Genomic DNA, 115343 nt, shown 5'->3' with positions numbered 1-115343 from the left:
ACCGTGAAGTTCGAACTATCGGCGCCATTCGCACCGTTCCTGTCGGCGCTCGCCACTTCGGCCGGGTCGATCATCAATCCGAAGGCGCAAGAGCACGCGGTCAACGGCGACGACGCGAAAGCCTGGCTCGCCGAGCACACCGCCGGCAGCGGCGCTTTCAAGATCTCGGCCTGGGAGCGCAACCAGCAGATCACGCTCGATCCCAATCCCCACTATGCCGGCAAGAAGCCGGCTTTCAAGCAGGTCATCTTCAAGATCGTACGCGAGATGTCATCGCGTCGCTTGCAACTGGAGAACGGAGACGCCGACCTGATCGACCAGGTTCCGGTCGACCAGGCCGAGGCCATGAAATCGAGCGCGGGGGTGGTCATCGAGAGCAATCCCAGCCTCTATGTCGTCTATCTGTATCTGAACAACAAGAAAGCGCCGTTCGACAATCCGAAGGTCCGTCAGGCCATCTCCTATGCAGCCGACTACAAGGGGCTGGTCGATGGCGTCATGCAGGGCCAGGCCGAACAGATGCGCGGGGCTGTTCCGGACGGCATGTGGGGCCATGACCCGCAGGGCATGCAGTACACCTACGATCTGGAGAAGGCCAAGCAGCTGCTAGCCGACGCCGGTGTTTCCAATCTGCACATCAGCTTCACCTATTCGCAGGCTGACTCCGCCTGGGAGCCGGTGGGTCTTGCGCTGCAGGCTTCGCTCGCCGAAATCGGCGTCACGATGGATATGAAGAATGTCGCCGACACGACCAAGCGCGAGCTGGTCGCCAAGGGCGACTACGACATCGCGACTGGCGCCTGGACGCCCGATTTCGCCGATCCGTTCATGTTCATGAACATCTGGTTCGACCCGACCAAGATGGGGGCTCCCGGCAACCGGGCCTTCTATGAAAACCCGAAAGTGACCGATTTGATCACCCAGGCGCTGGCGACCGTCGACCAGAAGAAGCGTGAACAGCTCTATATCGACGCGCAGAAAATCACCAACGAGGATGCACCATACGTCCTTCTGTTCCAGAAGAACGACATCTTCGCCATGCGATCCTCGGTGAAGGGGTACGTCTACAATCCGATGCTGATCCAGGTCTACAACATCGCCGATATGTCCAAGTCCGAATAGAAATCGGCGCCGAAGGTATGTCGCTAATTTCAACGATCCTTCGGCGCCTCGTCTTGCTGGTGTTCGTGGTGGCTGGTGTCGCGATCATCACCTTCACGATTTCGCATTTGATCCCCGGCGATCCGGCGCAGCTGATCGCCGGGGACAAGGCTTCGGCCCAGACATTGGCGCATGTGCGCCAGGAGCTCGGGCTGGACAAACCCGTTACCCAGCAGTTTGTCATCTACGTCAAGCAGCTCCTGTCGGGCGATCTCGGCCAGTCCTTGCGGACGCGCCGCCCGGTGGCCGGCGATATTGCCCTGTTCCTGCCCGCCACGCTTGAGCTCGGCATCGCCGCGCTGGTGATGGCGATCATGATTGGCGTGCCGCTCGGCGTGCTTTCGGCAATCTACAAGGACGGACCAGTAGACCAGGCAGCGCGCGTCGTGTCGGTCGCCGGCATTTCAATGCCGGTATTCTGGTTCGGGCTGGCGCTCATCCTCCTGTTCTATGTCAAGATACCGATCCTGCCGGGCAGCGGCCGCATCACGCTTGGCATCGCCGCGCCGCCGCGCATCACCGGCTTCTTCCTGGTCGACTCGCTTGTCGCCGGCGACCTCAAGGCCTTCTGGTCGTCGCTCTATCACCTCATCCTGCCGGCCTTTGTCCTCGCCTTCGCCAATCTCGGCATCATCACGCGCCAGATCCGGGGCTCGATGCTGGACGTCCTGCAGGAGGATTATGTGCGCACCGCGCGTGCGAATGGTTTGTCGCGGTCGGCGGTCATCCTGCGGCACGCCTTGCCCAATGCCCTGATCCCGTCGGTGACGCTGCTTGGCCTCGCCTTCGGCGATCTGCTCTACGGCGCGGTGCTGACCGAAACGATTTTCGCGTGGCCTGGCATGGGGAGTTATGTGGTGTCATCGATCCAGACGCTGGATTTTCCCGCGATCATGGGCTTCACCATTGTCGCTTCGCTGGGATACGTGCTGATCAATCTCGCGGTCGATCTGACCTACATGGTGCTCGACCCACAGATCAGGGAACTCGGCTGATGGCGGCGGATGGCATCGCCACATCGCCCCGGCCGGCATCGCGGCTTCGCATGGGACGGTTGTGGTATCGCGTGAAGGGAAGCCCCCTCACTCTGGTCGGCGCGGCGATCGCGCTGCTGGTGCTGTTTGTGATCATGGCCGCGCCCCTGCTGGCGCCCTACCCGCCCGACAAGATCTCACTTTCGGCAAGACTTGCCGCGCCCAGCCTGCAGCACCTCTTCGGCACCGATGAGGTTGGGCGTGATCTGTTCTCGCGGGTCCTGTTCGGCGCGCGCGCGTCCTGCGGCATCGCCTTTGCCATCGTCATCATCTCGACAGTTATCGGCTCGATCATCGGCTGCCTGTCCGGCGTTGTCGGCGGCATCGTCGATACCGCGATCATGCGGCTGATGGATGTCTTCCTGGCGCTGCCGGCACTCATCCTCGCCATGGCGCTGGCCGCCGCGTTGGGACCGAGCCTGTTCAACGCCATGCTGGCCGTCGCCGTGGTGCGGGTGCCCGCCTATGTGCGGCTGGCGCGTGGGCAGACGCTGTCGCTGCGAAACCGCACCTATGTGAAGGCATCGCGCAGCTTCGGGGCTTCGCCTGCCTATATGCTGCGCTGGCACATACTGCCCAACGCCCTGTCACCCATCATCGTTCAGGCAACGCTGGATCTCGGCGGCACCATCCTGACGGCCGCGGCCTTGAGCTTCATCGGCCTCGGCGCCCAGCCGCCGACGTCTGAATGGGGCTCCATGGTGTCGAGCGGGCGCAACTATTTCCTCGACCAGTGGTGGTATGTCACCTTTCCCGGCCTGGCCATTCTGATCAGCGCGATGGGTTTCAACCTGCTGGGTGACGGATTGCGCGACATGCTCGATCCGAGGCTGGGTGGCCGATGACCGAACCCTCCGGCGATGTCCTGCTCGAAATCACCGACCTTTCGCTCGAGTTCCGCACCTATCGCGGGCCGATCAAGGCGCTGAACGGGGTCAGCCTCAATGTCCGTGCCGGCGAGATCGTCGGCATCGTGGGAGAATCCGGGTGCGGCAAATCGGTGACCATGATGGCGGCGACGCGGCTTCTGCCCAAAGGGAGCGCGCACGTTACCGGCGGCGGCATCCGCCTGTTCGGCAGCGATCCGATGAAGCTCAGCGAGCGCGAACTCCAGCATGTGCGCGGGCGGCTGGTGTCGACCATCTTCCAGGAACCGATGAACGCCCTCAACCCGACCCGACGGATCGGCGAGCAGATCGTCGAGGTCATCCGCCGTCACCAGCGTCTCGACAACGCGGCAGCGACGAGCAAGGCCTCTGGCCTGCTGCGCGACATGCTGATCAGCGAGCCGGAGCGGATCATGCAGGCCTACCCGTTCGAGCTTTCCGGAGGCATGCGGCAGCGCGTGCTGATTGCCATGGCCTTCTCCTGCGAACCCAAGCTCATCATCGCCGACGAGCCGACGACGGCACTCGATGTGACGGTGCAGGCGCTGATCCTGGGCCTCATCAAACACAAGGCGATGAGCACGGGAACGGCCGTCGTTTTCATATCGCATGACATGGCCGTGGTGTCGCAGCTTTGCGACCGGCTCTACGTGCTTTACGCGGGACGGGTCGCGGAAGCCGGAAGGACCGCGTCGGTGCTGGCGGCGCCAGCCCATCCCTACACGCGCGCCTTGATACGCTGTCTGCCGGGGCTGGCACCACCCAAGCAGCCGCTGGAACAGATTCCCGGTACCTTGCCCGACCTGCTTGATCCGCCTGCCGGCTGCCTCTTTCGAGCGCGCTGCCGCGAGGCGGATGATCGTTGCGTCTCGGTGCCGCCGCTGGCTGCCATGGAGCCGGACCGCCGCGCCGCCTGCTGGCGCCGTATCGAGGAGACGCAAGCCGCGTGACCGAGCCTCCGCTCCTCTCCGTCGAGAACCTGGAAGTCCGCTACCGCGTCACCTCGGGCTGGTTCGGTGGCGCCGACGTCCATGCCGTCAACGGCGTGTCGTTCAGCGTCGCCGAAGGCGAGACGATCGGCATTGTCGGGGAATCCGGTTGCGGAAAGACCACGCTCGGACAGGCTATCCTCGGCCTGACCGACATTTCCGCGGGCGCGATCAAACTCAGGGGAACCGAACGGGACCGCGCACGGCGCACCCAGCTGCAGATCATCTTCCAGGACCCCCAATCGTCGCTCGATCCGCGTCTTCCGGTCTGGCGCCTGATCACCGAGCCTCTGCACATTCGTGGCGGCTACACCCGCAAGCAACTGATCGAGCGGGCAACCGAACTGGCCGTCTCGGTCGGCTTGCGGCCGGAGCATGTCGATCGCTATCCACACGAGTTCTCGGGCGGCCAGCGCCAGCGCATCGCGATTGCCAGGGCACTCGCCGTCGAACCGGCGCTGCTGGTCCTCGATGAGCCGACCTCGGCGCTGGACGTGTCGGTGCAGGCGCAGATCGTCAATCTGCTGCTGTCGCTGCAGGCGGAGCGCAAACTATCCTATGTGCTCATCTCGCATGACGTGTCGCTGGTGCGCCACGTGGCCGATCGTGTCGCCGTCATGTATCTCGGCCAGATCGTCGAAGAAGGCCCGACGCTCGACGTGCTTGACGCTCCCAGGCATCCCTATACCAGGACGCTCCTCGATGCCGTTCCGAGTTTCGATCGTCCATTGAACTCGATCGCACCGCGCGCCGGCGAATTGCCGAGCAACCGGACGCTGCCGACCGGCTGCTTCTTCCGGGAGCGCTGCCCTTCCGCGACGACTGGCTGCGAACTGCCGCAGGTTCTGGTACCCGCCGACGGATTGCGAACAGTCCGCTGTCATCTGGTCACGCGCGCAAACGACGCGGCGCTACCGCGCACGGCGCAGCGACCGGCGTTTTCCTCCCCGAATGATGCGATTGCTTAAGCCGCGTCGGCCGCGAATGGGTCTTCCACTCTCGGCCAATAGGGCGTCTTGAGCTTTGTGTAGGGTATCGCGGCGAAGTTGGGCTGCGTCGCACCGGGCGGGGCGCAGAACAGGATGCGCTTGGCGATCGGCGCGAAACCAGCCTGGAAATGGTAGTTGGATTTGACGATGACGATGCGTCGCTCGCTTGGATTGAGACCGAGCGCGGTCATGCAGTCGGGATGGAAGACCTGCGTGCGTACCGTGTTGATGATCAGGTCAATGCCGCCGTCGGTGGTGACCCACGCCGCATCCCCGAGCGGCCACGGCATGGTGCCGAACAGCTGCGTCAGCTCGCGGCCGAGGCCTTTTACTGTAACGCGCAGGTCGACAGGCATACCCGAGAACACGCCGCACTTGCCGCCGACCCGCAGGTTTATGGTACCGCCGATCCCTGCCTCGACGCAGAAGCGATAGGCGATCGGGTCCCAGTACATGGCGCTGGCCACGTTCCCGATGCCGCGCTCGATCAGCCGGCGCAGGATGTAGGTGGAGTCCCCCGGTGCGCCGCCGCCGGCATTGTCCGAAACATCCGCGATGACGACCGGCCCATGCGGCTCGGCGAGCGCGATGTCGAGCGCCTCGTCGATGCCCAGGAATTTCGGGATCAGGTCGTTGCGCAATGCGAAAAGCTGCTTGCCGAACCTTTCGGCGGTCCGCTCGGCAAGCGACTTGTCATTGTCGGTGACGACCAGCATGCGGGCTCCGACATCCTCGACATCACCATGCGGAAAGCCATGTCCAAGCGACACTGACAATATGCCTGGCTCGGCTTCGGCGGCAGTCATGCCGTCAACGAAGCCGCGCATCGGCTGCTCCTGCACCCGGAAGGTGCTGATCATGCGGCAGTCGTAAAGCGCCATCACCGGCCTGACCTTGCCCTCCACCGTGTCGACGATAATGCGGTAGAGCTCGCCGGCACGGTCCATGATGTCGGTGTGCGGATATTCCTTGTAGGCGACGATAGCGGTGGCGCTATCGACCATCTTCTGGGTTGTGTGGCAGTGCAGATCGAGCTCTGCCCCGATCGGGATGTCGGGGCCGACGATAGCTCTGACATGCGCGAGAAGGTCACCCTCGGTATCGTCATAGCCTTCCGCGACGAAAGCGCCATGCAGCGCCAGAAGCACGCAGTCCACCGGCATGGCCGCCTTGAGCTCGTCGAGGATCTCGTCGCGGAACTGCTCGTAGACATTGCGGATGGTTATACCTCCGGGCTCGGCGCAAACGCACAGGCTTTCCACGATCTCGTGGCCGTCGGCTTCGCCGCGCTGACGCCACACGAACAGCTGGCAGGACGGCTCGTTCAATGCCTTCGAGGTGGCGTCGCCCCGCGCGATGCCCATTTCCTCGAAACTGTGGTAGCCGGTCGGGATGGGCGCGAAGGTGTTGGTCTCGGTGTCCATGCCCGCTATGAAAATGCGCATTCTTTCGCCCTCAACTCGTCTTTCGTTTAAGAAAAATCTTTTCTCATCATCAAACTATTATATAATTTCCGCAAGCACCTGGACCATGTAAGAGCTGCGCCAAGCCGCATTCACGCGGTCTCCGGCGGGTGGCACAGAATCGGAAATTCACATGCATCTTCACCCGCTCGACGATCTGGTGCTGGACGAAACCACCAAGGCCATTCCGCCTGGCGCCGCGGTCCGTCTTCATGATGTCGGTTCGATGGGCTGGAACCTCCTGCGCGGTGATGTTCCACTGCCGGCAGCGGTCATCAGGGAAGCCGCGCTCGACCACAATTCGCGTTGGATGCAGCGTTTTCTCGCGAAGCGCAACGCGGTCATCGCGCCGCATGTCAAGACGACGATGTGCCCTCAGATCATGCAGAGGCAATTGCGCGACGGCGCCTGGGGCGTGACCGTCGCCACGCTGCACCAGATGAAGGTTTGCCGTCGGTTCGGCATCGATCGCATCGTGCTCGCCAACCAGCTTGTCGGACGGCTGGAACTGGACGCTCTGGTCGCCGAGCTGAACGCTTCGCCCGCCCTCGACTTCTACATGCTGATCGACAGCCTCGATGCCGTGCGCCTGGCGAGCGAGGCGGTTGGACGCGCCGGACCGGCCTCTCGGCCGATCCAGGTGCTGGTCGAGCGCGGCTATCCGGGCGGCCGCACCGGTTGCCGCAACAACGACACGGCGCTCGAGGTCGCGCGCGCCGCGCATGCGGCGCCGCAACTGCGGCTCTGCGGCGTCGAGGCTTTCGAGGGACTGATCAAGCCGAAGGACGGTGGCCCGGCACAGGCAGTCGCGGATTTCGTCGACGAGATCGGCGCACTCTACGAAGCATGTGCCGGCGAAAACCTGTTTGAGCGCGCGCCACCGATCGTGACGGCCGGCGGTTCGTCGTTCTACGACATCGTGCTCGATCGCCTCTCCGGCAGCGGCGCGCAGGTGATGACGCGCAGCGGCTGCTATGTCAGCCATGACAGCGGCATCTACCAGGCCGAGCAGAAGCGCATCCTCGCCGCGACCGGCGAGAACGAAGGCCTGGTCAACGCGCTGGAAGTGTGGACCCATGTCCAGTCCTGCCCTGAACCGGGGCTGGCCATCCTGACCGCCGGCAAGCGGGATTTCGGAACCGACGCCGGACTGCCGGTGCCTCTGCTCATTTCGCGCGAGGGTGGTTCGCCCGAAATACTGGCGGGCTGCGAGATCTTCGCAAGCAACGACCAGCACGCCTATATGCGCGTTCCGGCGACGGTTTCGGTAAAAGTCGGCGATCGCATCGGACTGGGCGTGTCGCATCCCTGCACAACCTTCGACAAATGGCAGATTCTTTTGCTGGTCGATGATGCCTATGAGATCGTCGGCGCGCTCAAGACCTATTTCTGATCGGAAGCCAGCGACACCGCGATCATCGAGCCGTCGAAACAACTTCACTCTACTCCGACGACATGTCGCAACAGCCCGTCGACGATCGAACGGGCCGCGCCGGAAACAAGTCGATCACACTGGCGGGCTAGAGCGTTTCGCCGTTTCACGGAAACGGCGAAACGCTCTATCTCTTTGTTTTTGAGGCAATTCCGGACGGAAAACCGCTCACACTTTTCCTGGAATTGCTCCAACTCATACGACAAACCGTATCGCGCGCTGGATGTCGAAGAAATTGTCCGCCTCGAAGCGAAGCGTGCGCGCGGCGGGATGTTCGATGCCCGGGTACCAGCTTCCCCTGTAGGCCTCGATAGGCGTGGTGTATTCGACGATGAGCTCGAACCGGTCGGCCAGCTTCGGCAGGCATTTCGACAGATCGCGCGAAAGCGAGGCCTCCACGGTCTCGCGTATGGCCTTGACCGAGCCTTGAGGCGAGAGGGACGAGGTCGCCGGTCCGAAGCCTTCGCTGGTTGCGACGGTTGATATCCCGGGCACCAGTGCCTTCGCCTCGCCGCACATGCCGGCATCGCCAGACAGAAAGACCGAAGGCACGCCGTAACGGGCGGCGCAGTGCGCGTTCAACGTATATTCGGATGCCACCTCCCCGTTGATCAGCATCCTGGACACGGTGCCGGTCAACGTGTGTGCCAGCGGATTCGTGTCGGTGCCGGCCTTGTTGTGGTAGCCGGTATAGAGAGCGGCATCGAAGGTGTCATCGATGCCGAACATCATCGCATCAGGATGGCCGCTCCAGCCGCGCACGATGCGGACATAGGCTGGAAGCTTGGACAGGATAAGGTTGCGCGCCGTCGAATGGGCGTCCTTGACGACGACTTCGGTCGCGCCCGCCGCCTTGGCGCCTTCGCAGGCTGCGACCAGTTCGTCGGTCATGTATTCCCGGAACTCGGCATAGTCGGGATTGCCCTTGCGCGCCTCGTCCCAGTTGGTGATGCCCGCCGTGCCTTCGATGTCGGCGCTGATAAAGACTTTCATGTGCTTGCCTTTCGATTTCAGAGAAGGTCACCGCGCAGGCGGCTTCAATGGCGTCCTGGCTCGTGCGGTGGAGGCGGCCCGCGCAGCGATGGCTGCCCGGGCCGAGGCGTCTCAGGCTGCCATTTCAGCCCGTCGCCGCTCCAGGAACATGGGGCCGACGCGAATGCCGCGGCGTCCATTGTCGTCGACGGCGTCCAGCTCGAGAATCTCCTCCTCGTAGAGCAGCCCGTGCATGCGGAACCGGCCGGCATCCACGGGCTCGCAGGTATGGGTGCAGAAATACTCGATCAGGCATTTCAGCTGGCCGTGGCTGTAGGTCAGATAGGTGATGTTGAAATCCGGGCCGTACTCGCCGAGGTGCGGCGCGATCTCCGGCGGCACCTTCTCGACAGGCAGACTATCGACACGCGACCAGTTCGCTCCTTTCCAGGTTAGCTGGTTGGCCTTGGAGAAGGAGAGATTCATATGCGCGTAGTCGGCGCCGCGACCGTAGATGCGTCCGTCGATGACGAAGTCGTTGCCCGAGACCGGACGGATCTGCAGCGGCACGCCCTCCCCCATCAGATAGAGCTTGCCGTCCTTGTTCTTCACCTCGACGACCTCGCCGCCCACCTCATGACGATAGAGGCCGGGCAGGCTTGCGAACTGGTCTTCGGTGATGGGCGGCGGGGTCTGGCTGCGAAGCGGCATGCGCCCCATGCCATTATCGGCAAGGGCGATGCGCAAGCCATCGCCCGCGAGCCGGGAGGCTATCTGGTTGGCGAAATCAAGCGTGGCGAAGATCAGGACGCCGAAGCCGGCCCTCGGCAGGAGCATCATCTGTGACGCATAGCCGTAAACCGCGCCGCCATGGCCGACGGAGGTCCACCCGTCCATGTCGCCGACACCGAAGCACAGCCCATACCCGTTGAGGTCCTTGTTGTGACCTTCGGGGCGTTTGCCGATCGGGGTCCACATCTTGCGCAGCGATGCGGGGCTGACAATGGAATCGCCGTTGGGCGCGAAGCCGCCCCGCAGCAGGCACCGCGTATAGTTGGCCATATCGGAAGTGGTGGAGAAGATGTTGCCGGCGGGCGATCCGCCCAGATTGAACACCGGCGCTGGGCTGTCCCCGTCCAGCGTCCACATGTCGGCCGGCGCCAGCCTTTCACGGATACCGGGGGCCATGCCTGACGACGTGTCGTTCATGCCCAGCGGTTTCAGGATGTTCTCGGTGATGTAGTCGGAGTAGCTCTTTCGCGTCACCCGCTCGATCACCATACCGACCACGGCAATGCCGGCATTGGAATAATGCATGATGCCGGCGCTGGGATCCTGCTTCAACGTGGATGTGGCAAGCTCGGCGACGGTGTCGGCCAGCGGCGGCTTGTGTGAATCCAGATAATGTCCGCTCTTGGGTTCGCGCACGATCCCGGCGGTGTGACTCATGAGCTTGCCCAGGCTGACATGCGAGCCGTGGGGTCCGCTTTCACGCCCGGCGAACGGATTGACCGGGTGAAAACCGGGCAGATACTCCGAGACATCGACATCAAGGTCGACCAGTCCCTTCTCCACGAGTTGCATGATGGCAACCGATGTGAAGGTCTTCGTGATCGAACCAATGCGGAAACAGGTGTCGTCCTTCATGTCGAAGTGGCGATCGTGCCGCTGTATGTGGCCGTGCGTCATGAGGCCGTCCCTGTCGACCAGAGCATAGGAGATCGACGGGATCGCCTTGTCCTCCACCTCGTGGCGGATAAGGTCTTCAAGAAGCTCGATGGCGTGGGGGGAAAGCGAAGACACGGGGGATACTCCCTGATTTCAGTTTGTATGGCGGGGATCGAGAATGTCGCGCAAGGCGTCGCCGACGAGGTTCCACGCCAGCACGAACAGGAAGATCGCGGCTCCGGGGAAGGCGAGCGTGTACCAGTACTGGAACGGATTGCCGGGCTGGCCGACGATCCAGTTGCGCGCATAGGCGATGAACTGCCCCCAATCGGCGTAGCCTTCCTCCGTGCCCACTCCGAGGAAGCTCAGGGCGGACGCAGTGAGCACCATCGAACCCGTCGCCATGGTAGCCAGAACCAGCACAGGGAAGAACGCGTTGGGAAGGATGTGGAATACGATCAGCCTGAAATCGCCGGCGCCGTAGCTTCTCGCCGCATTCACGAAATCCATCTCGCGGATCCGCAGGATTTCACTGCGCACCACACGCGCATAACCCATCCATCCGAAAGTCGTCAGCGCGACGGTTATCGGCCCGAGTCCCTTGCCGAGCAGGGCGGTCAGGACCATGGCGGCGATGAGGAAGGGAACCGCCATGAAGACGTCGACGATACGCATCAGCACTTCGTCCACGATGCCGCCGTAAAAGGCCGCGAGCGATCCGATGATCGTGCCGATCAGCACGGAGATGGCGACGACGCCGAGGCCGATCTTGAATGCCGTGCGGGTGCCCCAGATCACGGCGTAGTAAATGTCGTACTGGCCCTCGGTTGTTCCGAAGATCGCCTCGGGCGACGGCGGTTGCGGCGTCGCCAGGAAACCCGCTCTCGGCGTGTCGTATACCGACATCTGGAATTCCTGCGGCGGTGCAAGCACCGGCGCGAAAATCGCGATCAGCACGAATGCCAGCAACAGCAGCACACCAACCAGCGAGATCGGATTACGCTTCAGATAGCCAAGCGCTCTCATCGCGTCTTTACCCTCGGATCGAGCAGCGGATAGATCATGTCGACGGCCAGGTTCAGCACCACGAGAACGACCGCGAAGTAGAGCCCGAAGCCCAGCACGGCCGGAAAATCCAGGTTGGCGGCCGTCTTGGCCGCGAACTGGCCGAGGCCCGCATAGTCGAAGATGGTTTCGGTGATGACGACGCCACCCATCATGGCGGCGAGTTCCATTCCGGCGATCGTCGTGACCGGAAGCAGCGCGTTGCGCCTGGCGTGATGCAGTTCCACCACACGCCGGGGCATGCCCTTTGCGCGTGCCGTGCGGACATAGTCCTGGCGCAGCGTCTCCAGCATCGACGTGCGCATGACACGCGTCATGTTGGCAAGATTGACGTAGGTCAGGGTGATGACGGGGGCAGCGAGATGCCTGAGCGAATCCCAGAAAATGGCCAGATTGCCGTTGAGCAGCGCGTCGATCGTGTTCGCGCCGGTGTAGCGGGTGAAGCCGGGCGAGGTGACGGCAGCCTGGGCCCACTGGCTGAGGCGCCCGGGCGGGAACCAGTCAAGCGCGGAGTAGAAGATCAGCAGCATCAGCAGTCCGAAGACATAGACCGGGAATGACCAGCCCAGGATGGTGAAGATGCGGATCACATGGTCCGGCCAACGGTTGAGATGGATGCCGGCCCGCGAGCCCAGGTAGATGGCGAGCAGAAAGCCGGGAATGAACGCCAGCAGGACCAGTTCCAGCGTCGCGGGCAGCAGGGAAGCCAGCGCGTGAGCGACAGGCTGGCGCGCGGTCTCGGACCAGCCCAGGTTGCCGCTCAGGATATTGCCGATCCAGCGTCCGTATTGAATGTAGAAGGGATCGTTCAGCCCATACTGCTCGATCATCCTGCGAATGCTGTCCTGGCCGCCCTTGAGGAAATCCGGGGACGGCGCGTACGCCGCCAGGCGCTGTGTCGGCGACAGCGACATCTGCAGCGCGAAAAGCATCAGCGACAGGGCGAAGAGAACGACGGGCAACATCAGGAGCCGCCGCAAAGCGTAGTTCAGCACATCAGCATCCGCACCATGAGGAATAGCCGTTTCGCCGGGCGACGATGGCACCCGGCGAAACCCGAAGCTCTCTAGTCGGCCTTCTTGGTGACGGGATAGAAATCCCAGGCGCCGTAGAGGATCATGTTGTGCACGTAGCCGTCGATGTTGCTGCGGGTGACGATGTACCCGAAGTCCTCCCAGAGGAACTGCGTGGTGGCATAGTCGTAGGACATCTCCTGCAGCTTGGCATAGATCGGCTCACGCACGGCAGGATCGCTCGAGGCCCAGGCCTGGTCGAGAAGCGGCTTGAACTTCTCCGTCATCAGGTCACGGTAGCCTTGGCCGAGCATGCCACCGACAAGACCGGTCGGGGACAGATAGTAGGTCGCCGCACCCAGCGGACCACCTGGGTCGGAATAGTCCGGTCCCCAGCCCATGTAGGTGAGCGGCGAAGCGGGCTTTTCACGATTGTTGAGCTTGTCCGAGATGGAGGCCCAGGGCAGCGACTGGATCTTCATCTTGAACTTCGGGTTGATCCGCTGCAGTCCCTGCTGGAGCGCGGAAAGTGCGGCCGTGCCTTGCGGCGTTCCTTCCTGCACATAGGCCGTGAAGGTGAAGCCGGTATCCCAAAGCTTGCCGCCGAAGGCCTTCTTGAAGTGCTCCGCGGCCTTTTTCGGATCGTAGCTGTAGATCGGCGAGTCCGCGCGGTAGCCCATGATGCCGCGCACTGTGGGACCGCGCGCCTGCACGGTCTTGCCGAGCAGCGCCTGCTTTATCAGCGCATCGTAGTTTTGGGCGTAGTTGAAGCCCTGACGAACGTCGATGTCGGAGAAGAAGTCCGGCGGAATGCCGTTGCCGTCCAGCTTGCCGCTGCCGATGGCGGGGTTGTCGGCATCATCCAGCGGCCACGCGAAATACAGGCCACGGCTGAACACCTTGGGCAGGCCGTCGACGACCTTGACACCGTCCGTCTTGCTGAGCTCGTCCAGGAACTCGACGGGCGTCGTCACGAAGTCGGCATCGCCGGAGAGCAACTGCAGGCGACGCGTGGTCCATTCCGGAACCGTGCGCATGACCACGCGCTCGAGCGAGGCCTTGCCCATGAAGTAATTGTCGAAACGTTTCAGCGTGATGCGGCGATCGGTTCGATCCCATTCGTCGAGCATGAACGGACCGGTCCCGTTTTCCTGGGCGAACAGCGGATCGTCGCCGAGTTCGGGACGGTAGTACTTCTTCCAGGTATTCCCGTCGCCATCCCACCCCCCGACGGAGGCGACCCATTCCTTGTCGACGATCGAGGCACCGAACGGCAGCGCCAGAACGCCAAGCGTGGCGGGGAAGGATTTCGGCAGCTTCAGCGTGACATTGTCGCCCTCGACGGTGATCTGCGACGCGAGTTCGTCATATACCTTCCGCAGCGCTTCGGGGCTGGCATCCTTGATGTCCGACACCTTGCCTTCGGCTTCGACCCATTTGGCGACGTCGGTGTACTTGCTCGCCGTCACCACCTCGGTGATGGCGTTGGACATCCACGACTGGCCCATCAGGATGGCGCGCAGCAGCGAGTAACGCACGTCTTCGGCGGTGATCTCGCCATAGCCCGGCTCGATCTTGGCCTTCTGCTCGTCGCTCAGCCCGTCATAGTACTGCCAGGTGATCTTGCCGTCATCGCCCTTGATGCCGACCTTGTGTGCGTGGACGCCCTTCCGGATCGGGAAGGTGTAGCTGACCGAACCGTCCGCATTCTGCTTGATCAGGCCGTTTTCGAGGCTCGGCACTTCCGACGACAAGGAAGGCACGAATTCGGAAATCTGGGAGCCGTTGTAATTCAACAGGCGGCTGTAGACGTTGAGCACGCCGTAGGAGCTCGGCGTGTTTGCAATGTAGGCCGGATCAAAGGACTGAACATCGTCAGTCCAAAGAAACACAAACGTTCCGGGATTCTTGGTTTCTGCCACGGCAGGCGACGCAAAAGCGCCTATGCCCATGCAGAACGCTAGTGCCAAGGCACGTTTCATTTTCATGAGTATGTTCCCACAATTGACTCGAGGTCTTTTTATCGTTGCGTGCGAAAGCTAGGAGGAGGCTTGCGCCACTGTCCAATGCGTAGATAGGATCAGTTATGCGAATAATGCATGAGGTCGACTGTGGAGCTGGCGTGGTTTGAAGACTTCCTCGAGATCGCCGCGACGCGGAATTTCTCGACCGCCGCCGCGTCCCGGAATATCTCGCAGCCGGCCTTCAGCCGTCGCATCAAGGCGCTGGAGGCTTGGGTCGGCGCCGAACTTATCGACCGCAGTACATATCCGGTGCACCTAACCAGCGCGGGCAACATTTTCGTTCCGCGCTGCCAGGAAATGCTTCGCGACATGTACCGCCTGCGGACGGACTGCCGCAACGCCGCCGGCGCCAGCTCACGGCTTCTCACTTTCGCCGCGCTTCATACGCTGGCCATCTATTTTTTTCCGAGGTGGATCAGCCAGCCCGAACTGCCAAATGCGCCGGTCCGCAGCAGCATGCACACTGGCGACTTCCTGGAATGCGTCGAGCACCTGTCGTCCGGCAAATGCGATTTCGCCATCACTTACGATCACCCCGACGGTCCACCGGTCCTTGAGGGCGGACCCTTCGAATCGCTTCAAATCGGCAGGGATCGCCTCGTTCTGGTGTCTGGTGTCGACCAGACGGGAGCGCCGCTCTTCGATGTCGATGTGCCGGAGGGCACCAGGATTCCCTACCTCGCCTATTCCTGGAGCGACGGCTATCTCGGCAAGCTGATCTCGCTCATCCAGTCGCGCTGGCGGCGTCCTCTCAATCTCAGCATCGTCTACCAGTCCTCGCTTGCCGAAGGCCTGAAGCAGATGGCGATCGCCGGGCAAGGCGTGGTCTGGCTGCCGCAGATCTGTGTTCAGAAATCGATCGCCCAGGGTGAGCTCATCCAGATTGGCGGACAACAGCTGTCCCTGGAGATCGAGATCAGGATTTTCCGCCGTGTGGGCGCGCGCAGCCGGGACGGCGAAGCGCTGTGGAAATATCTCTCGCGAACCGCGGAGCAGACGCGCGGACGCAACCTGGTTGATCCGACACTGACCATGCGCTGAGTGGACCGAAGGCCCATTCGCGCGTTTAATGCGAAATCCGACAGGGCGATGCAGAGATTGCATAACTCCGGTGGAGAGACCGGGAAGCCTGACAATCACGGGGCAGATGCCGTCTGGCGAGGCATTCCGGGGCATTCCAAAGCACGGCTTCCAGGCGACCTGGTGACGGGGCCCTATTGACAGCCCGCATGCTCACTGCGTTCGATACCGGGTGTCGCGACCATTGCGCCTGGAGTGCCTTTTGACCGTCAAGTCCGCCGCCACCGCGAGCCTTCCCGACGATGTGATCCTGTCAGTCGAGAACCTTGAAGTCTGCTTCGGGTCGACGGCGACAAAAGCGGTGCGGGCTGTTCAGGGCGTATCGTTCCAGATCAAGCGCGGCGAGACGGTGGCATTGGTGGGCGAGTCGGGTTCGGGCAAATCGGTCACGGCCATGACCGTAATGCGCCTGACAGAATATGACGGCGCCAGGATCACGGGCGGCCGCATCCTGATGAGGCTCAAGGACGGCGGTGTAGCCGACCTGGCAAAGCTTTCCGAAAAGCGTATGGAGGGGCTCCGTGGCTTTGAGTTCTCGATCGTGTTCCAGGACCCGATGTCGAGCCTCAATCCGGTGTTCACCGTCGGCGACCAGATTGCGGAGGTGGTCACGAGACACCAGGGCAAGTCGCCGCGCGAGGCGCGCGACATCGCGCTGAATGTTCTCAAGCTTGTGCGCGTGCCGGACGCTGCTCTCAGGCTCGACCAATACCCGCACCAATTGTCCGGCGGCATGCGCCAGCGCGTCATGATCGCCATTGCCTTGGCCTGCCGCCCTTCCTTGATGATCCTCGATGAGCCGACCACCGCGCTCGACGTCACCATCCAGGCGCAGATTCTGGACCTTGTCCGGGCACTGCAGCGCGATATCGGCATGTCCGTTCTTTTCATCACCCATGACATGGGTGTGGTCGCGGAAATCGCCGATCGCGTCTGTGTCATGCTGAAGGGCGAGATCGTGGAATCAGGCTCGGTGCACCAGATCCTCGTAGACCCCCGACACCGCTACACACGCGCGCTGATCTCGGCGGTGCCGAGGCTGGGCAGCATGACCGACAAGGATGGGCCTGAGAAATTCCCGCTGGTCATATACAATGCCGAAGTCTCGCAGCCGGAGGTCTCGGCATGAGCGCCGCACCGCTCGCAGCGGACAGAAAGCCCTTGGTCGAAGTCCGCGAGCTTGTTACGCGTTTCGACCTGAGAGGCGGTATCTTCGGCGGCGTCGCCGGCCGGGTTCATGCGGTTGAGGGCGTTTCCTTCGATATTTTCCCGGGTGAGACCCTGGCGTTGGTGGGGGAATCGGGCTGCGGCAAGTCGACCGTGGCGCGCAGCATCATGCAATTGGACAAGCCCTTGTCCGGCGCCATTCGCTATGACGGCAAGGAGATGATCGGCGCAGGACGGGCAACCCTTGCGGGCTTCCGGCGCGAGGTGCAGATGGTCTTCCAGGACCCGTTCTCCTCGCTCAATCCGCGGATGACGATCGGGCAGGCCCTGACCGACCCGATGCGCGTCCACCGCATCGCGCGCGGCAGTGAGTTGCAGAAACGGGCGGCGGGCCTGCTGGCAAAAGTGCATCTGCCGCCGGAATATCTCGAACGCTACCCTCATGCCTTCTCGGGCGGCCAACGGCAGCGCATCTGCATCGCCAGGGCTTTGGCCCTCGATCCCCGCCTCCTCATCGCGGATGAAGCGGTCGCCTCGCTCGACGTTACGATCCAGGCCCAGGTCATCAACCTGTTGATGGACCTGCAGCGCGACATGGGCATCGCCATTCTGTTCATCAGCCATGACATGGCCGTGGTCGAGCGCATCGCGCATCGCGTTGCCGTCATGTATCTGGGTGAGATCGTGGAGATCGGCGACCGCCGATCGGTCTTCGGCAATCCTCAACACCCTTATACGCGCAAGCTGCTTTCGGCGGTTCCCGTAGCGGATCCGGCGCGACGACCGGTTGGACGCGAACCGATGTCGGATGAGATTCCCAGCGCGGTACGCGGCGTTGACTTTGTCCCGGTCCGCCTACCGATGAATGCCGTTTCGCCTACCCATTTCGTGCGCGAGACATCACCGGCCTGATCTTACGCAGGCGGCAGAGATGGCCGAGACCATCTCTGCCTATCGAGTCTGTTGCCCTTTGTTGCCAAAGAGGCTTCCGCCGTGTGGCATTCGTTTGTGCGGAGAGGCGGAGTTCCCGGCTTTCTTCCAAGGAACCGAGGAAATCCATCGCGCGGTTATGAGAAGGCCCGCTGGCCAGCTTTCTATTCCCGTACCAGATCGACCAGAATATTGCCCTGCCCATCGACCCGCACTTTCTGGTTGTCCAGGAGCAGGATCGTCGTTGTCGGCAGCTCGAGCACGGCTGGGCCTTCCAGTTTTGCGCCCGCGCCGATCAGGCTGGCGTCGTAGACCGGGACCTCGCGAAAACCCTTGTCGAGGTAGATATTGCGGCTTGACTTGGGTCGGATTTTCCCTCGCTGGGGCGACAGCGGCGACCCGCGGCGCGCCTTGCCGCCAGTATCGCCGATGGCACGCACCTTCCAGGTGGTGAACTCCACGGTGTCGGCCTCGTCCTTGATCGTGTAGATACGCTCGTGCTGGGCATGGAAAGCAGCCACCAGTTCGGCGAGCGCGCCCTTGGCAAGCTTGCCTTCGGGCAGGTCGAACGGCACCTCGATGTCCCAGGACTGATAGAGATAGCGACCCTGAAAGGCGAATTCGAAGCGCTGCCATTTCGCATCGAGCCCGGACCGCTTGAGGAAAGCCCCGCCCCGCCGCTTGAGCGATGCCAGCAGCCGGTTGACGCCGGCGAGGTCGAAGTCCCGGTCGGTGGTGTTCAGCGTGCCGGTCTCTTCCCAGCGTATGTCGGAAATCAGGCCGCCATAGGCGCTCAGCCCTGCCGCAAAGCGCGGCACCATGAAACTCTTGATGCCGAGGATGCGGGCCATGTCGCCAATGTGGCAGGCGGTCGCCCCGCCGCCGCTGACGACATAGCTGTCGCGCGGGTCGATGCCCTCGTTGACGGTGATATCCTCGATCGCGCCGATCATGTTGTGGTTGGTCGTGGTGTAGATCGCGTAAGCCGCTTCCATCAGGCCGATCTTCAATTGCCTTGCGATCTTGCCGACCGCGGCCTCGGCCTTCGCGCGGTCCAGCTTGATGCGACCGCCGAGAAAATAGTCGGGGTCGATAATGCCGAGCACGACATTGGCATCGGTCACGGTCGGCTCCGTGCCGCCGCGGCCGTAGCAGGCCGGCCCTGGCACGGCGCTGGCACTGTGCGGGCCGACACGCAGCAGCCCGCCGGCATCGACCCAGGCAATGCTGCCGCCACCAGCACCGACCGAGCGGACGTCGATCTTCGGTATGCCCAGCATCTCCATGCCGAAGGTCGCCTCCGGAGTGACGACGAGGTGCCGGTCGCGCAATGCCGAAACGTCGAAGGTGGTGCCTCCCATGTCGACGACGATGACGTTGCTGGCGTCCGTAAGGCTGGTCGCCGCGATCGGCGCCAGCGTCGGGCCCGACATCACGCTGTAGATCGGCCGCGCAACGATCTCCTCCGGCGGCATCATGCCTCCGACGCAGTTGGCGATCAGGAGCTCGCCATCGTAGCCGGCCTTCTTCAGAGCGCGCGTGAGGTTGCCGACATATTCGCTGACGATCGGATAGAGCGAAGCATTGATGGCTGTCGATATGGTGCGCCGATATTCGCGCGGGATCGGGTTGAGCTCGTGGCTGAGCGTCACGGGAATGCCCGGAAGCTCCTCCTCGATGATCTCGCGGACGCGGCGCTCATGGGTCGAATTGACGATCGACCAGAGCAGGCACACGGCAATCGCCTCGACGCCGCACGCCTTGAGATGGCGCGCGGCAGCGCGCACGTCGTCGTCGTTGAGGCCTTCGACCTCGTTGCCCATCGAGTCGATGCGACCACGAACCTCGCAGGTGCGGCTACGATGGATATAGGGCGGGGGGAAATCGATCTTGATGTTGAAAGCGCGCTTGCGCGGGGATTCGCGCAGCGTAAGGATGTCGGGATGACCGGCGTTGCATATGAGGCCGGTTGGCGCGACCTTGCCCTCGACAAGCGCGTTCGTCGAGACGGTCGTGCCGTGCACGATCATGTTCATCTTGGACAGGAAATCGGCCAGTGCCATGTCGTGGCTCCTGGCCGCCACCTCAAGCACGTCGATGAAACCGCGCTCGAACATTCCCGGTGTTGTCGGCGATTTGTGGATCTCGAGATCCGCGCCCTCGCGATACAGCACAAGGTCGGTGAACGTTCCCCCAATGTCGATGCAGGCGACGAACATAATTCTATTCCTGTTGCTTTGTCGTGTTCGGGTGCCGTGACCGTTGCGGCCAACTTATTTCGCGATCGCCAAGCAAGCCGGCCGGCCGGGTGATCAGGATGGCGAGCAGGATCACCGCGAGCGCAATTTCCTGTAGTCCGGGGGGCGCCGACAGGACATGCCCGCCGATGGACACGCCGCGTTCGATGGATCGGAACAGTTCCGAGATGGTCGAGATGAAGGCCACGCCTACAAAAGCGCCGGTCAGGCTGCGCATGCCGCCGACCACCAGCATCGTCAGCGTGACGAAGGTGAGGTCGAGATAGAAGGTGTTGGCGGTGATGGTGCCGATGAAGTGGCTGAACAGCACGCCGCCCAGGGCCACCACCATGGCACTGAGGACAAAGGCGATAAGCCTCTCGCGCTCGAGGTCGATGCCGGTGGCGGCCGCGGCGACCTCGCTTTCACGCGAGCAGCGCAGCATCAGGCTGTGGCGTGTCGTACCATAGACCGCCGCAACGATGATCGCGACCGAGGCGCCGCCGAAAGCCACCCACAGGCCAGTGTAGCGGGGAAGCCCGACGAGTGCCTGGCGTCCGCCGGTCACCTGCTGCCAGTTCGATGCGACGACGAAGGTGATGACCAGCATGGCGAAGGTCGCCATGGGCAGCGCGATGCCGCGCAACCGGCAGAGTGGCCAGGCGACCAGCAGGGCGATCAGGCCGACGGCGAGCACGACGATCACCAGCGCGACCGGCCAGGGCAGTTGCAGCGCCTCGATGCTGCCCGGCAGGTCGAGCAGGACGGATTTGCGCGCCGGCGACAAGGTGAGAATGGCGGACATGTAGCCGCCAATCGCCATGAAGGCGACGTGGCCGAAGGAGAAGACGCCGGAATTGCCGACGAAGATGAACAGGCCGACCACGACGACAAGCTTGATCATCGCCTCGACGATGGTGCGCTGCATGGCCGACGGCGTGGCCGTCGCGATCAGTGCCACCGTCAGCAGGAGCAGGATCAGGATGGCCGCCGTCTGCAGCGGACGAAGCGCGGTATCATTGTTCATGCCTACACCCGCTCCCGGTCGGCGCGACTCATCAGCAGTCCATCCGGGCGCCAGAACAGGAACAGGATGAACATCAGGAAGACGAAGGCGTCGCGATACGGCCGCAGGTCGACGGGCAGATAGGCCTGAAGCGAGACCGAGACGACGCCGACGAGGAAGCCGCCAAGGGCCGCGCCGGCGACCGATCCCATACCGCCGATGACCGACGAGACGAAGGCGATCAGCACCATCGACACACCCATCTTGTAGGATACGCTGCCGGTCTGGGCGACGAGATAAAGCGACACCATGCTTGCCAGCACGCCGGAGATCGCGAATGCAAAGGCGATGACCCGGTTGGCACGAACCCCGACGAGACGGGCCATGGTGAAATCCTCGGCGGCGGCGCGCATCTGCAGTCCGATCCGCGAAAAGCGGAAGAAGACGACAAGCCCGGCCATCAGGCAGAGTGTGGTTGCGATCGTAACGATCTGCAGGCGCGGCACGCGCAAGCCGCCGAATTCAACGCTGGTGCCGAGTTCGGAGAGAAAGGCGACGCCGATGGCGCGCGATCCGAACATCAACAGCACGGTGTGCTGCACAAGATAGGAAACCGCGAAGGAAGCGATCAGCAGCGTTGCGGGATTGGCCTTGCGCAGCGGCCGGAAGGCAACGCGCTCCATGCCGAGCGCCAGGATCGTGGTGATCATGATGGCCGCCAGGATCATCACCAGAAGCGGCTGGCCGACCAAGGAAAAAAGCGTGAAGCCGCCGGCCATGATCAGCTCGCCATGAGCGAAATTGATCAGCCGCATGATGCTGAAGATCAGGCCGATCCCCAATGCCGCCAGCGCATAGACAGCGCCGAGGCTGATGGCATCGATGGCGTTTTGCAGGAAGATCATGGTTTTCCCCCTTCACCCGCGACACCGAAATAGGCCGCGTCGAACGCGGCCGTGCCCGAAAGGTCGGCCGACTTGCCCGACATCGCGATTGCTCCGGAACTCAGCACATAGGTGCGGTCGGCCGCTGCCAGCGCGCGTGTCACGTTCTGCTCGACGATCAGCACCGTGACACCCGAGCGCCTGAGTTCGAGTACCGCCTGGTAGACCTGGTTGACCACCAGTGGCGCCAGCCCAAGCGATGGTTCGTCGAGAAGCAGGAGCTTTGGTCGCGCCAGCATCGCACGGCCGATTGCCAGCATCTGCTGCTCGCCGCCCGAAAGCTTGTTGGCACGCTGCCGATACCGGTCCTTCAGCACCGGAAACATGGCCAGCACTTTGTCTATGTCGGCCGCGATCTGCTTTCTGTCCCGGCGAACCGTCGCACCGAGCGCCAGGTTTTCCGCCACGCTCAGCGAACCAAAGATGTGGCGGCCTTCCGGAACCAGCGACAGACCGGCGGAAACCAGCGCTTCGGCCTGCATCTGGGCGGTGTTGCGCCCGGCAAGCTCGATGCTGCCGGCGCGCGCTTTCACCACGCCGGCGACCGCCAGCAACAGCGTCGACTTGCCGGCGCCGTTCGGGCCGATCACGGCGACGATCTCGCCCTCACCGACATCGAGCGAAACGCCGCGCAAGGCAACGATGTTGCCATAGTTGACGTGCAGGTCGCGGATATTCAGCAAGGCGCGGGATCCTCTTCGCCGAGATAGGCTTTGCGGACCTTGGCATCAGCCCTGATTTCCGCGGTCGAACCAATGGCCAGCGTGCGGCCAAGCTGAAGCACCTGGATCCGATGGCAAAGCTGAAACACCAGCGACATGCGGTGTTCGATGAAAAGGATGCCGCAGTCGAGCCGCTCTCCGATGCTCCTGATGATCTGCTGGAGATCGTTGCATTCCGCATCGTTGAGCCCGGCCGCAGGCTCGTCCATCAACAGGAAGCGCGGTCTCATGGCGACGGCCCTGGCAATGCCGACACGCCGCTCCTCGCCGAACGGCAGTGTGCCGACGGGCCTGTCGGCCTTGGCCGAAAGCCCCATCTCGCCGAGGATGCGCCGCGCCTCGGCGCGTGCTTCGCGCCGGCTCATGCCGATCGCCACGCCGCCGGCCTCGACATTCTCGAGCGCCGTTAGTCCGACAAAGGGCAGCACGCTCTGGAAGGTGCGCACGAGCCCTCTGCGGCTGCGCTCATGCGGTTTCCAGGATCCGATATCCACTCCATTCATGTGGACGCTGCCCTGCGTCACCGTCTGGAACCCGGTCAGGACGTTGATCAGGGTCGTCTTGCCGGCGCCATTCGGACCGATGAGGCCGAGGATTTCCCCCGGTCTCAACGTCAGGCTCACATTCTCGATCGCACGCAGACCCTGGAAGTCGACGACGACATCCCTGACATCCAACGTGGACACGGTCGGCTCTGAACCGGCTGTCTGCTGTACGGACATGATACGGCTTGCGATGCGAGCGCTACTTCGGCATCTGCTCCGCCTTGATGACACTGACGACGTTGCCGGGCTTGCCGTCCTTTACCTCGAGCAGAATGAGATCGCGCCGCATGTTGATGTGCGTGTCCTTGGTGAAGGTGGTTGGTCCGGCAAGCAGCGGCTCGTCGACAAAGGTCTCCAGCGCGTCGCGGACCTTGTCGGTATCGAATGTACCGGCCTTCTCGACCGCCTTCGTCCAGCCCTGGATGACGCTGTAGCCAGTCATCGCATGGGAAGTAACCGGACGTGTGTCGAACTTCTTCTTGAACTTGTCCATGAACGCAACGACTTCCGGACGGCTGTCGTTGCCGAAAACGGAACCATACGTCACGAGGTAGAAATTGCTGAGATTGGGAACGGCCTCCAGCCAATAGTCACCATCCCAGGACTCGGAGCCGAGCAGCGGCACATTGACGTCGGCCGCACGCAACTGGCGCATCGCGCTCGATCCGCCTGGTGGAAACGAGCTGAGCACCATTACATCCGGCTGCTTGGGCAATGCCTTGATGCGGGTAATCTGGCTGGCGATCTGGGGATCCTCGCCGCCGAACGTGTCCTTGCCGATAAGTCCTTCGGGTCCGGCCAACTCGGTCCAGCGGCGCGTGAAGAAGTCGGCGAAGCTGGCGTCGAAGGCGATGGTCGTGTCGAGCAGCACATAGGCTGTGCGCCATCCCTTCACATTATACGCCCATTCGGCCAGCGCCACCGCCTGTCCGGGCGCGCCGGTGGCCATGGTGAACGCGTTCGGGCCAATGCCCGATGGGCCGAACTTCGGATCGCCGGCACAGGTGGAGAAGGCAATCAGCCCCGCACCATCGGCGACTGACGCCGCCGCGCTGCCATAGTCATAGTCGCAGGTGACCACGACCATCTTCGCGCCCTTGTCGATGACGTCCTGCGCCGCCGTCGCACCATAAGCGATGTCCGACTTGGTGTCGGAATAGATGATCTTGAGCTGCCGGCCGAGTATGCCGCCCTTGGCATTTATTTCGTCCACGGCGATCTCCATCGCCTTGGCCGGACCGTCGTCATAGGGAGCGATCGCGCCGCTCTGGGCAATCGCAGCTCCGATGATGATCGGATCCTCGGCCCGCGCGCCCGAAAGGGCGGCGGAAAGCGCCAGGGCCGCCAGGCCCGTTTTCGATACAAGACCAGTTTTCAACAATTGACGTTGTTTCATCGCTTTTCCCTCTGGTTCCAGATTGGCGGTCGGCTTGCCGCCGCCTTCTTGTTCTTCTCATGCGTTCAGTTTGTCGCGCGCAGCCTTTCGGTCCCGGCGGTGTCGACCTGGTAGTCGATACCGTTGCCGCAAAGCGTCAGGGCGACGCCGTAGACTTCGCGCGCGGTCGCCACGCTCAGCCATTTCCGGTTGACGTCCTCCGCGACACGCTCTGGGTCGCGCCGGTCGGGCCGGCCATAGCCGCCGCCCGCGCAGGAGCGGTAGAGGATGGCCTCGCCGTCCGTAAACGCGCCGTTGTAGAAATCCGGCAACCTCTCGACCTCGGCATTTCGGCCGCGACGCCAGGTTCCGCCATTGGCACCCGGCAATCCGCCGAGCACGCCCTTGGCCGGAAATGTGCCGCCATCGCCGCAGACATAAAGCGTCATGTCGCCGGTCAGCGAACGGTAGGCGCCCTCCACGGCCGGAGCGCCGTTCCATTGGCCGAAGCCCATGCTGTCCTGGCGGATGCGCCGTTCCTCGACAAGGATAGGATAGGTCGCTTCGTCGACCTCGATCGAGTCGGTGACCATGATGCCGTTGCCGACCGAGCACTCATAGGTCAGCCAGCCATCATGGCCGTGATTGGCAGGGCCGCCGGACAGGGCCAGCATGAGCTGGGTGATATATTCGACGCTCGCTTCCCGGCGCCTGTCGATGCCGGAGACGACGCCGAGGGCAGCCGAGAAATTGCCGCCGCCTTCCGCCATGCCATAGGGCTCGCCCATTTCGGAGAATGCGCATTGCACCGCGTTGGCTAGGCGTTCATTGACGTTGCTGGTGGCGCAGGACGTTCCGATCGGATGGCTCGGCCGCCCGACGACGCAACCGTCGCGCAGCAGCGGGACGATCCGGCTCGAACTGCCCTCATTGTGCGGAACGCTCGCTTCCAGATTGTAGTAGACGCCGATCCGGCAAGAGGCCACCGCGCACGCCTCCGTCAGGTTGAGGCCGCCTGGGACGCAGTCGGGGTTGTCGCGCACATCCACGGTGATCAGGCCCTTTTTCGGGTCGACCGTCACCTTCGCCTTGATCGGAATGCCCTCGTCGGCGACGCCGGCGACCGGATCGTGACGGACTTCATAAATGTAGGTACCTGCCGGCAGTTTCCTGATCGCGGCAATCGCGCGCCGCTCGCCATAGTCCATCCACGCCTCGATGAAGTCGCGGACGGTGTCGATCCCATACTGCGCCACCAGTTCCTTGAGACGGCGCTCCCCGGTTCGGCAAGCCCCGACCTGCGCCCGGTAGTCGCCGTACCAGATGTTGCTGACCCGGATCTTCTGCAGGCCGATGCGGATCAGATCCTGCTTGTCCTTGAAGTTCTCCTGGATACGAACGCACGGGAAATGCACGCCCTCCTGGTAGATCGTTGCCGCGAACGGCAGGTAGGTCGAGGGTTCCGGCGCACCGATGTCGGCATGGTGTGACCGCGACAAGGTCCAGAACAGTGGTGTGCCTTCGAAGAACACCGGCACGCAAAGCGTGAGGTCGGCATGATGGGTGACACCGTAGAAGGGGCTGTTGTTGAGGAATGCGTCGCCTTCTTTCACGTCGTCAAACAGTTCGGTGATGGGCCTTGTGGTCAGCTCGAGCGCATTGACGTGGATCGGCAGCGCTTCCTCCACCGAAACCAGCCGGTGATCATAGGTGAGGATGCCACAGGACATATCACGGGCGTTCTTGATGACGCTGGAACGACTCGCTTTCATAACCGTGTTCGTCATCTCGCGGATGATCGACTCGAACCGGCTCGACAGCACTGCGAGCAGCGTGGGATCGAACTTGGCCAGCTTCTTGGCTTTGCCCGATTGCGCCATCGGCAAACCCTCCGGATTGAGAACGCAGTCACGTAGCAGGACGGCTATCTCCTGGGCGAGACAGGCTTCTCGCCGGCAGTGGATACCGCTATATCAACAGACTGCGAAATGAATATGAAGTCAATATCATTTTTGACTCGATTGGATTGTCGTGACGTTCGACTCTCAAGCGTCTTTCGCCCTGGTCAGGACACGATCAAGATTCGGCTCATATCGCCTCTGGAACGCTGAAGACATCGATCAGTGTCCGGCCGGAGACGAGTTCCCTCACCCACTGTTCTTCCATGCGGACTCTTTGCTGCGCCAGTTCGAGAAGCGCCCCGGCGTCGCCCAGCGGGATGACGGCAATGCCGTCATTGTCGCCAAGTATGATGTCTCCGGGCCTTACCGCGACGCCGCCGAAGACGATGTCGCCGTTGACCGTGCCATGCTCTTTCGACAGCGGGCCCTTGGCCGTGTTGCCGAGCGCGTAGACAGGAAAATCGTTCCAGCCGGCGATCGTGTCGACATCCCGGACCGCCCCGTTGACGATCAGGCCCGCGACCCGCTTGCGCCGCGCCAGGCCGCAGAGGATTTCGCCGGTATAGGCTGTCTGCAGGCAGCCGCCGGCATCGACGGTGACGACCTCGCCCTGGCCGGCAATGTCGATGGCGTGCAGCATCGCCCCGAAATCGGAACGGTCGCACCTGGCGGTGACCGCTTGTCCGACCATTCTCGTGCCCATGGCGAGCGGCCGGAGCGGCCTGATGCGCGGGTCGACCACCACATGTCCGGCGCTGATATCGGAAACGATCGTGACAGGTATTGCTGCCCAGTCCGCCAGCGCGTCCGGCGCCAGCCGCTCAAACGCGGCCCTGAAACTCCTTGTCGGCATGCTTCCTCCCTGTCGGACTGTTTCGACCAACGTCCCTGCCCCACGCTACGCGGCCACCCGAGTGAAACGCCGTCGCGAAAATCCTTCAACAGGATAGACAAGCTCCTGCCCGCTTGCCAGTTGAGCGACGATCCTGCCGGAAAATACGCCCGCGAGGTTGCCGAAGAAATGACCGGTGTTGAGGATCAATCCCTCGGGACCACTCCCGGCATCGATGACGGGCAGGCCATCCGGCGTCTGCGCGACGATACCTGCCCATTGCCTCAGGATCGGCAGGCTGGCCATCGCCTGAAAATTGCGGCTCATGATCGAGCATGCCATCGCCTGCCCGGCCACTGTCGCCCGGTCATCGTCGCTGCCGATCTCGTAGGCGCAGCCGAACTGCAGCGACCCATCGGGGAAGCTTGCGATCTGTCCGGTAAAGCCGAGTTCGGGGCGCAAGAGTTCCACCGGCTCGCGCGGCAGGCTTGTCGCATCGATGCCCGGCGGCGTGAAGAAGCGGAACAGCGACTGCCCCGAGATCACGGGCTTTATCCTGAAAGGCGCCGGCGCGGTCTCCGCCGCCTCGAAACGCGTCGGCGTGAAGGAAATGTCGAGCCCCAACGGTCCGAGCAAAAGGTTGGACCATGGCCCGGCAGCCACCACCACGACGCCGCTTTCGATTTCCGTGCCATCCGCCAGCCTGACACCCCGGCAGGTCGAATCCGTCAGGGCGATACTTTCGACCCGCGCCGGCGCAAGGATGCTGCCGCCTCCGTTTTGGAAAGCATCGGCAAGGTGGCGCACCAGAAGCCGCGTGTCCTGGTGCGCGTCGAGAGGATTCCAAACCGCTCCGGAGACCTCCGGCGAAATGTCAGGACAGAGATCTCGAAGAGCCGGCCGGTCGAGCAGGGACACCGGCAACCCCGCGGCAACCCGGTCTGCGACGAAGGCGCGCGCCACCGGCTCGAAGACGTCGTCGCGCCAGGTGATCAGCCCGCCGCTGGCGCGGAAGCCGAAATCCGGCAATTCGCCGGCAAGCGTTTCGGCGAACCGGCGTCCGGCAAGCGAAAAGTCCATGGCCAGCCCTGCCGCCTTGGTCTGCAGCCAGAGAAAGCCAGGATTGCGGCCCGACGCCCCCCAGCCGGGATGATGCGTGTCGACAAGCGCCACCGAGAGCCCGGCCTGGCGCAGATAATAGGCGCTGGCCGTGCCGGCTATTCCGGCGCCGACGACGATCGCGTCGAAACCGCGCTTCACAGCCACGGCAGTCCGCCGTCCTCGAGTTGGCCCGCCAGGCGATCGAGAAAGGCACGGCAGCGTTCGATCTCGGCAAGATCGAGATATTCGTCCGGCTTGTGGGCCTGCTCGATGGATCCCGGCCCGCATACAACCGAGACCACCCCGGCCGAATTGCTGAACAGACCGGCCTCGGTGCCGTAGGCGACCTTGACGTGATCGTTGCGTCCGACAAGGCGCTTGATGAACGTCACCGCGGGATGATCCGCCTGCGTCGACAGGCCGACGAATTCGACAATCGGCTCGACGATGATTTCGGCCTCGGGCGCGATCGCCCGCATCCGGGGCAGGATCATGGTTTCGGCATGGCCGCGGATACGCTCGATCAGGGCGCGCGCATCGACCTCGGGCAACGAACGGATGTCAAAGCCGAATTCACAGCTGTTCGGAATGATGTTGAGTGCGGTGCCGCCGGAGATGGTCGTCACCGACAGGGTGGAATGGCTGATATCATAGACATGATCGTGCGGCCCGCCATGGGCGTGTTCGCAAGACAAGCTCTTGATGAAGGCGATCAGTTCCGCGGCATATTCAATGGCGTTGACGGCAGTCGGCGCGAGGCTGGAATGGGCGCTTTTGCCGGCGATCGTGGCCCGGTACATGCCGCCGCCCTTGTGGCCGATCACCACCTGCATGCTGGTCGGTTCGCCAACGATACAGAGCGCCGGCTTGATCGGCATGCCGGCGATGCGGTCGATCAGGCTGCGAACGCCAGTGCAGCCGAACTCTTCATCGTAGGAGATCGCGATGTGGATCGGAACCTTGAGATTGCGCCGCACCAGACCGGGAACGGCGGCGAGCACGATACCGATGAAGCCCTTCATGTCGCAGGCACCCCGGCCGTAGATGCGTCCATGCGCTCGTCGCAGCACGAACGGATCACTTGTCCAGGCCTGCCCGTCGACCGGCACCACGTCGCTGTGTCCTGAAAGGATGACGCCCGGCACATCGGCCGGACCGATCGTCGCCCACAGATTGCCCTTGGTGCGGTCGTCGTTCCAGATGATGTCGCAGGCAATCCCGTGGCGCGCGAGATATGCCTCCACATAGAACAGAAGATCGCGATTGGGATCGCGCGACACCGTCGGAAAGCCGATGAGGTCGCCGATCATGGCGATGCTGTCGTCCACGGCGCCGTCGACAATCGTCATCGCATCACCCGGCCGAAAGCCTGAAGACGGGAAGCGGCGGCAACCCGTCGCGCCGCCGCCAGGCGACGGTCACGCGGTCGCCGATCCCTGCGCTTTCGGCCTCGATATTGGTCAGCAGCCTTGGCCCCTCGTCGAGATCGACGAGTGCGAGAAGGTAGGGAGGCGCCAGATCCTCGCTGACCGGCATGCGGACCGTGGTAAGCGAATAGATCGTGCCGCTTCCCTTGGCGCCCACCCATTCGAGCTCGGTCGCCTCGCAGGAAAGGCAGAACGGCCGCGGATAGAACTGATGCGACCCGCAAGCCGTGCAGCGCTGCACGGTCAGCCGCCTTTCCACGCAGGCCTGCCAGAACGGCTCGGTGGTTGGGTCGGCCGCGCCGAGATCGGAGAAGGAAAGATTGTCAGTCACGGGCGAGCACCACGGTCGAGGCTGTCGAGAAGGCAAGGCCGCCGGTGCCGTGCGCGACCGCGATTTCGGCGCCGGGAACCTGGCGGTCGCCGGCTTCGCCGCGCAACTGGCGCACCGCTTCGATCAAAAGGAGAATCCCGAGCGCACCTGGATGGCAATAGGAAAGGCCGCCGCCGGAAGTCATGCTGGGCAGGCTGCCGCCGGGCCTGAGGCGGCCTTCCGAGACGAAGGCACCCGCCTCGCCTTTCCCGCAGAAGCCGAGATCCTCCAGATAGAGCAGCACGGCATGGGTGAAATTGTCGTAGGGCTCGAACACGTCGACATCGCCCGGTTTCACGCCGGCCATTGCAAAGGCTTCACGGCCGGAGGCCACACCCGGCGTCACCGTCAGGTCGGGGCACTGCGCGACATGCCACTGGACATGGCTCTCGCCGGCACCGAGGACGCGCACTGGCCGTTTGGCGGCATCACGCGCCCGGTCCTTGCGCGCCACCACGATGGCGCCGCCGCCGTCGGTGACTAGGCAGCAGTCGAGCTTGCGCAACGGATCGCACAGCATCGGCGACGCCATCACCTCCTCGATGGTGAGGGGATCGCGGACCCAGGCCTTCGGGTTGAGCCCGGCCCATTGCCGCGCCGCGACGGCGATTTCGGCCAGATGCTCTGGCGTGGCGCCGTACTGGTGCATGTAGCGCGCCGCGCTCAGCGCATAGTGACCGATCGGAAAATGGATGCCGTAGGGCGTCTCGAACTGCGCGGAGAGCGAACCATCCAGAGCAGCAGCCGCCTTCTTGCGGTTTCGGCGGCTGCGTTGACGCGAGGCATAGGCGATGAGCGCGACATCGCACCGGCCGGTCGCTATCGCCGTCATGGCATGGTGTACGAAAAACTCGAAAGAGGCACCGCCCATATCAGACGATTCGGCGTAGCGCGGCCGCACCCCGAGATATTCGCCAAGCTGGACGGACCCCTCCTCGCCCATATAGTTGGTGAAGAGCGCATCGACGTCGCGCAGGCCCAGCCCGGCTTCTCCCAGCGCCTCCTTGGCGGCCAGCGCCACCATCGACAGCTCGCTCTGGTCCAGCACCTTTCCAAGGGGCGTCTCGGCCGCACCGACGATATAGACGGGTGAGGCGGTCAAGATGTGAGGCATGGATCATTCCAACCCTGGAGACAGGGGCTCGCCATGCGAAAGACGTAAAGCGCCATTTCAGATCCGACGTCCAAAGAGATGTCCTCCAGCCTGTTCAGCCTTCAGCCGCTGATGCACATCGCGGACGGCGCCCAAAAAATGAGGCCGCGCTGGCTCACCGCTTGCGCACGGCAGCGGAATCAGAAATCATACAACATGAATATGAAGTCAATATCAATTTTTATCGTGGCCACTCGAACGCACTGGATGGACTCTCGTGTGGTTTTGGATTTTGAAGCTCCTGAACGCTGATGTCGTCAAACAACAGGAACTTCAAATCCACCACACCGGCGCGAATGATGATAAACGGACACGCTGGTGCAACACCACCGGGCGGAGGATGATCGCATGGCAGTGAAGGCGCAACAAAAGGCCGCGCCGGCCGGCAACGGCGGCAAGGCCGAGAAATATGCCGAGCATCTGGCCGTGGGGATGACCTCGCGGTCTTTCGCATCGAAAGGCGACAGGACCAAGTATCGATTGAAGATTGCCGCGGCGCAGGCGCTCGAGGAGATCGGCTATCAGGACGTGAAGGTCTCGGACATCTGTACCTATGCCGACGTGGCATTGGGAACCTTCTATGTCTATTACCGCGACAAGAACGAGATCGCCATCGAGGTGGTGCTGGACTTCGTCGAGCATTTGTATGATCGCGCACGCCAGGTCGGACGCGGCACCGGTGAGTTCGACGCGATCTTGAACACCAACAGGTTCTTTGTGGCCGCCTATCGCGCGAATGCGGGGCTTATGCAGTGCCATCTGCAATTGCAGAGCCAGTTGCCGGAATTCCGCCAATTGTGGCGGCCACGGCACCAGACGTGGATCGAGAACCTCGCCCGGTCGATCTCGCGACGCGGCAACTACAAGGAAGACATGCCGGGATCGGCGGTCGCGGTGGCGCACGCGCTGGAGGGAATGGTCTTCCACTACCTCTATGCTGTGATTGTCAGCCGGGACTCGCTCTTCGACCAGGAAGGCCTCTCCGGCGACGAAGACCTTGCGCTCATGCTGTCGACGCTCTGGTACCGGGCGGTCTATTGCAAGGATCCGCCCGGACGCTGATCGTTCGCCGGACGAACGCCTGTTTGTCCGGTCACGGTCAGTGGTTTGACGCCAGGTAGCGTTTGGCCGCTACCGCAAGCCGTGGAAACACCTGCCTCGAGCACCGCCGGCGCACTTCTGGTGAAGTTCACGCGCATCGCCGTTCGGAGTTTCGCCGCCGGATCGAAGACGCTGCCCGGCACGAACGCCTCCTTGGCGTCCAGTGCAAAGCCGTAGAGGGCGTCGCCATCCCTGCCGCGACTTTTACTCTTTCCGCGATCAGACTTGGAATGGAGAAATCAGACTTGGAATAGAGATTTGCCGATAAAAATGATATTGACCTCATATTCATTTTGATGTCTGCTGTCAAACATTGGACGAGACGAGGGCTGCGGGGGTAAGTGCCGGACCATTCCGTTGGTCAGGCGCCAGAGCGCCCCTTGCAGGCGACAAGCGAGGTGGACGTGCGCGATCAGATTGCACCTTTTTTCTGCGAACGCGCGGTGGTCGCGACATCATCGGACAGGCTGTCGTAATGACGAAGCGTCGGCTTGAAGGACGGATCGCGGTGGTGACTGGCGGGGGTCGGGGTCTTGGCCGCTCCTATGCACTTGCGCTGGCCAGGCACGGAGCATCCGTCATCGTCAACGATCTCGGTGCCGATCTCCACGGGCAAGGGCGCGACGTATCCCCCGCCAACGCGGTCGTCGCCGAAATCATCGCGGACGGCGGCAAGGCGATGGTGAGCGGCCACGACGTCGCGGACTGGAGCGAGGCCCAGGCGCTGATCGGGATGGCCGTCGAGACATTCGGCGGGCTCGACATCCTGGTGAACAATGCCGGCATCCTGCGTGACCGTCTGTTCGCGAACATGTCCGAAGACGAATGGGACGCCGTCATCCGTGTCCATCTCAAGGGCCATGCGGCGCCGGCGCGCCACGCCATGGAATATTGGCGCAACGAGACCAAGGCCGGCAGACAGGTCGCCGCGTCGATCGTGCACACGACCTCCCTCGCCGGGCTGGTCGGGAGTTTCGGCCAGGCAAACTATGCGTCGGCGAAGCTCGCGGTAATCGGCCTGTCGCGCACGCTTGCGCTTGAAGGCATCAAATACGGCGTGCGCTCCAACGCCGTTTCCCCTTCGGCCCGCACGCGCATCGAGACATCGCTGCAAGCGCCGCCAGACGGTGTGTTCGACGTCTTTTCGCCCGACAATGTTTCGCCACTGATCTGCTGGCTTGCGCTGGAAGACTGTCCAGCGACCGGACAGGTTTTTCAGGCCTATGGCAATCGTATCGAGGTGATCGCGCCAAGCGCCATCGAGATCGATCTGCGCACGGATGGGCGCTGGCAGATCGAGGATGTCGAGAAGGCGTTGAACCACAGACTACCCAAGCTTCCGCAACTGGGTGATTTCGTCGAAGGACTCCCGTTATGAATTCAGGCTCCCCGGGGCACCTCAACACCAAGGCTCCGCCCATAGGCATGTCACGTGACTCCGAGGAGTTCCGTACCAGCAGCCACAGGCTGGCGCAGTTCGCACGCTCGGTCGATGACGAAAACCGGCGGCATCTGGCAGGTGAATTCGCGCCGCCCGTTTTCTCCCATGTGCCCGTCATGCAAAGCATGGTCGAGGTGCTGGACAAGCTGACCAGCGACTTCGTCCTGCACGGCGAGCACGATTTCTTCTTTCATGCGCCGATCGTGCCCGGACAGCGGCTGTTCACCGCCTCGACGCTGACGAACGTGCGCGGCACCCGTGCCGGCACCACCTTCGTCATTCGTTCCGAAACCGTGACGCATGACGGCAAGGCGGTCTGTACCCAGTACAGCACCTGCCTTGTCCGTGGAGAACCTTCCGATGCGGTGCATGGCGAGACGCCGCCTGCGCGACCGGTGATCGCAAGGACGCAAGGGGCCTCGGCGCGATACGGCCTGACGCCCGACCAGACCCGCCGCTATGCCGATGCGGCGCGTGATTATTCCGCCTACACGATCGATCCGGCCGTCGCGGCCAAGGCCGGATTTCCGGCACCGATCGTGCACGGAATGTGCACCTTGTCCTTCGCCGCCCGCGCGGTCGTCGACGACCATTGTGGCGGGCAGACGCCGAGGCTGAAGCGGCTCGGCTGCCGCTTCGCCCATCCGCTTTTCCTGACGCCCGGCCAATCGATCGCCGTCGACCACTGGGCCGGACAGGACGGGCTTGTCGGCTTCGAAGCCTCGGACTCCGCCGGCAACATCGTGATCAAGAACGGCTACGCACAGGTGTCTTCATGAGCGGCCCGATCGTCACACAAGCAGCTCGCATGGAACTCGGCATCTCCAACATTCCGCCGCGACCATCGACCTGGATCAGGCATGAGAACGTCGCACCGGAGTGGAGCGGCGTTCCCCATCAGACGGTCATCGAGATCGTCTCCAAGGGCTGCCTTGAAGATCCCGAGCGCCCCGCGATCATCATCGATGGCGGACCGATCATGACACGGCGAGAATTCCTCGATCGCTGCCAACGATTTGCCGGATATCTGAAACCCCATGTCAAGGCTGGCGACCGCGTCGTCATCATGCTCGACAACCGGCTCGAATTCATGATCGCGCTGTTCGGCATCATCGCCAACCGCTGCACCATGGTGTCGATCGCACCAACCGCGATGCAATACGACGCGGGCCACATCGTGACGGACGCCGCGCCGACGGTGGCGATCGTCGGCAAGCCGCAACTGCCGATCATGGAGGCCGTGCGCGGCAATTCGCCGGCACTGCGCCACATCGTGCTGGTCGAAGGCGACGAACCGGACGGCCTTGCGGCGTATGAAAACGCGGCCGAGCCCCTGGATTTCGCCACGGTCGAATGCAAGCGCGAAGACATCATCACGGTCTACTATACATCCGGTACGACCGGCGCGCCGAAAGGCTGCATGCTGCATCACGGCTGGTGGCTACGCGTCATCGACGTCGACCTTCGACTTTTCCGGCGCGGCTGGCAGGACCGGCAACTCTGCTGCCTGCCGTTCTATTACGCGGATCCCGCGATCCAGCTTCTCACCTCGCTCGCCTCGCGCGGCACGATGGTCGCGATGCGCCGCTTTTCCGTATCGCGCTTCTGGGATGTGGTGACGACCTATGACGCCACCGAAATCCTGTCCATCGCATCCATTCCCGCGTTGCTGATGAAAGGTGAGCCCGGACCGGCCGAACTGGACCATCGCATTCGGCTAGCAATCCATGCCGGCCTGCCCAAGGAGCTGCATGCCGAAATGGTGAAGCGCTATGGCTTCCACTGGCACAACCAGTATGGCAGCACCGAGGGTGGCGTGATGAGCCGCGTGCCCAACCACATGGCCGACGAACTCATCGGCACCGGCACGATGGGCGTCGAGCCGCCGGGCGTGACTATCCGCCTCGTCGACGACGACGACAATGACGTTGCCGAAGGCGATGCCGGCGAATGCCTGATCGGTGGACCGGATCTCTATGCCGGCTATCTCAACCGGCCGGAGACCACGGCCGAGGCCAATCGCGGCGGCTGGTATCATTCGGGGGATGTGGCGCGCCGCGACGAGCGCGGTCTGCTCTACTTCGTCGGCCGCAAGAAGGAGATCATCCGCCGCTCTGGCGAGAACATCTCCGCGGCCGAACTGGAAGGCGTCCTGCGCTCCCACCCCAAGATCATAGACGCGGCGGTCGTACCCGTGCCCGACGAGCTTCGCGGCGAGGAGGTAAAGGCATACGTTCAGGTGAGACCGGGCGATGACCTGTCTCCCGAGACGATCGTCGAGTTCTGCCGGGCCAATCTGGCGGCCTTCAAGATCCCGCGCTTCATCGAGATTCGCGACACCGACTTCGAGCGAACCCCATCGATGCGCGTTCACAAACAGTCGCTGCTCAAGGAAAAGCCGGACCTGCGCGTCGGATCGTGGGACCGGGAGACCGGGAAGGTGCAGATATGACGGCACCTCCCGAACCCGGCGTCCCGCAGCCCTGCGACCTGCTGATCACCCACGGTTATATCCTGACCATGGACAAGCAGCGAACGGTCTATCCGGACGGTGCGGTCGCGATCGTGGGAAACAGGATTGTCGCGGTCGGCACGACCAACAAGATCGAAACCGAATGGACCTCCAGCAGCAAGATAGACGCGGCCGGCGGCGTGGTGCATCCGGGCTTCATCGACGGACATTATCACGCGGGCCTGCATCTCAGCCGCGGTTCGATCACCGACAATCCCAATCCACCCAGGGAGGAAGGCGGCGCCGGGACCGGCGTGTTCACACGCTGGATGAACGCCGTTGAGGACGAAGACGAATACGCCAGCGCCCTGATGGCCGCCGCCGAAATGGCGCGCAATGGCTTCACCGGCTTCGTCGATGCCGCAACCAGCTATTCGCCGGACGCCATCGTCGAGGGTGCGCGGGCCGTCGGCATCCGCTGCTCGGTTTCCGACTGCATGCTGTGGGATATCGTCGGCGGCGAGCCGATGGCGGCCGATATTCCCCGCGCACCATGCGATGCGAAAAGGGCGCGCGAGGGACTGGGTGGCCAATTGAAGCGCAACTCGGACGAGGACGGTTTGGCGCGCGGCCACGTCGCCTTGTATGGCTGCGGCAGCGCCTCCGAGGAATTGATGCAGGAGGCGAAAGCGCTCGCCGATCGCAGCGGCGCGGTCTTTCACCAGCATCAGAATCTGATGGTGGCGGATGCCGACTACGACAAGACACGCTTCGGCAAACCGGCTCTGGTCCATTTCGCCGAAAAGGGCCTGGTCGGCCCCAACAGCTTCTTCACCCATATGAACATTCTCGAGCCGAGCGAGGTCGACGCAATATCGGCGACCGGCATGGGGCTGGTCTGGCATCCCGGCAATTTCATGTATTACGGCATCTCGCAGACCGGCCGGAGCCGCTTCCCGGGCCTGCACAAGTCGGGCACCTCGATCGCCTTCGGAACCGACATCGCGAAGGCATGGGCGTTCGGCGATCTCGGCTTCATCGCCTATCTCGTCAGCCGCGAATGGGGCGAGTATCTGCCGTCGCAGTCGATCCTGGAAATGTTCACGCTTGGCGGCGCGCGCGCGCTCGGACTGCCTTCACAACTCGGCAGCATCGAGGTCGGAAAGAAGGCCGATGTCGTCGTGCGCGGCAACGATCTGCCGGACGCCCAGCCCAATGTCGACGTCGTGCGGCAGCTCGTGCTCGTTTCGCGAACCAAGGCGGTCGACACAGTCGTCTGCAACGGCGAGATGATCGTGCGTCATGGGCGGCTGGTGAAACTCGACGAAAGCGAGATCTACAGGCTGGCAAGACACTCCGCCGAGCGTGTGGCCAAGCGCGCCGGCATCGCGCAACGAACCGTCTGGCCGCTTGTCGCATGAGGCACTGAACAGTGATCCGCCGCAACCGAACCTGAAACCCAAGGCAAGATGACCCTCGTCCGATTCTCCAACGTCACGAAATCATATGGCCTGGTCAGGGCCATCGACGATGTTTCGGTCACGGTGAATTCCGGCGAGTTCACGACGATCCTCGGGCCCAGCGGTTCCGGCAAGACGACGATGCTGTCACTGATTGCGGGGATTTCGGTCCCGACGTCAGGCCGCATCGAGATCGGCGACCGCGAAATCACCTTCGTGGCTCCGGCGCAGCGCAACATCGGCCTTGTGTTCCAAAGCTACGCGCTCTTCCCGCACATGACGATCTTCGACAATGTCGCCTTTCCCTTGCGCGTGCGCGGCGTGGGGGCCTCCGAACTCCGCGACCGTGTCTCTGACGCGCTGCGGCTTGTCCGGCTGACGGATTTCGGATGGCGAAAGCCGCACCAATTGTCGGGCGGCCAGCAGCAACGGGCGGCGCTCGCCCGCGCGGTCGTGTTCCGGCCGGACATCCTGTTGCTGGACGAGCCTCTGGCCGCCCTCGACCGCAAGCTGCGCGAAGAGGTCCGATCCGAAATCCGCGACCTGCAGCGCAGCCTCGGCATCACGACCATCATGGTGACGCATGACCAGGAAGAGGCGCTGTCGATGTCGGATCGCGTCGTCCTGCTTGCCAACGGCCGGGTCGAGCAGACCGGAACGCCCAGCGAAATCTATCATCGGCCGACAACGCGTTTCACCGCCGGCTTTTTAGGCATGGCGAACTTCCTCGAAGGCAGGTTGCGGGCGCACAACGAGATTGTCGGCGACGACGGCAGCCTCTTCCCGTGCGATGCGCCGGCCGGACGGGTGCGGGATCGCGTCTGCGGCATGATCCGTCCGGAAGACATCCGCGCCGACAATGACAGCGGTTTCATCAACGGTACGGTCAGGGACGTCGTCTTCCTCGGCGAGACCGTCCGTTACGACGTCGAACTCGATAATGGGCGCCGCATGAAGGCAAGCCTGGCGGGTTCGCGCGGACCGAAGCCCGAAGGGTCCAAGGTGTGGCTCTCATGGGATCCGGCGAGCGTCTGGATATTGCCTGAGGGCACGGGAGGTGTCGCAGCGCAATAGAAGTCGCCGTGACAGAGCGGCTCGATCTCATTCCATCTCTGTCGATCCAACCGGAACAAAGGTGATGAAAATGAAAAAACTACTGGGGAACATCTCACTTGTTTGTGCCATCGCGTTGATCGCCTCGACGCAGTCCATGGCGCAGACCAGGGAACTTCACATCATGAATTCTGGCGGCGAGTATGGCGATGCGCTCGACAAATGCGTCAACGGCCCGCTTCTCAAGGACGCCAACATCAAGGTGATCACCGAGACTCCCGGCGGTTATGCAAAGATCGCCGCGCAGGCGAAATCCGGCGTCATCACCAACACGGTGACCGACGGCTCGACCGGCGACATGTACCGGCTGGCCGCCGAGGGCCTGCTCGAGCCTATCGACTGGGCGAAGCTCAATCCCGAGCCCATGTTCGACGAAGCGAAGAATGCCAACGGCTTCGGGGCCAGCTACTATTCCACGATCATGGCCTGGCGCAAGGACGCCAAGGCACCGCAGAACTTCGTCGACTTCTTCGACACGGAAAAATTCCCCGGCAAGCGGGCGCTGCCGGACTATCCCGAATTCGTTCTTGCCTTTGCGGCCATGGGCGATGGCATGACGCCCGAGGAGGTGCAAAAGGGTGTCGACCTCGATCGCGCCTTCAAGACCCTGGAGCGGATCAAGAAGGATACGATCTGGTGGCAGTCGGGCGCACAGCCAGCCCAGTTGCTGAAGGACAACGAGGTCCAGTACGCAATCGCATGGTCGGGCCGCGTGCTCGGTCAGGAAGGCGTGGAGTCGACCTACAATCAGGGCATGCTCGACATCTCGTGGTGGATGGTGGCCAAGGGCATCTCGGACGAACAGCGCGACATGCTCTACGCCTGGATGAAGGTGCAGAGCAACGCCGAGGTACAGAAGTGCATACTCGACTTCTTGCCCTATCCCGGTCCAAGCCCGCAGCTCGAGAAGATCGTGACACCTGAAGTGCTCAAGACCTTCCCGACATCCGCCGAGAACAAGAAGGTCCAGTGGCTGATCAATGGCCAATGGTGGTTCGACCACGCCGCCGAGGTCGAGAAACGCTGGAACGAGTTCAAGTTGGCGCAGTGACGAAGACCGCCGCGAAGTCATCCATGTCCGATGCTTCCATCGCCCTCGAGGACGCGACGACCCGAAAGGTCGCCGCGCCCTTGCGCTCGTCTTTCCGCTCGAAACTCGATCTCGTCGTGCTCCTGGCACCGATGGCGCTGCTCATCCTGGCGGTCTTCGATCTTCCGTTGCTGAACACCGCCTACTGGAGCATCGACGATTCGAAGACCGGCACGCTGACCACCCAGTTCTATCGTGATTTCGCGCAGTCGAACGTCTATTCCCATGTCATCTGGCGCACGCTCGTCGTGGCGCTGGAGGTGACGATCGTCACGGTACTGCTCGGCTATCCCCTCGCCTATTGGACAACCAGGCTGCGGCCTCGCCTGCGCATGCTTGTGCTCGGCACCGTCGTCATGACCTTCTGGGTCTCGATCCTGGTGCGCACCTATGCCTGGATCGTGATCCTCGGCAATGGAGGGCTCGTCAACAAGACGTTGCTCAGCCTCGGGCTGACCACCGGCCCCGTCGAATTCCTCTACAATGAGATCGGCATCCTGATCGGCATGGCGAACGTGCTGCTGCCTTTCCTCGTCCTGCCGCTCTATGCGGCGATGATCAAGGTCGACGGGCGGCTCATGCAGGTGGCCGAAACGCTCGGTGCCAGCCGCACGCGGATCTTCTGGCAGATTTTCTTCCCGCAGACGCTTCAGGCGCTTGCCGCTTCCGCCATTCTCATCTTCATTCTCAGCCTCGGCTTCTACATCACGCCGGCGGTTCTCGGCGGCGGTCGTTTTCCATTGATCTCCAACATGATGGACCTGCTCATCAATCGCTTCGCGCAATGGGAAATCGCGGCGGTGATCTCGGTGGTGCTGATGACGATCACGCTTTCGCTCTATGCCGTCTACCAATGGCTTCGCGAGCGAGGTCAGGCATGAAGCGTACTTCCTTCTCCGATCTCTGGCTTGGCGTTGTCGGATCGGCCGTCCTGATGTTCCTTTGCCTGCCTGTGCTGATCGTTGCGCCGATGTCTTTTTCGGACGCGAAATCGCTGGAGTTTCCGCCGGCGGCGCTGTCGCTGCGCTGGTATGAGAGCCTGTTCGGCAATCCGGTCTGGATCGAGGCGGGTACGAATTCGCTCGTTCTCGCCACGCTTTCCAGCAGCATAGCGCTCGTCTGCGGAACGCTCGCTGCCTATGTCCTGGTACGCGGCGATTTCCGGGGCAAGCGCCTTCTCGAGGCGAACTTCATGGCGCCGATGATCCTGCCCTCCATCATCACGGCGGTCTCGCTCTACATCTTCTTCGCGCGGATCGGCCTGCTCGGCACGTTCTTCGGCCTCGTGCTCGGCCATACGATCCTGGCGGTGCCTTACGTCATTCTGATCATGCAGGCGGCGTTCAGGAGCTTCGATGTCCGCATCGAGCAGGTGGCGGCAACGCTCGGCGCCTCGCAGCTTCAGATCCTGACGCGGGTCGTGCTGCCGAACATGGCGCCTTCGGCGGCGGCGGCGTGGATATTCTCCTTCGTCATGAGCTTCGACGAGGTGGTGGTGACGCTGTTCATCGCGGGAACCCACATGACCATCCCGAAACGAATGTTCAACGAGTTGGTCATACAGATCAATCCAACGATTACGGCCGTTGCGACGCTGCTGATTGCCTTCAATATTCTGGCGCTGGCGGCGCTCTTGCTGCTCACCCGCCGCAACAGGGCCTTGCGGGAAGGCATGACATGATCGTGGCCGGCGATATTCTGGAAGAATGGGATTTCGTTGTCGAGGCCGGCAAGGTCCGCGAGTTCGCGCGCGCGGTACAGGATGTCCATTCGGAGAATGCCGACATTGCCCCGCCGACCTTTCCCGTGGTCGCCTCGGCGGATTTCGTGGAGAGACTGATCACCAGCATGCTCGGCCTCGATCGCTCGCGAACGGTCCACGGCGAACAGGATTACGAGTATTTCGAGCCGATGAGATCCGGCGACCGGCTTCGCTGTCGTGCTCGCATGATGAGCGACGAGACCAAGACGGGACGCCGCGGCGGGTCGATGCGGGTGATAACGACCGAGGTCGAATTCATGTCCGCGGCAACCGGCAATCTGGTTTGTCGTGAGACCATGACAACGATCGAAAAAGCGGCGATCGAAAAGGCAGGAGAGCAGGCGTGACGCTCCGGCCGCGCGAACCCGTCGTCTACGGCCCGCTGACACGCAGCGACCTTGTTCGCTATGCGGGCGCGTCGGGTGATTTCAATCCACTGCACCACGACCATGAGTTCGCGGCAAAAGCCGGACTGCCAGACGTCATGGCGCACGGCATGCTGTCCGCCGGATTGTTGGCCTCCGCGCTGACGAAGTGGTTCGGGCCTGGCAGTGTCCGCCGCTATACGGTTCGCTTCCGCAGCCCCGTGTGGCCGGGCGACGTGTTGACTGCTCATTGCAGATCCATCGATGTCCTGGCGGGAGGGAGCGGTGGGCAGACAGCGGACCTGGTTGTCGAGTTGCAACGAGGCAATGGCGACGTGGTTCTTTCGGGAACCGCACGCGTGCTGACCGGGAACATTGTTGGCGATGCGCCTCGGGCATGTTCAGAGCAAGCGCGCACGGCGCGCGAGAAAAATCAGGAAGGTACATGATGACCGTCAGCGCCATATCCGTGCGGCCCGCACAGGCCGAAGATCGCGCGGCCTTCCTGAACATGTGGCGTGACTTCGTCTCGCTCGCGCCGGGCGAGCCCGGCAATCATGCCATGGGCGAGCGCAACTGGGGCCGGATCATGGACCCCGCCTCAGGCCTTCGCTGCATTGTCGCGGTGGACGCGCAAGACGTACCCACAGGCTTCACGCTCTTCCTCGCCTTCCCCTTCACCTGGAGCAATGGCGACGCCTGCTACCTGCAGGACATCTATGTGGTCGCCGAGAGCCGCGGCCAGGGCATAGCCCAGGCGATGATCGCCCACCTTCGGCAGCTCGGGTTGGATGCCGGCTGGTTCAAGATCTTCTGGATGACCCAGTCGGACAACCATGCGGCCCAGCGCCTCTACGACAAGGTGGCCAAGCGCATGGATTACCTGCGCTATGATCTGAATGTGTGCGATCCGTGAGCGCTGCGAGGCACAGCTGACGAGGGGTCGGATCCGCTATTGAAAGCAGGCGCCGGAATGGCGAGAATGAGCATCAAGAGATCGAACAGGGCGACCCAGACCTAACAGAACCAAACCGAAGAAATCGATGAACATCTGGCAGAATCAGGATCTCTTCTCCGCGAGGCTTCGCGAAGCCTGTGCACGCCATAAATCGATCTCGAAGGTCTGCCGCGATCTTGGAATAAACCGCCAGCAATTCAACAAATACCTGTCGGGGTCCTCGTTTCCCTCGGCAAACAATCTCGTCCGCATCTGCGGCTATCTGGATATCGACGGCTACGGCAGCGGCTTGGCGACATCGTCGAGGCGTCAAGCGCCGGGCGGTCACGGCATCTCGGGTCAATTGCTGCTGGGATCTTTCCTGGAGCGGATAAACGAAGCCAATCCCGATGCGCGCCGCAGGATCGAGCGTTATGTGGGCTACTACCATTCCTATTATCTGTCGCCTGCCCATCCGGGGCAGATTCTCAAATCCATTTCGCGCATCCATGAGAAGCACGGGCTCTTCTTCGACAAGACACTGGAGCGGATAGTCGACAGAAACGACCCTTACAAAAAACTGCGTTCCCTGCACAAATACAATGGCGATGTATTGCATACGAATGATCGCCTCTATGTGCTGCACCAGACTATCGGCATCCATCAAACCCTGTCGATGGTGGCATTCTATCCATCCTATTCTCCAACCCCGCGGATTCTGTCCGGTGTCTTCGTCTCGGTATCAAGCGGGCCTGGACGCCAGCCTTTCGCGTCGCGTGTCGTCTATGAATATTGCGGCATCGCTCCTGATTTGCGCAGGATGATCTCGGCTTGCGGGCTTTACCCGGTTGGCAGCGGCGAGATCAGCGACGAGATCGCCAAACGGCTGGACAACCATGTCGATGCGCACGACACCGTGCTGCGCGCCATGGAATACTAATCGCCTATTCCAGTCTTCCCGCGACCCTTCGCTTGTTTGAGCGAGTGTGAGCGAGCGAATTGCGCCGACTAGCGAAATTGTGCGGCGCACACGCATTCGATACCGTCCGATCAGCAACTGACCTCGACTGGAAGGGTATCACTCACCATGACCGCGCGACCGCGCATCGCCATCGCCGGATTGCAGCACGAAACCAACACGTTCGCACCATTCGGCGCGTCTTACGGCGACTTCGTTCGTGCCGATGGCTGGCCCGAAATGACGACCGGTGATGCTATTCTCGATGTCTTCTCGCCGCTGGCCATCCCGATTGGCGGCTTCATCCGCGCCGCGCGCGATACGTGTGACTTCCTGCCGCTCGTCTGGGCCTCCGCCGAGCCCTGCGGCTTCGTCACCGACGACGCGTTCGACCGCGTATCGACGATGATCTGCGAGGGCATTGCGCGAGCCGGCAGCCTGGACGCCGTTTATCTCGACCTCCATGGCGCGATGGTCGTCGAATCCCATGAGGATGGTGAAGGCGAGCTCTTGCGCCGCATCCGGGCCATTACCGGGCCCGATCTTCCGATCGTCGCAAGCCTCGACCTGCACGCCAATGTCACCGCCGCGATGGTCGAACTGTCGGACGCGATCGCGCTGTACCGGACCTATCCGCATATCGACATGGTGGAAACCGGCCAGCGCACCTATGCGCTCCTGCGGCAGCGGATCCAGCACGGCAAACCGTTTCTCAAGGCATTTCGCAAAGCGCCTTTTCTTGTGCCGCTCGCGGCACAATGCACTGATCTTGAACCTTGCCGGGGCCTTTACGCCGGCCTGCCGGACGCGCCGGCCGGTGGCGTCCTGAATGTCGACCTCGCCATGGGCTTTCCGCCGGCCGACATTGCCGAATGTGGGCCGGCGATCGTTGCCTACGGAACCGGTGAGGCCGCGGTGACGGCCGCCGCCGACGAGCATTTCGGCCGGCTGCTTGCGGCCGAGCCCGTGTTCGAAGCTCCCATGCTCAGCCCCGCGGCGGCAGCCGGCTACGCGGCCGTGCATGGCCGCAAGGGCACGCCGATCGTGCTCGCCGACGTTCAGGACAATCCAGGGGCCGGCGGCACATCCGATACTGTGGGATTGTTGCGCGCCATGGTCGACGCCGGCCTACGTGACAGCGCGCTCGGGCTGTTGTGGGACCCCGAAGCGGCACAAGCGGCGCACGATGCCGGCGTCGGAGCCGAGATCGATCTCGTGATTGGCGGCCGCTTCGGCTACGATCCGGAACCCTTCGCAGCAACGGTGCGTGTCGAAGCGCTTTCCAACGGAACCTTCACTTGTCACGGCGCCATCCTTGGCGGCGTCACCGTGTCGCTCGGGCTCATGGCGCGCCTGCGCATCCTTGACGAAAAGTCGAATGTCCAGGTCGCGGTCTGCAGCATCCGCTACCAATGCCTTGATCAGGGCCTGTTGCGCGCCGTCGGCATCGAGCCAACCGAACAGGCTGTCATCGCGGTCAAGAGCACCATCCATTTCCGCGCCGATTTCGAACCGATCGCCCAGGAAATCATCATGGTCGAGGCTCCTGGAGCGAATTTCTGCCGGAACGATCAGGTCGTCTACAAGAACCTGCGTCCCGGGGTGCGGCTCAGCCAAGGGGGTTGAGCCAAGCCATCCGCCATCAACGAAGAATGGGAGACAACAATGAGACGCATGTTCCTGGGACTCTGCCTCGCGGCTGCGATGCTGTCGGTGCCCGCGCTTGCCGATACGCCCGCCAACACGCTGGTGGTGGCCAAGGCCATCGACGATATCGTGACGATGGATCCAGCCGAGATCTACGAGCTATCGAATTCCGAAATCGCGGTGAATGTCTATGACCGCCTGATGGGCCTCGAGATTGGCGACATGAAAAAGCTGGTGCCAAAAGTGGCCGAAAGCTATTTGGTCAGCGATGACGGCAAGACCTTCACCTTCAAACTGAAATCGAATTTGAAGTTTCATTCCGGCAACCCGGTGACCGCCGAGGACGTCGCATTCTCGCTGCAACGTGTCATTCTGCTCAACCTGACACCCGCCTATCTGTTTCAGGGCCTCGGCTGGACCACCGACAACGTCAAGGACATGGTCAAGGCAGTCGACGCGTCGACCGTGAGCATCACTGTCTCGGAAAAATACGCGCCGACCTATGTCCTCAACCTCATGAGCACGGTGACCTCATCGATCGTCGACAAGAAGGAGGCGATGGCGCATGAAAAGGACGGAGATCTCGGCCATGCCTGGCTGAAGACCAACTCCGCCGGCTCGGGCGCCTACAAGATGCGTTCCTGGAAGGCAAACGAGTCCGTGGTACTCGAGGCCAATCCCGGCTTTCGCCTTGGCGCGCCCAAGATGGAACGTGTCATCATCAGGCATGTGCCCGAAGGCGCCACCCAGCGTCTGCTCATAGAAAAGGGCGACATCGACATCGCGCGCAACCTGACACCCGACCAGATCAAGGGCATTGAAGGCAACACCGACCTGGTGGTCGGCACCTTCCCCAAGGCAACGATCTACTATCTCGGCCTTAGTCAGAAGGTGGAGGCCCTGAGGAACCCGAAGGTCCAGGAAGCGCTGCGCTGGCTTATCGACTACCAAGGCATGGCGGACTCGTTCCTGAAAGGCCAGCAGCTCGTGCATCAATCCTTCTGGCCCGCCGGCTTCTACGCCTCGCTGGAAGACAATCCCTACAAGCTCGATCCTGCCAAGGCGAAAGCACTGCTTGCCGAAGCGGGCTACCCGAACGGCTTCGAGATCGGGCTCGACGCCGGTAACACCCAGCCTTTCACCGGCATCGCCCAATCGATCCAGTCGACGTTCGCGCAAGCCGGCGTGAAGGTCACGATCAACGCCGCCGAGATCAAGCAGGTGCTGACCAAGTATCGGGCTCGCCAGCATGACATGATCTACATGTACTGGGGACCGGATTATCTCGATCCGAACGCGAACGCCGACAGCTTCGCCAACAACCCCGATAACAGCGATGCCTCGACCTCGAAGCCGCTTGCCTGGCGCAACAGCTGGGATATCCCGGATATCTCCAAGGAGACGCGTGCGGCACTTCAGGAAGGCGACATCGAAAAACGCAAGGCGATGTATCTTGACCTGCAGACCAAGCTGCAGAAATCCGGCCCGTTCATCAATATGTTCCAGGAAAGCGAACAGACGGTCATGCGCAAGAATGTGAAGGGCTTTTTCTCGGGACCGAACGCCGACCTGGTATTCTACTATGACGTGACCAAATAAGCGTTCGGGATCGCATAGCCGATGGCCAGCGACATGACTTCGACGGGACGCGCGGTTGCCAGCTGGCAACCGCGCGTCACCGAATTCGCTTACGAACTTGTCCGCTTTGCCGGCATCCTGGCCCTTACCCTGCTCGGGCTGATCTTCATAACCTTCATCATCGGGCGCGTGGTCCCGATAGACCCGGTCCTTGCCATCGTCGGCGACCGCGCGCTGCCCGAGACCTATGCGCGAGCCAGACAAGAACTCGGCATCGACCTGCCAATCTATCAGCAATTCTGGATATACCTCCTCAAGGTCGTGCAGGGCGATTTCGGCACCTCGGCGATGACGTCGCGTCCGGTGCTCTATGACCTGGCGCAATTCTTTCCCGCGACGCTCGAGCTCGCCACCGCGGCAACGCTGATCGGCGTCGTCGTCGGTATTCCACTCGGTGTCGTTGCCGCCACCCATCACGGTCGATGGATCGATCACGTCACGCGCGTCGTCGGCCTCGTCGGCTACTCGATCCCGATCTTCTGGATGGGCCTTGTCGGCCTCCTTGTCCTCTACGCCTGGCTCGGCCTCGTCGCTGGACCGGGCAGGCTGGACATCGGCTACGATGGCCTGGTCGAGCCGGTCACCGGGCTCATTACCATCGACAGCGCGATGTCCGGTGACTGGGATGTGTTCGCCAATGCGCTCTCGCATCTGGTGCTGCCGGCGAGCCTGCTCGGTTACCTGACCCTCGCCTACGTTTCGCGCATGACGCGAAGCTTCATGCTGGCCCAGCTCAGCCAGGAATACATCCTGACGGCGCGCGCGAAAGGCATGCCGGAACGTCGTGTGATCTGGCGCCACGCGCTTGGCAACATCGTCGTGCCGCTGATTACGGTCGTCGCGCTGAGCTACGCGTCCTTGCTCGAAGGAGCGGTGCTGACCGAGACGGTGTTCGCATGGCCGGGGCTCGGTCTCTACATCACCCGCTCGCTGTTCAACGCCGACATGAACGCCGTGCTCGGCGGCACCATGCTGATCGGCGCGATCTTCGTTTGCCTCAATGTATTCTGCGACCTGCTCTACCGGCTTCTCGACCCGAGGGCGCGAACATGAGGGCGCGCGCATGACGGCACGCGAATGGCTGCTCACCGACACGCCGCACTCGCGGCGTCAGGCCTCCATCGGTCACTGGTATCGCAACTGGCTGGCCTTTCGCCTCAACCCGCTGGCGATGATCGGCCTTGCGATTGTCACGCTGCTGATTCTGGTCGCGGTCCTCGCCCCGGCGCTGCCCTTGCAGTCGCCGACCTTGCAATCGCTTGCCACAAGGCTCCAGCCGCCCGGGTCCGAGCACTGGTTCGGGACCGACGAACTCGGCCGTGACATCTTCTCGCGCGTCGCCCATGGCGCGCGCATCACCCTCACCATCGTCCTCATGGTGGTCATCATCGTCGTGCCGATTGGGCTTCTGATCGGCACGGTGTCGGGCTATCTCGGCGGCGCTGTCGACGTCGTGCTGATGCGCATCACCGATATCTTCCTCGCCTTCCCGCGGCTCATCCTGGCGCTGGCCTTCGTCGCAGCGATCAGGCCCGGCCTGGAAAGCGCCATCATCGCCATCGCGCTGACCTCATGGCCGCCTTACGCGCGCATTGCCCGCGCCGAGACGATCACCGCGCGCAACACCGATTTCGTCAAGGCGGCGAGATTGCAGGGCGCCTCGGCCTTCCGCATCATCTGGCATCACATGGTGCCACTTTGCGCCGCATCGGTCATCGTGCGCATGACGCTCGACATGGCGGGCATCATCCTGACCGCCGCTGGCCTGGGCTTCCTCGGATTGGGAGCGCAGCCGCCGACGGCGGAATGGGGCGCGATGATCTCAACGGGACGTGACTATCTGCTCGACCAATGGTGGGTGGCGACCATTCCAGGCATTGCGATCTTCATCGTCAGCCTGGGGTTCAACCTGCTCGGTGACGGCTTGCGCGACGTGCTGGACCCGAAGCGGACATGAGCGCGCCGGTCCTGGACGTCGAGAACCTGCGCGTCACCTTCCCGTCCCATCACGGGGACGTCGACGTGGTGCGCGGCGTCAGCTTCACGGTTGGACGTGAAAGATTGGGCATCGTCGGTGAATCCGGCTCCGGCAAATCCCTGACCGGGCGCTCGATCTTGCGGCTGGTGCCACCCCCTGGACGAGTGAGTGCCGACAGGCTGTCGTTCATGGGACAGGATCTCCTGAAGCTGCCCGAAGCCGAAATGCCCCATATCCGCGGCAAGCGCATCTCGATGGTGCTGCAGGATCCGAAATTCTCGCTCAATCCTGTCATGAAGGTCGGGCACCAGATCGAGGAATCCTACCGCCTGCATGTCGCCAACAACCGCCGTCAAGCCCGCGAAAGCGCGATCGAGGCGCTGAAAGCGGTGAAGATCCGCGATCCGGAAACGGTCTATCACCTCTATCCACATCAGCTTTCCGGCGGCATGGGACAACGCGTCATGATCGCCATGATGCTCGTCCCGGAACCGCAATTGCTCATTGCCGATGAACCGACATCCGCTCTCGATATGACGGTACAGCTTCAGGTCCTCGCCATACTGGACGACCTTGTCCGTGAACGCGGCATGAGCCTGATCCTGATCAGCCATGACCTTGGTATGGTCTCTGCCTTCTGCGACCGGGTGATGATCATGTATGCCGGCAAGGTGATCGAGACCGTGAAGGCGAGCGATCTCGACAAGGTCCAGCACCCCTACGCGCGTGGCCTGATGGCTTCAGTGCCGCGCCTCGGCGACGACCGGGCGGAACTGCCCGTCCTGCAGCGCGATGCCGGTTGGGCGAAATGAGCGAGCCGATGATCCGGATTTCCGACCTTTGCGTCAGCTTCGGCAAGGGCGCAAGGCGGCTGGCCGCCGTGCGCAACGTGTCGTTCGATGTCGCTCATGGCGAAGCATTCGGCTTGGTGGGCGAATCCGGATCGGGCAAGTCGACCGTGCTGAATGCCGTCGCCGGCTTGATCGACGCCTATGCCGGTGCGGTCAGTATTGACGGCACGGAGGCGCGGCCTTCCCGCAGCCATGCGCAGCGTCGCCTCGTGCAGATGGTGTTCCAGGATCCTTATGGATCGCTGCACCCTCGACATACGATCGACAAGGTGCTGTCGGAGCCAGCCCGCATCCACTCCCTACCGGACATCGAGCAACGGGTTGAACGTGCACTGGCCGATGTCGGGCTGAAGCCAGAGCATCGTTTCCGCTTCCCGCATCAGCTTTCCGGAGGACAGCGCCAGAGGGTAGCGATCGCCCGCGCGATCATTCTGGAACCCCGGGTGCTTCTCCTTGACGAGCCGACGTCCGCACTTGACGTCTCAGTGCAGGCGGAGGTGCTCAACCTGTTGCGGCGGCTGCGGCGGGAACGCGGCTTCACGACCATCATGGTAAGCCACAATCTGGCGGTCATCGCCTACATGTGCGACCGGATCGCGGTGATGAACGGTGGACGTATCCTGGAAACCGGGACTAGTTCCGATTTGGCACAAGGGAAGTTCCAGCACGCCTATTCGCGCCAGCTTCTGCGGGCAAGCGGCGGCTATGACCGCGCACTCCTGGAGGATCTCTGGCAGGAAGTCTGAGACAAACTCCATGACGCCGCATGCCCAATCGAAATCACGGAAAAAGAGGGGCATCAGGTCGTCAGCGCTCTGGGCATGATGCACATAAGTCCAGGGGGGCGTCTTCGACCGGGCGGGGAAATCCTCGTTGCAGGTCTCAGTGCAGTGCACTCGTCCTTGGCTGTGGCAATTCCTCTCATTTCGTCCCGATACGGCTGTGAAGCGCCATGGTCGATGGTCACGGCGAGCCCGCAGGACGTGTGGCAAACACTGATCTTTGTTGTTTTTAAAGGACGACGGTCCGAGGTCTTCGTCCTTTTCCGTGCGCGATCACCTGTTCTGATGCAGGATCGTCTCGGCCGCGATGAAGCCCCAGGTCAGGTTGGGGCCGAGCGTGGTGCCGGCCCCTACGGCGCGCGTGCCGATGGGGTTGGCCATCGCAAGCCCTGCCGCGTAGAGGCCGGGAATGATCGAGCCGTCCGGTCTCACCACCTGCGCCCGCTCGTTGGTGCGGGCGCCGCCCTTGGTGCCAAGAATAGAGCGATTGATCGTCATGCCGACATAGGGAGGCTTGTCTATCGGCTTCAGACGGTTCTCCGGGCCATGCGCCTTGTATGCCTCCCAACCGTTCTCGCCGCGTTGGAAATCCGCATCGTGCCCCTTGGCGCAGAAGCCATTCCAGCGGGCAATCGTCTCCTCGAGCGCTGCCGGCGGCAGTCCGAGTTTTGCGGCAAGGCCGGCAATCGTATCCGCCTTCTTCACCCAGCCCCGCTCATAGGAGGCGTACCAGCGGAACGGCAACGAGGTCCGCGGGAAACGATGATCGCCCACGAGGTAGCAAGGCAGATGGATGGGCGCGCCGTCGGGTCCGCGTGCATCGATCGCCTCGCCGATATTGAAGGCGTTTTCACTGATAAAGCGCTTTGCGTGACGGTCGACCACGATCGAATGGGGCTCGGCCTGGAATGTCATCGGCAGACCGTGGGGTTGTCCCTGGTAGCGCGTCGGCAGGCAGGGATAGACGTTCGCCTGGTCCATATGGTCCAGTTGCGCGCCGACGGACGCCGCAAGTTTCTGGCCGTCGCCCTCGTTGCCGCGCGGACTACCGATCCGGTCGAATGCACCGGGGAAATGGCGCTTGCGCATTTCGTTGTCCCATTCGAAGCCACCCGTGGCGATCACGACGCCTCTGCGCGCGACAATCTTCTTTCGTTGACCCTCGTTTTCCACCTCCGCGCCGGTAATACGTGAGTCCAGATCCTGCAGCAGGGTGATGGCGCGCGTTCCCAGCTTGAAGGTGACGCCGGCATCAAGGCAGCCCCTGATCAGCCCAGTCATCAGTGCCGTGCCTTGCCCCCCGGAATTGGTCAGCCATCGCCAAAGAAGCTTCGGCCAGAGTTTGAACCCTGCGCGGATCGGGTGATGATAGAGATCCAGGTCGACGATCTCCTGGTAGGTGAAACTGTGCGGCAAGGTGGAGCGGCGCAGGCTGGATGCGAACCTGCCCAGGATGCGGCGGCTGACCGGTCTGGGCGAGAGCATGCGGCCGTAAAGCTTGCCACCCGGCGCCTCGGCAAAAGGGTCGGGCTCGTTGATCAGGCGGAAGTCGAGCGGCGTGTTGCCGGAGAGGAAGCGCAGCATATCCGGCGCCGCCTGGGCGAAGGCAGTCCAGAGCGCGTCTTCCTTCCGCTCCCACCCTTCGGGCGCGACGGCGCGCAGATAGGCGAGCGCATCCTCGCGGCTGTCGGCGATGCCGGCTTCGGCCGCGACATGATTGGCCGGTATCCATACACCGGCTCCGGACATGGCCGATGTACCGCCCAACCATTCGGTCTTCTCGATGACCAGCACTTTGAGACCGCCTTTGGCGGCCCTCAGGGCCGCTGAGCAAGCCGCCGAGCCCGAACCGATGACCAGAACGTCGAATTCGTCCACTGGCGTTCCCCTGCTTTTCATAGCCGTGTCACTATAGGAACAGGAAATTAGATCTGTCTACTCTTGTGTCGACACTTTTTGCATTGTAGCTTCCCAGGGGTTGCCAGCGTCCCCGGCATGATCCCGCAGCTCTTTCGACAGGCAGAAACCATGGACGATACCCGCCTCCCAGCCGCTCCGTCCGGCATCCATGTTTCCGGATCCGAAACCCGCGAAAGCTACTGGCAGCCGGTACCGGCAAACGGCCATATCGACGTGGCGTTGGCGCCGCATATCGTCGGCATGGAGCACCCCTTCGCACTGGGCACTCAATCGGTCGCGCCCGGCGGCTATGTGCGCGAGCACACGCATGACCGAAACGAGGAGACGGTCTATGTCATCGAAGGTCATGGCCGTGCCGTCATCGACGGCAAGGAATATCCGCTGACTCCGGACAGCGTGGTGTTCCTGCCGAAAAATGTCAGGCACATGTTCATCAACGATGGCGAGACGCGGCTGCGCTGGATCTGGCTGATCGTGCCCAATGGTCTGGAGGACTTCTTCCGCCTGATCGGCAAACCGCGCAAGCCAGGCGACCGCGTGCCGTCCAACTTTCCGCGTCCGGAAAACGTGCTGGAGATCGAGCGCAAGACGGTGTTCGGGGCTGATCTCGCCGACAAGTTCGATCCCACGAAACAGACCTCCTGAAGCAGGCCCGGATGCTGACGATTGGCCTCATCGGCTACGGTGCGATCGCGCACGAGATCGTCCGCGCCTTCCCGCCGGATGCGGTTCGCTGGGTGGTACTGTTGCGCGAAGGCGCCAGCCGCGCATTGCCGGCACATGTCAGCGCGGTGACGCGGCTTGACGCATTGATCGACGCACGCCCCACGGCGGTGGTGGAGGCGGCAAGCCAGCAAGCGGTGGCCGCCTGCGTGCCCGCGCTTCTTGAAGCCGGCATCCCGGCCATCATCGCTTCGGTCGGCGCGCTGTCCGATCCGGCGCTTGCCGCCCGGCTGACTGATGCCGCGCGCATCGGAGGCGCGCGCCTGGCCCTGCCGTCGGGCGCCCTGGGAGGCCTCGACTATTTGCGGGCGATAGCGGTACTTCCCGATGCCCGCGTCCGCTATACCTCGCGCAAGCCGCCGGCCGCCTGGACGGCGGAGCTGGCTTCCGCCGGCCATTCTGCCGACAATGGCGCCGTAACCCTCTTCGAGGGCACGCCCGCTGAGGCGGCAAGGCGCTATCCAAAAAACCTCAATGCCGCTTTCGCCGTGGCGCTGGCGGCGGGCGCCGACAAGGTGACGGTGCGCGTGATTGCCGATCCGGCGGCTTCCGGCAACACCCACGAAATCGAAGTCGAGAGTGCCGCCGGCGCCGCCTCCTTCCATCTCGTCAACGCGCCCTCGCCCGACAATCCCAAGACTTCGGCGCTCACCGCGCTCAGCCTCGTCGCGGCCCTTCGCGAATTGCTCGACCAGGAAGGCCATCACTGATGCCCTTTTTCGCCGCCGCCGATGGTTGCCGCATCCACTACGAGATATCAGGCAGCCATGGCCCGCGCCTGATCCTCATCCCCGGGCTCGGCGGGGATGGGAGGTTCTGGGCCGGCGTCGTTCGGCTGCTCGAGGCCCACCATTGCATCATCGTCACCGACCATCGCGGCGCGGGTCGCAGCGATCGCCCGAACAGCCGCTATTCCATTCCGCTGATCGCCAGCGACATTGCCGGCCTGCTGGCTCGGACGGGCGGTCCCGCTCATATTGTTGGGCATTCGACCGGTGGCGCCATCGCGCAGGTGCTGGCGCTCGATCATGCCGAGATCGGCTTGAGCTATACGATCAGCAGCTCCTGGGCGCGGGCCGACGCCCGTTTCCGCACGCTCTTTGGCGCCCGTGCCGAACTGCTTGATGCCGGCATGGCCGAAACCTTTCAGCGCCTTGGCCATGTGCTGTGCCACGAACCGTCCTACCTCGAGACACATGCCGGGCAACTCGACGCGGCGGTCGCAAGCGCCCCGCATACGCTGGCGCCACTCGCCGTCGCCGCGGCGCGCGTGCGCATGCTGCTGGACCACGATCGCCTTGCCGACCTGCCGCGCATCGCCGCCCCGGTGCAGGTGATCGCGGCCGCTGGCGATATCCTGACGCCGCCCACCCTTTCGCAGGCTATCGCCAGGGCAATACCGGGTGCCGACCATGTAACTGTTCCCGGCGCGCATTTTCATCCTCTCGCCGATCCCGAGGGTTTTGCCGCCATCCTTCGCCGTTTCATCGCCGGGGCCGAGAGCAAATATCATGACCGCTGAAATCGCCGCCGCTCTCATCGATCCGCGCCTGAAGCCGGGCGCCGGCCTCCTCGCCGAAGGGCGCGCCATGGCGCGCGACTGGCGGCTCGGCAGTTGCCTCTTCCTCACCGAAACCGGCATGCCTTCGGAGGCCGCCTGGAAGCGCAAGGCAGCGGCCGAGAAGCGCGTCATGCAGCACGCCCATATCGGCTTCAGAAGCGTCGACCGCACCATCGCGGCGATCGGGGAAGTGCACGGGCAATGCCGCGAGGCTGGGGTGACGGTCGACCGTTTCGGCATCACCCTCGACTGGTCGATGGGCTATCCGCAAGCCATGCGCGCCAAGGCGGCGCGCGGCACCGGCATCGTGCTCACCGGTCCCGAGGATTTTGCGCGCATCACCAATGCCGCACCGGCCGCCGCCCATTTCGGCGACTTCATGCTCGGCCTGCCTGGCGCGCTGGAAAACACCCGCTCGGCCATCGCCGCCGGGGCGACGGCGGTCGGCAATCTGGGGCAGTATTTCACTTTCCGGCTGCCCTATTGGGACGACGATGTGGCGACCACCGAGGCGACCGTCACCGCGCTCGGCCTGATCGCCGCGCAGGATGCCGAGATCCTCGTCCATTCCAATCTCGACGACGGATTTGCCGGGCTGTTTATCGACATGGCCTGCGCGCTGGGCATGGTGCTGATCGAAAAGCACATCGTCGAGGAGCTGATCGGCGCGCGCCTCGCCCATTGCTACGGCCACCATTTCAGCGATCCGCTATCGCGCACCGCCTTCCATGCCGCGCTGGTGCGGGTCAACGACACGCCGGGCACCATGATCTTCGGCAACACCGTCTCCTACCAGTCGACCCCGGCGGGCAACTACGCCAGCCTGGCAAGCTATCTCCTGGCCGACATACTGGCGGTCGGGCGGTGGCCGTCCGGTCATGCGATCAATCCCGTGCCGGTGACCGAGAACCAGCGGATTCCCGATGTCGACGAGATCATCGACGCGCAGACCTTCGCGCACCGGCTGACGCTACACGCCCCTTTCTACGACCCGGTCTTCGATTGGACCAAGGCGGAGGCAATGGCCGAAATGCTGGTCGAAGGCGGACGCCGTTTTGCCGACGCCGTCATGAAGGGGCTGGCCGAGCAGGGGGTGGATACCGAAGACCCGGCCGCGCTGATGCTCGCCATCCGCCGCATGGGACCGAAGCGCCTGGAGGACCTTTTCGGCCCCGGCGCGGCAAGCGGGCGCGGACGCACGCCACTGATCCATGCCGAATGGGCCCGCGAGCTCAACCACAAGGCGGCAAGCTGGGTTTCGACGCAGACACCGTTGGCAAGCCGAGAACCCCTGATCGTCTGCATAGGTACGACCGACGTGCACGAGCACGGCAAGTATCTCGTCGAACAGGCGCTGGCCGGCCTGGGCGTTGCCATTGCCGATGCCGGCGTGGCCGTCGATCCCGAAGCGCTTGTCGCCCACGCGGCTGGGACCGGGGCCAGCGCCATCGCCGTCAGCACCTACAATGGCGTGGCGCTTCGCTACGCGCAGGCGGTGAAGGCAGCGATGGTGGCGCGCGGACTTGTCCTGCCGGTGCTCATTGGCGGACGGCTGAACGAAGTGCCGAAGGACTCCAATTCCGGCCTGCCGGTGGATGTGACCGAGGACATCGCAAAGCTCGGCTGCGTGCCATGCGCCGATCTCGATGCGATGCTCGTCGCCCTGCGCTCCATTCCGAACGGCCGGTGACGCCCGCCATGGGCCGGACGGGCGCGCATCTCACCAAGCCGTCATGCCGCCGTCGACAGTCAGGATCGAGCCGGTCGCAAAGGAGGATTCGTCGCTCGCAAGCCACAGGATCGCCTGCGCGATCTCGACGGGCTGGGCAACGCGGTTCATCGGCGCGCGTGCATTCAACGCCGTGACGAAGCCCTCGGGGTCGGAATGGGTTTCCAGAATCTTGTCGAAATAACTCGACCAGGTGGTGCCGGGCGCCACGGCATTGACGCGAATCTTCTCCGCCGCGTGGTCGAGCGCCATGGCGCGTGTCAGCGCCGCGACGCCCCCCTTCGACGCGACATAGGCCGCTCGGTCGGCAATCCCGACATGGGCGACGTTGGAGGCGGTGTTGACGATCGCTCCGCCGCCGCCCGCGGCCATGACCGGAACGGCATATTTGGAGCAGAGAAAGACGCCCTTGAGGTTGACGGCCATCAGCGCGTCCCAGTCTTGCGCCGCGGTGGTGACGACGGAGCCGCGTATGCCGTAGCCGGCATTGTTGACGAGCACATCTATGCGCCCGAACGCCTCCTGGGCGCGCGCCACCATGGCCATGACGGAACTCTCGTCCGAGACATCGGCCTCCATCGCCAGCTGACCCGTTCCGTGCGCAACCTCCCGTGCTTTGCCACCGTCCCGGTCGACGACCAGAACGCGCGCGCCCTCCTTTGCGAACAGTTCCGCCACGGCGGCGCCGATGCCGGCTCCCGCGCCTGTCACGATCGCCGCCTTGTCCTTCAAACGCATTGTTGATCCTGTTTTCCAGATTTGTTCGTCCCCATCTTGCAGAAGCCCTTGCAAAGTGTCGACACTTTTGTATTTAATTTCGACACGAGATCGGAGATATCAGTGAAAAACACTCCTTCCGTCGAACAACACCTGGAAATCTATCGCCGGATGCTGCTGGTGCGGCATCTGGAAGAGAGCCTTGGCGCGCTCCACAAGGAAGGCCGCACGCGCGGTCCGATCCATCGCTGCGACGGCCAGGAAGCCGTCGGTGTCGCGGCAACGGCGGTGCTCGAGGCGAGTGACAAGGTCGCCACCACCCATCGCGGCCACGCGGTCTATATCGGCAAGGGCATGGCCATGCGCCCCGTGGTCGCCGAAATCCTCGGCCGCGCCACCGGCGCCTGCGGCGGACGCGCCGGCCACATGCTGATAGCCGATGCCGAAAAGGGCGTGATCGGCGGCAATGCCATTGTCGGCGCGGGCATCCCGGCGGCAACCGGCATGGCGCTTTCTATGCAGATTCTCGGCACCGGCAACGTCGCCATGTGTATCTTCGGCGACGGCGCCGCCCAGACCGGCATCTGCCACGAGGCTATGAACATGGCCGGGCTGTGGAAGCTGCCTGTCGTCTTCGTGCTCGAGCACAACCAGTTCGGCCTGACCGTCCCCTCGGATGTGCAGTCGCCGGTCGCGGATCTGTCGATCCGCGCCGCCGGCTATGCGATGCCGGCCGAGATCGTCGACGGCAATGATGCCGTCGCCGTCTACCGCGCCGTGTCAACCATGACCGAGCGTGCCCGGCGCGGCGAAGGCCCCGGCATGGTCGAATGCAAGACCTATCGCATCGAAGGCTTTTCCACCTCCGACATGGGCGGCTACCAGAAGCCGGAAGACATCGCCGCCTGGAAGGCACGCGACCCGCTGCTGGTTTCACGCAAGGCACTTCTTGGCGATGTCGGCGAGACTAAGCTCGCCGACATCGAGGCGGCGGCCAAGGCCGAGGTGGCCGAAGCCTTCGAGACCGCCCTGTCCGATCCCCTGCCGGAATTTTCCGTCGACGAAGCCTGCAATCCCTACAGCGAGGCGCACTGACATGGCCATGATGCGGTACGCCGAGGCGCTCAACGCGGCGCTGCGCGAAGAGATGCAGGCCGATCCTTCCGTCTTCCTCTTCGGCGAGGACATCGGCCGCTATGGCGGCGTCTTCAAAGTGACGAAAGGGCTGATGGAGGAATTCGGCGAGACGCGCGTGCGCGACACGCCGATATCCGAACAGGCGATGACCGCCATGGCGGTGACCGCGGCCATGACCGGCACCCGTCCGGTGCTGGAAATCATGTATGCGGACTTCATACCGCTGACGCTCGATGCCCTGGTCAACCAGGCCTCGATCTACAACTACATCTGGAACGGCCAGGTGAAGATGCCTTTCGTGCTGCGCACGCAAGGCGGCGGCGGCGCCGGTGCCGGCGCGCAGCACTCCAAGGCGCTCGATTCCATGCTTGCCCACATACCCGGTATCAAGGTCGTCGCGCCTTCGACGCCCGCCGACGCCAAGGGCATGCTGAAGGCCGCGATCCGCGACGACCAGCCTGTGGTCTTCCTCGAGCACAAGCTGCTCTACAACATTCGCGGCGAGGTGCCGGATGGCGATGTGACGGTGCCGCTCGGCAAGGCCGCGACCATGCGCGAGGGCAGCGACATTTCGATATTCGCCACCTCCAAGATGGTGGTGGAGGCATTGAAGGCCGCCGACCTCCTCGCCGCTGACGGCGTTTCGGCCGAAATCGTCGACCTGCGATCGCTGCGCCCGCTCGATGTCGACGCCATCGTCGCCTCCATCTCGAAAACGCACCATGCCGTGGTGGTCAACGAAGGCTGGCGCTTCTGCGGCTATGCCGCCGAGCTCTCGGCAACGATCATGGACCACGCCTTTGACGAGCTCGACGCGCCGGTCGCACGCGTGACCCTGCCGGACATGCCGATCCCCTACTCCGAACCGCTGGAAACGGCGATGCTGCCGAATGCCGAAAAGATCCGCACTGCCGCGCTGCAGACGCTGAAGTGACGGAGGCGGCGATGACAACCCATCCGATCACGATCGACAGCGCCGGTGGCGAATACATGGAAGCCGTGCTCGTGATCGCCTGGGCGGTGAAGCCAGGCGATCCGGTCAAGGCCGGCGATCTGGTCGTCACCGTCGAGACGGCCAAGGCCGCGACCGAAATCGAAGCCGACCGCGACGGCTGGCTGGCTGACATCTTCTTCGCCGAAGGACAGGAAGCGCCGGTGGGCGCCGTGCTCGGCACGATCGCGGACGAGAAGCCGACGGCTGGCCAGCCAGCCTTGCCCGGGCCGGCTATAGCAGCCGCCACGGCAGCCAAACCGCGCGAGCTTGTGGCTGACGAAGCCTCTTCCTCCATCCGGCAGCCCGGCAACCGCCCGATCGCCAGCCCGCTTGCCCGGCGGCTTGCCGCCGCGGCCGGGCTCGACCTTGCCGCCATTTCGGGAAGCGGGCCGCGCGGACGCATCAAGAAGCGCGACATCGATGCCACCCTTGCCGCTCGCACGAACGAACAGGATGCCGCGGTCCTACGGACGCCGGCCCCGGGCCGGACATCGTCTGTTGCCGCGCCGGCGTTGGCCAGACAAGCCGTGCCGATGGTTTTCATCCATGGCTTCGGAGCGGATCGCTCCGTGTGGCGGCAGGTCGTTCCGCTGCTCGGGTCGGGAATCGAGACTATCAGCCTCGACCTGCCCGGCCACGGCAGTGAAGCCGCCACGACGGCGAGCAGCATCGAAGAGATCGCTTTCCTCCTCTCCGACCGGCTGGAGGAAATGGGCGTGGGCAATGCCCATCTCGTCGGCCATTCGCTCGGCGGCGCGGCGGCTCTGGCGCTCACCCGGCTTGGCCGCTTGGCGGTCCGCTCCGTCACGCTTCTGGCGCCCGGCGGGCTCGGCCCCGAGATCAATGCGGGTTTCCTTGCCGGGCTCGCCCGCGCCACAACCGTCCAGGCCCTGGAGCGGTGGCTGGCGGTCATGGTCGGCGACCCCTCGGCCTTGCCTGGCGGCTACGCGCAGGCCGCGCTGCGGCAGATCGAAAAGACCGGCAATCGCGACACGCTCGCTGCGATGGCCGAAAGCCTGTTCCCCGACGGCACGCAAGGCTTCGACCTTGGCAGCGCGCTCGCGGAACTCGCCGTCCCGACGCGGCTCATCTGGGGCAGGCTCGACCGCATCATCCCGGTCGCCCATGCGGCCCGCGCGCCAGGCTTTGCCGGCGTCCATCTTCTCGATGGCATCGGCCATGTCGCGCAGATTGAGGCGCCGACGCTCACGGCCCGGCTGATAACCGAGACGGTGCGAAGCGCCGGCTGAGCCGGCGACCGCGAGAGGCAGACAGATCACGTTGACCGGCGCTGGGGCGCCGGAGCAGATGCCAGAAGGAGTGCCAAAGATGATCTTCGACCATCGCATTTATACCGCTCGCCCGAACAAGCTGTCGCATTTCCTCACTCTCTACGAGGAGGTCGGCCTGCCGATGCAGCGGCATTATCTGGGCGAGCCCTTCGGCTTCTTCCAGACGCATATCGGCGACCTCTCGCGCACCGTGCATCTGTGGAAATATGACAGCCTTGCCGACCGGGAAGAGCGGCGCGACCGCATGGAGGCCGACCCGGAATGGCAGGCCTACCGGCGCAAGGTGATCGAGACCGACTATCTGCTCGACATGCGCAACCAGATCCTCAAGCCAGTTTCGTTCTTCAATCCGGGAAAATAAGATGGACCTGATTTTCTCGGCCGAGGGGCAAAGCTGGCCGCTGCGGCTCAGCGGCAATGCCGACCGCACCCGCCGTGCCTTGCTTTCGGCCCTGCCGATGCGCCTGCAACTCCATACGCCCAAGATCGCCGGCAGCCATATCTACTGGCATGCGCCCTTCGTGGAGGATGTCGAGGGCGCGACGCATGTGCTTGCCGCGACTGCCGGCGCCTTCATCTACTGGCCGGTGCGGCAGTTCCTCGAAATCACCTTCGCGCCGCTTCAGGCGGAGAATGCCGAGATCACCGTTCTCGGCCATCTTGACGCGCCGGTGGAAGGCATTGCCGAGCTCGCCGCGACACTGAAGCGGGACCAGGGCCGACGCATTCTGGAAGGCACGCTGGTCCGATCGGATGGCGGCGCATCCGAGCCGCCGGCGCCGTCGCCGCTCCCGCAGGATATCATCGCCGCGCGCAAGGCGTTGTGGGCGGCTTGTCCCGCCGATATCGGCAATGTCACCGCGTCCCGCGCGATCATGCACCCGGCCGGTCCCGTCTTCACGGCGGAGTCGGAAGCGCGCGTGCTGCACGAGCTGCTATGGTGGATCCGCGCGGCGCGCGGCAGGGAGGAGGCCGTGCGGCGGCAGACGGCGGCGCTCGTGCTCAACAAGACCGGCACCCGCCTGCGCGACTTCTGCCACATGGAAGAAACGCCGGCTCTGCTTTTCCGGCTCGAGGCGGCGATGGGCGACGGCCATCCCTTCGATGCCCTGATCGACGAGGCAATCCTGGTCGCTGGCCGGATCGGCGCCTGGCTCGATCTCCTGATCCCATGGAACGACCTCAACGAGGCTTTTCGCGTCGCGCTTGATGGCAGGAAGGCCAGCTGATGGAAAGGCCGACTATCGGCATTGTCGGCTTCGGCGTGATCGGTCAGCGCTGGGCGGCATGCTTTGCCCATGCCGGCCATGCGGTTCGCGTGTTCGATCCCACGGATCGGCGCGAGACGGCATTCAGCGAGGTGTTGCCCGCCCTCATGGCCGACCTCGACGCGCTGAAGGGCCCCTCGCCGGCGCCCGGTGCGCTCCGTCTTTTCCCGACGCTCGCCGAGACGCTCGAAGGCGTCGGCTTCGTGCAGGAGAACGGCCCGGAAAACCTGGCCCTCAAGCGCCGGCTGCTCGCCGAAATCGAAGACCATGTCGGTGACGAGGTCATCATCGCGTCCTCCTCCTCGGCGCTGCTGGTGTCCGACATGCAGGCCGAATGCCGCCTGCCCGGCCGCATCGTGCTCGGTCATCCCTTCAACCCGGCGCATCTGATGCCGCTGATCGAGATCGTCGGCGGCAAGGCGACCGATCCACAGGCGATCGCCCGGGCACGCGCCCTCTATGAGGCGATCGGCAAGAAGCCGGTGACGCTCAACCGGGAAGTGACCGGTCATATCGCCCTGCGCCTGATGGGCGCCATGTGGCGCGAGGCGATCGCGCTGGTGCGCGATGGCGTCGCCTCCGTCGAGGACGTGGATCGAGCCTTCATGTACGGGCCGGGGCCGAAATGGACGCTGCAGGGCTCGTTCATTTCCAACAGCCTCAACGCCGATGGCATCGAGGATTTCCTGCACAAGTATGGCCCGACCTATCAGGCGATCTGGGACACGCTGCTCGATGCCAAGCTCGACGGCGAGACGATCCGCGCGATCACGGCTTCGACGGATGCAGCCGTGGGAGAGCGCAGCCAGCGCGAACTGAAGGCGGCACGCGAGGCCGGCCTCGTCGACATTCTGAAGACGGTGGCCGAACGCGGCGCGCTTTGATCATAGCGGCTTTGGAGAGCAACCATGGATTACCGTACTGCCCTTGTCACCGGCGCCTCGAAAGGCATCGGCGCGGCGATCGTCGAGAGCCTGGTGGCGGAAGGATTGACCGTCCATGCGCTGGCGCGCGGCGATGACGCGCTGCAGGTCTTGCAGCAACGGCTCGGACCCCGCGTCAAGCCGCTTGTCGCCGATGTGCGCGACCATCAGGCGATCGCCTCGGCGCTCGGTTCGACGGAAATCGATGTGCTGGTGAACAATGCCGGCGGTCTGGCCACGGTGCGTCCCCTTCAAGAGCAGGATGCCGAGGAAACAGCCGAGGTGGTGGCCCTGAACCTCACCGCGCCGTTGCAGCTCATCCGCCTGTTGCTGCCTGGCATGATCGCGCGCAAGCGTGGCCACATCTTCAACCTGACCAGCACGGCGGCCGGCGCGGTGTTTCCAGGCACGACGACCTATGGCGCGGCCAAGGCCGGCCTCTCCCAGGCCGGCCGCATCCTGCGCTTCGATCTCGCTGGCACCGGCGTGCGGCTGACCGAGATCGCGCCCGGCCGTGTGGAAACGGATTTCTACCTGAAGGCCTTCGACGGCGACCGCGAGGGCCTGCGCAAGCGCATGTACAGCGAGCAGCGGCCGCTCGGCCCGGCCGATATCGCGGCCGTGCTTGTTGCCGCGCTGCGGATGCCGGACCATGTCGACATCGCCGAACTGACCGTCACGCCCAGCGAACAAGCCACCGGCGGCCACACCTATCCACCAGCCCCGCAGCGGTGACCGCGCCTCAAAGAGGCCGCGGATCAGCCAGATCGGGTCAATTTGTCGAGCACGGCCGCGCAGGCCTCCTCCCAGGCCGCCGGCACGCCGCGCGCCGAAAGAACCTGCAGCCCCCGCTCGGTGATGCCGCCCGGTGTCACCAGCTCTTCGAGCATCCGATCCATCGGCTCGCTCTTCTCCGCAATCAGCCGTCCGGCCGCCACGAAGGTCATTGCCGCCAGCCGGCGTGCGATTTCCGGGTCGAGACCCCTGGCGCTTGACCAATCGGCTGTGTTGCGGATCAGATCCTGCGCCCAGCCGTACACGGCGGCGCTGACTGTCGCCACCTCGAAGTCCGTTTCGCTGGCAAGAGCGATCGAGGGGCCGAGCCGGTCAAGAACCGTCCGCGCCTGCTCGATATCGGGAAAATAGACCGTCGGACTGGAGGCAATCTCCGAAGCGGTGAACGGCATGGCGCGCACAGCGCGCGCGGGCGCGACATCGAGCCGTGACAGCAGAACCCCAGCGCAGACCGAAACCACCACCTGACCTTCGCGCCACGGCAAGCCTTGAACCGCATCCGGCGCATGGGTGGGCCGCACGGACAGAATGACGACATCGGACCGTTCGACGAGATCACGATTGTCCACCGCCAATTGAAAGCCATGGTGGGCGGCCAGCGCGGCAGCCTTGCCGCGCGGCGACAGGATGAATGCCGCGGGGTCAAGCCCGGAACGCCGGAACCCGGCCAGCATGGATGCCGCCAGATGCCCGACGCCAAGAACACCGATCATCATAGTTGTCTCCCGCGCTGCAACCTGTGGCTTGCCATTCCTGTGAAGTTGGGAAAGAAAGATGCACCATAAAGTGTCGACACAGCCTGCAGACAAACCGGATTGGAACCTTCATGACCGAACGAGCCGAGACTGGCGCCGACAGCGACCCGTCCTTCGCCAACGAGGCCGAGACGCGCCGCACCGCCGACAGCAGCGAGCGCGCTTACCTCACCATCCGCAAGCTTCTGGTCGAGTTCAAGCTGAAGCCTGGCGAACGCATCAACGAGGTCCAGCTTTCGCGCAGCCTCGGCGTGTCGCGCACGCCGATCCGCGAGGCGCTGAACCGGCTTGCCTCCGAGGGCTTCGTTTCGCTCACACCCAATCGCGGTTTCTTCGTCAGGAGCCTCAGCACCGAGGGCCTGCTCGATCTCTATGAGCTGCGCTCCATCATCGAATGCGCCGCCTTCAAGCTGATGTGCGAGCGTGCGGACGACAGCGAGATCGATCGTTTGCGGCAGTATTGGGAAGCGATTGTCGATGTCTACCCGAACCAGCCTCCGGACATCATCCTGGCCGAGGACGAAGGCTTTCATCTGCTCATCGCCGAACTGTCCGGAAATCCCGAGCTCGTCGGGCAGCTCAGCTCCATCAATGCCCGCATCCGCTTCATCCGGCGCATCCAGATCGAACACCCCTCGCATGACAAGGCACAGATCACCTCCCATTCGGCCATCGTCGAAGCCGCCGTCAAGCGCGACGCCGAGAACGGCGCGAAATTGTTGCGCGAACATATCGAAATGACCGTCTCCGCCACGCAGCAAGCGCTCAAGGACGCCCTGCTCAAGGTTTTCGCGCCCGACAACGGCGCCGAGCTGAAGCGTCGCCGAAGGGCTCGCGACGCATAATCGATATCTGAGCACAAAATTGAACGCAATAGTGTCGACACTTTCTTGACGGCGCTCTCTTTGTCTGCTTCGATGGGCTTACACGGGGAAGAAGACCGGAACGGCCTCCCCTGTCGTAGTCAGCAGCTAAGGGGAACCATGATGAAAAAATCTATCGCCACACTTCTTCTCGGCGCTTCGCTTTTTGCAGCGCCGGCCATGGCCGAGCAGATCACCGTCGGAATGTCCGCGCCGCTCTCGGGCGCGCAGGCCTATTTCGGCAGCACCTGGCACAATGGCTTCAAGCTCTACGTCGACAAGCTGAACGCCGATGGCGGCGTCAATGGCGTCACCATTGCCTATGACCAGCAGGACGACAAGGCCGACCCGCGCGAGGGAACGCTCGTGGCCCAGAAATTCTGCGACAATGACAAGGTCGTGCTTGGCCTAGTGAACTTCAATTCCGGCGTCGCCCAGTCGACGCTGCCGATCTATGAAGACTGCACGCTGCCGACCATGACCTTCGGCTCCAACCCGTCTCTCACCAAGCAGGGTTACAAGTTCATGGTGCGCCCGGTGGCCAACGATCTGGCCGGGGCATTGCTGCCGGCCGAATATGCGCTGGGCAAGCTCGGCGCCAAGACAGCCGTGATCGTCAACGACAAGCAGGTCTTCGGCCAGGGCATTTCCGAAATCTTCGCCAAGAACTTCGAAGCCGGCGGCGGCAAGGTCCTCGATACCATTGCCGTGGCGCCGTCCGACGTGGACTTCACCGCCGTGCTGGCCCAGATCAAGTCCAAGAAGCCCGATGCGATCTATCTCGGCGCCGTCATGCCGCAGCTTGCGCTGTTCGCCAAGCAGATGCACGAGCAAGGCATCGCCGCCGCGCTGATGGTACCGGACGGCGGCTACACGCCGGACCTCATCAAGCAGGCCGGCGAAGCCAATGTCCAGGGCACGCTTGTCGCGATCCAGGTGCCGCCGATGGATGCTTCGCCCGAGATCGCCGATTTCGCCAAGCTCTACAAGGCGAAGTATGGCGAGGAAGCCGGCCCGTATTCCATCTACGGCTATGTGCAGGGCCAGATCCTGGAACAGGTGCTGAAGACCACCAAGGGCCTGACGCGTGAGGACCTCAACGCGGCATTGCATGCGGTCAAGGCGAAGACGGTCGTCGGCGAGCTGGAATTCGACGAAACCGGCGAACTCAAAGTCGCCCCATCCTACCTCTACAAGGTGGAGGGAACGGGCTTCCAGCTCGTCGGTTCGAAGTAGCAGCCAGACCGCCGGAGCCGCATCGCTACGCGCGAAGCGGCTCCTTCACCTGTTGACGGGCGTGCCTGCCGCAAGTACGGGCGGCCTCGTCGACCATTCCCCTTCCCGGTTCGACCGGTCCATGGGGTTGCAGGCACAGGACGCCGGCCCATGCTGGGAAACCTTATCCAACAAACGGTAAATGCCCTGACCATCGGCTCGATCTACGCCCTGATCGCGCTCGGCTACACCATGGTCTATGGCGTGTTGCGCATGATCAACTTCGCCCATGGCGAGATGTTCATGCTCGGCGCCTATGTCGCGTTTCTGGCGCTCAGCCTGCTGGTCGGCGATGTCGGGGTGTCGGGCGCGCTGGCGCTTACCGCGGCCTTTCTCGTGGCGATCTTCCTCGTCGGCCTCATCGGCGTCGGCATCGAAAGGGTCGCCTACAAACCGCTGAGAAGCTCCACCCGGCTCGCACCGATGCTCTCCTCGCTCGGCGTCTCATTGTCGCTCGTCACCGGGGTGCAGATCCTGGCTGGCCCACAGCCGGTCGCCTTTCCCAGCTTCTTCCCCGTCGTCCGCTATCAGGTGATGGGCGGCACCATCACCTTGATGCAGATCGGCATCCTGATCGCCGCCTTCGTGCTGATGTTCGGCCTGCATGTCCTGGTCAACCGGAGCCGTATCGGCATCATCGTGCGCGCCGTGTCGGAAAGCCGCCCGACCGCGCAGTTGCTGGGCATCAACGTCAACGGCGCCATCTCGATGGTGTTCTTCGTCGGGCCGCTTCTGGGTGCTGCCGGCGGCATCCTCTATTCCAGCTACTATGGCATCATGTCGCCCAGCATGGGCGCCGTCATCGGGCTGAAGGCCTTCACCGCGGCCATCCTCGGCGGCATCGGCTCGATCCCTGGCGCCATGCTTGGCGCCTTCATCCTGGCTTTCATCGAAGTGTGGGGAACCGCGCTGCTGCCAATCGTCACAAACGGCGTGCTCGGCACCGAGTATCGCGACGTTCTCGCCTTTGCGATCCTCATACTCGTGCTCCTGGTCCGTCCCGCCGGCATACTCGGCGAGGCCGTCTCCGAGGAGAGCATCGTGTACAAGAGGGAATTCTGATGGCCGCCGCCGACACCCTCGCAACCGCCCGGCCGCGTGCGAACCGGACCATCTCATGGCTCGTCTTAGCCATCGCGATCGCGCTGATCGTGGCCACGCCCTTCCTGCCCAACTACCATGTCCGTGTCCTCAACAGCCTGCTGATCTACATCCTGCTCGGCATCGGCCTGAACATCGTGATCGGCTATACCGGGCTGCTGGACCTCGGCTTCGTCGCCTTCTACGCGGTCGGCGCCTACAGCTATGGGCTGCTGGCAAGCCCCCAGCTCGGCCTGCATATGCCGTTCCTGCTCATCCTGCTCGTCGCCGCCTGCCTTGGCGCGTTCACCGGCATATTGCTCGGCATTCCGGTGTTGCGATTGCGGGGCGACTATCTGGCCATCGTCACACTTGGCTTCGGCGAGATCATCCGCATCATCATCAACAATCTCGACTGGCTGACCGGAGGGCCGCAAGGCATTGCCCGCCTGGACAAGGCCTCGATCCTCGGCATCCAGATCGCCCGGCCGATCGACTTCTTCTGGCTGCTGCTGATCACCGTGCTGATCGTCGGCACCGTGGTCTGGCGGCTGGAGCGTTCCATCCTCGGCAAGGCGTGGGCGGCGATCCGCGAGGACCAGGACGCCGCGCGCGGCATCGGCATCAACACCACCAATGCCAAGCTTGCCGCTTTCGCCACCTCGGCCACGATCGGCTCCATAGCCGGCGCGATCTTCGCCGCATCGCAACGTTTCGTCAGCCCGGAGAGCTTCACGCTGCAGGAATCGGTGCTGATCGTGCTGATGATCGTGGTCGGCGGCATCGGCAACATCTTCGGCATCGTCGCCGGCGCGGCAATCCTGATCCTGCTGCCGGAGCTGCTGCGCGAATTCGCCGAATGGCGCATCCTCTTCCTCGGTCTTTTGATGATCTCGCTGATCATCGCGCGCCCGGCCGGCATCGTGCCGCGCAGCTTTGGGCCGGAGAAACTGATCCGGGGGCTTTTCGGAAAATGACGCTGGTCTTTCAGAGCCTTCGCAAGGTGTATGGCGAGGTCGTCGCCATCGACGACGTGTCGACCGCCTTCGCCCCCGGCATGATCCACGGCGTGATCGGACCGAACGGCGCCGGCAAGTCGACGCTGATCAACATGACGGCGGGTTCCTACACGGTGTCCTCCGGCTCGATCACGCTCGACGGCAAGCGTCTCGACAAGCTCAAGAAATACCAGATCGCCAATTCGGGAATTGCCCGCACCTATCAGAACATCCGGCTCTTCGACCAGATGTCGGCGATCGAAAACCTCGAAGTCTGTTTCTATCCCGCCGAGGTTGCGGCCGCCTGGAGGGAAGTGATCTGGCCACCCTATGCCAACGCCCAGCGCCGGCGCCGGCGTGAAAAATGCATGGAAATCCTGCGGTTTTTTGACCTTCAAGCCTATGCCGACGTCGATGCCGGGGGCCTGCCCTATGGCCGGCAACGCATGCTGGAAATTGCCCGCGCCTTGGTCGCCAATCCGCGCGTCCTGCTGCTCGACGAGCCCGCCGCCGGATTGAACCACCACGAGACGGCGGAGCTGACGGCAAAACTCACCGCGTTGCGTTCGCCCGACCGCATCATGATCGTCGTCGAGCACGACATGGATCTCGTCATGACGCTCTGCGACAGCATCATCGTCATGCATCACGGAAAACTGCTCTTCCGGGGCACGCCCGCCGAGGTGCAGGCAAGCACCGACGTCCAACTCGCCTATCTGGGAACCGCCAATGACATCGACGACATCCGAGCCGCTGCTCAGGATCGCCGGGCTCAGCTCGGGATACGGGCGCGTCGGCGTTCTTGAGGACATCAGCATTGACGTCGATCCGCACGAGATCGTCGTCATCCTGGGTCCCAACGGCGCCGGCAAGACGACGCTGCTCAACTCGATCTCCGGCGTTGCGCGGCCCACCGCCGGCAGCATCGCGTTCGAGGGCCGTGACATCACCGGGATGCGCCCCGAACAGGTCGTGCGTCTCGGCATCACCCACTGCCCGGAAGGCCGGCAGATCTTCCAGCGCCTGACGGTGGAGGAAAACATGGTCGCGGCCCATATCGGTCGCGGCGGGAAGAGTTTCGAGGCGTTGCGCGCCGAGGTGTTCGAGCTGTTTCCGGTGCTCAAGGAACGGCGCAACGGCATGGCAAGCCGCATGTCCGGCGGCCAGCAGCAGATGCTGGCGATCGGCCGCGCGCTGATGGCCGAGCCGAAGCTTCTGATGCTGGACGAACCATCTCTCGGTCTCGCCCCGAAGATCGTCCACCAGATCTTCCGCATCATCCTCGACCTGTCGCGCAACGGCATTTCGATCCTGCTCGTCGAGCAGAACGTTCAGCTTGCGCTCGAATGCGGCGACTACGCCTACCTGCTCAACACCGGCAAGGTGAAGCTGCATGGCCCGGCGCAGGAAATGGCCGCGCATTCGGCCCTGAGGGAACACTATCTCGGCGGCGCCAGCGAGGACGTCCTTCATGTTTGAGGTCGACTGGAAGACGCCGCATCTGTGGCGCAAGACCGCGAACAGGCGCCCAGCCGCACCGGCACTGCAAGGCGAGCTGAAGACGGACGTGCTGGTGGTCGGCGGCGGCTTCACCGGCATGGCCGCGGCACTCGGCGCGCGCGACAGCGGCGTCAACGTCATCCTGCTCGAGAGCAACGAGATCGGATCGGCGGCGTCGGGCCGCAACAACGGCCTTGTCATCTCCCACCATTCCAAGGCCTCGCCGGCGGAGTTCGAGGCGGTCTACGGCAAGACGATCGGTGAGCGCTACAATCGGATGGTTGCGGATGCGGCCGGCGTCGCCTTCGGCCTGATGCAGCGCTTCAACATCGACGCCCACCAGGTTCAGGAAGGCTGGATCCAGCCCGCGCACACCGACGCCACGCTTGCCCGCGCGCGCCAGTTCTACGAGGAGTGGAAAGCCTTCGGCGCCAATGTCTCCTGGCTTGACCGGGCCGAGGCCACCGCGCGCATCGGCAGCCCCTATCTCGGCGGCTGGATGGTGCACAATTCCGGCCACATCAATCCGTTCGCCATGACCATTGGCCTTGCCGGCGCCCTTGAGCGCGAAGGCGTGACCATCTTCGAGAACTCCCCGGCGACTCGCATCGAGAAGGTGGAAGGCGGCTGGCGCGTCCTCACCGCAACGGGAAGCGTCACGGCGCCAGAAGTGGTACTTGCCACGAATGCGCTTACCGGCGACCTCTGGCCTGGGCTGAAGAAGACACTGATGCCGTTCAAGGTCTTCCAGGCCGCGACAAACCCGCTGCCGGAAGGCTTGCGCACCAGGATCCTTGTCGGCAACCCCGCAGTGTCCGACATGCGCAACGACATCCGCTATTTCCACTACGACGTCGACGGCCGGCTGGTGAGCGGCGGCACGCATACATTCTGGTTCGACGAGGCCGACCGCGGTCGCGCCAAGGTCTCGAGCATGCTGGGCAAGGCTTTTCACGCATTCGGCGGCGAACCGGCGCTCGTGGAATACTGGCATGGCACCTTTGCCGTGGTGCCTGATCGCAGGCCTCGCCTCTATCGCCTGGCGCCCGGCCTCGTGTTTGGCGGCGTCTATTCCGGCCGCGGCGTGGCACTGGCAATGTCGCTTGGCCAGGAAATCGGCCGCTGGGCAGCAGGCCGGCGCCGGGACGAGCAGATGCCTTTGCCGGTCACCAACATGAAACCGGTTCCGTTCCATCCGGTCGCCGTGCAGGTCGCCAACCGCATGCACATCTGGAACCGTTTCAAGGATCGAAGCTCTTGATGCCATTATAGGCCGAGGACGCTGAGTTCGTGTGCCGGCGGCTTGATGGTCCAGCCATGGTGTTGCCTTGGCACTTCATGCCATTGACGCGGCAGTCCCGCGAAGCCCACCAGGATTTGAACGAAGCACGACCTTTGGTGGATGCAGCAGGCGACTTGTTGGCGGCATCGCGAGATCGGCGTTGGAGCTGCCGAGACCTTCTTCCTGTGATGTCTGCCCACCTGATTCCGGCCGGCCGAAATAGGTGCGGAGATTGGGCCGCAGCCTTTGAGTGACAGTTTTGCGGCTCGAAGCAAAGCCGCCTTCTTGCACACTATTTTACGCCGCAGCTCTCCAACACGCCGGGAGACGAGGGCAGCACAATCAGACGCAAGCCGGATAGCGGCTCACACGGCGTCCTGTTGGTAGTCCGTACTTTCGCGCAACAGGTCGAGCACCTGCTCGTGGGTCAGCAATCCCTGCTCGATGGCGAGATCGATGAAAGGCCGCTGGTCCGTAGCCGACGAGTGCACCAGCTTTGATACCTTTGTGTAACCAAGCTTCGGAACAAAGACGGTCGCGAGGGCTGCGGAGGACATCAGGTTCTTCAGGCATTGGTCACGGTCGACCTCGATGCCGGCGACACAGCGATCCGCGAAGATACGCGTCGATTTCGCAAGGAGGTCAATGGAATCAAAGAGGCGCGATGCAATGACAGGCTCAAAGTGATTGATCTCGAGCTGTCCCTGGAGCGATGCCAGCGACACCACGGCGTCGTTACCCACCACGGCGAACGCGACCTGCTGCATCATCATAGGCAGCACCGGGTTGATCTTGCCAGGCATGATCGAGGAACCGGGCTGCGCCGAGGGAAGCCGCAGTTCTCCCGGGCCCCCGTCCAAAGCCGAGGAGAGTATGATGAGGTCCGAAGCGATTTTTCCGATCACCTCGGCGCAGATGCGAATTTCGGAGGAGATCCTTGCAAAGCCATCGGCGTTCTGCATGGCGTCGAACATGTTCTCGCCCGGGCGAACGTCGGCGCCAACGATCTCACGCAGATGGCTGTAGATCGCGCTGCGGTAGCCGGGCGCCGAGCCAAGCCCGGTGCCGATGGCTGTTCCGCCGAGGGGTAAGGTCAGCATCTCGTCACGGGCGCCGAGCAGCTTCACGATGAGTCGGCGGATAGCCGCTGCATAACCGCCGAAAGCCTGGCCAAGGCGCATAGGTTGCGCCGCCTGCATGCAGGTCCGGCCGAGTCTCAGCACATCCTTGAACGCTTCGGCGCGGTCGTCCAGCGCGTCCGCGAGATGCGCCAGGACGTCTATGAGCCTGCCGGACTTTTCATGGACCGCGAGCTTTATGGCCGACGGTACGACGTCATTGGTCGACTGGCCGGCATTGACATGATCGTTCGGATGCACGCGGTCGTAATGACCGGGCGCATCGCCCAACAGTTGCAGCGCCCTGTTTGCGACGACCTCGTTGATGTTCATGTTGATTGATGTGCCGCCGGACCCCTCCAGCAAGTCGACGATGAATTGATCGGCGTGCAGCCCGTTCGCGACTTCGATCGATGCCGCGATGATCGCATCGGCGATGTCGGGTCGCAGTACGCCGACATCGCGGTTGGCAGCCGCAGCGGCGTGCTTGATCTGCGCGAGCGCGGTCAGCAATTCCGGCGCATCGCCCAGCTTGCGGGAGGAGATGTCGAAATTGTCATGCGCGCGCATGGTGGCCGCGCCGTAAAGCGCGTCCTCAGGCAATTGTCGCGGCCCAAGGCTATCGGTGTCTATGCGGGAGGCCGGCATTCTGCGTCCAGTTGAAGAATGCAAAAACTCTCCGCCGGTTTGGCGGAAGCCACGGGATTCAAGGGGTTTCACTGATTTTCTTATTCCGGCCTGCCGTCGTGCTGGCTCGTTGCAAGCCGTTGGTCGAGCATGTCCCTGGAGGATTCCCGTTGGATCTCTTCGAAGATCCGTATCCAACTGCGAATCCCTTTGCGAAGACGCCGAGTATCGTAACGTTCGTCTGGAGCATGGATGGCGTCGCCCGGCAATATGAAGCCGATGACGACGCATTCCGCATCGAGAACCTCGCTGAGTTGTTGCACCAGCGGTATCGCTCCGCCCGTTCCTCTCAGAATGGCAGGACTTTCCCACTCCTGTTCCAGTCCGCGCGCGGCGGCAGCGAGAAACGGACTGTCCTGCGACAGGACCACCGCCGAACTGCCTCCCGCCCCTTCGAATTCCACAGTGCAACCCCTGGGAAGCTCTGATTTGACATAAGCTCTGAATCCGGCGCGGACCTTTTCCGGTTGTTGTCCGCATACGAGCCGGAACGAAAGACGGGCTGTTGCGCTTCCTGGCAGGACCGACCGTTCGGCCGGCCCCTGGTTTCCACCGGTGATGCCGTTGATGTCGACAGTAGGACGTCCCCACATCGCTTCCAGCGTGGAGTATCCTTTTTCCGTTACGCCGCCGCTCAGGTCGACCTCTTCGAACCGGCCGGCGTCCTGCGCCAGCTGCCGCCATCGTTGGCGCAGCCTATCCGGGATTTCGGACACGTCGTCATAGAAGCCCCCGATGGTCACTCGCCCGGCTTCGTCATGAATGCCGGCCAGAATGTCGCTCAATATGCGGATGGGATTGGCGGCCACGGCGCCATAGTGACCTGAGTGAAGGTCGGGATTGGGAGCAAAGATCGTCACCCGCTCGTGGACCAGCCCTTTGAGCTGGGTCGTGATCGCGGGCTGTGTCGGTGACCACATCTCGGCATCGCAGATAAATGCGACGTCGCATCGAAGATCATGTCGATGCGCGTCGATGAATTCCGGCAGGCTCGGCGAGCCTGCCTCCTCTTCTCCCTCCAGCATCACGACGATATCTGCCGGAAAGCTGCCCCGGGCGGCCCTCCATGCGCGCAGCGCCTCAATGACGGTCCAGAACTGGCTTTTGCTGTCGGACGCGCCGCGGCCGTAGAAATTGTGGATGCCATCTTCCTCCATCACGCGTGGCTCGAAGGGAGGATGTTGCCACTGGTTCAGATCGCCGACAGGCTGCACATCGTAGTGTCCGTAAAACAGCAGCCTCGGATGTCTGGTCCGCTGGCCCGCCAAAGAATGGGCAAGGATAACGGGATGCCCCTTCGTCTCGATGATCTCCACGGAAAGCCCCATGGCCGACAACTCCCGCTTGAGCCACTCGGCCGCGCGGACGATACCTGCCAGCCCCGAAGCCTCGCTCGAAATCGACGGGATAGAAATCAACTCCAAGAGTTTGCGCACCGAGACGTCGAAATTGTCATCGACGGTACGAAGCGTACTTTGCAAATTCGGCATGCGTGATCACCTGATGATTATTTGGCTGCGGCCTTCGGGGAACTGTCAGCCATGACGAGTGGCCTTTAGAGGCGCTTCATGCTTCTTGCTTTGCCGTGCCTCGATGCTTGTCAAAAGTCGTTCGATATCGGCCCAGAGTTCATGCTCGTCCTCAAGTCCGATGCTCAGGCGCAGTATGATATCCGGTCCGGCCCATGGTGCCGCGCTGCGGAAACCGTCGATCGACATCGGCGCGGCAAGGCTGCGGGTTCCACCCCAGGACGCGCCAATGGCGAAGACCTCCAAAGCATCGAGCGCGGCCTCGACATGCCGGGACGCGCTGCCCTTGAAAAGGATGCTGAAGACTCCGCTCGAACCGAGGAAGTCGCGTTTCCAGATTTCATGCCCGGGGGAGGTTTCAAGCGCCGGATGCAGCAGGCGCTCGACGAGAGGATGGCCTGCAAGCCTGCGGGCGAAATCGAGAGCCACCCTCTCGGAGTGACGAAGACGCACCCCCAGGGTTTCAAAGCCGCGCAGGACAAGCGAGGCATCGTCCGCCGAGACACCGATGCCCATTCTTCCCATCAGGGAACGGATAGGTTTTATGAGCGCGGCGTCGCTCACGGTGATCGAGCCCATCAGAACATCGGAATGGCCCGAGACGAACTTGGTAAGCGCTTCTGTGACGATGTCGGCGCCGTGTTCGAGCGGCTTGAAGTTAAGCGGCGTCGCCCATGTGTTGTCGAAGCCGACCAGCGCTCCCCCTTGGTGAGCGATCGCCGCGATTTTCGGCAGGTCAAGGATTTCCATCGTCGTCGATCCAGGGCTTTCACACCAGACGATCCGCGTTCTGGTCCGCATTTTCGACGCGACATCCTCCGGAGAAAGCGGGTCGAAGAATTCCACATCCACGCCCAGGCGGCGCAGGTCGGATTCCGCGAAGTCCCGCATTGGCGGGTAGGCGGTGTCCGCGATCAGGACATGATCGCCCGTGGTCAGAAACGGCATGACGGCAAGGGCATTTGCCGCCTGCCCCGATGGCGTGAGGAAACTCCAGACCCCACCTTCCAGGCTCGTGATCTTCGCTTCAAGCGTTCGGGTGGTCGGTGTGCCGTAAAGGCCGTAGGAATAGCCCTGATGCCCACGGTCGCCGCGTGACGCATAGGCGGCGGCATTCGCGAATACGATGGTTGAAGCGCGGTGCACTCCAACGCCAAGAGAAACAAATCCGTCGGTCGGCACATCGGGCGTTAGAACGCATTGGGTGAGATCGTTCATGAGAGCGCCTTTCAAAATGGCTGCGAACACTTTAGGAAATCGATCGAAAGGCATATGCTTTTGCGGCATTGCTATTCGCGAAAGTTATTGGTTGGGGGGTCCATGAATCTTCGGCAGGTTGAGGTCTTCCGGGTAGTCATGACCAACGGAACCACGGCGCGCGCGGCTGATGTTTTGCATGTGTCCCAGCCGGCGATCAGCAAAAGTATCCAGGAGCTGGAGCGTTCGCTTGGTTTCGATCTCTTCCAAAGGATCAAGGGCAGACTGCACCCTACGCCCGAGGGACAGCTTTTCTTCCGTGAGGTCGAACAGGCTTTTCTCGGCCTGAGCCATCTGAGGGGGGCGGCCGCCCGCATTCGGGATTATGGTTCCGGCGAACTGAGAATCGCTTCTCTTTCGGCGTTGTCGACAAACGTTCTCCCGCGTGCTCTTCACGCTTTTATGGACCGCAACCCAAACGTCGCTGTGACCTTCCAGGCACGTATGTCCTCCAACGTGCGCGATCTGGTCGCTTCGGGTCAGTTCGATCTCGGGATCGTCGCCGACGAGATCGATCGCACCGGGGTCGAGGCAACGGAGTTTGCGCGCTTTCCCGTGGCGGTGGCGGTGCCCAAGGGACATCCGCTCGAGGCGTTGGACGTCATTCGCCCAATGGATCTTGCGGGTTATCCGTTTATCGCTCTCGCTCGCGAAGACACGACGCGACGCGATGCCGAGCACGTTTTCAATGAAGCCGGCGTCGCAATCCGAACCGTAATGGAAACGCCTTATTCGACGACGATCTGCGCGATGGTGGCCGCCGGCATTGGCGTCGGCCTGGTCGATCCTCTGACCGCTGAGCCCTATGAGGGCCGCGGACTGACATTGCGGCCGTTCGAGCCCGCACTCTACTTTCGGACACTGCTGATCAGGCCACCCAATCGCCTTCCCTCCCGAATTCTTGCGGAATTCCTCGACGATCTTCGGGCGGCGCTCTGAGGTGCACGGACATTCCCGCGTGTCAGCTTGCTTCCGGGCGAATTCAGAAGGATGGCGAGACCCGATCCCGTTACCTGCTTCAGTCATGGCCTCCCCTCACAGCACCTTAGAGAGGAAAGCGACCGTTCGCGGGTTCTTCGGACTGGCGAGTACCGCCCTTGGATGCCCTTCCTCAACGATCTGTCCCTGATCCATGAAAACCAGGTGATTGCCGACTTCGCGTGCAAATCCGATCTCGTGCGTCACCACGACCATCGTGATACCGCTTTGTGCCAGATCCTTTATGACGTCCAGGACCTCGCCGACGAGTTCGGGATCGAGCGCGGAGGTTGGCTCGTCAAAGAGCATCACTTCCGGCTCCATGGCGAGCGCGCGCGCGATGGCGACACGCTGCTGCTGTCCACCGGACAGGTGTGCGGGATATCGACCTCCGAGTCCATTAAGCCCCACCCGCGTGAGCAGTTCAGTGGCCTTGGCTTTCGTCCGCTCCCGCGACCAACCCTTCACATGGAGGGGCCCCTCCATCACGTTTTCGAGGGCGGTCATGTGAGGAAACAGGTTGAAGCGCTGGAACACCATGCCGGTCGAGCGCCGCTGGGCTGCCACCCGACTTGGCGGTAGGGGGTGGAAACGACCGCCCCGCTCCACGAATCCCTGCAACTCGCCCTTCACGAAAACGCGACCCGCCGAGATGCTCTCCAACTGGTTGATACAGCGCAGAAGCGTCGATTTGCCGGAGCCGGAGGGGCCGATCGCAACGCAGACTTCGCCACGTTTCACCCGCAGCTCCACGCCTTTGAGCGCATGGACCGCGCCATAGAATTTGTGAATGTTATGCATTTCCACGCAGAAGCCGGAGATACTCGCCTCCATCGGATCACTCCGCCCGCGTCGGATGGACCGACGCGCCCTTGCCGAAATGGCGCTCGAGGAAGTATTGACCGACCATCAGCAGGCTCGTGACAGCAAGGTACCAGGTTCCAGCGACCATCAGCAGCGGAATCGGCAGGTAGAGCCTGTTGGCGATGGCATTGGTGGCGAACGTCAGGTCCAGCGTGAATGGCACCGCGAGAACCAAGGATGTCATCTTCAGCATTCCGATGGTTTCGTTGCCGGTAGGGGGAATGATCACGCGCATTGCCTGCGGCATGAGTATCCGCCGCCAGATCTTTGCCGGTCGCATGCCGAGCGCCTGAGCCGCTTCGGCTTGTCCGCGGTCGATCGAATTGAAACCTGCCCGGAATATCTCTGTCAGGTAGGCGGATTCATTGAAGCCGAGCCCGCAAATCGCTGCCAGAGCCGGCGTCACGACATACTTCGTATCCACGCTCATAATCTCGGGACCGAAAGGGATCGTGATGCTCAGGCTGGGGAACAAGACGGCAAAGAGCCCCCAGAACAGCAGCTGTGTATAGACAGGTGTTCCGCGAAAGAACCATATCCACGCATACGCCAGCCCGCGAAGGATTGGATTGTCGCTCTCGCGCATGATCACCAGAAAAGCCGCGATGACGATGGCGGTCGCCATCGCAACCACAGTGAGGAGCAGGGTCCACCCGACCCCCCTCACCACCTGCGGGTGAAGCAGGTAAGTAAGGTAGACATCCCAGTGAAAATTGGAGTTCCTTGCGACGGCAACCGCAACCTGAAGCGAGATGATCGCGATGATCGCAACCGCGATCCAGCGCCCCGGGCGAGGACGGGGAACCACGACATTGCATTGGAACTCCAATGGATTTGGTATGGGAGCCGGCCGGGGGCCGGCTCTGACATTTGGCTCAAAACCCATGATTTCAGTCTTCGACTTGAGGATTTACCATGGCTTTGTCGACGATTGCCGAGCCGAGACCCCAAGCATCCAGAATAGCCTTGTAGGTACCATCTTCGATAAGGGAATTGATGGTATCGGCGACCAGACCCGTCAATTTTTCATCTGACTTGGCCACTGCGATGCCATTATATCCGATTTCGGACATCGCGGGCGTTGCTTCCATTGTCTCCAACTGGCCATTCGAACTCTTGGCCGCATAGCCAATCGTGGCCGGCCCGGAAAACGTCGCATCGGCGCCACCGGCCGCAACACGGGTCAGCGCCTCGGTCTGGACCTTGAAGGGTATGAGTTCTATTTCCTTCTTTCCAGACGAAACGCACCGCTGACTTTCCTGCTCCACCTCTTTTTCTTGGGACGTGCCGGACATGATCGCGATCTTGGTCCCACACAGATTGGCCGGATCGAAGTTAGTGGGATTACCTGCCCTTATGCCCCATAGATTTCCCGTTTGGGTGTAGCTGACGAAGTTGACTGCGTTCATGCGCTCCTTGGTGATCGAGAGTGCGGAAACGCCGAGATCGAACTTCGTTCCGAGCGCGGGAAGGATGGCGTCGAAGGCCGAGGTCTGGAAATCGATCTTCACGCCGAGCCTGTTGCCAATCGCATCGGCGATGTCGACATCGATGCCCTCAGGCGTCTGCCCGTCCTTCTCACTCAGATACTCCCAGGGCGCATAGGACGTGTCGGAGCCGATCACGATCACGCCAGCGTCCTTGATCTTGTCCGGAAGACGCGCGGCAAGTGACGAATCAACCTTGATCCCGGATGTGTCAAAGCCTTGCGCCAAAGCATCCGTGGCGCAGCCAAAGGCGGTCATCACCGCCAAAACCGACACGGCCTGCAAGCAGGTCTTTCTGTCAAACATCAACGTTCCCCATTTTTCTCGTTGTGAGGAAGAGCGAACCGAAAACTTGGACGACTGCCCTTCAGCGGCCGCAGAATGTGCGTTGGAATGAATGCCGTCCAATAGAATGATTTCGAAGGTCTATTCTCACAGGTTATAGGAATCGGTACATCGACCAGGCTTTCATAGTGAATTGCGCTGGCCGTCCTGCGCGCTTGGACCGAAATGTCGAGCGCGGGATCCGCTTTTGCTGCGATGTCGGAAATATGGAGGCGCGAGGCACCGACACCTGACGAAGTCGGAGCAAACGACTGGAATGTGGAGCGTCGGCGGCGCTCTGTTGGTCGGCCGAAGGGGAGCGCGCGAGGCGACGGCTCTAAAAACCGGAGCTGATCTCTGACTTGACCGAAGAGCGCCCTTGTCAGTTCACCGCGGTAAACTGTATCTCAACGCGGATATCGGGCAGCGCGAAGCTTGCTCCGACAGTGGCCCGCGCCGGCGGTTCGGCGCCGTCGAGCCAGTCGACCCAGGCCTTGTTCATCGCGTCGAAATCGCCGGCGTCCTTCAGCCATATCTGCGCGAACAGCAGTTGCGATCGAGCGGAACCGACCCTACCCAGAAGGTCGTCGGCCTTCTTCAGTATCTGTCGCGTTTGGCCGGCTGTATCGGCTTGCCGGTCGTCGGCGGTTAGGCCCGAGAGATAGATCGTCCCATTGTGAACGACGATCCGACTGAGCCGCTCATTCTTCTCGTGTCTTTCAATTTTCGTCATCGTGCGCCTGCGTTCGACGAGAAATCATGCGTGCGCGGCGGCGGCGCGCTTCGCGCTCGCCTGGAAAAAGCGCTGCGGGCGGAACGTCTCCATCTCGTCATGGAGCTTGCCGCGCACGACCTCGTCGGCGACCACCTTGCCCAGTTGCGGGCCGATGGTGACGCCGCTATGCGTCACCGCCATATAATGGCCGGCGACGTCCGGCATCGCGCCGGCACAGGTATAGCCGTCTTCCGGGAAGGGTCGCACCGTGGTGCGGATGGCTTCCACGCCCGCGGCGCGAAGCGAAGGCAGGACCTTGCTTGCTGCCTCCAGCAGCGTCCTCGCCTCATCGCCGCTCGGGCTGATAGCCTCCGGCTTCTTGAAGGTCAGGTCCACCGAGACCTTGTGGATCATGATGCGGCCGGCGCCGTCGGGACGTATATCCAGATCGTCGGCATGCAACTGGCTGCGCAGCGTCAACGCTACCGGCGGGGTGAAGGCGAGCACGCCGATCGTCGAGGAGAGCGGGATGCCCTGGGCATCGCCGAGCCTTTGGCTTGACCAGCCGCCGGTGCAGTTCACCACGGCATCGGCACCGTGGCGCACGCCGTCCGCCGTGCGTACCGCGCTGACGCGGCCGCCTTCGGTTTCAATCTCGGTCACGCGTGCATCGACCCTCACCTTAGCGCCCCAGCGCTCCTTCGCCGCCCGCAAAAGCCAGGCCGCATAAAGGACCGGATCGACCCAGCCCTCCTCCGGATAATACGAGATCGGACAATCACCGATGGCCGCGACGTCGATATCGGGCTCCATCTCGGCTACCAGGTTCTTGTCGATCCACTCGACGCCGTAGCCCCATTCTTTCATCTGCCGGAAGTTCTCGAAATAATCGTCCATCGATTCCGACACTGTGCGCCAATCGAAACTGCCGCTTTGGGTAAACCAGGGGGCGACACCGAAGTCGCGCCTCAGCTCGAGATGGGCGCGCATACCCGCGACATTGAGATCGAAATAGGGCCGCGGCCGCTTGGTCGTAGCATTCGTCCAGGCGAAGCTTACCGCCGATGTGCCCCCCGCTATCCTGCCGGCCTCCAGCACCAAGACGTCCGCCCCCGCCTTGGCGCATTCATAGGCGGCGGAACTGCCGACGATGCCGGAACCGATGACCACGACACGCATATGGATAACCTCCGATAGAAATATTACTCTTCACGCCAACCAATTTCTCAATAGTGGCGAGATTGTTGTTTGCTTATTTGCTGTCGTGCCGGTCGCCTGATTTCGTAAACGTTTTTCATATTGCAGATTTTGACAATTTTATTCGCTTCAACTGCAGATGAACTTCGATACAAGTCGGATTCGGCACTTCAAATTGCCCGGAAACATTGCAACGGGCGGGCGATTGCGGTCAATTGAACTGGCCACTGCCGTTGATAGCCAAAAGTTATGAACCGGCGCCTGCCGCTCTCCACGCTGCATTTGTCGACGCATGATCCGGCATGGGCAACTTCTCGCGCCAAGTTATGAAAGTCGTGCGCAGCCGCTTGCGAGGGCAGTGCTACGCTCGGCGAAACCCGACGCATACGGAGGTCGTCGAATGGACGAGACCGCACGGTGAATGCCGAGACCGAATTCCTCCTGATCGACAAGAAGGCGATCAGGCAGGTCTTGACCCTGGCCGACGCGCTTGAAGTGACCGAGGCGGCACTGCTCAAGACTTCGAACGGCGCGGCCCGCCAGCAGATCAGACGCACGCTCGACCTTCCAGGCGCGGCGGGCACTTGCCTGTCGTTGATGTATGCCGCACTTGACGACCAGCCGCTGTTCGGGGCGAAGGTGCTGTCGGTGTTTCCGGACAATTTCGCGCACGGGCTCGCGTCTCACCGCGGCGGTGTTTTCCTGTTCGACAAGGATCACGGGCGACCTGCGGCTCTGATCGACGGAGGAGAGTTGACGGCCTGGCGGACCGCGGCCGCTAGCGCGGTCGCCACGAGGGCGCTGTCGCGCCCGGGCAGCTCGACGCTGACGATCCTCGGCTATGGCGAGCAGGCTCGCCGGCACGTCGAGGCCATTGCCGATGTGCGGCCAATCCGCGTGGTCCATGTCTGGGGTCGAGATCTTGCGAAGGCGCGGCGCTTCGCCGAGAGCCTGTCGACCGCCGGCTTCGAGGCGCATGCGCATCGCGACGCCAGTCGAGCCGTTCGCGAGGCCGACATCGTCTGCACGACGACATCTTCCGAGGTGCCGGTGCTGTTCGGCGAATGGCTGCCGCGTGGTGTCCATGTCAACGCGGTCGGCGCGAGCGTGGCGTCATGCCGCGAGATCGACCTCGAATGCGTGCGCAGATCGAAGATCTGGGTGGATTACCTGCCCATGGCGCTCGTCGCCGCCGGAGAGTTGGTCGAGGCGACTGAGGGCGGCCAAATCAGGGGCGACCATATTCGCGGCGAGATCGGCGAAGTGCTGGCGGGCGCGAAGCCCGGCCGCACCAGCGACGCCGACCTGACGCTCTACCGGTCTCTCGGTGTCCCCGCCCAGGACATCGAACTCGCCAATCTCGTCTATGCCCGCGCCCGCGACACCGGCCGGGGTACCTCGATCGATTTCAGGTTGTGACGCCATGTTGAACTGCCAGCGCGATCTCTTTTCCATCCCCCGCGAGACGGCTTACCTGGACGCCGCCTACATGTCCCCGATCCCGATCGCTGCGGTCGCTGCCGGAGAGGCTGGCGTCAGGGTGAAAGCCGAGCCCTGGAAGATGACTATCGCATCCTATTACGATGAGGTGGAACACGCCCGACGGCTTGCCGCCTCGATGGTGGGCGCCGCTGCCGACGACGTCGCCATCGTGGCCGCCACCAGCTACGGCATGGCGATCGCGGCCGCCAACGTGGCGGTTCCACCGGGTTCGGCTATCCTTCTCATGGAGAACGAACACACCTCGCACCGATATGTCTGGTATGATCTGGCGCAGCGCTCGGGCGCGCTTGTCGACGTCGTTCCGCAACCGGCCGACGGAGATTGGACCGGCGCGATCGTATCCGCGATCCGCGCCTCCAGCCGCCCCATCGCGGTCGTTGCCGGCACTCTCGTCCACTGGTTCGAGGGCATGGCGATCGACCTCGAAGTCGTGGCGGAAGCCGCACGGGCGGCGAGCGCGGCCCTCGTTGTCGATGGCACTCAATGGGTTGGCGCGGTGCCCTTCGACGTCCGTCGCGTCCGGCCGGATTTCCTGGTCTTTGCCACCTACAAATTCCTGCTTGGCCCGTATCGCCTGGCGTTCCTTTACGCCGCCCCGCGCTGGCACGAAGGGGGACGCACGCTCGAACACCATTCATGGAACCGCCTGGGTGGCGACCGGTCCGACTTCTACAAGGTAACGGTGGCCGAGTTTTTGCCCGGCGCGCGGCGGTTCGACATGGGCGAACGCTCCGACTTCGCCGTCCTGCCTATCGCAATCGCCGCCTTGGAGCTCATCCGCGACTGGACCGTCGAGAGCGTTTTCGAGCGCCTTCGTCACCTCAACGAGCTAGTCTGGATAGAGGCAGAAAATCGCGGCCTGCCGGTTGTGCGTCCGCTGCATCCGACGCCTCATATCTCGATCCTCGATATCGGCGATCGGCTCTTGCCGAATGCGGCGCAGGAACTGAAGCGCGCTAATGTGCATGTCACGCTGCGCGGCACCAAGATGCGTGTATCTCCTCATGTTTACAACGACGAAGCCGATATCGATCGCCTCTTCCAGAGCCTGCCGCTCCGCTAGCACCCTTGCTAATCCTGCCTTGTCCCAAGAGCCACTATCCCGGCGTCCACGCTGTTCATAAAGCTCCGCGTGGTCTGGATGAGATGCTCGGTGAAAGCGTCAGCCGCAGTCGACGCGATGACGCCCCACGGCCGATACACGCTGAGATTCAGATCAAGATGCGGCCGGAAATCCCTGATCTCGATCGGCAGGTCGCGCGCCATCCACGCGGAGAGCCGATCAACGACCGTCACGCCCGCTCCGGACGCGACCAAGGCGATGCAGGCGCTGGACAGGCTGGCCTCCACCTTCAGCAGGCGCCTGACACCGCGCTCGTCGCACAGGGCGTCGAGTTGCCGTCGCATCGGATCGGCCGAGCCCATCGAGATGAAGTCGAGACCGTCGAGGTCATCCGCCTGGATGACTTCGAGCTGCGATAAACGATGGCCCGCGGGCATGACGCAGACGGGCGGTGTCGCGGTCAGCGCTCGCCTCACGATGGAAGGGTTCTCGTCCGACGCCGTGACACCAATACCGATGTCGAGCTGATTGCGGCTTGCCCTCTGCACCACCGTCGCGGAGCTGCGGATATCCAGTGAGATGGACACGGACGGATGGTGGCTTGAGAAGCTGGTTATGATGGATGGCAGCAGTGTGGATCCGAAAGCCGGCAGCGCGCAGATGTTCAGCCTGCCGCTGCGCAGTTCGCGGATTTCCTTGGCGGCACGCGAGATACCGCGCGCGGATTCGAAAACCCGCTGCACTTCCGCATAAAGCATGTGCGCTTCAGGAGTCGGGATCAGCCGCTGCCGGCTTTTCCTGAACAGCTGAAAATCCGCCTTCTCGGTGAGCTGCTGGAGCATTTTGCTGACAGCGGGCTGCGTGATGTCCAGCGCGTCGGCCGCCTTCGTCGTCGTCCCGTGCAGCATGACCGAAGCGAAAATCTCGATCTCGCGGGGCGTGAACTCCACGTCCTTTGCAACCGTGTCTTTCTCACTGAACTTCATGGCCGCTGACCCTGCCCCGTCGATAAATCGATGCGCCGTCCGAGCAAGTCACGGCAAAGCCGATGTTAACTGGCGATAGCGGGCGTTCCAATAGCCAAACGAATGAGGTTCATTCCGGCAGGTTATGAACTTTGACGACCTGCGAACGCCAGTCAGGTGCCGGTCAAGGTCTCGGCAAGGTCGAGCAAGGCGGCATCCCGGCCAGGAAGAGCGGCAAGCTGTACCGACACGGGAAGGCCATCGGGAACATCCAACGGGACTGCCAAAGCCGGCATGCCGAGCATATTTGCCCAGCGGCGAAACCGGCCGCCTGCCATCCCCCACGACACCATTTCACCATTCACCTGGGTAAGCTCGTCCGACAGCCGGGGCGCCGAGCCGGGAGCCGTCGGGACGGCCAGGGCATCCAGGCCCGCCATTTTCACCATGAAGCGCCGACGCGCATCCTCGCGGATCCCGACGGCTCTGTCGTAAGCGTCCGCGCTGATGCCGACACCGTCCTCGAGGAAAACGCGAACCGCGTCGCCGACCAGATCCGGGGTCCGCTCGATCGAATCCTGGTAGGTCCTGGCAAATTCGTATTGTAGGATCGTCAGGCCCGCGGCCACGAATTGCTCTGTGTCGTCGAAGGCGATTTCCACCGTGCGAACGAAGGGTTGATCGAGCAGCGCGGCCAATGCCCTTTCGATAGTGCTGTCGACAGGTGCCCCGGTCAGCGCGGGGCACACTGCGATCGTCATGCCGGTCCTCTTGACGCTTCCGCTGTCCCGCGGCCGGCTGAACCGCTTTCCGGTCAGGGCCTCGGTGACTAGGCGAACATCCCTCGTCGAGCGCGCCAGCACGCCGACGCAGTCCAGCGAGGGCGCGATGCTCATCACACCCTTCGTGTCGATCAGACCGTTGGTCGGCTTATAGCCGAACAACCCCGTCGCGGCCGCCGGAGACCGGTTTGAACCGCCGCTGTCGGTGCCGATCGCCGCCGCACAGAAACCCGCGGCAACCGCCGCTGCCGATCCACTACTGGTGCCGCCCGTTCCGCGGCTTGCATCGAGCGGATTGACGACCTTGCCGAACCAGGGATTGTCATGCCCACCAGTGCAGAACTCATGAAGGTTGGTCTTGCCGATCATGATTGCCCCTGCCGCCTGGAGGTTGGCGACGCAGGCTGCCGTATTCTGGGCGACGTGGTCACGCAACAGCAGGGATCCCGCAGTCGTCGGCCAGTGCATCACATCAACAACGTCCTTGACCGCGATGGGCACCCCATGCAGCGGACCGCGCCGGCGACCTGCCTGAATTTCGCGCTCTGCCTGGAGCGCGGCATCGAGGGCATCGGCTTCGTTCACGAAGATCATCGCCCTGATTTGCCCGTTCAGCGTATGGATCCTCTCCAGACAGCCTTCCACGATCGTCACCGGCGAAAGGCCGGAAGCGATTTTTTCGCTCAGTTCCTCGACAGATCCGGAAAGGCCACTTCTCATTTGGCAAACTCAAGTCGCACGAGACCTCGCTGTCGGCGTCGCAGTCACCCAAGGACGGGATCGGATCGACGATGACACAACCCAGATTTGGCGGACAAGTGCCGCACCTATTTCCTTCAGAACGAGGCTAGTGAGGAAAACTCATGGTTGGATCAACTGAAGCGGCTGAAGAGGGTTTTCGGCACAGTCGGGGCTCAGGCCGGAATGCGCCAATCGCGCCCCTGCCGTTGTCATAACTATTGGTGATGAACCGCGCGGCAGAGAGCATTAGATCGCCTTGACTTGAGCTGTTAGCGTTTTTGAAGACCACCCTGCGAAATGACAATTCAGCAGGAAACAAAAAAGGGGAACCGTCATGAAAAAACTGGCAGTTATCGTATCACTAATTGCTGCGGCCTTTGGCGCCGCCGCCACGTCCTCAGCGGCCGCCGAAGACGTCATTCGCTTCGGGGTAGCCGCCGAGCCATACGCGCCCTTCTCAGTCAAGGATGCCAGCGGCAAATGGCAAGGCTGGGAAATCGACCTGATGAATGCCGTCTGCACACAGATGAAGGCGAAGTGTGAAATCGTCGATATCGCCTGGGACGGCATCATTCCCGCGCTGCTGGCCAAGAAGTTCGATGTCATCTGGAGCTCTATGTCGATCACGGACAAGCGCAAGGAGGTGATCGACTTCACCGACAAGTATTACTATTCGCCCAACGTACTTGTCGGCGCCAAGGCCGACACGCGGCAATTCGATGTAGCAAAGCCGGACACTTTCAAGGGCGTCACCGTGGCGGCGCAGAGTGCGAGCCTGCAGGCGACTTACATGCAGGATAAGTTGGACGGCATTGGCGAAGTGAAGATCTATCCGACGCTCGACGATGAAATCGCCGACATGCAAGCCGGCCGTGTGGACCTGATGGCGGCGGCGGGAATCCAGATCCAGGACTTCCTGAAAAAGCCGGAAGGCCAAGCCTATGAAATCAAGGTTACCCTGCCGCATGAAAAGATGTTCGGCGACGGGGATGGCGGCGGCCTGCGCAAGGAAGACACGGCGCTTAGGGACCGCCTCAACGCCGCGCTGAAGGCCGTGAAGGCCAGCGGCGAGTATGACACGATAACCAAGCGATATTTCGATTTCGACATCTACGGCGATTGATCATCAGATGCAGGGCCTGGAGCCGGCTGATTTCAGGTCGTATCGACCTGAAATCTGAATCCGCCTCTAAATCAATAAGTAGAGCATGATGTCGTCCGAAAACCGCTTCACACTTTTCGGCGTCATGTTCTAGAGCACTTCACCGTTTCACGGAAACGGCGAACCACTCCAACTCCTTGTTTTGACGCAATTCCGGACGGAAAATCGCTCACACTTTTCCTGGAATTGCTCTCGTGCCGGCCATCCCGTTCCGGCCGGCACCATCCTCATTGGAACTCGCCGCATGGATTCGATCGTGTCTTGGCTGACCTTGCTCGGCTTCGGAGACAAGGGCTGGGGCGACGAATTGCTTCGCGGCGCCTTGCTGAGCGTCGAAATTTCGATAAGCGCCTATATCGTTGGCCTAACGCTTGGCCTTGCGGGTGCGTTGGCCAAGCTTTCAAAGCGCCGGACAGCTGTCTTTGTCGCCACCGCCTACACCACCATTATCCGCTCCGTCCCTGACATCCTGATTATCTTTCTCGTCTACTATACCGCTACCGACGCATTGCGTTCGGTCGTGACTCTTGTCGGGTTCACTTCCGAATTTCAGATGAACGGATTTGTGGCGGCGACTTTGTCGCTCGGGATCGTTCAGGGAGGCTACAGCACGGAAGTTCTTCGCGGTGCAATCACCGCCATCCCGCGAGGCCAGGCCGAGGCCGCCCACGCGCTTGGTTTGACCCGCAGCCAGACCTTCTTCCTGGTAATCCTTCCGCAGATGATCCCACTGGCGCTGCCAGGGCTCGGCAATTTGTGGCTGGTCGTCCTGAAGGAAAGCTCGCTCGTCAGCCTCATCGGTTTCACGGAGCTCGTCCTCGCAGGCAAGATGGCCGCCGGGGCGACGCGCGATTACTTCCTGTTCTATTGCGCGATCGCACTCGTGTTCCTGGTCATGTCAGGTCTGTCGGCGATGCTCTTCCACGCCCTGGAAACGTCTACCGCCAATACTGGGAGGCGCAGATAGCGTGACAGAATTCGGGCAATATCTCGCCGCCCAGCTCCTGGCCGGCATCCAGACCACCGTCGTCCTGTTTGTCGGCTGCGCGCTCGTCGGCAATCTGCTGGCCATCCCGGTTGCCCTTGCCCGGTTATCGGCAAGGCCATGGCTTCGCTACCCGGCGGTCGCCTTCATCCTGGCTTTCCGGGGCACGCCGCTTCTCGTCCAGCTCTACCTTTGCTACTTCGGCGTCGGCCAGCTCCTCGGCGGTGTCCCTTCGATAAGGTACAGCCCATTGTGGCCCCTTCTTCGAGGCGCTTATTGCTACGCGTTTCTTACCCTGTCCCTGAACACCGCGGCCTATTGCGGTGAAATATGGAGAGGCGCGATACAGGCTATTCCTGACGGTCAGCGTGAGGCCGGCCAGTCGCTTGGGTTGTCCAAAACACGGATCATGATTTCCGTGCTTCTGCCACAAGCCTTCCGGTTAGCCCTGCCGGCGATCGGAGGGCAGAATATCCTGCTTCTAAAGGGGACCGCTCTGGCCTCGACGATCACCGTCTTCGAACTTATGGGTGCAGCGAACCTGGTTCGTGCGCAGACTTTTAGGATCTACGAGCCTCTGTTCGCCGCCGCGTTGGGATATTTCCTGCTGGCGGCAATTGTGACGACCGGCTTCGGCTTCTTCGAGAGACGGTTCGCTCGGCGGTATTGATCTCGGCTTTGGGCAAACCTGCAAAGCGGTTCACGCTGGCGTCCGTCATCAGAAGAAGCCAGGCCGAGACTGAAGCCTCAACCAGACAGCTCATGGACGCGATGGGGCACCACGACATCGATCATGCGGAGCTTTATTCGCGCGAGACGTCGCAGGTTCGGCTGAAGGTACGGGGGATGGATCGCGTCATGCGGCTCGTGACGCGCAAGCAGATGCCTGGCGGACGTTGCCTCTGGCCTGCGGATATTGTCACCTGCACGCCGCGTATAGCGTCTCGAGGAGGCGCGCGCCGCGCATGTTGCTGGAAAGATAACGATTCAACGACCATCGTCAGTTGAGGCAAAGCGATACAGGGCGTCGGCATCCTTCACAGTGATGGAGCGATACTGGTGCTCGATCCAACCTGCCGATGCAAACCGCCGTAGCGCGGCATTGACCTGCTGGCGCGAAGCATTTGCCATGACACCGAGATCAGCCTGTGACAGAGGGATTGGCATTCGACCGATCCATGTGGCCCGCTGAAGCACCGCAGCTATCCGTCGGTCGGCTTGCTGTCGCTGAAGATCATGGATGACGCGGATAAGCACGTCCGAGCCGAGCACCGAGATCATAGCGAAAGCCCGTACCGCGCCCGGGTCAGCCGCTGCCATCCTGTCCATTGTATCCAGCGGGATATGCATCATCCACAGGCTGCCAGAAGCACGTAACTCGCTTCGACGCGACTGCCTAGTGATGAAACACTCCTCCCCAGCCCAGTCGCCAGGGGCACCCAGATGGACCAGTTGGGGGGATTCATTCGGCGGTGCCGTATTGACCGTGACCGTACCCGCAACAAGGCCGTAGATCCCGCCTGGTGGATCGCCATATCGGAAAACATGTTCGTTGTGGGAAAAGTTCATCAGGATGGAGTGTCGCAACACTGTTGCGCGAAGCATGGGTGACATCCGCGAAAGCCAGCCTGTCCCGCTAACAATCTCTTCTGCCTGTGCTCTAGTAACGTCCATGGTGGGCGACTATCACGACGCCACCTTTAGCTTTGTCCGGATCGCTACAATGTTCTTGACGCTGCCGAATATCTTGCCATCGCGCACGCGGTCGTCGAAACTTGGTGAAGCGCCAGCTGTCATCTGCGCCTATTCGGGAACTGGCTTGGCCGCGTCCTTTCGCTCCGCGAGCCTTTCGACATACATCGAATAGGCGATGTAGTATTTATAGATGTTCGAGACGTACTGGACGGTTTCGCGGCCGACAATCTTGGCGGCACCGTTTTCGACATTGCCGAACCAGACGTTGGGATCGAGCCCCATCTGGGTCGCGGCTCCACGGAACTTCCTCAGATTGTTCGGCCCGGCGTTGTAGGCGGCGAGCGTCAGCAGCATCCGGTCGAGAGGCTTGGGACCGTCATCGGTGATGTAGACCCCGGACAGGTGGCGCAGATACTTCGCCCCGGCCTCGATGTTTCGCTCAGGACTATCGGCGATGCCCTTGATGCCGATGGCCTTGTCAGCGGCGGTCGAGGGCAGGAGTTGCATGATGCCGACCGCGCCACGTGGGCTCTTCTGGCTCTGGTTCAGCTGCGATTCCTGGAAGCCTTGCGCGGCCAGCAGCAGCGGATCGAAATCATATTGCTTGCCATAGGTCTGGAACAGCAGCCACAGCGCCTGGAACCTGGCGATCTCCGCCGGCGCGTAGGCCGTGCGCACCATCTTGTCGCTCTGGTAGTAGCGCTTCTTCAGGATGTTGCCGAATGTCGTCCCAACCTTGTGATCTTTCACGAAGGCATCAAGCACCTCCTTCAGCTTCGGGCTGTCCTTGCGGATGCCGAAGGCGATGTCGCCCCCGGTCGAGACGGCAATGTCGTCATGCACGGCAAGTTTGTCGAAGACCTGAGCCCAGATGCGGGCATTGAAGCGGTCGACCACGCACCATGGCAGCAGTCCGGCATTGACCATCTCCAGGATGTCTTCGTCCTCGAGGTTTTCGGCGATGTCCTTGATGATGATTTCCGGTTTGCCCGCCGTCTTCCGCTCGGCATTCAACGCGACGAGGTGCTCGTGATAGCTGCTGCTCGCGCGGACATAGACCTCCTTGCCGCCGAGATCGTCCAGGGAGGCAACAGGCGGCGAGGCGGGACCGGTCACAAGCGCCTCCATGACGCCGCTGGCCATCGGATCGGAGAAATCGACTATTTTCTGCCGCGCCGGCGTGATGGTGAGGTCGGCCGAGACGATGTCGCCAAGCCCCGCCGCGAGATCCGGCAGAAGGTCCTTTCTGGCCACCGGCACATAGGCGATCCTGATCCTTTCTACCTCCCTGGTTTTCTTCAGCCGCTTGTTCAGCCAATCCTCAAGCGCCTGTCCGAGTTCGACCGCGGTACCAAGCTGCCTGCCCTTGTCGATGAAATAGATCGTCTTCGAATAGGGTACGAGGATGCGGACAACCCTTCGCTTCTCCATGCCGTCGAAATCGCCGCTCCAGCTCTTGACGCGCGCCGCGCTCGAGAGGTCTTCGGCCAGGGCCCCGCACGTCGTGAGGGCGCCCAGAACCAGCAGCGAAAGAAATGCAAGGACCGTTGGGGCCCAAGCCCGGCCGACCATGCCCGTCCAATCCGTCCCGATCATCGACGCCCCCCTCGACGCATTTCGTCCCTTGACAGTCAGGCCGGTTGGACGGACGCCACTTTGCCGTCGGTATCGACGATGCAACTGGTTGGCTTTCCCGCGACGTTCAGTTCGACCTGGAAGCTCTTGGAATCGAGCCTGCGCGAGCTGGTCGGCAACGCCTTGCCGCTATCGACGCCGCCCGCTTTCGCCGCCGCGCCGGCACAAAGAAGCTGGAGATCGGCCGGTGCTGTTTCGACCGTCGTCCTCGACATCTGGTCGGGCGTCGGCGCGCTTTGGCATGCCGCCAGAACCGTTGCGATGACGATCGAGGCCGATCCGCGAACGGCCCAGTGCCTCATCCTGATCTGCCTGCCGGTCACCATGGTCTTGTCCCCTGTGTTTATCGAACTATACGTCCGTCGTTGATCACACACCCTTGTAGAGCGCCGCGCCCTGCATCAGCACGATCACTTTCGCCCCGACCTTGATGCGGGAATGCAGATCGATGATGTCGCCATTGTTCATGCGGATGCATCCGGAAGACACGTCCAGGCCAATGGTCCACGGTTCGGGCGTGCCGTGGATGCGGTAGATGGTGTCGTGGCCGTCTTCATAGAGGTAGAGCGCTCGCGCGCCGAGCGGATTGTCGGGCCCACCGGGCATGCCATTGGCCCAGGGCCGGGCTTTGGGATCCCGGGCAACCATTTCGGCCGGCGGTGTCCAGGTCGGCCACTCCGCCATGCGCCCGACCTTGACGATGCCGGCCCATCCGAAGCCCTCCCTGCCCACGCCGATGCCGTAGCGGATCGCCTGCTGGCCGGGCTGGACGAGATAGAGGAAGTGCTGGTTGCCGTCGATGATGATGGTGCCGGGCTGCTCGGCGGTGCGGAACTTGACCACCTGCGGGCGAAAGGATTCCGGCACCTGCTTGTGAAGCTTGTAGTACTGGTAGGCCTTGGTGCGATTGTAATCCGTCCACTGCCGCGTCTTGGGATCGTAGACCTGCGTTCCCGCGGCAAGCGCTGCCAAGGTGGAAAACGCCAGCCCCAGCGCCAGCACAACCGCCAGGCCCGCCGCATGCTTGCCGCCAGTTCCCGTCGCCCGCTCGTCGGTGCCGAACCTCGTCTTTGTGCGTCTGGTCATTGCTTGGCCCATCCTTCGACGCGCGCCTCGTTCCTGGCCACCCATTGCTCGGCGTAGGCAGAGGGCGCCTGCCGCTCGACCTGAAGCGCGTAGCTCATCTCGATCGCCTCCTCCGGCTTGAAGTCGACGCGCTCCAGGAAGCGAACCACCTCCGGATGTTTCTTGCGCAACGAGGTCGCGTAGGCGATGTGGTAGTGGGCCGTGTCCCAGCCAACGGCGGCGTGCGATTTCGAAAGCCATTGCGGGTCTTCCGTCGGCAGGACGATCTTCCATTTGGCGGCATCGTATGGTGGCTCCGTCAGGCGCACGATGTCGTGCAATTTGAAGACCACATGCGGCGCATAGCAAGCGAAGACCATCGGCCGGTCCGAGGCCTCCGCCGCATCGACAGCCGCCATGCCGACATCTTCCGGCATTTCGAGCAGCGTCAGGTTCTTGGCATAGCCGTAGCTGTTGGCGCGGATGCGCTCGATGGTGGTCGACGACCATGTCTGGGCGCCAATCCACATCTCGCCCTTGCCGTCTCCGTCCGTGTCGAGCGCCTCGGTCTTCTTCGGATCACCGAGGTCGGAAATGTCCTTGAAGCCGTATTTGTCGGCCGCTGTCTTGTTGGCGCAAATCCCCTGCCAGGCCGGAACGCCGATCGGGCTGATCGCGACCGTTCCAGCCTGGGTGACATACTTCTTGACCAAGGTATCGAGGTTCGGCAGCCAGACCTCCGGATGGATGTCGACCTGGCCGGAGTCAAGACCAGCGAAAGCGATCATGGTGCCCATCTCCACCACATCCGCATCGAGCCCGAACTCCTTCTTGAGACTCACCTTCAGGATGTTGGCCGTCGCCTGGCCCGACGACCAGTTCGGCATTGCAATAACCAGGTCGGCAGCGTGCGAGGGAATGCCGCCGAGCACAAGCGCCGAGGCAACCACCGCCACTTTCCATGCCAGTTTCACCAAATCGGCCATCAAGTGATCCTCTTCACGTGCGACGCGTTTCCTCATGGGCACGATATCCGTTCAGTCTCCGACCACGTCCCAGCCCTTATCGGGATTGAAGCTGTTTATGTGCTTCACGACAGCGTCGGTGTTCGCGCCGAGATCGGCCTCGTAGACGATTCCGTGCTGGTTGACTTCGAAGGTCTTGACGCCGGTCTCGCCGTACTTGACCGGCCAGGCGATAAGGGCAAAACCCGCGATCATGTTGCCGTTGATGACATAGTCGTAGGCGCCGCCGGCGATGTTGGCGCCTTGTTTCGTCAGGATACGGAAGCGGTAGCCGAAATAGCCCTCACCCTTGATGGCCTTGCCCAAAGGCACCTGATCAACGAAATCGCCCGCGGGGCTGTCGCCGTCGCCCTGTTCGGCTGGCCAATAGAGGCCGTCGGTGGCGCCTTTGCTGCTGATCAGCTTCTGTGCGTATTCGGGCACGCCGTCATTGTCGTGATCCTGTAGGAAATAATCGTTCTGGGCGTCGACATAGGCGCGCAGGCTCGCGATGGCTTCCAACTCGTTTGCGCCGACGCGGCGATTTACGATCTCTTCCAGCCCGGCATAGGTGTCGAAGGCCCATTTGCCGTCGCTGCCCTTCACCAGCGGGAAAGGCAGCGTCCACAACTTATCGCCGATCTCTATCAGTTTGCGATCGCTTTCATCCTCGACGACCAATTGCCGGGCAGCGCCATCCCGGATCCGGATGAAGGTGGTGGCGGTATTCGCATCGGCCTTGAGCTTCACGACGTCGAGCCCAAGCAGTTTGGCGAGCGCATCGATATCGTTTGCGCGAAGCGCTTCCTTGAAAGCAGTCACCGCGGCATCGGCGCTGTCGAAAGCCGGCGGTTCCGTGGTGGCGGCAAGGGAGGCAACCTCCTGCAGACTCTGGGCGGCGGCCGAAGGCCCCGAAGCATGACCGAGGAGAAACGCGACGGCAAGGGCCGGACAGGCAAGCATGGCACGAAGGGTCGACTTCATTGTCTGGTCCTTTCCCTCAATATCAACGCCTGTGACCGGCGGGACGCTTGATGGCCTTGCCGGCGCCGCCGCGCTGCCCACCTCCCAGGGACTTGCGGCCGCGGTCGGACTGCAACTGAGAGATCTTTCCGCGGTCCATGTCTCCAAGACCCGACATTTTCTTCGGCCGGCTGTCCAACTTGGCCGCAGGCTTCACCTTGCCGACCGGCCGGGTTATGTTGCCCGGCTTCTGGATGTCCCGTTTGGAGACGTCGCGTTTCGCGATCTCCGTCTTCTTTGCAGTTGTCCCGCCACCGGGCTTCGCCTTGAGCCCTTCCAGGGTGTTCTTGCGGATGTCGGTCGCCTGCTGCTTCCTGCCGGGTCGGTTGACGGCATTGTCCCGCTTGATGTCGCCGGCACGGTCCCTCAATGCGTTGTCGCCGTTGGCCGCGATCCCGCCCTTGATGCGGGTGCGGTCGAATTTGGCGAACTGGTCCTTGTCGATTTTGATCTTCGATCGATCGACGTTCTTCCAGTCGATGTCGTTGAAATTCACCTTGCCGTCGAGGTCGATGTTGTTGAGACATCTATCGCAATCGATGTTGATATCCGGACCGCTCCAGTGGCCGCCCCACACGTCCCTGTCGTCCCAGTCTACGGCCGCGGCCCAGACGGCGCCGGTCACCGCGCCGGCAAAGAAGGGGGCCGTCGGATTGTAGTAATAGGGATAAGGATCGGGATAGTAGGCGACCGGCGCCGGCGGATAGTTCGCAACGTAGAGTACCTTCGGATCGTAGCGCGGAACGTAGATGGTGTCGGCGCTCGCCGGCTGGATGACGATGTTGTCTGCCTGCTTCTCGACCTTGACCTTGTCGTCTGTCTTGATGACGCCCTTGGCAACCGCTTCCCCGCGAAGCTGCTGGATGGCGAGCAGCACATCCTTCTGCTGATAAGCGATCGCTTCGCCGAGCGTCTGTGTCCAGTCGAGGTCGTCGCTCATCATCTTGACGATCTCGGGATAGTTCAGAAGCGAAATGACGCTGCCGTCCCAGCTTTCCTTGGGCTTCAGGGTCTTGTCCTTGTTGTAGCCGTCGAGGAAGCGCTGCGCCTCCACGATCTGGAGCGGGTAGAGCGAGGCGGCGGAAATGACGGCTACAAGATCATCTGGATAAAGGGCGATGCGCGCGACCAGGATTTCCATCTCGTCGGCGCTCAATGGCGCGGGTGAAGCGGTCGCGGCCGCAGTTGATGTGGCCGCGTTCGAGGCAGCCGCTTGCTCTTGCGCAAACGCGGAAAATGAGACGCTCACCAGCAACGCGGTGGCTACCGATGCGCCGGCCAATGGTCGTAGAGACAGCAAACAAGAGAAGCGCATACGTGTGTTCCCTCAGACAGTTGGACTAGAGGCGGCGGCCGGCGCCCGTCCAACGCCTCCAGCTTCGGAAGATATTGGCTGCCCGCCGGGCTAAAGGGCGTACAGGTGGTTCTTCACCCTCGGACAGCCTCAGCTATTGGCTTCGCGAACCAGCGGCCTGAGGTCTTCCCGCGCAAAAGCCGGAGCGCCGGCAAGACATCAGGCGCGACGGTGCCTTTCAGAAGGACGCGACGGCTCACTTCACTTCCTGGGCGACCGGAAACTTCCAGCTCCCGTCGAGTATCTGCGCCTGAGGGCGATAAAGGCGGACCATGTAGTTCCAACCCTCGGGCGTCGGCAGGCAGTTCGCGATCTTGCCGTCACAGCCGCCGAACTGGATCATGATCGATCCGTCCGCGCTCTTCTTCGCCGTCACATCGTTGAGCGAGTACGCGTTCAAGTCGTTCTGTGTGAAGAAGCCGTCCTTGTTGTAGACAGTGACTGACCAGAAATCCTTTATCGGCACATCCTTCACAGTCAGCCGGTAGATGACCTTGCCGTCGTTCTTTTCAGGCGTCACGTTGAGGTAGAATGCTTCCTTGTCCGGGTTTCCGCCCCATCCGAGCGCTGCTCCGATCAAATGCCGGACCGGATCGACCTCGTCGCGCGATCCGAACATCTTGGCGGTATCCGGGAGCAACGCGCCGAGATCCAGGAGCGCGCGACGGGTCTTGTCCCGGCTCTTGCTGTCCCACTCGGGAATCTCGAAACTGCCCACTGCTGCCTGCTTGACCGTGACCGCATCCTGAAGCGCATGAACCTTGCTCATATCTTCAGGTTTGCTGGGATCGGCAAAGAAACGGAAAGCGGCAGCCACATAACGGGTGCCTATGTCTTTGCGCGTCAAGGTATGCGAACCAGCCCCGTAGTATACGCCATGGGCATAGTGGTCCTCATCGATCACAAGAAGCGACACGAACCGGCTGCCGGGATCCGGCACGGTAATCGTGACCGGTCCGGCATCCAGATCGAACACGGCGGACGAATAAAGGGTATCTCGATTCAGGCGGACAACTGTCTGCTTATCAAGCGGCGCCATTTCCCGCGTGTGGTCGAACTTGCCGAAGCCGCCATTCTTGGCGATGCCAGAGAAGTAAAGGTCGCTTTCGGCGCGGACGAAGTTGTCGCTGTTGACTGTGATCGGAGCGGCGGCGACCGGCAGCGCGGCCGCAAGCAGTGCTGCGGCGGCAATCACCAAAGAACCCAATTTCTTTCGAGACATAGAAACCTCCATGATTGAATTGTTGTGGCAGCAGAGTCTGCCCTGCCCGCAGCGTTAGAACCGCATGACCATGCCGAGGATCGGCCCTTGCTGGACCACATTGAACACGAAGCCGTCATGGCTATAGTCGACGCCGAGAGCGCGATACCCGGCTACGGCCGAGATCCGGTCGCTGAACTCGTAGCCGACGCCGGCGGCGAGATCCCAGTCGAGGTCTGCCTGGCCTGCCCCAATCAAGCCCCATCCGCTGAGGTAGACCTTGTCCGTCAGAAAATACCTGCCGCGAACGCCGGTCATGGCGTCGACCCACGTGGCGCCGTCGCTCGCCGAGACCCCATCCAGAACACCGCCGGCAAAGGAGATGTCCGTACTCGCGTGCCAGACACGTGCGCCGGCAACGAGATCGAGATTGCTGCGACCGTCCAGAAAGACGGAATAGCCCGCCCCAAGAAGTCCCGTGAACGTCTCCGACGTGAGATCGACCCTGTTCGCGACAACGCCCAGGGGCGTGCCCGAGCCCGTGGAGACCTTGGTATAGATGACGTCCCCGAAGATACTGAACCGGTCGTGGCGGGCTTCGCCGATCGCCATGAACGCGAAATCCAAGTCCTTCAGTATATCGCCGAAATCGGATGCGACGTGAACCGCCGGCAGGCCGAACTGTCCGACGTCACCCGACATGCCGGCGCCCCAGAAATAGGAACTGGCCGCAAAGGTCCAGCCATCGTCCGCAGCCGGCTTTGCCTCAGGCAGGATGACCGGTTGCGGAACGTCCGCAGCTTGGGCGAATGAGACCGTTACTGTACAGGCAAGCAACGCCAATCCGAATTTGGTGCTAGTTTTCATCTACCGTTCCTCGTTGCGTTGTGACAATTCTCGGTCCATCTCACCTCGGAAAGAGCAGCGTGAGCGTAGTCCGCAATCCCCATTGCGGTCCGCCCCTCGTCGGCGACGATCAGATCGCACATTCCCCTCCGTCACTCTGTCCGGATTCGGACAATGTTGACGATCATCTTAACTGTGGCTGATTTGAATTATGATGCCGCAGCTTTATCGAGCCCGCTCGAGTGGGGGCTGCTTCCAACGGCCATCGAGCGCTTCGGGTTTGGGCCAGTAAAGTCTCAACGTTGCCCAGAATGGCCCTGCCGGAATCGGCAGCCAGTTCGCCTCCAAGTCCTTTCCCGGAGATTCGTGCTGGAGGTAGATCGTGATCTTACCGTCGGCGTCACGCTTCAGGTCTGGCAACATCGACGAGTTGATCAGATAGCGATCGAGGGCATTCGGATAGAGCAGGCTTTCCGGAAGGTCATAGACGGTAAGCGACCAGAACGAGTTGACCGGCGGCAATTTGTCCGGCGTGAGGTATAGCCGGTAGTCGTGGTCCCCCCTCAGAGCCTTGCCGTCGGCATCGGCGAAATAGGTCGGGTAGAGGGCCTCTTCTTTCGAGTTGCCGTATATGCCCAGTACGGCCGCTGACATGCGGGCCATGTAGTCGTTTTTCATGAACTCGCGGGTACCGAACGCCTCACTGGCGGGCCGCTTGCCCGTATCGACCATCGTCGCCTTGAAGTCGGCGAACTCCTTCCATGCATCAGCCATTCCGTCCAGAACGGCCTGCTGCATTTCCGGTGACATCGCTGCGAAGTCGAACTTCCTGCCAGGGCCGATGCCGAGCCTGGCAAAGCGTGCCATGAGATCAGCTTCGGATGGGTGCGTCGGACAGAATTGAAGAACGAAATTGAGAATGTTGAAGAATTCGGGCGACTTGCGCTGGTCTTCCGGCGACAGCGGCTTGATGAAATCAACGGGAGGAGGCGCGGGTGGCGCCGGCTGCCCCAGGAACCGAGACAGCGGTTGCACACTGTAGCCCGCCTGAACTTTCCTGACCTTGTCGATGTCGGCCGCACCGGAGAGTTGTGTCCGGTAGAGCACGAAATCGAAGTCGGTTTCGGAGCGGATGACAGCCTTGACGCCTGCCGGTTTCTCGCCGCTCCAGCGCGGACCGACAAGCAGGAAATTCCCTGCTCCGTTGCCGGTGGCGCGGCTGCCGACATAAGCGAAATTGAACGTATACATGTCGATGAACTGGAGCGAATAATATCGCCCGGCCTCGACTTCAGGCACACTGATCACCAGCGGCTCGGCGCGCAAGTCAGCGCCGAGCTGTGAATAAGGCGTGTCGGAATTGGGAGTCTGGATCGCCTTGTCATCTGGCGTGAAGACGCGAGCGACGTTGTTGATATTGTTCCAGGTCGCTTTGAAGTCAGGATTGTTACGATCAACAAAATACGAATACTGAACTCTATAATTATCTACAAGCGGAAAACCATAGATCGTGACCTCTTTTGCTATATCTCTGGCCTCCTTAGGCGATAAATTTTGAGCAATAGCAGAATGCACTGCCATCACACACGCGATTGCAGTAAAAATAAACCTGATCATGGTCATCCTCGTGGCGATATTGCAATACGTATATTGTCCGCGCGCAAAGAACATTTCCTGCGGCCGGCGAAATCCCCTGTTCCTTCATTTCCGCTCTGGAAATAGCGGTGCTGACAAACTACACAATCGAGATGGAGACACTGTCCGGATCCAGACAATCTGGGGGCTAGATGCTGAACTTGACGCGAGAACAGGCAGAACAAGTCATGAGCGAAGGCGCTTGGCTCACGAATGTGGGAGACCCCTTCAGAGCCACCCTGTTGCGCCATGCGCACCTCCTGAAATTCGCTCCAGATCAGATCATCTACCGATTTGGTGATCCGCCCGGTGGGATGTACGGGCTCGTTGCCGGCTCGCTTACCATCAACACAGCGCCACCCGACGCAATCCCTCGCTTGATCCATCTTGGGATGCCGGGATCTTGGACAGGTGAAGGCCCCTTCTTGACTGGCCAGCCACGCAGGGCAGAGATGAGGGCTCTCAGCGACGCTTGGATGATGCATGTGCCGCTGGATGCCCTGGAGCAGATGACGGCGCGCGACCCCGGCGTACCGCGCGCGATTGGAATGAATACGGTATTCACCGTGGACGTGCTGCTCCGAATCGTTCACGACCTGCAGAAGCGGGATGTCGGGCGCAGGATAGCGTCCGTGCTCCAACGGGCCGGTTGGCTCGGCGACATGCCCATCCCGTTGTCTCAGGCAGACCTTGGCATCATGGCGAATGCGTCGCGGCAACAGGTCAACGCAGCAATGCGGCGTTTCGCTTCTCATGGCTGGGTGAAATACACTTATCGGTCCGTTACCGTGATGAAACCACGGGTGCTGCGACAGTTCTCCGAAGGTGACGGGTCGGAGTAGTTAGGCAGCGAAAAGTCTCAAGGGGGGAGCTTTGAACGTAGTGTCTCAGACATCAAAGGCACAGATAGCGCTATTTCTCAGCCTGACGGTTTTCACCACCGGACAATCTTTTCTTCTCGTCGTGCTTCCTCCGCTGGGAAGGCGCCTGGGCTTCTCGGACCTCCACATCGGCGGCATACTCAGCTTGTCTGCTTTGCTTATCATGGCCTCGGCCCCTGCCTGGGGCTATCTCAGCGAACGCATCGGGCGACGTCCGGTCCTGTTGGCAGCTCTTGCTGGGGCTATGCTGGGCTCCGTCGGATTTGGTGCGATCGTCCATTTTCGGCTGTCGGGTACCTTGAGCGTTTTCTTGGCGCTAGTGTTGATAGCCGTCGTCCGCGCGGCTCAAACCTTGGTCACCAGCGGCATCTTGCCCGCAGCACAAGCCTACATGGCGGACGTTACTCCTCCAGCCCAGCGGGCCAATGGTATGGCCACCCTCGGGGTGGCTATCGGCGTTGGCGCTATCCTTGGGGCAGCGCTTGCGTGGCGCGTTGCGGGAGCCAATCCGGTCATGGCTTTCGCCATCATCGCAATACTGGCTGCTGTTGCACTGTCGAGTATCCTCTGGCTGGCCAAGGAACCCATCCGCGCCGCCTCAACAGCTATTTCAGACACCCGCCTCCCGCTCGGCCGGATATGGCCATTCTTGGCGATCACGCTTGCGTCTATTTCTGCGTACAGCATCCTGCAGCAAGTTACGGCGCTGCGTCTGCAGGATACGTTGGGCTTCACGATCGAAGAATCGATCTCCAGGGGAGGCGCGGCGCTGATGGCGACGGCGCTTGCTATGATTGTCGTGCAGGCTTGTGCAGTTCGCGTCTTCGGATGGACGTCAGCCCGGCTGCTGGGGGTTGGAGCGATCACGGCAGTAATTGCCATGCTGATCTGCACCTTGGTGACGACCTATTCCGCGATTTTCGCCACGCTGATCCTGCTCGGCATCGGTCTGGGTCTCATGCTGACTGGAAATCTCGCTTCGCTCAGTTTGTGGACTGGAGGCGGCGCGCAGGGCAAGGCCGCAGGCGTCAATGTCCTCGCTCAGGGGCTGGGGCAGGCAATCGGGCCGATCGCCGGTGCCAGCCTTCATCGGATATCCCCTGAGGCCCCATTTTCTGCAGCGACAGTACTGCTTGCGATAGCATGCCTGGTTGCGATTTCGGCATGGAGATCTGCCGCGGCGAACCAACTGTAGTAGCGCCTCGTGCCAAGCCGCAGCTTGCCCTGCCCGCCGTCATGCTCGACCTGAACCCAGACCAACGCCGACGCACCCTCGATCTGGGCAATGTTCGAAACGACGTCCTCGCCGTCATCGTTGGGAATGATAGTCGCGTGGTGTGGACAAAGCAGTCTCCTCTGGATTGGCACGGTGGGGAGGGAACCGAGCTGCCAACACTGCGTTCTGGACCTCATGGACGAGTTCATTGAGCGGTTTGGGCAAACGACTTGGCTCCCCTTTTCCGTAATTTCGGCCAGGCTTTTGCTTGCAGCGCTCTTGGGAGCGGTTGTCGGTGCCGAACGCGAATGGCGTAACCGGCCGGCCGGATTGAGGACCCATATTCTTGTTTGCGTTGCCACGGCCCTGATCGCCGTCTTGGCAATCGAGATCACCCACCTTCACGTGTTTGATGGTCAGGAGGTCGCGATTGATCCCCTCCGGCTGATCGAAGCCACTACCGCAGGAGTGGCGTTTCTGGCTGCCGGCATCATTTTCTTCTCGAAGGGAGAAGTTCAGGGGCTTACCACTGGCGCGGGCATGTGGCTGGCTGGAGCCATAGGTTTAGCGGTAGGGCTCGGGTTCTGGCAGATTGCTACGCTAGCTACTGTACTGGCGCTGATCGTGCTGGGGGTCCTGCAGCTAGTCCAAGTGGGGAAAAAGGATTGAATAGGACCGACTTGTTATTGGGCGGGTCGACGTAGCATTCGCTATTCCTGATCAACGGTGGCAACCTTGTCCCGCCGGCGATCGAGCGCAAGCTTTCAGTATGCGTAGCCGCGAGATCGCCGCAGAAAAGCCGGGGAACTGCGCGACCTTCTCGGCGTGACGCCTCTGCCCTGATGTCGGGGATAGCTGCCACGCTTGAAGCGCTTCTGGGAAGCGTTGGTGGCACGAAGGTCCTGTTATGCTTCGTCGCCGCGCATGACCCTGTCGAAAGTAAAGGCTGCCTTGGCCTCAGCCCGATTGTCGCGCGATACAGGCGCGCCATCCCCTCATTGGCCGCCATGCGGTCCCCCTCGTAAGCCCTGTTTCGTCCAGCGGGCGAGGACATTTCAAGGCAGCACGTTGCACGACCTACCAGTCAACGACTGTGCCATCTTCCAGAACCGCGTTACGTGTGTGCAGAACTTCGGGTGCGAACGGGTGCCTCGCGCATTCCTTCTCGTCCACCTCGATGCCGAGGCCGGGAGCCTCGGGAACCTGCCAATAGCCATCGATACGACGAATGGGCCCCTGGACCACATCGAAATACCAAGGAACGGCGCCAACCATCTCTTCCTGGATGACGTGGCTTGGCGTCGAGACCGCAAAATGCAGCGCGGCCGCGCCAGCGATCGGGCCGAGCGGATTGTGCGGCGCCACTCCCACCGAAAAGGCCTCGGCCATCGCGGCGATCTTCTTGGCCTCGCCGAGACCGCCGCAGTGGCAGATGTCCGGCTGGATGATAGCGACCGCGCGGGCATTCAGCAGATCAACGAATTCCGATCGGTCGACAAGGCGTTCCCCGGTCGCCAGCGGCACCGTAACGCTTTGCGCGACCGTCTTTAGCGCAGCGGTCTCGCCTGGCGGCACGGGCTCTTCCACGAACATCGGGCGACCGGGCGCCAGCGCCTCGATATAGGCGATCGAGGCCGCCGCGCTTGCCGGGCGGCCATGGAAATCCACCATGATCTCAACCGAGTTGCCGGTCGCCTTGCGCATTGCTTCCATCATGCGGGCGACCTTGTCGATCTCGGCCAGGGGCGCATGGTAGTTCGTATAGGGAATGAAGACTGCCTTGAAAGCACGGTAGCCCATCTCCACCACCTCGCTTGCGCGTTCCACCAGTGGCGCTTCCTCAAGAGTCTCGTATACGGCGCGCATGTCGCCGAGGCCGAGATGGGTATAGACCAGCACCTTATCGCGGACCTTGCCGCCGAGCAGCCGCCACACCGGCACGCCGAAGTCCTTACCCACAATGTCCCACAGCGCCATCTCGATGCCGGAGATCGCGCTCATTCCGATTACGCCAAGGCGCCAGAAGCTGTGCTTCTTCATAACCCTCACGGCCTGCTCGATATCGCGTGGATCGTGCCCAATCATCAGGGGCGAGAGATCTTCGACCGCGCCGGCTACGGCGCGCGTCTTCCATTCCAGCGTCGCCTCGCCCCAGCCGAAAAGCCCCGGCTGGTCGGTCTCGACTTTGACGAAGACCCAGTTGCGCATCTCTGCGTTGACGATGCGGGTCGTTATGGCAGTTATCTTCAAGGCCGTGGCACCTGATGGAAGGAGTGAGACAACGTCAGCCCGCGAAGCGCGGTTCGGGCAGGCCGCGTACGCCGACATCGAGAGCAAGGACGCCGCCGGCGTGAGGCTGCTGCTTCAATGCCTCGGGCGAGAGATCCCAGATGGCGGACGTTACGTAAAGCGTCGAGAGATCGGAGCCGCCGAACATGCAGCTCGTCGGTTTCTGGACGGGCAATGGGACGATGCGGTCGACACGACCGTCGGGTGCGTAACGCACCAGCCGCCAGCCGTCCCACTGCGCATTCCACAGGAATCCTTGCTCGTCGATCGTCGACCCGTCTGGGTTCCCTGGTTGCCCCGCGCAATCCGTGAACACACGGCGATTGGCGATCGCCCCACTTTCCAGGTCGAAGTCGTAGGCGAAGATCGTACGGATCAGTGTATCGGCGAAGTAGAATGTCCGGTCATCCGGGCTCCAGGCCAGGCTGTTGGAGATACCGATGCCTTCCTCCATCCTCGTACAGGAAAGATTAGGATCGAGACGATACAGGCCGCCCGTACGGTTCTTGAGGGTATCGTCCATCGTCCCGGCCCAGAAGCGGCCGCGCCGGTCGCACTTCCCGTCATTGAAGCGATTGCCGGGCTTGTCGGCCTCGGGGGCGGCGAGCCGTTCGATGCCACCGGTCTTCGGGTCGAAAAAGGCGAAGCCGGAGGCCAGCGCCAACACGATGCCTCCCGCCTCACGCAGCGCCAGTGAGGCGACTCGCTCGGGCAGCCGCCATGTCAGGGTTTCGCCGGAGACGGGATGAAAGCGCTGCAGTAGGCAGCCTTCGATGTCCACCCAGTAGAGTGCCTGTTCAGCGGCGTCCCACACGGGCACCTCGCCCAGCCTGTTCGCGCAGTCGACGACGCAGCAAACCTCCCGCTCCAATGCCGCTATTGTCATGACCTCTTCCTCCTCCTCGAGAGCCGCAGCGAGTAACCTGCGACCGCAAGCAACGTGAGGCCACCCGTCCAGATATACTGGTAGTAGGCGGAAACCTGCATCAGATTCAGCGCGTTCTGCATCACGCCGACCGCCACGGCGCCGAGCAGGACCCCGATCGCCGTGCCGCGTCCGCCGAACACAGAGACGCCGCCGACCACGACAGCCGTTACCGAGGCGAGCGTAAAGGTCGATCCTGCCTGTGGATCGCCGCTTCCGATGCGCGCGGTCACGATAAGACCGGCTATGGCGGCGCAAATGCCGCAGAAGACATAGGCGGCCGCGCGGATCCAGGATGTCCGGATTCCCACCGCCAGACTTGCCTCGCTGCTCGATCCGACGGCATAGAGCCGCTGACCGAGGCGGCCCCGCAGCATCAAGTATTCGAAAGCAATGTAGACAAGCACGATCACGAGTGCCGCGGCCGGCACCGGGCCAAGCGAAGTCTCGAAGAAATCGAGGAAATCGTCACTCACCAGCCCGCCGGGGCTGGGCCGGACAATCAGAGCGAGACCGAATACGACCGAGTACGTGGCAAGCGTCGCGACGAGGTCGGGAATTTTCAACCGCACGATCATTAGGGCGTTGACCAGGCCCGTCGCCGCACCGGCCGCCAGAGCAGCACAGATGGCAGCCACGACTCCAGCGCCACCTTCGGTCGCGGCAAGGAAGGAGGCCATGGCCGTGACGAGACTGATGAGGGGGCCGACGGACAGATCGATGCCGCCTAGCACGACCACGCAGAACTGCCCAAGCGCAACGAGAGCCAGCGGCGCCACCTGCGCGGCAATGTTCGACAGGTTGCGCGAAGTCAGGAAGAAATCGGAGTAGCGGGTCGTCGCCAAGCCCAGCAATGCTATGAGGACCAGCAGCAGCAGCGGACCTATATAGCGCGAAAGCAGGGCAGAACCGGCCGCCAAGCCGCTTTTCGCCGCGGCCGAAGGAGTTGTCGCGCCGCCGATCAGAGACGTTGCAGCCTGCGGATCGCCATGCGTCTGCCCGGCCTCGACGGCGCTGCCGACGATACGCTCCTCCGTTGCTTCGGCGCCGGCGATCTCGTCGACGATCCGGCCCTTGGAGAAGACGAGGATGCGGTCGCTCAACCCTATCAGTTCCAGCAGGTCGGAGGCGACCAGGATGACCGCCGCGCCGGCGTCGGCCAGAGCGCGGATGCGCCGATAGATCTCGAGCTTGGTGGCGACGTCCACGCCGCGGGTCGGATCCTCGAAGACATAGACCTTGGGATCGCCGACGGTCCATCGGCCGAGCACGACCTTCTGCTGGTTGCCTCCCGATAGCGTGCGTACAGCCTGCTCGCCCGACGCCGCCTTGATCGCGAAACGCGACATTGCATCGCGTGTCTCCTGGCGCTCGCGGGCGCTGGGGATGCGTCCAAGACCAGCCCATTCCGCCAAGTGTGGAACAGACAGATTCTCGCGGATGGAGTGCGGCATGAACAGGCCCTCGCGATGCCTGTCGCCGGGAACATAGACCAAGCCGGCCTTGATGGCGTGCGCGGGCGCCTTGAAACGCGCCTGGTTGCCGTCCAACATCACCGAGCCGGCGCAGGGAACCAAGCCAAAAAGAGCGCGAGCCACATCGGCCTGGCCATTGCCCTGGATGCCTCCGAAGCCGACGATCTCTCCGGCGCGAACACCGAAGGAAAGGTTGCTGAAGAGACCGGGGCTCGAAAGCGACTCGACCTTGAGCCGCTCCGCGCCCACGGCTTGCGCGCGCGGTGGATAGGCCAGGGCGAGATCGCGCCCGACCATCATCGCCACGAGCTTCTCATGGTCCACTGCCTCGCGGTCGACCGTCCCGACGAGTTCACCGTCCTTGAGAACCGTGATGCGATCGGCGATCGCGAAGACTTCCGGCAATCTATGGGAAATGAAAATGACTGCTGTGCCCTGCCGCTTGAGCTCGGTCACAATCGAGAACAGGCGTTCGATTTCAGCCGCGTCGAGGGCCGAGGTCGGCTCGTCGAGGATCAGGACAGAAGGATCGCCCGTCAATGCCCGCGCGATCTCCACGATCTGACGTTCGGCGACCTCAAGATCCCTGACCAGGCGATTCATCGGCAAGGTAACGCCGAGACGACCGAGGATAGTGCGCGCACCCTCCTCCATGGCCTGACGATCGACAGTGATCGCCCCACCGGGCTCGCGTCCCAGCCAGATGTTCTGCGCTACGTCGAGATCGGGAACCAGGCGCGTGTCCTGGTAGACCATCGCGATGCCGAGACCCTGGGAATGGCGCGGTCCGGTGATGTGCACCTCGCGCCCCTGGACGAGGATCGTTCCCGCATCAGGTTTCCAGACGCCGGCGATGACGCGCATGAGGGTCGACTTGCCGGCGCCGTTCTCTCCCATCAGCGCATGGACCTCGCCTGGACGGCATGCGAACGAAGCGCCTTTCAGCGCCTTGACGCCGACAAAGCTCTTGTCGATGCCTCTCAGTTCTAGCGCGTAGATTTCCGTTCCAACCGCCGGGTCATGCTGCATTCGGTGTCTTTCAGGCAAGGGCGGGCCGCATCCTGGCGCGGCCCGCCGGTCGGTTCTTCCAGCCCTCAGCTGAAGAGCTTCTTCAGTTCATCGTCCGTCAGCAGCGTATCGACGAACACCCCGTCGGGCAGATCCTTTTTGATGAACTGGCTGTAGTTGCTGTCATCCATAAGGACCGGGCTGATGATCTGGCGCTTGGGTACGTCCTGACCGGAAAGCAGCTTCATTGCCGTGCGCAGCGCAACGACGCCTTCCCATGACGGCTCGGAGACGCAGCCGATCTTGAACTTCGGATTGGCCGCCTTCTGCGCGTCATAGAGCTTGAGAAGCCCGTTGTAGTCGTCACCCGTGGCGGGCACCAGCGGACGGTTCGCCGCCATGAGCGCCTTGAGCCCCCCTGCCGCATCTTGCCCGCCATCGCACCAGATGCCGTCGATCTGCGGATAAGCGGCGATCAGGTCCGCCATGACCACCTTGGCCTTGTCTTCTTGCCAGGATGCATCCTTGAAGGCGAGCACCTCGATGCCGGAACCGAACTGAGTCTGCGCGCCTGCCCAGCACTCGGCCGTGTAGGAGTTGCCAGGCAGGCCGCCGAGGGCGACGATCTTGCCCTTGCCGCCCAGCGCATCGTTCAGGAATTTGCCCGTGGTTGCGCCCTTCTTCTTCGGATCTGTGCCGATGAAAGCAGTCCAGTTGTCTCCTTCGACCGGCAGATTGAAGGGAATTGTGACGATACCGGCCCTGGTTGCTTTCCTCAGTGCTGGAACAACCGCCGTGCCCGAGTTCGGTATGACAAGCAGGGCATCGACGTTCTGCGCGATCAAGTCCTCGATGTCATTGACCTGCTTGGTGATATCACCCTGGCCGTCGACCGTGATCAGGTCGTATTTGTCCTTGTTGGCGGCAGCCTCGGTCTGCATGGAAGCAAGGTTCTGCGTACGCCAGGTGTTTCCCGAGAAGCCGTTCGAGAAGCCGATACGCATCTTGCCCGACTTTTGCGCGCCCTTGGCCATGTCGGCCGAGCCTTCGATCTTGGCGTTGCTGATCACGTCGGCCAAGGCCCCACGGGTGAGTGCGAAGGAACCGATGGCGGCCCCTGCGCCCAACGTCAGCAGTTTGCGGCGGTCGATAGTATGTTCTGTCATTGCTCTCCTCCTTTTGGAATTTCACCGTTCATCGGCACTCGCGCCGATTAGCCGGTAGACGATCACGCTCAGGGCGATGAGAACGCCCTGGATGACGTATTGGGCGCCCGTGGATACCTGGGCGATGTTGGTGAAGCTGTTGAGTTCAGTTACGAACAGCGCGCCGGCGACGGTGGCAAGGACGCTTCCAATGCCACCCGTAAGGGCTGTTCCTCCGACAACGACGGCGACGACCGAGGTCAGCAGGAACTGGTTGCCGATGCCGAGGCTCGGATTGCCGATATAGGCCGTGAGCAGAAGGCCGCCGAGCACGGCCAGCATGGCTGAGAGCGCATAGGCGATGACCAGCACGCTGCGCGCCGGCACCCCCATGAAGCGCGCCGCCGTCTCGTTGGCGCCGACCGCGTAAATCCACCGGCCGAGCGTCGTGCGTCGCATGATCCAGGCCAGCGCAATCGTTATGGCCAGCCAGCACAGGGCGCTCGCCGGAAGGCCGAAAAGCGAGCCCTGACCAACCACGTTAAAGGCCGGCGCGGAGGTTCCGTACGGCGCACCGCCGGTATAGACGAGGGCCGCGCCGAACAGGATGGCGTTCATGGCCAGGGTGGCGATGATGGGCGCCATGCGAAGGACTGCGATCAGAATCCCGTTGATCACGCCGACCCCCAATCCAAGCGCCAGGCAACAGGCCAGCGCCAGCGGAATGCGCTCGTTCTGGCCCATCATCATGCTGGTCGCGAGTATGTTGGTCATGGTGACGACACCCGCGACCGAGAGATCGATGCCGCCGACGAGCAGGGCAAGGGTCTGACCCGACGCGACGAGCCCAAGGAAGGCCGTGACCTGAAGGATGTTGAGGATCTGCTCAGGTTTCAGCATGGCGGGCGAGAAGAAACCCGCCACGGCGTAAAGCAGGATCACCGCGACCCAGACCGGATAGCGACGCATCATGCCAAGCGCCTGGCTCATTATGCGAACTTCCCTGTTGTCATCGGGTCGTGCACGATGCTTCCTCCAAAACTGGCATGCGCTGTATCACGCACCCATCATAAATGTAAACAGGTTTGGCTTAAGATTCATGCAAAAATTGCTTGACCTATCATATAGGTTGAAGCGATAAGGGGCGAAATGACTGTGATGACAAAAATACCTGAAACTGGCGATACTCCGCAGTCGCTCGTCGACACCGTAGCGGACAGAGTGGTTGACCATATTCGCACCAACGCACTTGCGCCCGGCTCCCCGCTCCCCAGCGAGTCGGCGTTCGCCGTCGAAGCAGGCGCCTCACGCGCGGTCGCCCGCGAAGCATTCAGAAGTCTGGCTGCGTTGCGGCTGATCGATGTCGGCAACGGCCGGCGCGCGCGCGTGGCACCCGCGGACGGTTCCGCCATCGGCCGCATGATCGACCATTGCGTCTATACCAACCAGCTTTCCGTCCAGCAGATATTCGACGTGCGCCGCACGATCGAACTCAGGACGGCCGCCCTCGCATCATTGCGGCGCACCGACCAGGAGGCTGACGAGATTTGTGCGATCGCAGACGGGATGAAGCGGAGCTTTGCCGCGACAGGAGACGTGATGGAACTCGATATCTCTTTCCACGCTGCCGTGGCGCGCGCGTCGCGCAACCCCCTTTTCGCCTTGCTGGTCACATCCTTCGCTTCCGTCACGCGGCAGAATTGGGCGATCGGTTGGGCCGCCCGCCCGACCGACGCCGAGCGCATGGGCAGCATCGAAGGCCATGGCACAATCGCCGTTGCCATTCGGAAGGGTGACGCAAGGGCGGCCGAGAAGGCGATGGCGGACCATTTCGATCTCACCGTCCGCGCCCTTCTCACCGCCGGAGTCATTTGATCCGGGGCACGGTTCCAACCCTTGAATACTGCCGCATCGAAATCGAGTTGAGCATGGGTGCAATCCCCTACTTTGACCTGACGGGCAAGACCGCGCTGGTGACTGGGTCATCCGGCGGACTCGGCCTGGCCATGGCCCGCGGTCTGGCGGAAGCCGGCGCCGAGATTGTTCTCAACGGGCGTGATCCAGACAGGCTCACGCAGGCGGCCGAGAGCTTCGGCGAGCGCGCGGGACAAGTTCACTTCAGTGTGTTCGACGTATGCGATGAAGAGGCGATCAAGGGCGCGTTCGGGCGCCTCGACGACGAGGGTCGCGCCATCGATATCCTGGTCAACAATGCCGGCGTCCAGTTTCGCCGGCCGATGCTTGAGCTGGAAAGCGCCGATTGGCGGCGGGTGCTGGAGACCAATCTCACCAGCGCCTTTATCATAGGTCGCGAGGCCGCCCGCCGCATGATTGCAAGGGGTGGCGGCGGCAAGATCATCAACATAGGTTCGCTGACCAGCGAGGTGGCGCGGGCCACCGTCGCCCCCTACACGGCAGCGAAGGGCGGCATCAAGATGCTCACCCGCTCGATGGCGGCCGAATGGGCGGCGCACGGCATCCAGGCCAATGCGATCGGCCCGGGCTACATCGATACCGAAATGAACAAGGCGTTGACGTCCGACGCCAAGTTCGATGCCTGGGTCAAGGGTCGCACACCTTCGGGCCGATGGGGCCTGCCAAAGGATCTGGTGGGAACCGCAATCTTCCTCGCATCGGCCGCCTCGGACTACGTCAACGGCCAGATCATCTATGTCGATGGCGGCATGCTTGCCGTCCTCTAGCCGAACACTTCAGGGAACCAAAATGCTCGGTGTCGTCGTCCATGCTCCTCTCGATCTTCGGATCGAGGAAATCACCAATACCGAACCTGGACCAGGTGAGGTTCAAGTCCGGATATCGACAGGCGGAATCTGCGGTTCGGACCTGCATTACTTCAATCACGGTGGGACGGATTCGATCCGTCTGCGCGAACCGATGATCCTCGGGCATGAGATCGCCGGCACCATCGCGGCTGTTGGCTCCGGGGTCTCCGGCATCACACCAGGAACACGCGTAGCGATCAATCCCAGCCGGCCCTGCGGTGATTGCGAGAATTGCCGGGCCGGTCTGCGCAACCACTGCATCAATATGCGCTTCATGGGCAGCGCCATGCGCTTCCCTCATATCCAGGGCGGGTTCCGTGAAATGCTTTGTGTCGATCGGGATCAGGTCTTTCCCGTCGCCGAGGGCGTGTCGTTGGGCGAGGCCGCGATGGCCGAGCCGCTTGCCGTGTGCCTGCACGCCGTCAGGCGGGCGGGACCGCTGGAAGGACGCAAGGTGCTGGTCACCGGCTGCGGCCCGATCGGCATTCTAACCATCATGGCCGCCCGCCATGCCGGCGCGGCCGGGATCGTCGCGACCGACATCCACGACTCCGCCCTTGCTCTGGCGCAAAAACTTGGGGCCGATCATATCCTGAACGTGGCGGAGGAACCTGAGTCGCTTGCCGACCTCGCCGGGCGGAACGGCGCGTTCCACGTCCATTTCGAAGCCTCTGGAAGCGCCTCGGTCCAGCGCGGCGCGCTCCCTCACCTGCGTCCGCGCGGCATATTGGTGCAGCTTGGTCTGGGAGGCGATGTCGGGCTTCCCCTCAACCTGATCGTGACGCGCGAGGTCGACCTTCGCGGCAGTTTCCGCTTCGATGCGGAGTTCGAGGAGGCCGTCGCTTTCATCAACAGCCGGCAAATCGACGTAAGGCCACTGCTCAGCGCCGTTTTTCCGCTCGACCGGGTGCTGGAGGCCTTTGCGCTTGCGAACGACAAATCGAAGGCGACAAAGGTCCAGATCAGCTTCGGTCAGGACATGTAGCACTAACCGGAAGACCGGGAGACGATGCTCGATCGCCGGTGATTCATCCACTCAGGGCCGCCGGCGTGCGGCGAAGACCGACCGATGGAGCCGCCAAGTCCATGAAGATCACCGCAATCCGCACCTTGAGGCTGCAAGAGTTCGCCAATGTGCTCTGGGTCCAACTCGAGACCGATGCCGGCATCACTGGGCTCGGCGAGACATTCTACGGCGCCGGCGCCGTGGAGGCCCATATCCACGAGGTATTGTCCAGCCGACTGCTTGGCCGCGACCCCCTTCACATCGAGGCGCTCTCGCGCGAACTGGTGAACCTGCCGCTGGCGCAATCATCCACCGGCGCGGAATACAGGGCTGCTTCCGCGATCGATCTGGCGCTGTGGGACATATTCGGCAAGGTCTGCGACCTTCCTGTCCACCAGATGCTGGGCGGCGCCTGCCACAAGCGCATCCCCGTCTACAACACCTGTGCGGGCTACGGCTATGTGCGTTCGAACCGCATCAAGCCCGTGGACACCTGGAACATGGGAGCGTCGGACGGGCCTTACGAAGACCTGGTCGCCTTCATGACCGACGCCGGCGCATTGGCCGAAAACCTGCTGGAAAGCGGCATCACAGCAATGAAGATATGGCCCTTCGATCCCGCCGCGGTGGAGAACGATGGGCGCTTCATCACGGCAGCGCAGCTTCGCGCCGCTCTTTCGCCGTTCGAGAAGATTCGCAAGCGGGTAGGCGACAGGATACAGATCATGGTCGAGTTCCATTGCCTATGGAACCTGCCCAGCATCAAGCGCATCGCACGCGAACTGGAAGCCTTCCAACCAACCTGGTACGAGGACCCGATCCGCATGAACTCGACCTCGGCGCTTTCCGAGCTTGCGGCGCACACCTCGGTGCCCATCTGCGCCTCTGAGACGCTGGGATCGCGCTTCCCCTACAAGGATATGCTGGAGGCGGGCGCGATCGGCATTGTCATGACGGATCTGGTGTGGACGGGCGGGCTCACCGAAGGCCGCAAGATCGCGGCACTGGCCGATACCTATCACCGTCCCTATGCGCCGCACGACTGCACGGGACCGGTGGCGTATGTGGCGGCAGTCCACTCGTCCTTCTCGCAACCCAACACGCTTATCCAGGAATCGGTGCGCGCCTTCTATACCGGCTGGTACAATGAACTGGTCACGGAGCTGCCACGTGTCGTCGACGGTCACGTTCTGCCCATGGAGGGACCGGGGCTCGGCACGGAGTTGCAGCCTGCCGTCTTTGAGCGCCCCGATCTCTCAACGCGCCTTTCGCAGATGTAGGGGTAATTCCCATCGTGCCCTAGGCTCGGGCCCGGACTCAATTGAGCCACCAGGTTATTTCGGCTGCGAGAGGCTTCCAGCAAGGGAGTTTCTCGCGAGCTTGTCGTATCGGGCGGCCGAATCGCGCAGCCAGTTACAGACTGCCCCTTCATGCGACTTCTCGAGTACAACTAGCGAACATACAGCAGGCTGAACGTCAACTTTTTGACGCGTTCAACAGCGTTTCAATCTCGAGTTTCGCTAGTGAAAAAGCGAACGAAGAGTCAGGTCGCCTCTTGCATCCTCCTTTGCGTCGATGCGGAGACCGACAAAACGATCGATTGTCCACGAGGTGGTGTCGTGGGCCACTGGAATCCGATCTAGGCCTCCCCCTTCTTTGCTTTGGCAAAGCCGCGATCCGTTGCGATAAACCGTTCCAGCATCGGCGCGATCAGGCGCGATGGATTGATCTCAAATGAGCTTCGGAGCTTATTTGCTCTTCCCGCGCCAATCCTCCACGAGCGAAAAAAGAAACGAGCCTGACCAGGTCAAAAGGAGCAGGCCGTTCAGTGGTGTGATGGACGTGATGAGCCGCATTTCGCCAATGGGTATCACGTTGTTGTAGCCGAGCGAGGCGTAGGCCTCGGCGGCATAGTAAAAATAGTCC

Annotated in this window: 107 protein-coding genes (2 of these 107 only partly in view); 59 read left to right on the top strand and 48 right to left on the bottom strand. The window is 62.4% G+C overall.

Annotation, left to right across the window (positions count from 1 at the left end):
• The 5 genes in view from EB231_RS13405 to EB231_RS13385 are tightly spaced (at most 17 nt apart) and all read left to right on the top strand, a layout consistent with a single transcriptional unit that may run on beyond the window.
• Positions 1-1122: the 3' portion of an ABC transporter substrate-binding protein gene (locus EB231_RS13405; protein WP_172349219.1), read on the top strand. 426 nt of this gene lie to the left of the window's left edge; 1122 of the gene's 1548 nt are visible here — the last part of the coding sequence; the start codon falls outside the window, past its left edge; it ends in the stop codon at positions 1120-1122.
• A gap of 17 nt (positions 1123-1139) precedes the next feature.
• The gene (locus EB231_RS13400; protein WP_172349218.1) at positions 1140-2156 is read left to right on the top strand and encodes an ABC transporter permease; all 1017 of its coding nucleotides are present in this window, start codon (positions 1140-1142) and stop codon (positions 2154-2156) included.
• Positions 2156-3040, top strand: a complete 885-nt coding sequence (gene ddpC / locus EB231_RS13395; protein WP_056570738.1) for a D,D-dipeptide ABC transporter permease — start codon at positions 2156-2158, stop codon at positions 3038-3040. The genes EB231_RS13400 and ddpC overlap by 1 nt, the downstream gene beginning before the upstream one ends.
• Entirely contained in the window at positions 3037-4032 is a 996-nt protein-coding gene (locus EB231_RS13390) for an ABC transporter ATP-binding protein (RefSeq protein WP_172349217.1), read from the top strand. Before ddpC ends, EB231_RS13390 begins: the two co-directional genes overlap by 4 nt.
• Positions 4029-5039 carry an ABC transporter ATP-binding protein gene (locus EB231_RS13385; RefSeq protein WP_172349216.1) on the top strand — a complete coding sequence of 337 codons (1011 nt, stop codon included), beginning with the start codon at positions 4029-4031 and terminating at the stop codon, positions 5037-5039. The genes EB231_RS13390 and EB231_RS13385 overlap by 4 nt, the downstream gene beginning before the upstream one ends.
• Here EB231_RS13385 and EB231_RS13380 read toward each other — a convergent pair.
• Entirely contained in the window at positions 5036-6505 is a 1470-nt protein-coding gene (locus EB231_RS13380) for a M81 family metallopeptidase (protein WP_172349215.1), read from the bottom strand. The genes EB231_RS13385 and EB231_RS13380 overlap by 4 nt on opposite strands.
• 151 nt (positions 6506-6656) lie before the next feature.
• Between EB231_RS13380 and EB231_RS13375 the strand changes: the two genes are divergently transcribed.
• Positions 6657-7916, top strand: a complete 1260-nt coding sequence (locus EB231_RS13375) for an amino acid deaminase (RefSeq protein ID WP_172349214.1) — start codon at positions 6657-6659, stop codon at positions 7914-7916.
• 234 nt (positions 7917-8150) lie between these two features.
• Here EB231_RS13375 and EB231_RS13370 read toward each other — a convergent pair whose 3' ends face one another.
• The 5 genes from EB231_RS13370 to EB231_RS13350 form a co-directional block, all read right to left on the bottom strand.
• A complete protein-coding gene (locus tag EB231_RS13370) occupies positions 8151-8948 on the bottom strand; it encodes a M55 family metallopeptidase (protein WP_172349213.1) in 798 nt (265 codons plus the stop codon).
• 111 nt (positions 8949-9059) lie between these two features.
• Entirely contained in the window at positions 9060-10730 is a 1671-nt protein-coding gene (locus EB231_RS13365) for a serine hydrolase domain-containing protein (RefSeq protein ID WP_172349212.1), read from the bottom strand.
• Between the two features lie 18 nt (positions 10731-10748).
• Positions 10749-11621, bottom strand: a complete 873-nt coding sequence (locus EB231_RS13360) for an ABC transporter permease (protein ID WP_056570727.1) — start codon at positions 11619-11621, stop codon at positions 10749-10751.
• Positions 11618-12625 (bottom strand): ABC transporter permease, encoded by a 1008-nt coding sequence (locus EB231_RS13355; protein WP_246740935.1) that lies wholly within the window; start codon positions 12623-12625, stop codon positions 11618-11620. The genes EB231_RS13360 and EB231_RS13355 overlap by 4 nt, the downstream gene beginning before the upstream one ends.
• A 101-nt stretch (positions 12626-12726) precedes the next feature.
• On the bottom strand, positions 12727-14565 hold the full coding sequence (locus EB231_RS13350) for an ABC transporter substrate-binding protein (protein WP_246740934.1): 1839 nt from the start codon (positions 14563-14565) through the stop codon (positions 12727-12729).
• A 207-nt stretch (positions 14566-14772) separates the two neighbouring features.
• On the opposite strand from EB231_RS13350, the gene EB231_RS13345 reads away from it, so the two are divergent.
• From EB231_RS13345 to EB231_RS13335, 3 genes are all read left to right on the top strand, one after another.
• Complete coding sequence (locus EB231_RS13345; protein ID WP_244735412.1) at positions 14773-15738, top strand: LysR substrate-binding domain-containing protein; 966 nt, start codon at positions 14773-14775, stop codon at positions 15736-15738.
• A gap of 241 nt (positions 15739-15979) precedes the next feature.
• Positions 15980-16906: an ABC transporter ATP-binding protein gene (locus tag EB231_RS13340; RefSeq protein ID WP_172349211.1), complete on the top strand. Its 927-nt coding sequence runs from the start codon at positions 15980-15982 to the stop codon at positions 16904-16906.
• Positions 16903-17856 carry an ABC transporter ATP-binding protein gene (locus EB231_RS13335; RefSeq protein ID WP_172349210.1) on the top strand — a complete coding sequence of 318 codons (954 nt, stop codon included), beginning with the start codon at positions 16903-16905 and terminating at the stop codon, positions 17854-17856. Before EB231_RS13340 ends, EB231_RS13335 begins: the two co-directional genes overlap by 4 nt.
• Before the next feature lie 182 nt (positions 17857-18038).
• Here the strand turns inward: EB231_RS13335 and EB231_RS13330 are convergent, their stop codons facing one another.
• The 12 genes from EB231_RS13330 to EB231_RS13275 all read right to left on the bottom strand — a co-directional run bounded on the left by EB231_RS13330 (position 18039) and on the right by EB231_RS13275 (position 31448).
• Positions 18039-20093, bottom strand: a complete 2055-nt coding sequence (locus tag EB231_RS13330; protein WP_172349209.1) for a hydantoinase/oxoprolinase family protein — start codon at positions 20091-20093, stop codon at positions 18039-18041.
• A 4-nt stretch (positions 20094-20097) separates the two neighbouring features.
• A complete protein-coding gene (locus EB231_RS13325; RefSeq protein WP_172349208.1) occupies positions 20098-21138 on the bottom strand; it encodes a branched-chain amino acid ABC transporter permease in 1041 nt (346 codons plus the stop codon).
• Between the two features lie 2 nt (positions 21139-21140).
• A complete protein-coding gene (locus EB231_RS13320; RefSeq protein WP_172349207.1) occupies positions 21141-22022 on the bottom strand; it encodes a branched-chain amino acid ABC transporter permease in 882 nt (293 codons plus the stop codon).
• Positions 22019-22744 (bottom strand): ABC transporter ATP-binding protein, encoded by a 726-nt coding sequence (locus EB231_RS13315; RefSeq protein WP_172349206.1) that lies wholly within the window; start codon positions 22742-22744, stop codon positions 22019-22021. Before EB231_RS13315 ends, EB231_RS13320 begins: the two co-directional genes overlap by 4 nt.
• A complete protein-coding gene (locus EB231_RS13310) occupies positions 22738-23469 on the bottom strand; it encodes an ABC transporter ATP-binding protein (RefSeq protein WP_172349205.1) in 732 nt (243 codons plus the stop codon). Before EB231_RS13310 ends, EB231_RS13315 begins: the two co-directional genes overlap by 7 nt.
• A gap of 58 nt (positions 23470-23527) precedes the next feature.
• A complete protein-coding gene (locus tag EB231_RS13305; protein WP_172349204.1) occupies positions 23528-24724 on the bottom strand; it encodes an ABC transporter substrate-binding protein in 1197 nt (398 codons plus the stop codon).
• A gap of 65 nt (positions 24725-24789) precedes the next feature.
• Entirely contained in the window at positions 24790-26583 is a 1794-nt protein-coding gene (locus tag EB231_RS13300; protein WP_172349203.1) for a hydantoinase B/oxoprolinase family protein, read from the bottom strand.
• Between the two features lie 208 nt (positions 26584-26791).
• Positions 26792-27457, bottom strand: coding sequence for an RraA family protein (locus EB231_RS13295; protein ID WP_172349202.1), 666 nt, complete (start codon positions 27455-27457; stop codon positions 26792-26794).
• Between the two features lie 45 nt (positions 27458-27502).
• The gene (locus EB231_RS13290) at positions 27503-28702 is read right to left on the bottom strand and encodes an NAD(P)/FAD-dependent oxidoreductase (protein WP_172349201.1); all 1200 of its coding nucleotides are present in this window, start codon (positions 28700-28702) and stop codon (positions 27503-27505) included.
• Positions 28693-29886 carry an acetylornithine deacetylase gene (gene argE, locus EB231_RS13285; protein WP_206681913.1) on the bottom strand — a complete coding sequence of 398 codons (1194 nt, stop codon included), beginning with the start codon at positions 29884-29886 and terminating at the stop codon, positions 28693-28695. Before argE ends, EB231_RS13290 begins: the two co-directional genes overlap by 10 nt.
• 4 nt (positions 29887-29890) lie before the next feature.
• Entirely contained in the window at positions 29891-30295 is a 405-nt protein-coding gene (locus EB231_RS13280; protein WP_172349200.1) for a Zn-ribbon domain-containing OB-fold protein, read from the bottom strand.
• Positions 30288-31448: an acetyl-CoA acetyltransferase gene (locus EB231_RS13275; protein ID WP_172349199.1), complete on the bottom strand. Its 1161-nt coding sequence runs from the start codon at positions 31446-31448 to the stop codon at positions 30288-30290. The genes EB231_RS13280 and EB231_RS13275 overlap by 8 nt, the downstream gene beginning before the upstream one ends.
• Positions 31449-31835: 387 nt before the next feature.
• Between EB231_RS13275 and EB231_RS13270 the strand changes: the two genes are divergently transcribed.
• From EB231_RS13270 to EB231_RS13180, 19 genes are all read left to right on the top strand, one after another.
• Positions 31836-32549, top strand: coding sequence for a TetR/AcrR family transcriptional regulator (locus EB231_RS13270; protein WP_172349198.1), 714 nt, complete (start codon positions 31836-31838; stop codon positions 32547-32549).
• A 514-nt stretch (positions 32550-33063) separates the two neighbouring features.
• Positions 33064-33966 (top strand): SDR family NAD(P)-dependent oxidoreductase, encoded by a 903-nt coding sequence (locus EB231_RS13265; RefSeq protein ID WP_172349197.1) that lies wholly within the window; start codon positions 33064-33066, stop codon positions 33964-33966.
• Positions 33963-34808 (top strand): MaoC/PaaZ C-terminal domain-containing protein, encoded by an 846-nt coding sequence (locus tag EB231_RS13260; RefSeq protein WP_206681912.1) that lies wholly within the window; start codon positions 33963-33965, stop codon positions 34806-34808. Before EB231_RS13265 ends, EB231_RS13260 begins: the two co-directional genes overlap by 4 nt.
• The gene (locus EB231_RS13255; protein ID WP_172349195.1) at positions 34805-36481 is read left to right on the top strand and encodes a class I adenylate-forming enzyme family protein; all 1677 of its coding nucleotides are present in this window, start codon (positions 34805-34807) and stop codon (positions 36479-36481) included. Before EB231_RS13260 ends, EB231_RS13255 begins: the two co-directional genes overlap by 4 nt.
• The gene (locus EB231_RS13250; RefSeq protein ID WP_172349194.1) at positions 36478-37902 is read left to right on the top strand and encodes an amidohydrolase family protein; all 1425 of its coding nucleotides are present in this window, start codon (positions 36478-36480) and stop codon (positions 37900-37902) included. The genes EB231_RS13255 and EB231_RS13250 overlap by 4 nt, the downstream gene beginning before the upstream one ends.
• Positions 37903-37950: 48 nt before the next feature.
• Complete coding sequence (locus EB231_RS13245) at positions 37951-39015, top strand: ABC transporter ATP-binding protein (protein ID WP_172349193.1); 1065 nt, start codon at positions 37951-37953, stop codon at positions 39013-39015.
• Between the two features lie 70 nt (positions 39016-39085).
• The gene (locus EB231_RS13240) at positions 39086-40105 is read left to right on the top strand and encodes an extracellular solute-binding protein (protein ID WP_172349192.1); all 1020 of its coding nucleotides are present in this window, start codon (positions 39086-39088) and stop codon (positions 40103-40105) included.
• 23 nt (positions 40106-40128) lie between these two features.
• Entirely contained in the window at positions 40129-41025 is an 897-nt protein-coding gene (locus EB231_RS13235; protein WP_172349191.1) for an ABC transporter permease, read from the top strand.
• On the top strand, positions 41022-41825 hold the full coding sequence (locus tag EB231_RS13230) for an ABC transporter permease (protein ID WP_172349190.1): 804 nt from the start codon (positions 41022-41024) through the stop codon (positions 41823-41825). Before EB231_RS13235 ends, EB231_RS13230 begins: the two co-directional genes overlap by 4 nt.
• The gene (locus tag EB231_RS13225; protein ID WP_172349189.1) at positions 41822-42253 is read left to right on the top strand and encodes an FAS1-like dehydratase domain-containing protein; all 432 of its coding nucleotides are present in this window, start codon (positions 41822-41824) and stop codon (positions 42251-42253) included. The genes EB231_RS13230 and EB231_RS13225 overlap by 4 nt, the downstream gene beginning before the upstream one ends.
• Positions 42250-42720: a MaoC/PaaZ C-terminal domain-containing protein gene (locus tag EB231_RS13220; RefSeq protein WP_172349188.1), complete on the top strand. Its 471-nt coding sequence runs from the start codon at positions 42250-42252 to the stop codon at positions 42718-42720. Before EB231_RS13225 ends, EB231_RS13220 begins: the two co-directional genes overlap by 4 nt.
• Entirely contained in the window at positions 42717-43187 is a 471-nt protein-coding gene (locus EB231_RS13215; protein WP_172349187.1) for a GNAT family N-acetyltransferase, read from the top strand. Before EB231_RS13220 ends, EB231_RS13215 begins: the two co-directional genes overlap by 4 nt.
• Before the next feature lie 127 nt (positions 43188-43314).
• A complete protein-coding gene (locus tag EB231_RS13210; RefSeq protein ID WP_172349186.1) occupies positions 43315-44148 on the top strand; it encodes a helix-turn-helix domain-containing protein in 834 nt (277 codons plus the stop codon).
• A gap of 147 nt (positions 44149-44295) precedes the next feature.
• Entirely contained in the window at positions 44296-45792 is a 1497-nt protein-coding gene (locus EB231_RS13205) for a M81 family metallopeptidase (protein WP_172349185.1), read from the top strand.
• Between the two features lie 39 nt (positions 45793-45831).
• Positions 45832-47412, top strand: coding sequence for an ABC transporter substrate-binding protein (locus EB231_RS13200; protein ID WP_172349184.1), 1581 nt, complete (start codon positions 45832-45834; stop codon positions 47410-47412).
• Between the two features lie 21 nt (positions 47413-47433).
• Positions 47434-48504, top strand: coding sequence for an ABC transporter permease (locus EB231_RS13195; protein ID WP_246740933.1), 1071 nt, complete (start codon positions 47434-47436; stop codon positions 48502-48504).
• 10 nt (positions 48505-48514) lie between these two features.
• The gene (gene nikC, locus EB231_RS13190) at positions 48515-49408 is read left to right on the top strand and encodes a nickel transporter permease (RefSeq protein ID WP_172349183.1); all 894 of its coding nucleotides are present in this window, start codon (positions 48515-48517) and stop codon (positions 49406-49408) included.
• The gene (locus EB231_RS13185; protein WP_172349182.1) at positions 49405-50241 is read left to right on the top strand and encodes an ABC transporter ATP-binding protein; all 837 of its coding nucleotides are present in this window, start codon (positions 49405-49407) and stop codon (positions 50239-50241) included. Before nikC ends, EB231_RS13185 begins: the two co-directional genes overlap by 4 nt.
• Positions 50242-50249: 8 nt before the next feature.
• Entirely contained in the window at positions 50250-51026 is a 777-nt protein-coding gene (locus tag EB231_RS13180; RefSeq protein ID WP_172349181.1) for an ABC transporter ATP-binding protein, read from the top strand.
• Between the two features lie 309 nt (positions 51027-51335).
• Here EB231_RS13180 and EB231_RS13175 read toward each other — a convergent pair whose 3' ends face one another.
• Positions 51336-52940, bottom strand: coding sequence for an FAD-dependent oxidoreductase (locus EB231_RS13175; protein WP_206681910.1), 1605 nt, complete (start codon positions 52938-52940; stop codon positions 51336-51338).
• A 150-nt stretch (positions 52941-53090) separates the two neighbouring features.
• Between EB231_RS13175 and EB231_RS13170 the strand changes: the two genes are divergently transcribed.
• Genes EB231_RS13170 through EB231_RS13155 form a run of 4 tightly spaced genes read left to right on the top strand, consistent with a single transcriptional unit; the run spans position 53091 to position 56956 of the window.
• Positions 53091-53627 carry a cupin domain-containing protein gene (locus EB231_RS13170; RefSeq protein ID WP_172349179.1) on the top strand — a complete coding sequence of 179 codons (537 nt, stop codon included), beginning with the start codon at positions 53091-53093 and terminating at the stop codon, positions 53625-53627.
• 11 nt (positions 53628-53638) lie between these two features.
• Positions 53639-54415: an aspartate dehydrogenase gene (locus tag EB231_RS13165; RefSeq protein ID WP_172349178.1), complete on the top strand. Its 777-nt coding sequence runs from the start codon at positions 53639-53641 to the stop codon at positions 54413-54415.
• Positions 54415-55227, top strand: a complete 813-nt coding sequence (locus EB231_RS13160) for an alpha/beta fold hydrolase (RefSeq protein WP_172349177.1) — start codon at positions 54415-54417, stop codon at positions 55225-55227. Before EB231_RS13165 ends, EB231_RS13160 begins: the two co-directional genes overlap by 1 nt.
• The gene (locus tag EB231_RS13155; RefSeq protein ID WP_172349176.1) at positions 55217-56956 is read left to right on the top strand and encodes a hypothetical protein; all 1740 of its coding nucleotides are present in this window, start codon (positions 55217-55219) and stop codon (positions 56954-56956) included. The genes EB231_RS13160 and EB231_RS13155 overlap by 11 nt, the downstream gene beginning before the upstream one ends.
• Before the next feature lie 30 nt (positions 56957-56986).
• Here the strand turns inward: EB231_RS13155 and EB231_RS13150 are convergent, their stop codons facing one another.
• A complete protein-coding gene (locus EB231_RS13150) occupies positions 56987-57733 on the bottom strand; it encodes an SDR family oxidoreductase (protein WP_172349175.1) in 747 nt (248 codons plus the stop codon).
• A 102-nt stretch (positions 57734-57835) separates the two neighbouring features.
• Between EB231_RS13150 and EB231_RS13145 the strand changes: the two genes are divergently transcribed.
• From EB231_RS13145 to EB231_RS13115, 7 genes are all read left to right on the top strand, one after another.
• Positions 57836-58807: a thiamine pyrophosphate-dependent dehydrogenase E1 component subunit alpha gene (locus EB231_RS13145; RefSeq protein ID WP_172349174.1), complete on the top strand. Its 972-nt coding sequence runs from the start codon at positions 57836-57838 to the stop codon at positions 58805-58807.
• 1 nt (position 58808) lies between these two features.
• Positions 58809-59783, top strand: coding sequence for an alpha-ketoacid dehydrogenase subunit beta (locus EB231_RS13140; RefSeq protein ID WP_172349173.1), 975 nt, complete (start codon positions 58809-58811; stop codon positions 59781-59783).
• Positions 59784-59794: 11 nt separating this feature from the next.
• The gene (locus EB231_RS13135; RefSeq protein ID WP_172349172.1) at positions 59795-61093 is read left to right on the top strand and encodes an alpha/beta fold hydrolase; all 1299 of its coding nucleotides are present in this window, start codon (positions 59795-59797) and stop codon (positions 61091-61093) included.
• 79 nt (positions 61094-61172) lie between these two features.
• Complete coding sequence (locus EB231_RS13130) at positions 61173-61496, top strand: NIPSNAP family protein (protein ID WP_172349171.1); 324 nt, start codon at positions 61173-61175, stop codon at positions 61494-61496.
• Between the two features lies 1 nt (position 61497).
• Complete coding sequence (locus EB231_RS13125) at positions 61498-62364, top strand: hypothetical protein (RefSeq protein ID WP_172349170.1); 867 nt, start codon at positions 61498-61500, stop codon at positions 62362-62364.
• Entirely contained in the window at positions 62364-63287 is a 924-nt protein-coding gene (locus tag EB231_RS13120; RefSeq protein WP_172349169.1) for a 3-hydroxyacyl-CoA dehydrogenase NAD-binding domain-containing protein, read from the top strand. The genes EB231_RS13125 and EB231_RS13120 overlap by 1 nt, the downstream gene beginning before the upstream one ends.
• Before the next feature lie 24 nt (positions 63288-63311).
• Positions 63312-64061, top strand: a complete 750-nt coding sequence (locus EB231_RS13115; RefSeq protein ID WP_172349168.1) for an SDR family oxidoreductase — start codon at positions 63312-63314, stop codon at positions 64059-64061.
• 23 nt (positions 64062-64084) lie between these two features.
• On the opposite strand, the gene EB231_RS13110 is transcribed toward EB231_RS13115, so the two are convergent.
• Entirely contained in the window at positions 64085-64837 is a 753-nt protein-coding gene (locus tag EB231_RS13110; RefSeq protein WP_172349167.1) for a pyrroline-5-carboxylate reductase family protein, read from the bottom strand.
• Positions 64838-64947: 110 nt separating this feature from the next.
• Here EB231_RS13110 and EB231_RS13105 point away from each other — a divergent pair, with 110 nt between their 5' ends.
• The 7 genes from EB231_RS13105 (at position 64948) to EB231_RS13075 (ending at position 71853) form a co-directional block, all read left to right on the top strand.
• Entirely contained in the window at positions 64948-65721 is a 774-nt protein-coding gene (locus tag EB231_RS13105; protein ID WP_172349166.1) for a GntR family transcriptional regulator, read from the top strand.
• A 141-nt stretch (positions 65722-65862) separates the two neighbouring features.
• Entirely contained in the window at positions 65863-66975 is a 1113-nt protein-coding gene (locus EB231_RS13100) for a branched-chain amino acid ABC transporter substrate-binding protein (protein ID WP_172349165.1), read from the top strand.
• A 150-nt stretch (positions 66976-67125) separates the two neighbouring features.
• On the top strand, positions 67126-68076 hold the full coding sequence (locus EB231_RS13095; RefSeq protein WP_246740932.1) for a branched-chain amino acid ABC transporter permease: 951 nt from the start codon (positions 67126-67128) through the stop codon (positions 68074-68076).
• Positions 68076-69071 carry a branched-chain amino acid ABC transporter permease gene (locus EB231_RS13090; RefSeq protein WP_172349164.1) on the top strand — a complete coding sequence of 332 codons (996 nt, stop codon included), beginning with the start codon at positions 68076-68078 and terminating at the stop codon, positions 69069-69071. The genes EB231_RS13095 and EB231_RS13090 overlap by 1 nt, the downstream gene beginning before the upstream one ends.
• Positions 69068-69898, top strand: a complete 831-nt coding sequence (locus tag EB231_RS13085) for an ABC transporter ATP-binding protein (protein WP_172349163.1) — start codon at positions 69068-69070, stop codon at positions 69896-69898. Before EB231_RS13090 ends, EB231_RS13085 begins: the two co-directional genes overlap by 4 nt.
• Complete coding sequence (locus tag EB231_RS13080) at positions 69822-70571, top strand: ABC transporter ATP-binding protein (protein ID WP_140774345.1); 750 nt, start codon at positions 69822-69824, stop codon at positions 70569-70571. Before EB231_RS13085 ends, EB231_RS13080 begins: the two co-directional genes overlap by 77 nt.
• Positions 70564-71853 (top strand): NAD(P)/FAD-dependent oxidoreductase, encoded by a 1290-nt coding sequence (locus EB231_RS13075; protein ID WP_172349162.1) that lies wholly within the window; start codon positions 70564-70566, stop codon positions 71851-71853. The genes EB231_RS13080 and EB231_RS13075 overlap by 8 nt, the downstream gene beginning before the upstream one ends.
• 386 nt (positions 71854-72239) lie before the next feature.
• Here the strand turns inward: EB231_RS13075 and EB231_RS13070 are convergent, their stop codons facing one another.
• Genes EB231_RS13070 through EB231_RS13060 form a run of 3 tightly spaced genes read right to left on the bottom strand, consistent with a single transcriptional unit; the run spans position 72240 to position 76426 of the window.
• On the bottom strand, positions 72240-73712 hold the full coding sequence (locus EB231_RS13070) for an aspartate ammonia-lyase (protein WP_246740931.1): 1473 nt from the start codon (positions 73710-73712) through the stop codon (positions 72240-72242).
• Positions 73713-73720: 8 nt separating this feature from the next.
• Positions 73721-75169, bottom strand: a complete 1449-nt coding sequence (locus tag EB231_RS13065; RefSeq protein WP_172349161.1) for a M20/M25/M40 family metallo-hydrolase — start codon at positions 75167-75169, stop codon at positions 73721-73723.
• A gap of 45 nt (positions 75170-75214) precedes the next feature.
• On the bottom strand, positions 75215-76426 hold the full coding sequence (locus EB231_RS13060) for a trans-sulfuration enzyme family protein (RefSeq protein ID WP_172349160.1): 1212 nt from the start codon (positions 76424-76426) through the stop codon (positions 75215-75217).
• A 102-nt stretch (positions 76427-76528) separates the two neighbouring features.
• Here EB231_RS13060 and EB231_RS13055 point away from each other — a divergent pair, with 102 nt between their 5' ends.
• Positions 76529-77404, top strand: a complete 876-nt coding sequence (locus EB231_RS13055; RefSeq protein ID WP_172349159.1) for a LysR substrate-binding domain-containing protein — start codon at positions 76529-76531, stop codon at positions 77402-77404.
• A 96-nt stretch (positions 77405-77500) separates the two neighbouring features.
• Here the strand turns inward: EB231_RS13055 and EB231_RS13050 are convergent, their stop codons facing one another.
• From EB231_RS13050 to EB231_RS13030, 5 genes are all read right to left on the bottom strand, one after another.
• Entirely contained in the window at positions 77501-78277 is a 777-nt protein-coding gene (locus EB231_RS13050; RefSeq protein ID WP_206681909.1) for an amino acid ABC transporter ATP-binding protein, read from the bottom strand.
• A gap of 4 nt (positions 78278-78281) precedes the next feature.
• Entirely contained in the window at positions 78282-79193 is a 912-nt protein-coding gene (locus EB231_RS13045; RefSeq protein WP_172349158.1) for an amino acid ABC transporter permease, read from the bottom strand.
• Between the two features lie 4 nt (positions 79194-79197).
• Entirely contained in the window at positions 79198-80100 is a 903-nt protein-coding gene (locus EB231_RS13040; RefSeq protein ID WP_172349157.1) for an ABC transporter substrate-binding protein, read from the bottom strand.
• A 400-nt stretch (positions 80101-80500) separates the two neighbouring features.
• Positions 80501-80851: a RidA family protein gene (locus tag EB231_RS13035; RefSeq protein ID WP_172349156.1), complete on the bottom strand. Its 351-nt coding sequence runs from the start codon at positions 80849-80851 to the stop codon at positions 80501-80503.
• 24 nt (positions 80852-80875) lie between these two features.
• Complete coding sequence (locus EB231_RS13030) at positions 80876-82012, bottom strand: NAD(P)/FAD-dependent oxidoreductase (RefSeq protein WP_172349155.1); 1137 nt, start codon at positions 82010-82012, stop codon at positions 80876-80878.
• 435 nt (positions 82013-82447) lie between these two features.
• Here EB231_RS13030 and EB231_RS13025 point away from each other — a divergent pair, with 435 nt between their 5' ends.
• Both EB231_RS13025 and EB231_RS13020 read left to right on the top strand, forming a co-directional pair.
• Entirely contained in the window at positions 82448-83449 is a 1002-nt protein-coding gene (locus EB231_RS13025) for an ornithine cyclodeaminase family protein (RefSeq protein WP_172349154.1), read from the top strand.
• A complete protein-coding gene (locus tag EB231_RS13020) occupies positions 83397-84596 on the top strand; it encodes an aminotransferase class V-fold PLP-dependent enzyme (RefSeq protein WP_246740930.1) in 1200 nt (399 codons plus the stop codon). The genes EB231_RS13025 and EB231_RS13020 overlap by 53 nt, the downstream gene beginning before the upstream one ends.
• Before the next feature lie 8 nt (positions 84597-84604).
• On the opposite strand, the gene EB231_RS13015 is transcribed toward EB231_RS13020, so the two are convergent.
• Positions 84605-85582, bottom strand: a complete 978-nt coding sequence (locus EB231_RS13015) for a LysR substrate-binding domain-containing protein (RefSeq protein ID WP_172349153.1) — start codon at positions 85580-85582, stop codon at positions 84605-84607.
• Positions 85583-85734: 152 nt separating this feature from the next.
• Positions 85735-86997: an amidase gene (locus tag EB231_RS13010; RefSeq protein WP_172349152.1), complete on the bottom strand. Its 1263-nt coding sequence runs from the start codon at positions 86995-86997 to the stop codon at positions 85735-85737.
• Between the two features lie 421 nt (positions 86998-87418).
• Between EB231_RS13010 and EB231_RS13005 the strand changes: the two genes are divergently transcribed.
• From EB231_RS13005 to EB231_RS12995, 3 genes are all read left to right on the top strand, one after another.
• Positions 87419-88207 carry a transporter substrate-binding domain-containing protein gene (locus tag EB231_RS13005; protein WP_246740929.1) on the top strand — a complete coding sequence of 263 codons (789 nt, stop codon included), beginning with the start codon at positions 87419-87421 and terminating at the stop codon, positions 88205-88207.
• A gap of 283 nt (positions 88208-88490) precedes the next feature.
• On the top strand, positions 88491-89213 hold the full coding sequence (locus EB231_RS13000; protein ID WP_172349151.1) for an ABC transporter permease: 723 nt from the start codon (positions 88491-88493) through the stop codon (positions 89211-89213).
• Position 89214: 1 nt separating this feature from the next.
• On the top strand, positions 89215-89901 hold the full coding sequence (locus tag EB231_RS12995) for an ABC transporter permease (protein ID WP_172349150.1): 687 nt from the start codon (positions 89215-89217) through the stop codon (positions 89899-89901).
• Between the two features lie 317 nt (positions 89902-90218).
• Here the strand turns inward: EB231_RS12995 and EB231_RS12990 are convergent, their stop codons facing one another.
• From EB231_RS12990 to EB231_RS12945, 10 genes are all read right to left on the bottom strand, one after another.
• Complete coding sequence (locus EB231_RS12990) at positions 90219-90836, bottom strand: Crp/Fnr family transcriptional regulator (protein WP_246740928.1); 618 nt, start codon at positions 90834-90836, stop codon at positions 90219-90221.
• Positions 90837-91034: 198 nt separating this feature from the next.
• A complete protein-coding gene (locus tag EB231_RS12985; RefSeq protein WP_246740927.1) occupies positions 91035-92522 on the bottom strand; it encodes an MltF family protein in 1488 nt (495 codons plus the stop codon).
• A gap of 35 nt (positions 92523-92557) precedes the next feature.
• On the bottom strand, positions 92558-92887 hold the full coding sequence (locus EB231_RS12980; protein WP_246740769.1) for a hypothetical protein: 330 nt from the start codon (positions 92885-92887) through the stop codon (positions 92558-92560).
• A gap of 43 nt (positions 92888-92930) precedes the next feature.
• A complete protein-coding gene (locus EB231_RS12975) occupies positions 92931-93647 on the bottom strand; it encodes a L,D-transpeptidase (RefSeq protein WP_246740770.1) in 717 nt (238 codons plus the stop codon).
• Positions 93644-94612 carry an ABC transporter substrate-binding protein gene (locus tag EB231_RS12970; RefSeq protein ID WP_172349148.1) on the bottom strand — a complete coding sequence of 323 codons (969 nt, stop codon included), beginning with the start codon at positions 94610-94612 and terminating at the stop codon, positions 93644-93646. Before EB231_RS12970 ends, EB231_RS12975 begins: the two co-directional genes overlap by 4 nt.
• Positions 94613-94663: 51 nt before the next feature.
• Complete coding sequence (locus EB231_RS12965; protein WP_172349147.1) at positions 94664-95614, bottom strand: DUF2950 domain-containing protein; 951 nt, start codon at positions 95612-95614, stop codon at positions 94664-94666.
• 22 nt (positions 95615-95636) lie between these two features.
• Positions 95637-96953, bottom strand: coding sequence for a DUF3300 domain-containing protein (locus tag EB231_RS12960; protein WP_445299317.1), 1317 nt, complete (start codon positions 96951-96953; stop codon positions 95637-95639).
• Between the two features lie 250 nt (positions 96954-97203).
• Positions 97204-98229: a DUF1214 domain-containing protein gene (locus EB231_RS12955; RefSeq protein ID WP_172349145.1), complete on the bottom strand. Its 1026-nt coding sequence runs from the start codon at positions 98227-98229 to the stop codon at positions 97204-97206.
• A 54-nt stretch (positions 98230-98283) separates the two neighbouring features.
• Complete coding sequence (locus EB231_RS12950) at positions 98284-99075, bottom strand: hypothetical protein (protein WP_172349144.1); 792 nt, start codon at positions 99073-99075, stop codon at positions 98284-98286.
• 204 nt (positions 99076-99279) lie between these two features.
• Complete coding sequence (locus EB231_RS12945; protein ID WP_445299305.1) at positions 99280-100671, bottom strand: DUF1254 domain-containing protein; 1392 nt, start codon at positions 100669-100671, stop codon at positions 99280-99282.
• A gap of 170 nt (positions 100672-100841) precedes the next feature.
• Here EB231_RS12945 and EB231_RS12940 point away from each other — a divergent pair, with 170 nt between their 5' ends.
• The 3 genes from EB231_RS12940 (at position 100842) to EB231_RS12930 (ending at position 103455) form a co-directional block, all read left to right on the top strand.
• Positions 100842-101531 carry a Crp/Fnr family transcriptional regulator gene (locus EB231_RS12940; protein ID WP_172349143.1) on the top strand — a complete coding sequence of 230 codons (690 nt, stop codon included), beginning with the start codon at positions 100842-100844 and terminating at the stop codon, positions 101529-101531.
• A 40-nt stretch (positions 101532-101571) separates the two neighbouring features.
• A complete protein-coding gene (locus EB231_RS12935; protein WP_172349142.1) occupies positions 101572-102765 on the top strand; it encodes an MFS transporter in 1194 nt (397 codons plus the stop codon).
• A gap of 216 nt (positions 102766-102981) precedes the next feature.
• On the top strand, positions 102982-103455 hold the full coding sequence (locus EB231_RS12930) for an MgtC/SapB family protein (RefSeq protein WP_172349141.1): 474 nt from the start codon (positions 102982-102984) through the stop codon (positions 103453-103455).
• 408 nt (positions 103456-103863) lie between these two features.
• Here EB231_RS12930 and dgoD read toward each other — a convergent pair whose 3' ends face one another.
• The 5 genes from dgoD to EB231_RS12905 form a co-directional block, all read right to left on the bottom strand.
• The gene (gene dgoD, locus EB231_RS12925) at positions 103864-105036 is read right to left on the bottom strand and encodes a galactonate dehydratase (RefSeq protein ID WP_172349140.1); all 1173 of its coding nucleotides are present in this window, start codon (positions 105034-105036) and stop codon (positions 103864-103866) included.
• Positions 105037-105070: 34 nt separating this feature from the next.
• Entirely contained in the window at positions 105071-105961 is an 891-nt protein-coding gene (locus EB231_RS12920) for an SMP-30/gluconolactonase/LRE family protein (RefSeq protein ID WP_206681908.1), read from the bottom strand.
• Complete coding sequence (locus EB231_RS12915; RefSeq protein WP_172349139.1) at positions 105958-108504, bottom strand: ATP-binding cassette domain-containing protein; 2547 nt, start codon at positions 108502-108504, stop codon at positions 105958-105960. Before EB231_RS12915 ends, EB231_RS12920 begins: the two co-directional genes overlap by 4 nt.
• 65 nt (positions 108505-108569) lie before the next feature.
• On the bottom strand, positions 108570-109649 hold the full coding sequence (locus tag EB231_RS12910) for an ABC transporter substrate-binding protein (protein WP_172349138.1): 1080 nt from the start codon (positions 109647-109649) through the stop codon (positions 108570-108572).
• A gap of 21 nt (positions 109650-109670) precedes the next feature.
• Positions 109671-110618: an ABC transporter permease gene (locus EB231_RS12905; RefSeq protein WP_172349137.1), complete on the bottom strand. Its 948-nt coding sequence runs from the start codon at positions 110616-110618 to the stop codon at positions 109671-109673.
• Positions 110619-110786: 168 nt separating this feature from the next.
• Here EB231_RS12905 and EB231_RS12900 point away from each other — a divergent pair, with 168 nt between their 5' ends.
• From EB231_RS12900 to EB231_RS12885, 4 genes are all read left to right on the top strand, one after another.
• A complete protein-coding gene (locus EB231_RS12900; protein WP_172349136.1) occupies positions 110787-111503 on the top strand; it encodes a FadR/GntR family transcriptional regulator in 717 nt (238 codons plus the stop codon).
• Between the two features lie 53 nt (positions 111504-111556).
• Positions 111557-112330, top strand: a complete 774-nt coding sequence (locus EB231_RS12895) for an SDR family oxidoreductase (RefSeq protein ID WP_172349135.1) — start codon at positions 111557-111559, stop codon at positions 112328-112330.
• 22 nt (positions 112331-112352) lie between these two features.
• Positions 112353-113396: an L-idonate 5-dehydrogenase gene (locus EB231_RS12890; protein WP_172349134.1), complete on the top strand. Its 1044-nt coding sequence runs from the start codon at positions 112353-112355 to the stop codon at positions 113394-113396.
• A 101-nt stretch (positions 113397-113497) separates the two neighbouring features.
• Complete coding sequence (locus EB231_RS12885) at positions 113498-114697, top strand: mandelate racemase/muconate lactonizing enzyme family protein (RefSeq protein ID WP_172349133.1); 1200 nt, start codon at positions 113498-113500, stop codon at positions 114695-114697.
• Between the two features lie 359 nt (positions 114698-115056).
• Here EB231_RS12885 and EB231_RS12880 read toward each other — a convergent pair whose 3' ends face one another.
• Together EB231_RS12880 and EB231_RS12875 are read right to left on the bottom strand one after the other, a co-directional pair.
• Positions 115057-115119 carry a DUF2274 domain-containing protein gene (locus EB231_RS12880; protein ID WP_246741017.1) on the bottom strand — a complete coding sequence of 21 codons (63 nt, stop codon included), beginning with the start codon at positions 115117-115119 and terminating at the stop codon, positions 115057-115059.
• A 46-nt stretch (positions 115120-115165) separates the two neighbouring features.
• On the bottom strand, positions 115166-115343 hold the 3' portion of the coding sequence (locus EB231_RS12875; protein ID WP_172349132.1) for an ion channel. Its footprint extends 254 nt past the window's final position; 178 of the gene's 432 nt are visible here — the last part of the coding sequence; its start codon lies beyond the right edge, outside the window — the gene reads right to left on this strand; its stop codon occupies positions 115166-115168.

Source organism: Mesorhizobium sp. NZP2298, from assembly GCF_013170825.1.
Taxonomy (GTDB): domain Bacteria; phylum Pseudomonadota; class Alphaproteobacteria; order Rhizobiales; family Rhizobiaceae; genus Mesorhizobium.
The sequence above is the reverse complement of the archived record's forward strand: the minus strand, read 5'-3'. Positions and strand labels throughout refer to the sequence as shown.

Bases quoted from the DNA above. Each gene is read 5' to 3' on its own strand.
- EB231_RS13400 (WP_172349218.1), top strand. From the start codon at position 1,140: ATGTCGCTAATTTCAACGATCCTTCGGCGCCTCGTCTTGCTGGTGTTC.
- ddpC (WP_056570738.1), top strand. From the start codon at position 2,156: ATGGCGGCGGATGGCATCGCCACATCGCCCCGGCCGGCATCGCGGCTT.
- EB231_RS13390 (WP_172349217.1), top strand. From the start codon at position 3,037: ATGACCGAACCCTCCGGCGATGTCCTGCTCGAAATCACCGACCTTTCG.
- EB231_RS13380 (WP_172349215.1), bottom strand. From the start codon at position 6,505: ATGCGCATTTTCATAGCGGGCATGGACACCGAGACCAACACCTTCGCG.
- EB231_RS13375 (WP_172349214.1), top strand. From the start codon at position 6,657: ATGCATCTTCACCCGCTCGACGATCTGGTGCTGGACGAAACCACCAAG.
- EB231_RS13370 (WP_172349213.1), bottom strand. From the start codon at position 8,948: ATGAAAGTCTTTATCAGCGCCGACATCGAAGGCACGGCGGGCATCACC.
- EB231_RS13360 (WP_056570727.1), bottom strand. From the start codon at position 11,621: ATGAGAGCGCTTGGCTATCTGAAGCGTAATCCGATCTCGCTGGTTGGT.
- EB231_RS13355 (WP_246740935.1), bottom strand. From the start codon at position 12,625: ATGTTGCCCGTCGTTCTCTTCGCCCTGTCGCTGATGCTTTTCGCGCTG.
- EB231_RS13345 (WP_244735412.1), top strand. From the start codon at position 14,773: ATGAGGTCGACTGTGGAGCTGGCGTGGTTTGAAGACTTCCTCGAGATC.
- EB231_RS13335 (WP_172349210.1), top strand. From the start codon at position 16,903: ATGAGCGCCGCACCGCTCGCAGCGGACAGAAAGCCCTTGGTCGAAGTC.
- EB231_RS13330 (WP_172349209.1), bottom strand. From the start codon at position 20,093: ATGTTCGTCGCCTGCATCGACATTGGGGGAACGTTCACCGACCTTGTG.
- EB231_RS13325 (WP_172349208.1), bottom strand. From the start codon at position 21,138: ATGAACAATGATACCGCGCTTCGTCCGCTGCAGACGGCGGCCATCCTG.
- EB231_RS13320 (WP_172349207.1), bottom strand. From the start codon at position 22,022: ATGATCTTCCTGCAAAACGCCATCGATGCCATCAGCCTCGGCGCTGTC.
- EB231_RS13305 (WP_172349204.1), bottom strand. From the start codon at position 24,724: ATGAAACAACGTCAATTGTTGAAAACTGGTCTTGTATCGAAAACGGGC.
- EB231_RS13300 (WP_172349203.1), bottom strand. From the start codon at position 26,583: ATGGCGCAATCGGGCAAAGCCAAGAAGCTGGCCAAGTTCGATCCCACG.
- EB231_RS13295 (WP_172349202.1), bottom strand. From the start codon at position 27,457: ATGCCGACAAGGAGTTTCAGGGCCGCGTTTGAGCGGCTGGCGCCGGAC.
- argE (WP_206681913.1), bottom strand. From the start codon at position 29,886: ATGACGATTGTCGACGGCGCCGTGGACGACAGCATCGCCATGATCGGC.
- EB231_RS13275 (WP_172349199.1), bottom strand. From the start codon at position 31,448: ATGCCTCACATCTTGACCGCCTCACCCGTCTATATCGTCGGTGCGGCC.
- EB231_RS13270 (WP_172349198.1), top strand. From the start codon at position 31,836: ATGGCAGTGAAGGCGCAACAAAAGGCCGCGCCGGCCGGCAACGGCGGC.
- EB231_RS13265 (WP_172349197.1), top strand. From the start codon at position 33,064: ATGACGAAGCGTCGGCTTGAAGGACGGATCGCGGTGGTGACTGGCGGG.
- EB231_RS13260 (WP_206681912.1), top strand. From the start codon at position 33,963: ATGAATTCAGGCTCCCCGGGGCACCTCAACACCAAGGCTCCGCCCATA.
- EB231_RS13255 (WP_172349195.1), top strand. From the start codon at position 34,805: ATGAGCGGCCCGATCGTCACACAAGCAGCTCGCATGGAACTCGGCATC.
- EB231_RS13250 (WP_172349194.1), top strand. From the start codon at position 36,478: ATGACGGCACCTCCCGAACCCGGCGTCCCGCAGCCCTGCGACCTGCTG.
- EB231_RS13245 (WP_172349193.1), top strand. From the start codon at position 37,951: ATGACCCTCGTCCGATTCTCCAACGTCACGAAATCATATGGCCTGGTC.
- EB231_RS13240 (WP_172349192.1), top strand. From the start codon at position 39,086: ATGAAAAAACTACTGGGGAACATCTCACTTGTTTGTGCCATCGCGTTG.
- EB231_RS13235 (WP_172349191.1), top strand. From the start codon at position 40,129: ATGTCCGATGCTTCCATCGCCCTCGAGGACGCGACGACCCGAAAGGTC.
- EB231_RS13230 (WP_172349190.1), top strand. From the start codon at position 41,022: ATGAAGCGTACTTCCTTCTCCGATCTCTGGCTTGGCGTTGTCGGATCG.
- EB231_RS13225 (WP_172349189.1), top strand. From the start codon at position 41,822: ATGATCGTGGCCGGCGATATTCTGGAAGAATGGGATTTCGTTGTCGAG.
- EB231_RS13215 (WP_172349187.1), top strand. From the start codon at position 42,717: ATGATGACCGTCAGCGCCATATCCGTGCGGCCCGCACAGGCCGAAGAT.
- EB231_RS13210 (WP_172349186.1), top strand. From the start codon at position 43,315: ATGAACATCTGGCAGAATCAGGATCTCTTCTCCGCGAGGCTTCGCGAA.
- EB231_RS13205 (WP_172349185.1), top strand. From the start codon at position 44,296: ATGACCGCGCGACCGCGCATCGCCATCGCCGGATTGCAGCACGAAACC.
- EB231_RS13200 (WP_172349184.1), top strand. From the start codon at position 45,832: ATGAGACGCATGTTCCTGGGACTCTGCCTCGCGGCTGCGATGCTGTCG.
- EB231_RS13195 (WP_246740933.1), top strand. From the start codon at position 47,434: ATGGCCAGCGACATGACTTCGACGGGACGCGCGGTTGCCAGCTGGCAA.
- nikC (WP_172349183.1), top strand. From the start codon at position 48,515: ATGACGGCACGCGAATGGCTGCTCACCGACACGCCGCACTCGCGGCGT.
- EB231_RS13185 (WP_172349182.1), top strand. From the start codon at position 49,405: ATGAGCGCGCCGGTCCTGGACGTCGAGAACCTGCGCGTCACCTTCCCG.
- EB231_RS13180 (WP_172349181.1), top strand. From the start codon at position 50,250: ATGATCCGGATTTCCGACCTTTGCGTCAGCTTCGGCAAGGGCGCAAGG.
- EB231_RS13170 (WP_172349179.1), top strand. From the start codon at position 53,091: ATGGACGATACCCGCCTCCCAGCCGCTCCGTCCGGCATCCATGTTTCC.
- EB231_RS13165 (WP_172349178.1), top strand. From the start codon at position 53,639: ATGCTGACGATTGGCCTCATCGGCTACGGTGCGATCGCGCACGAGATC.
- EB231_RS13160 (WP_172349177.1), top strand. From the start codon at position 54,415: ATGCCCTTTTTCGCCGCCGCCGATGGTTGCCGCATCCACTACGAGATA.
- EB231_RS13155 (WP_172349176.1), top strand. From the start codon at position 55,217: ATGACCGCTGAAATCGCCGCCGCTCTCATCGATCCGCGCCTGAAGCCG.
- EB231_RS13150 (WP_172349175.1), bottom strand. From the start codon at position 57,733: ATGCGTTTGAAGGACAAGGCGGCGATCGTGACAGGCGCGGGAGCCGGC.
- EB231_RS13140 (WP_172349173.1), top strand. From the start codon at position 58,809: ATGGCCATGATGCGGTACGCCGAGGCGCTCAACGCGGCGCTGCGCGAA.
- EB231_RS13135 (WP_172349172.1), top strand. From the start codon at position 59,795: ATGACAACCCATCCGATCACGATCGACAGCGCCGGTGGCGAATACATG.
- EB231_RS13130 (WP_172349171.1), top strand. From the start codon at position 61,173: ATGATCTTCGACCATCGCATTTATACCGCTCGCCCGAACAAGCTGTCG.
- EB231_RS13125 (WP_172349170.1), top strand. From the start codon at position 61,498: ATGGACCTGATTTTCTCGGCCGAGGGGCAAAGCTGGCCGCTGCGGCTC.
- EB231_RS13120 (WP_172349169.1), top strand. From the start codon at position 62,364: ATGGAAAGGCCGACTATCGGCATTGTCGGCTTCGGCGTGATCGGTCAG.
- EB231_RS13115 (WP_172349168.1), top strand. From the start codon at position 63,312: ATGGATTACCGTACTGCCCTTGTCACCGGCGCCTCGAAAGGCATCGGC.
- EB231_RS13110 (WP_172349167.1), bottom strand. From the start codon at position 64,837: ATGATGATCGGTGTTCTTGGCGTCGGGCATCTGGCGGCATCCATGCTG.
- EB231_RS13105 (WP_172349166.1), top strand. From the start codon at position 64,948: ATGACCGAACGAGCCGAGACTGGCGCCGACAGCGACCCGTCCTTCGCC.
- EB231_RS13100 (WP_172349165.1), top strand. From the start codon at position 65,863: ATGAAAAAATCTATCGCCACACTTCTTCTCGGCGCTTCGCTTTTTGCA.
- EB231_RS13095 (WP_246740932.1), top strand. From the start codon at position 67,126: ATGCTGGGAAACCTTATCCAACAAACGGTAAATGCCCTGACCATCGGC.
- EB231_RS13090 (WP_172349164.1), top strand. From the start codon at position 68,076: ATGGCCGCCGCCGACACCCTCGCAACCGCCCGGCCGCGTGCGAACCGG.
- EB231_RS13085 (WP_172349163.1), top strand. From the start codon at position 69,068: ATGACGCTGGTCTTTCAGAGCCTTCGCAAGGTGTATGGCGAGGTCGTC.
- EB231_RS13080 (WP_140774345.1), top strand. From the start codon at position 69,822: ATGACATCGACGACATCCGAGCCGCTGCTCAGGATCGCCGGGCTCAGC.
- EB231_RS13075 (WP_172349162.1), top strand. From the start codon at position 70,564: ATGTTTGAGGTCGACTGGAAGACGCCGCATCTGTGGCGCAAGACCGCG.
- EB231_RS13065 (WP_172349161.1), bottom strand. From the start codon at position 75,169: ATGCCGAATTTGCAAAGTACGCTTCGTACCGTCGATGACAATTTCGAC.
- EB231_RS13060 (WP_172349160.1), bottom strand. From the start codon at position 76,426: ATGAACGATCTCACCCAATGCGTTCTAACGCCCGATGTGCCGACCGAC.
- EB231_RS13055 (WP_172349159.1), top strand. From the start codon at position 76,529: ATGAATCTTCGGCAGGTTGAGGTCTTCCGGGTAGTCATGACCAACGGA.
- EB231_RS13050 (WP_206681909.1), bottom strand. From the start codon at position 78,277: ATGGAGGCGAGTATCTCCGGCTTCTGCGTGGAAATGCATAACATTCAC.
- EB231_RS13045 (WP_172349158.1), bottom strand. From the start codon at position 79,193: ATGGGTTTTGAGCCAAATGTCAGAGCCGGCCCCCGGCCGGCTCCCATA.
- EB231_RS13040 (WP_172349157.1), bottom strand. From the start codon at position 80,100: ATGTTTGACAGAAAGACCTGCTTGCAGGCCGTGTCGGTTTTGGCGGTG.
- EB231_RS13035 (WP_172349156.1), bottom strand. From the start codon at position 80,851: ATGACGAAAATTGAAAGACACGAGAAGAATGAGCGGCTCAGTCGGATC.
- EB231_RS13030 (WP_172349155.1), bottom strand. From the start codon at position 82,012: ATGCGTGTCGTGGTCATCGGTTCCGGCATCGTCGGCAGTTCCGCCGCC.
- EB231_RS13020 (WP_246740930.1), top strand. From the start codon at position 83,397: ATGCCCGCGCCCGCGACACCGGCCGGGGTACCTCGATCGATTTCAGGT.
- EB231_RS13015 (WP_172349153.1), bottom strand. From the start codon at position 85,582: ATGAAGTTCAGTGAGAAAGACACGGTTGCAAAGGACGTGGAGTTCACG.
- EB231_RS13005 (WP_246740929.1), top strand. From the start codon at position 87,419: ATGAAAAAACTGGCAGTTATCGTATCACTAATTGCTGCGGCCTTTGGC.
- EB231_RS13000 (WP_172349151.1), top strand. From the start codon at position 88,491: ATGGATTCGATCGTGTCTTGGCTGACCTTGCTCGGCTTCGGAGACAAG.
- EB231_RS12990 (WP_246740928.1), bottom strand. From the start codon at position 90,836: ATGCTTCGCGCAACAGTGTTGCGACACTCCATCCTGATGAACTTTTCC.
- EB231_RS12985 (WP_246740927.1), bottom strand. From the start codon at position 92,522: ATGATCGGGACGGATTGGACGGGCATGGTCGGCCGGGCTTGGGCCCCA.
- EB231_RS12980 (WP_246740769.1), bottom strand. From the start codon at position 92,887: ATGGTGACCGGCAGGCAGATCAGGATGAGGCACTGGGCCGTTCGCGGA.
- EB231_RS12975 (WP_246740770.1), bottom strand. From the start codon at position 93,647: ATGACCAGACGCACAAAGACGAGGTTCGGCACCGACGAGCGGGCGACG.
- EB231_RS12970 (WP_172349148.1), bottom strand. From the start codon at position 94,612: ATGGCCGATTTGGTGAAACTGGCATGGAAAGTGGCGGTGGTTGCCTCG.
- EB231_RS12965 (WP_172349147.1), bottom strand. From the start codon at position 95,614: ATGAAGTCGACCCTTCGTGCCATGCTTGCCTGTCCGGCCCTTGCCGTC.
- EB231_RS12955 (WP_172349145.1), bottom strand. From the start codon at position 98,229: ATGTCTCGAAAGAAATTGGGTTCTTTGGTGATTGCCGCCGCAGCACTG.
- EB231_RS12950 (WP_172349144.1), bottom strand. From the start codon at position 99,075: ATGAAAACTAGCACCAAATTCGGATTGGCGTTGCTTGCCTGTACAGTA.
- EB231_RS12945 (WP_445299305.1), bottom strand. From the start codon at position 100,671: ATGATCAGGTTTATTTTTACTGCAATCGCGTGTGTGATGGCAGTGCAT.
- EB231_RS12940 (WP_172349143.1), top strand. From the start codon at position 100,842: ATGCTGAACTTGACGCGAGAACAGGCAGAACAAGTCATGAGCGAAGGC.
- EB231_RS12930 (WP_172349141.1), top strand. From the start codon at position 102,982: ATGGACGAGTTCATTGAGCGGTTTGGGCAAACGACTTGGCTCCCCTTT.
- EB231_RS12920 (WP_206681908.1), bottom strand. From the start codon at position 105,961: ATGACAATAGCGGCATTGGAGCGGGAGGTTTGCTGCGTCGTCGACTGC.
- EB231_RS12915 (WP_172349139.1), bottom strand. From the start codon at position 108,504: ATGCAGCATGACCCGGCGGTTGGAACGGAAATCTACGCGCTAGAACTG.
- EB231_RS12910 (WP_172349138.1), bottom strand. From the start codon at position 109,649: ATGACAGAACATACTATCGACCGCCGCAAACTGCTGACGTTGGGCGCA.
- EB231_RS12905 (WP_172349137.1), bottom strand. From the start codon at position 110,618: ATGAGCCAGGCGCTTGGCATGATGCGTCGCTATCCGGTCTGGGTCGCG.
- EB231_RS12900 (WP_172349136.1), top strand. From the start codon at position 110,787: ATGACAAAAATACCTGAAACTGGCGATACTCCGCAGTCGCTCGTCGAC.
- EB231_RS12895 (WP_172349135.1), top strand. From the start codon at position 111,557: ATGGGTGCAATCCCCTACTTTGACCTGACGGGCAAGACCGCGCTGGTG.
- EB231_RS12890 (WP_172349134.1), top strand. From the start codon at position 112,353: ATGCTCGGTGTCGTCGTCCATGCTCCTCTCGATCTTCGGATCGAGGAA.
- EB231_RS12885 (WP_172349133.1), top strand. From the start codon at position 113,498: ATGAAGATCACCGCAATCCGCACCTTGAGGCTGCAAGAGTTCGCCAAT.